Genomic DNA, 115,343 nt, shown 5'->3' on the forward strand with positions numbered 1-115,343 from the left:
TGATGCTGACCGCGAGCTTCACCCGAAGATCATGACCTGGGCAGCCGTGTTCGCCATCGCCCTGGCCTTCATCGGCAAGTTCGGCGCGGCGCTGCAGAACGCATTCCGGTACCGGTGATGGGCGGATTCTCGCCTGCTGTTCGGCTCGATCGCCGTGGTCGGCCTGAACACCCTGATCCGTCACCAGGTCGACCTGTCCGAGGCGCGCAACCTGATCATCGTCTCGGTGACCCTGGTGTTCGGCATCGGCGGCATGGTCATCGGCAACGGCGACTTCGCCCTGTCCGGCATTTCCCTGTGCGCCATCAGCGCCTTGCTGCTGAACCTGGTACTGCCGGGCGGCAGCGCCTGGCACAAGCACCCGCCGCTGGACCCGGAAATCTGAGCCGCCCGCTGAAACAATCAGCCCCGCATCTGCGGGGCTTTTTTCATGCGGTTCGCCGAAGGCGGACAACGTGCAAAGCCGGCAACGCGGGTTGCACGCGCCCTACGTTTCACTGCGGCAACCGGGCCCTGTCTCAGAACGGCTCGGCGATGTACTTGAAGGGGTAATTGGCCGCCTTGTAAGAGCCGATCTTGCGCTTGGGCAGCTTGACCTTGGGCTGCGGGATTTCCTCGTAGGGAATCTGCTGCAGCAGGTGGCTGATCAGGTTCAGGCGCACGCGCTTCTTGTCCTCGGAACGGGCGACGAACCAGGGTGCCCAAGGCGTATCGGTGGTCTCGAACATCTTGTCGCGGGCCTCGGTATAGGCGTCCCAGCGATTGTAGGACTTGATGTCCATCGCGGTCAGCTTCCAGGTCTTGCGCCCGTCCTCGATGCGCGCGCGCAAGCGCCGTTCCTGCTCCTCGGGGCTGACCTCCAGCCAGTACTTGAGCAGGATGATCCCCGAGTCGACCATGTTGCGTTCGAACATCGGTGCACCTTCGAGAAACTTTTCCTAGCTGCACCTCGGTGCGAAGCCCATCACCCGCTCGACGCCGGCGCGGTTGTACCAGCTGCGGTCGAAGATCACCACTTCACCGGCCGCCGGCATGTGCTGGACGTAACGCTGCGCATACATCTGGCTCTTTTCCCGCTCGGTCGGCGCCGGCAGTGCCACCACGCGGAAGATGCGCGGACTGACCCGCTCGGTCAGCGCCTTGATGGTGCCGCCCTTGCCCGCGCCATCGCGGCCCTCGAACACCACCGCGACCTTGGCGCCGGTGGCCACCACCCATTGCTGCAACTTCACCAGTTCGACATGCAAGTCATGCAACTGCTGCTCGTACTCCTTGCGCGACAGCTTTGCGCCTGCAGTATCGGCAGCGGCTTCGGCTTTTCCTTGCTTGCTCTTGTGCTTGCTCATGTCTGATTCCGTCATTATTGATAACCCAGCACCAGCCTAGATCGTCTGGCACCAGCCTTCCATGTGCTGGATCAATAACATAGCAGTGTGCCCCCGCGCTGCTGGCGCCACATGGCAGCGCGCGCTATGGTCAGCCCCACTGCTGCCAGCGGACGACAGCCCATGCTCGACACCCTTTCCCGCGTCTTCGGTTTTTCCCAGCTGCGCCCTGGCCAGGATCGCGTGGTCAACGCCGTGCTGGCCGGTCGCTCGGCGGCGGCGATCTTCCCCACCGGCTCGGGCAAGTCGCTGTGCTACCAGTTGCCGGCCCTGCACCTGCCGCACCTGACCCTGGTGGTGTCGCCGCTGCTGGCACTGATGCAGGACCAGTTGGCCTTCCTGCATGCCCGCGGCATCAGCGCCGCCAGCATCGATTCGGCGCAAAGCCGCGAGCAGACGGCCGCGACCATGGCTCGCGCCAAATCCGGCGAGCTGAAGATCCTGATGATCTCGGTCGAGCGCCTGAAGAACGAGCGCTTTCGCCACTTCATCGGCCAGGTGCCGATCTCCCTGCTGGTGGTCGACGAGGCGCACTGCATCTCCGAGTGGGGACACAACTTCCGCCCCGACTACCTCAAACTGCCCGACTACCAGCGCCAGTTCGGCATTCCCCAGGTACTACTGCTCACCGCCACGGCCACACCGCCGGTGATCGCCGACATGCAGAAGAAGTTTGCGATTGCCGCAGACGATGTGGTCACCACCGGATTCTACCGGGCCAACCTCAACCTGCTGGTGGAGCCGGTGGCCGGGCGCGACAAGCCGCTTCGCCTGGTCGAATGGCTGGGCGCCAAGGCCGGCCAGCCGAGTATCGTCTACGTCACCCAGCAGAAGACCGCCGAACAGGTGGCCGAGCAACTCAGCCAGCGCGGCTTTCCCGCCAGCGCCTACCACGCCGGCATGCCGCACGAGACCCGCGAAGCGATCCAGCGGCAGTTCATGGATGGGCGGATCAACTGCATCGTCGCCACCATCGCCTTCGGCATGGGCATCGACAAGGCCGACATCCGCAACGTGGTGCATTTCGACCTGCCGAAATCCACCGAGAACTACAGCCAGGAGATCGGCCGCGCCGGGCGCGACGGCCAGCCGTCCGACTGCCTGGTACTGGCCAACCGCGACAGCCTCAACGTGCTGGAGAACTTCGTCTACGGCGACACGCCAGAGCTGGCCGGCATCCGCTGCGTGCTCGACGAACTGCTCGGCAGCAGCCAGAACGGCGAATGGGAGCTGATGCTCAACCAGCTCTCCGAGCAGAGCAATATCCGCCAGCTGCCGCTGAAGACCCTGCTGGTGCAGCTGGAGCTGCGCGGCATCATCGCCCCGCGTTATGCCTATTTTGCCGAGTACCGCTTCAAGTACCTGGTCGAACCAGAGGCACTGCTGGGCAAGTTCGAAGGCGAGCGGCGGCAGTTCGTCGAGGCGATCATCGCCACGTCCAGCCGCGCACGCACCTGGTGCACGGTGGACTTCGACACCCTGTACAACCAGCACCAGGCCGAGCGCGGGCGGGTGGTCAAGGCCCTGGACTTCTTCCAGGAAAAAGGCTGGATCGAGCTGGAAAGCAAGCAGATGACCGAGGTCTACGCTCTGCTCGATTCGCGCTTCGACCCGCAACAGCTGAGTGAGGAGCTGCACGCCTACTTCCGCCAACAGGAAGCCAGCGAGATCGCCCGTATCCAGGCCATGCTCGAGCTGTTCGCCAGCGACCAGTGCCTGAGCCAGCGCCTGGCCGCCTACTTCGGCGACGCCCAGGCGCCGCAACGCTGCGGCCACTGCTCGGTGTGCCACGGCCAGGTCGCCCAGCTGCCGCCGCCACCGGCGCTACGCCCGCTGGCCGGGCAGGACTTCCAGGCCCTGGGCGGCGCCTTCAGCCAGCGCCATCGGGAAGCCAAAGGCTGCGAGCCCAGCGCCGAATGCCTGACGCGCTTTCTCTGCGGTATCAGCGTGCCGCTCTTCACCAAGCTCAAGGCCCGGCAGATTCCCGGCTTTGCCGCGCTGGAAGACTACCCCTATGCCGAGGTGCGCAGCTGGGCCGAACAGCAGGCCTAGGCTCTGCTTTGCCCTGTAGGAGCCAGCTTGCTGGCGATCGAGTTGCCCTATTCGCGCTGATCGCCAGCAAGCTGGCTCCTACAGGAATTTCCGGTGCGGCTCTGCGCTCCCGCGCTCAGGCGTTGCGGGCCAGTCACTAGCAGCGCGGCAGCCCCAATGGGTCTGCACCAGCCACTCGGCAAAGGCCGCCGGCGCCAGCGGTTTGCTCAGCAGGTAGCCCTGGGCGATATCGCAGCCGAGCTGGTCGAGGCGCTGCAGCACGGCGTCGGTTTCCACCCCTTCGGCCACCACCTTGAGGCCCATGTTGTGGCCCAGCTCGACGGTGGAACGGACGATGATGTCGTCGTCCGGGTTGCTCAACAGGTCCTGGACGAAGGATTTGTCGATCTTCAGCTCGTGCACCGGCAGGCGCTTGAGCTGGGCCATGCTCGAGTAGCCGGTGCCGTAGTCGTCGATCGACAGGCGCACGCCCAGTTCGCACAGCTGCTGCAACTGGCCCAGCGCCTGCTCGGGGTCGGCCATCACCGCGCTTTCGGTGATTTCCACCACCAGACTGCCCGGCGGCACGCCCTGCGCAGCCAACTCGCTGGCGATAAAGCCGGCGAAACCAGGGTCGGCCAGGTCGAGGGCGGAGACGTTGACCGCGGTTTTCAGCGCCAGGCCCTGCTCCTGCCAGGCACGGCTCTGCGCCAGAGCCGTGCGCACCACCCAGCGGGTCAGCGCGCAGACGTTGCCGGTCTGCTCGGCCAGGGGAATGAACTCGTCCGGCGGAACAAAGCCATGCACCGGATGAATCCAGCGCACCAGGCACTCCACGCCCATCAGGCAGCGCTGGCGGATATTCAGCTTGGGCTGGAAATACAGGCTCAGCTGGCCCTGCTCCACGGCGCCTTTCAGCTCGCTCATCAGAGCCAGGCGCACCAGGCTGTGGCGGTCCAGCTCCGGGCGGTAGAGGGCGTAAGGCGAGCGCTGCGCCTTGCCCAGGTACATGGCCACCTCGGCGTGCTGCAGCAGGCTGCCGGCGCTCTCGCCGTGGTCCGGGTGCAGGGCGATGCCGAGGGTGGCATTCAGGGTCATGCTGATGCCGCGCACAGCAAACGGCTGCTGCAGGGCGCTGCGGTAGTGCTCGGCGGCGGGGATCACGCTGCCGGGGTGGCAGTGCGGGATCAGCAGGGCGAATTCGTCACCGCCCAGGCGCGCCAGTTGCTCGCCAGCGCGCAGCAGCTCCTGCAGGCGCCGGGCGAGCAGGCACAGTAACTGGTCGCCGGCCTCGTGGCCGAGGGTGTCGTTGAGATCCTTGAAGTTGTCCAGGTCCATCAGCAGCACGGCCACGCCCTCGCCTGCCGGGCAGTCGGCCAGGGCCAGCTGCAGCTCGGCGACGAAACGGTTGCGGTTGGCCAGCTGGGTCAGCGGATCGCGGTAGGCGAGGAAGCTGATGGTCTGCTCGCGCTCGGCGATGCCCTGCTGCATGGCGACGAACTCACGGGCCAGCAGGCCGACCTCGCCGCTGGCACGGGTAGCCACGCTGGCCTGGTAATCGCCACCGGCGATGCGCCGCACGTTCTCCACCATCTGCGCCAGCGGCCGGCTGACGGTATTGGCGATCCACAGCGCGCCGAGGCCAGCGAACAGCAGGGCAATGGCAAAGATGGCCGCCAGTTGCCACTGCAGCGGCTGGTAGTGGGCCAGTTCGGCAGACAGCGAACGCATCAGCAGCACCTGCAACGGCCCACCGGTTTCGGTCAGGGGCGCGCGCAGAGCCACCTGTTCGCGCTGCTGCAACTGGAAGTGGAACACCCCCGCTGTATCCGGCACCTGCAGGCTCGCCAATTCGGCGCGCGACAGCCCGTCGAGGTTGCTGGCCAGCACCCGGTAGGCGCCGGGCGCGCCGTCCAGCAGGGCCACGTCGGCCCCGCTGAGTTCGGCCAGGTGCGCGGCCGCCGCGTCGTCCAGCTCGAAGGCCATCAGCAGCCAGCCCATCAAGTTGGGCCGCGGGGCGAAAATAGGTGTCAAGTTGACGTGCAGCACGCGGCCATCCAGCACCACCAGGCGCTCGGCACTGTCGGGCTCGTCCAGGGCCAGCAGGTCGTTCCAGGGCAGACGCGCACCGGGCACCAGTTCGGCGCTGGTGCCGGCCAACACCTGGCCCTCGGGTGCCAGCACCAGGGCGAAGCTGGCCTGGCTGCGCGAGGCGAATGATTCCAGCGCGGCGGACAGCGACTGCGCCTCCTGCTGCGGGCTGGCGACCAGATCGGCGATCTCGCCGAGCAAGGTGAAGTCCTTGGCAATCAGCTCGGCCAGCGCGCTCTGCGCCTGGCGCCGGCTCTGCAGTTCATTGGCCAGCACGCCATGCGCCGAGCCCAGCTGCGCCTGCACCTGCTGCAGGCTGTGGCTGTAGGTGGAGCGATAGACCAGCGCCAGCAGTAGCACCATCACCGCCAGCAGCAGGAGCAGGAAGAAGCCGAGGATCTTGCCGCGCAGGCTCATGGCGCGTAACCACCCTTGCCCTGCGGTCGCTTGCTCGGTTCCTTGGGCCGTGGGTCCGGTTTGAGTTCACCGCTCAGGCGCCAGAGCAACGGGCCGTCAGCCGCCAGTGTGCGCACCTGCTGCTCGGCCGGGTCGGCGATGCGCGGATGCCAGACATGCACGCGCTGCCCGGCGGCCGGCTGGTAATCGATGCGCGCCTGGCCCTGGGCATCGGTCTGGGCGAACCAGGGCTGTCCAGCACCAGGATGAAACCGAGCATCCAGTCGTGGATATTGCAACCGAGGGTGACCAGGCCGGGCTTGTCGAATAGCACGTCCTGGGGCAGGTCCTGCTGCTTCTGCAGGCGCAACTCGAAGCGCTTGGCCGGGGAGAAGGAATAGACGTGGTGGTTGATCGGGTCGGCGTTGGGGAAGCTCACCGTGGTGCCCGCCTGCACGGCCAGGATATAGGGCACGAACTGGCGTTTTTCCTGGTTGACCTTGAGGCCGGCTGCCGGCGCCTGCCCCGCCCCCGGCTCGATCCACAACACGGCGTCGGCCAGCGGCCCGCCGTGCTTGTCCGTCACCTGGATATCGAGGCTCGCCGCCGCCAGCCAGCCACTCCACAACAGTCCAGCCAGCAGCCCAACACCCAGCTTGCCCATGCCCACCTCCAACGGTCGATGGGCTGAGTATAGGAAGGCAGCGCCAGGCTGTAGCCATTCGCCAGCAACGGGCGATGCTGTTTAACGCCGGCGGGCCGAGCGGTAGTCCAGCGCCGGTAGGTTGTGCCTACTCGCTGACACTGAACTGCAGCTGGGCGGTCTGCCCGCCCTGGTCCAGCACGCTCAGCTGATACTGCCCCGTCTCGCGCAGCACCTGGGCGAATGCCTCGCCTGGCTGGCTTTCGGCCAGCGGCGCGCCATTGAGGAACCACCAGCGCGTGCCACTGCCGCCCAGGGCCGATAGCTGCAGGCGCAGTGGGTCGGCACTGCTGGCCGGGCGACGCAGGCGGTCGTGGTCGCGAATGCCGACGATCGACAGCGGCGCCGCCGGCGGTGCCATGGCCGGCGGACAGCTGGTGTCAGCCGCCGGCAAACGTGCCGCGCGGCGTTCACGACGCGGCAACCAGGGCTCCAGTGGTGCCGGCCAGAGCGCCACCTGACGCGCCTCGCCAGCTGTACAGGTGGCGGCCACCTGGCGCCCCTGCGGATTGACCCAGATGTTCTGCAACAGCCCCAGGCCCAGCGGCTGATCGGCCGCCTGCAGGGTCGGCGGCGTAGTGCCGTCGAGGGTCCAGGCAAAGCGCTGGCGCCGGCAATTGTCATCCTCACGGGCCAGCGGTTGCCCCAGCGGCCAACAAATCGCGGCCACGCCGATACTCTCCGGCACTTCTTGCACAGGAGGCGCCAGGCCACGCTGGCTGTCGCGGTTGACCAGCAGATCATGCACCTGCAGCAACAGCGGCGCGGCCGAGGCCAGGCCGAACTGACCGGGCACCGGGGTGCCGTCCGGACGGCCAATCCAGATACCGATCAGGTGCCGTGGACCGACGCCCACCGCCCAGGCATCGCGAAAGCCGTAGCTGGTGCCGGTCTTCCAGGCCAGCACGGGGCGCTGCAGCAACTCGGCACGCGGGTCGCGATCGGGTCGTGCCTGGCCGGCCAGAATACGCCGGATGATCCACGCCGCGCCGGGCGAGAGCAGGCGGCGCTCGTGCAGGGCGTCCTGCGGCTGCAGGCGCGGGCGCGCGGCGAGGCCGTCGCGGGCAAAAGCGCTGTAGCCGCCGACCAACTCCTCCAGACGGCTGCCGGCGCCACCGAGAATCAGCGCCAGGTTGGGCTCGGCAGCGGCCGGCAAGGTCAGCGGCACCCCGGCATTGCGCAGCTCACCGGCAAAGCGCTTCGGCCCGTAGGCCTCCAGCAGTTGCACCGCGGGCAGGTTGAGCGAGGTGGCCAGGGCCTCGCTGGCCGACACCGGGCCGATAAACCCGGCCGCGAAGTTACCGGGGCGATAGTCGCCATAGCGCCGCGGCACATCCTGCAGCAGCGACTCGGAATGGATCAGCCCGGCGTCGAGGGCCAGGCCATAGAGAAAGGGTTTCAGCGTGGAACCCGGCGAGCGCAGGGCGCGCACCATGTCGACATGGCCGAAGCGGCGCTTGTCGGCGATATCCACCGAACCGAGGTAGGCGCGCACCGCCATGCTCTCGTGCTCGACCACCAGGATCGCCGCCGAGGTGTGCTCCGGCAGGCGCGCGCGCCAACCCAGCAGCAAGTCCTCCAGGCGCCGCTGCAGGCTGGCATCGAGGGTGGTGCGGATCAGCGGCGGGCTGCCCGGCACATTCAGCCGCCGCGCCAGCAGCGGCGCCAGGTTGGGCTCTTGGCGCGGCGCCAGCAGCACCGGCTCCTGCAACGCTTCGTCGACCAGGCCCTGCGGCCACACCTGGAACTGCGCCAGGCGCCGCAGCACCTTGTCTCGCCGCCTGGGCGCGCTCGGGGTGACGATCCGGACGCAGCCGGCTGGGCGCCTGCGGCAACACCGCGAGCAACGCCGCCTCGGCGCGGGTCAGCTGTGCCGGTGACTTGCCCAGGTAGGCCCAGCTGGCCGCCGCCACGCCCTGCAAGGTGCCGCCGAAGGGTGCGCGGTTAAGGTAGAGGGCGAGGATCTCGTCCTTGGACAGGTGCCACTCCAGTTGCAGGGTGCGCCCGAGCTGACGCAACTTGCCGGCAAAGGTGCGCGAATGCGGATCGAGCAGGCGCGCCACCTGCATCGACAGGGTGCTGCCACCGGACAGCACGCGCCCCCCCGTGAGGTTCTGCCAGGCCGCACGACCGAGAGCCAGCGGGTTGACCCCGGGATGCCGGTAGAACCAGCGATCCTCGTAGGTCAGCAGCGCCTGCAGGTAATAGGGCGAGACCTGCTCCGGCGTCACCGGGTAACGCCACACCCCCTCGGCATCGGCGAAGCGCCACAGTGGCGTGCCGTCCTCGGCCAGCACCACACGGGCCAGGTCGTCCTGCGGCAAGGGTAGCGGGAACAGCCGATCGACCACCAGCAGCAGCAGCGCCACCAGCAGCACGGGCAGCGCCAACCAGGGGCGACGCAAGCGAATGAGTAAGCGGCTCAGCTCCATGGGCCTGCTACCCTTCGCCACAGCAGGTGCCTGTGGCATGCTGCCTCGCATTGCGCGCAACAGCCGAGGAGCGGCCCCGAGCGGCCGGACATATTTTCGTGAGTGATTTCTTTCAATGGCTGGGTCACGCACTCGGCACTCTGATCCGTTTCATCGTCGAAGCCCTCAGCGGCTTCTTCGGCCTGTTCGCCGACGCCGGCCGCAGCTTCCTGCAGGGCCTGGCCAACGCCCTGGGCACCGACATCGGCCTGCTCAGCCTGGTGGCCATGGTCTGCGGCCTGTTGCTGCTCTACGCCGCGGTCCGTGCCGGCATGCGCAAGGCTTTCGTGCGCATGGTGATCTATGGGTTGCTGGGGTTGTGGTTGTTGAGTTTGATTGTGAGTTGAGACAACTGCCCTCTCCCCCCGGCCCCTCGGCTTTGGCTTCCTGCGTCGCTCTAACTCCTGCATCCCTGCAGTCGTCTCCCATAAATGGGCGAGGGGTGACTAACGCCAGACGCCGTAGTTTATCCCGATGCCTGCTCTTCACCTGCAAAGCCTTCGGCAGCACCTATCAGTCACCCTGGGCACGGCCTACCCCCCTCTCCCGCTCTTTGTTTATCAAGAGGGGGAGAGGGAGAGAGGGTCGATGGCCAGACGAATCCCCGCTCCAGCACCGCCGCCATCTCCCCCAGCACCTGATGACTCCAGAAGCGCAGCACACGATAACCACGCTCCTGTAGATAGCCATCGCGCACCTCATCCAGCTGCCGCTGCTCGACATGCTGGCCGCCATCCAGTTCGATGATCAGGAAACACTCCAGACAGACAAAGTCGACGATATAGCGGGCAATCGGTTTCTGTCGCTTGAACTTCAACCCCATGAAGCGGTGACCACGCAAGTGATACCAAAGCCGGGCTTCGGCATCCGTCATGTGGGTACGCAGGTGCTTGGCGTTTTCACGCAGTCCCATGTGAGCCTCCTTGCTCCCTTTGCCCTCTCCCCCAGCCCTCTCCCCCTCTTCATAAACAAAGAGTGGGAGAGGGGGTAGTCCGCGCATGGCCGACCTGCTGAAGTCACCCCTCGCCCACTTATGGGAGAGGGGCCGAGAGGGTTAGCGCCCCCTCACCACCAGTTTCTCCGGCGTCTCGCCCTGGGCCTTCCACGCCGGGCGGTACATCGATTCCACTTGAGGCGGCGGAACCCGGTAGGTGCCGGGCGTCACGGCTCGGGCCAGGTAGAGCAGGTGGGTGGTGTCGTAGCCATTCACATCCAGCGCCGCCACGTAGCGGTCGTCGCGGAACTCCTGGTGTTTGATCGCGGCGTTCTGCATCGATTTCTGCCAGTCCTTCACCGCGCTGCTGGCGTCGTCCAGGCTGGCGGCGCTCTGCGCCAGGTTCTGGTTTTCCAGCTCCAGGCCCGCCGGTAGCAGGTCGACCAGCAGGGCATCCGGCACCCGCTCATCGGCGCGCACCGCCAGGTGCACCAGCACCAGCTGGCCGCTTTGCAGATTGTTCAGGTCCAGCGCGTTGCCGCCCAGGTCGTAGTACTCGCGCTCGATGCTCAGGTTGTTGCCCCCCGCCTGCGGCGCCTGGGCCGGGTAACCGGACAGTGTCAGCTGCTGGTACAGGCTCTGCTCGCCCGGATTGCTCAGGCTCAGCGGCTCGCCCAGGCCAGCCCCCTGCAGCAGCACGGCCGGCTGGCTGTTGCTCAGCTCGCGCAGTTGGCCGGCGACTTCCAGCACGGCGTTCCAGTCCTGCTCCGGCTTCTTCACCAGGCTACGGCCGGCGAGGAACAGCGAATTGCGCTCCTGGGTCGACAGGTAGTCCTGCAGCGCACGCTCCTCGGCCAGTTCGAACAGCAGTTGCTCGCGCGTGCCGGCGGCCAGGTCGTTCTCCTCCAGCAGGGCGTAGATCAGCGCCTGGTCGCGCAGCGGGCTGCCGTAGTCGGCCAGCCAGTCCTCGCGGTTGCGACCCTGGGCCATACCCACGGCCAGCGCCTCGTCGGCACGCGGCTTGTCGCCCATCTTCTGCAGGGCCACGGCCAGGTGCACCAACGGCAGGCCGGACTGCGACTCGCTGCGCCGCTCGTACAGCGCGCGCAGGGCGCCCAGCGGCGCCTGCTGACTGCGCGCCAGCACGTAGCCGGCGTAGGCCTGCACGGCAAAGCGGGTGTGGTCGAGGTTTTCGCTGTAGCCGACTTCGATCAGGTTGCGTTCCTGCAGGTAGCGCAACAGGCGCTCGCTGGCCTTCTTCAGCGGCTCGGCGGGCACGGCGAAGCCCTGCTCGCGGGCGCGCAGGAGGAAGTCGGTGACATAGGCGGTCAGCCAGTATTCCTCGTCGCTGTCACTGCCCCACAGGCCGAAGCTGCCGTTGTAGCGCTGCATACCGAGCAGACGCTCGATGCCGATCTCGATGGAGCGGCGGCGCTGCTGTTCCGGTTCGCCTTCCAGGCCGAGGCGCTTGAGGGTGGCGGCATCCGCGTACAGCGAGGGGTACAGGCCGCTGGTGGTCTGCTCCAGGCAGCCGTAGGGATAGGCCTTGAGGGCACGGATCTGCTCGGCCAGATTGAGCGGCGGACGACTGGACACGCTGAGCAGCGCCTCCAGCCCGGCCGGTTCGAAGGCCGCCAGGGTGCCGGCAGGCAGGCTCCAGCGCTCGCCCTTGAGCACGCTGCGGAACATCTGCTGCTGCGCCGGCCAGGCCGGACGCACACCGATGCGCCAGGTGCGACTGAACGGCGGCAGGTTCTCGCCCGGCAAGCTCAGGCCCTGCACGCTGATGCGCAGCACGCCGGCGCCGAAGCCGCCGGCGGCGCGCACCGGGATACGCAGGGTGGTGCGCTGGCCCTGGTCGAGCTGAATCGGCGCGGTATGCCCGCCGGGGGTTTCGCTCAAGGCCAGCTGCCCCTCGGCGTTGAGCTGCACATCAAGCTTTTGCATGGCGCCGGACAGGTTGGTCAGGTCCAGGGCCACGGTGGTTTCATCGCCGCCGGCGAGGAAGCGCGGCGCCGACAATTCGGCCACCAGCGGCGCGGCCACCACCGTCTTGCCCTCGGCCATGCCGTAGCGCTCGTCGGTCCAGGCCTGGGCCATCAGGCGCAGCTCGCCATTGAAGTCGGGAATATCCAGGCTCACTTCACCCCGGCCCTGGGCATCCAGCTGCACCGGCAGGCTCTGCTGAGCGACGATAGTGATGCTGGTGTCCGGGCGTTTGCCGCCCTTGGCCAGCGCGGCGTCACCGCCGAAAGCCAGGCTGGCCAGGCGACCCTGACCGGCCTCGATCAGTTGGCCGTAGACATCCAGCTGATCGGCGCCGTAGGCCTTGCGCCCGAAGAACTGGGCGAAGGGGTCCGGCGTCGGGTATTCGGTGATATTGAGGATGCCGACATCCACCGCTGCCACCAGCACCCGCACCTCGCTCGGCACGCTGCCGTCGGCGTTCTTCGCCTGGATCTGCACCTTCAGCGGCTGCTGCGGACGCATCTTCTCCGGCGCGCTCAGGCTCAGCTGCAGCTTGCGCGAGCCGCGTTCGAACGGCAGATGCAGCAGGCCCACGGCGCGCTTGGGCGTGGCGCCCGCCTTGCGCTCGCCGGGGCGGATCACCAGCGCGCTGATGTACAGGTCATGCCGTGCCCAGTCGTCGTCCAGGGCAATCTCGAAGGCCTTGCCTTCGGCCGGCACCTCGATTTCCTGCCACCACAGCGGGCCGTCGCTGGATTCCACCAGCAGGTAGCCACTGCCGGCCACCGGCGGGGTAACGGTGACCGTGGCGGTGTCGCCGGCACTGTAGGCCGGCTTGTCGAGAGCCAGTTTGACCTGGTCCGGACGCACCGCGCCGCCGTCGGTATTGTCCTGCCAGGAGTAACCGGCCCACAGCCGCAGGCTGCTCATGATGCCGGTCTCGGCATCGGTGACTTCGATACGGTACGGGCCCCACTCCACCGGGAAACTGACCTTGGCCGTGCCGCCGGCGGCGACACTGATGTTTTCCTCGGCCAGGTTGAGGAACTTCTCGTTGTAGTGGTAATTCCAGCCCTCGCCTTCGGAGAAGCTCCAGTAGTAGTCGCGACGCTCGCGGATAAAGCGCACGTTGAGCTGTTCGGCGGCCAGCTTGTTGCCGGCCGGGTCGGCGACCAGCAGTTCGAACTCGGCCAGGCTGTCGCCATCCACCTCCTCGCCCTCGAACAGGCCGCGCACCCCGGGCAGTCGCTCGGCTGGCCACACCGGTTGCACCAGGCGCCGGGTGATCGGCCGGCCCCGGACTCCTGCAGGCTGGCCTGGACGATCAGCTGCAGCGGTGACTTGGCCTCGGCCCAGCGGTTTTCCACCTGGATAACAGTCTTGCCCTCGGCATCCAGGCTGGTTTCCTCCAGCTCGAGATCCTGGCTTAGCTCCTCCTCGGTGAGCGAGCCGAACTGGTAGCCGGGCAGCGCCTTCACGGCCTCGCGCAGCGGCCGCACGTAGACCTGGCCGGTCAGGCGGTTGCCGGACGCCGGCGCGCCGTACAGGTAACGGCCCTCGACCTGGAATTGCGCCTCGTCGCTCGGGGCGATCGGCGTCTCGCTGCCCTTGAGTTCCAGGGCCAGGCGTTCGGGCAGGAAGTCCTCGACGAGGAATTCGTAGATCTGGCTGTGGCCGCTGCCGACATCCAGCAGCAGTTGCCAGCGCCCGGTCGGTGCCTCGCCGGCCAGCTGCAGCTGGTACTGGTAGAGGCCATCCTCGCCCGGCTGCCAGACGAACTTGCGGCTGACCTGCTCATCCGGCCGGCGCACTTCCACATTCACCGGCTGCGGCTTGACCGCGCGGCCATCGGCATCGCGCAGCAGGGCATTGAGCAGCACGGTCTCGCCCGGGCGATACAGATCACGCGGACCGAACACGAACAGCTGCAGCGGGTTGGGCATCTCGCCGCCGATATCGAACTCGGCCAGGTCGAGGGCCGGGCCGCTGAGGTTGAGCAGGCTGGTCTGCTCGCCCTGGCGGGCAAGCAGCAGGGCGGCATTGTCGGGCAGGCTCAGCTCGGCATGGCCACTGCTGTCGGTGCTGCCTTCGCCGATCACCTGGCCCTTGTCGCTGAGCAGTTCCAGGGTCACATCGGCCTGCGCCGCGCCGCCTTCCAGGGCCTGGGTGAAGACATCCAGACGGCCACGGTAACGGTGTACCGACAGGCCGATATCACTGAGGGTGAACAGGGTCGCCGGCTGCGTGTAGTTGTAGGTGCCGGCCTCGCGCATCACCGCCAGGTACACGCCCGGCTGCTTGAACGGCTCCAGGCCGGCAATCGGCAGCAGCAGGGTTTCGCGGGTATTGCGCGCCGGGTTGAGGTCGAAGCGCCCGCCATACACCAGCTCGGCCATCGGCAGCAGCTCGCGGGCTTCCCAGGTGCTGATATTCGAGCTGCGCCCCCACTGGGCGAGAAAACTCGGCAGCGCTTCCTGGCGGATGCGGAAGAATTCGACGTTGACCTTGTCGACGTTCAGCGCGATCACCGGCAGGCCTTCGGCCAGGCGGGTCGGCAGCAACGAGCCACGGCTGGCGAAGCCAACCGTGGGCTGCATGTCGCGGGTATCGATCTGGCTGCTGTATTCCGCGCCCAGTTCGCTGGCATTCACTCGGCGCAGGCCGGCATCGATGGTCAGCAGCAGGCTGCGTTGCGGTTCGAGATGGCGCAGGCGCAGTTCCATCAGGTTGTCGGACAGTTCTCCAGGCGCCGTCGACCTTGCCGCTTTTCTTGTCGACCAGATGCAGCTTGGCGGCGAAGTCCTGTTCGGGATCGAGCGGCACGCTGAAGGTCACCGACAGCGCACTGGCGCCCTCGAGCTGCAGCTTCGGCAGGCATCGGCCACGCCAGCTGGCGCCCGGCGCAGCCGCGTCGCCCGCCCCCCAACCCCCCCCGGCCCCGGGCGCCCGTGACGCGGGCGCGGTCGGGCTGGGCGCTCGGGATGGAAGCGCATGGCAAGCTGAGCAGCGTCAGTGCGAGGGCCAGAAGCAGTCCTTTGTTCGGCATAGCAGGCTCCCAGAGCGGGCAAGGCAGAGGAGCGCAACTATAGCCGAAGCCTGCTCACTCAGAGGGGTTGTAGGGGGGGGGGGGGGGGGGAAAAACCCGTTTTGTAGAGGACCGCGCGAACCACCGGCAATTTGCGGGTTACCGATATCCAGCACCCGTCGCGCCCGCTCAGGCACTCAACTCGCACAGCTGGGCATTGGGCGCCAGCTTGAAGAACTCGTCGATGGACAGATGCACCAGGCTTTCGTGGTCGCCGGCCTCCAGGTAGATATCGGCCTGCCGCGCCAGCGCCGGGTCGATCAGCATGCCCATGCCATAGGCCTCGCCAAGTGCCGGCACGGCGCCACGCTCGCAGTCACGGAACAGGCCGCCGAGGCTCTGTTCGCTGGTCAGCTGCCAGCGCCAGGGGCCCTTGTGCACCTTGCCCAGGTCCAGCTGCCGGTTGGCCGGCACCACGGCCATCAGGTAGTGCCCACGGCGGTCGTCGAGGATGATCGGCTTGGCCATGCGCGAGGCGGGAACGCCGGCCTTGCGCGCCGACTCCAGGCTGGTCGCCGAATGATCATGCTCGACCAGATCGTACTGACATTCGGCCCGTTGCAGACTACGGGCCAGGGTTTCGGCCACATGCATGTTGCACCTCCTCGGCCGCCACGGCTGCGCGGCACTCGCCAACTGCTGATACAGACAAGTCTAGCCAGCCGCCCGCATGGCCGACCGGGCCTGGCTACAACACTTGCTGCTATCGGCTGGCGGCGCTAGTCGCAAATGCGCTATGACCGACCGGCCCTGCCTATAATCGGCCTTTTGCCGGTACTGCCCATGTCCGCCCTGCTCGATGCCTGGCGCCACGCCCCGACCCATCGGCGGGTCTGGGCGCTGGCCCTGCCGATGATCCTGTCCAACCTCTCGGTACCGCTGGTGGCGCTGGTCGACACCGCCGTGATCGGCCACCTGCCGCATGCCCATCAGCTTGGCGCGGTGGTGGTCGGCGCCAGCCTGTACGCCATGCTAGTCGGCGTGTTCGGCATCCTGCGCATGAGCGCCACCGGCTTCGCCGCCCAGGCCTGTGGCCGTGGCGATGGTACGGCGCTGCGCCAGGTGCTGCTGCAGAGCCTGCTGCTGGTGGGAGGCCTATCGCTGCTGCTGGCGCTGTTGGCCGTGCCGCTGAGCGGCCTGGCCCTGAACCTGATGCAGCCCTCGGTGGAGTTGGCCAGCCTGGCCCGCGAGTTCTTCCACGCGCGCCTGTTCGGCTTGCCGGCCACCCTGGCCAGTTCCGCCCTGATCGGCTGGCTGCTGGGCACGCAGCGTGCGCGTGGCGCGCTGGCCATCATGCTCAGCACCAACCTGCTGAACATCGTGCTCAACCTGTGGTTCGTCCTCGGCCTGGAGTGGGGCGTGGTCGGTTCCGCGCGCGCCTCGGTGCTGGCCGAATGGAGCGGCGCCCTGCTCGGTCTGTTGCTGGCCGCTCGCGCCCTGCGCCATCACCCCGGACGGCTCGACGGGTCGGCCCTCAAACAGTGGCGCAGCTGGCACGCGTTGCTGGCGGTCAACCGCGACATCCTGATCCGCACCCTGGCCCTGCATCTGGTGTTCTTCCTGGTCACCGTGCAGGGCACCCGCCTCGGTGACGCCACGGTGGCGGCCAATGCCCTGCTGCTCAACGGCCTGCTGCTCGCCGCCTTTGCCCTGGACGGCCTGGCCCATGCGGTGGAGGCGCTGTGCGGGCACGCCATCGGTGCCGCTGACCGCCTGGCCCTGCGCCGCTCGCTGGTGGTCGCCAGCGGTTGGGCGCTGCTGGCCAGCCTGGGCTTCGCGTTGCTGTTTCTCGCTGGCGGTGAACTGTTCGTCAACCTGCAGAGCGACATTCCCGCGGTACGCGCGGTGGCCTACCTGTACCTACCCTACCTGGCCGTGCTGCCGCTGCTGGGAGTGTGGAGCTACCTGCTCGACGGCCTGTTCATCGGCGCCACCCGCGCCCGCGAAATGCGCAATGCGATGCTCGCCAGCGTAGCCCTGGCCCTGCCGCTGGGCTGGCTGCTGCAAGGGCTGGGCAATCACGGCCTGTGGCTGGCTTTGCTATGTTTTATGCTGATGCGCGGCCTGAGCCTGGCCATCCTCGCGTGGCGCCTGCAGCGCCAGGATGCCTGGCTGGCTCCCCAGCACTGATCGGAGACAAGCATGCTGCCCGCCCCCTGCCCACCCGATGAAGCCCTTCGCCAACAGGCGCTGGATGACCTCGATCTGCTCGACACCCCCGCCGAGCTGTATCTCGACACCCTGGTACGCCTGACCCGCGAGCTGTTCGGTGTCGATACCGTGCTGATCAGCCTGATCGACCGCGACCGCCAGTGGTTCAAGGCACGCGTGGGCTTTGACACCGCCGAAACCCCGCGCGACATTTCCTTCTGTGGCCATGCGGTGGCGGCGCGCAACCCGCTGGTCGTCGAGGATGCCCACCAGGACCCGCGTTTCAGCGACAACCCGGTGGTGGTCGGCGCGCCCTTTATCCGTTTCTACGCCGGCCATCCGCTCTACAGCCGCGACAACCAACCGATCGGTACCCTCTGCCTGCTGCATCCGCAGCCACGCGGCCTCGACCCGACGGAGCGGCTGCGCCTGCGTGACCTGGCCACGCTGGTCGAGGGTTACCTGCATCTACGCAATGTCAGCCAGCATGCTCACAAGTTGCGCCAGGCGGTCAGCCGCGAACAACGCAAGGCGCTGATCGACCCGCTGACCCAGCTGTGGAACCGCGCCGGCTTCAATGAGTTCTACCCGCGCGAGCTGGCCAGCGCGACGGGCCTGGGCTTGCAACTCGCCGCGATCTATTGCGACCTCGACCACTTCAAGCAGGTCAACGACCAGTTCGGCCATGGCGGTGGCGACCAGGTGCTGTGGGAAAGCGCGCGGCGTATGAGCGCCGCCCTGCGCCCGGATGATCTGCTGGTGCGCCTGGGTGGCGAGGAGTTCGTCGCCCTGGTCAGCGTGCACGACGCCAGCGAGCTGCAGCACATCGCCGAGCGCGTACGCCAGGCCATTGCCGCCACGCCAATCAGCATCGGCACGCTCAACCATACGGTGACCAGCAGCATCGGTACCGCCATTGCGGCGCCCGGAGAGAACCCGGCTTCGCTACTGGAACGCGCCGACAGCGCGCTGTACCTTGCCAAGCACCAGGGCCGTAACCGAACGGTCCACGCTACCTGACCCTGCACGAGGAATAGCCATGGCCGACGCGATTGCCGCCAGCCTGCACTACCTGTCGATCTTCGTCCTGTTCGCCCTGCTGACCGCCGAGCACCTGCTGTTCAAGCCGCAGATGGACGTCGCCAGCGCTCAGCGCCTGCTGCGCATCGACATCGCCTACGGCGTCAGCGCCGGCCTGGTACTGGTCACCGGCGTTGCGCGTGTGCTGTGGTTCGGCAAGGGCCTGGACTACTACCTGCACAACGGTCTGTTCCACGCCAAGGTCGGCCTGTTCCTGCTGATCGGCCTGCTCTCGGCGCTGCCGACCCTGACCTTCTTCAACTGGCGCAACGACCTGCTGGCCGGCAAGGCGCCGCAGATCAGCCCGGCAGTGGCCAAACGCACGATCTGGGTGATCCGCCTGGAGCTGCTGTTGCTGGTCTGTCTGCCCTTCCTCGCCAGCCTGATGGCGCGGGGCTTCGGCTAGCCAGGTAGCCCGGATGCAATCCGGGGAACCCCCGTCCCGGATTGCATCCGGGCTACGCAGACAAAAAAGCCCGGCATGCGCCGGGCTTTTTCATCTCAAGAGCCTTCGGCTCAAGTCGCCAGATAAGACGAACGAGTCAGTCCCAGACGCAGGGCATCGAGGAACTGGGTGCGTTCACGCGGGCTGAGCTTGGCGCTGGCCACCTTGTCGCGGTAGTGGCTCATCAGTTCCTCGGGCGACAGGTGCACGTAGCGCAGCATGTCCTCGATGGTGTCGTGGGTCTCGATCCCGGCGTGGTAGGACGTGCCGTCGGCGTTCTGGTAGATGTTCACCGAGTCGGTGTCACCGAACAGGTTGTGCATGTCGCCGAGAATTTCCTGGTAGGCGCCGACCAGGAAGATCCCCAACACATAGTCCTCGCCATCGCGCAGTTCGTGCACCGGCAGGCTGGTCTCGATGCTCTGCTCGTCGACGTACTGGTTGATCTTGCCGTCGGAGTCGCAGGTCAGATCCTGCAGCACGGCACGGCGCAGCGGCTCTTCGTCCAGGCGGTGCAGCGGCAGGATCGGCAGGATCTGGCCGATGGCCCAGGTGTCCGGCAGGCTCTGGAACACCGAGAAGTTGCAGATGTACTTGTCCGCCAGCTTGTCGTTGAGCTCGTCGAGCACCTGGCGGTGCGAGCGCTGGCGGGCCTTGAGCTGGTTGTACAGGCGCCGGCAGATGGCGAAGTAGCACTGTTCGGCCAGGGCCTTCTGCGGCAGGTCGAGCTTGCCGGCGGAGTACTGCGCCGCCACCTCGCTGACGTAGTGGGTGGCACGCCAGTAGGTCTCGGCGACCATTTCCGGATCGCTGTCGCCGAGCAGGTCGATCAGCACCTGCAGCACTTCCGGCTGCTCGATGCTGCTGTCGATGCGCGGCACTTCGTCGTGGTGTTTTTCCACGTCGGTCACCTGCACCAGCAGTACCGCGTGGTGCGCGGTCATCGCCCGGCCGCTCTCGGAGAAGATGTGCGGATGGGGGATGTCCTGGCGGTCGCAGAACTCCTTGAGCATGTCGACCACGGCATCGGCGTAGTCTTCCATGTCGTAGTTGATCGAGCTGGCGTTGCGCGAATGGGTGCCGTCGTAGTCGACGCCCAGGCCGCCGCCGACGTCGATATGATCGACCGGCAGGCCGAGGGCGCGCAGCTCACCGTAGTAGCGGATGGCCTCGCGGAAACCCTTGCGGTAGTCGGCGATGTTGGCGATCTGCGAGCCCATGTGGAAGTGCAGCAGGCGGACGCCCTGGTCCAGGCCAGCTTGCTTGAAGCGCTCGACCACCGATAGCAGCTGCGCGGCGGACAGACCGAACTTGGACTTCTCGCCGCCGGTATCGGCCCACTTGCTCGACGCCAGGGACGACAGGCGCACGCGCAGGCCGATCTGCGGGGCGACCTTGAGTTCGGCCGCCTCGTCGATGACGAACTGCACCTCGGACTCTTTCTCGATGACGATGAACACGTTGTGGCCGAGCTTCTGCCCCATCAGGGCCAGGCGGATGAACTCGCGGTCCTTGTAGCCGTTGCAGACGATGGTGCCGCCCTTGGGAGCCAGGGCCAGTACGGCCATCAGCTCGGGCTTGGAACCGGCTTCCAGGCCGATGGACACGTCCTGGGTGGCGATGATGTTCTCCACCACCGCTTCCTGCTGGTTGACCTTGATCGGGTACAGCGCGGTGTAGCGGTTCTGGTATTCCAGGCGCGCGATGCTGGCGTCGAAGGCGCCGGTCAGCTGGCGCACGCGGTACTGCAGGATGTCCGGGAAGCGCACCAGCAACGGCAGCGACAGGCCGCTTTCGCGCAGGCCATCGAGCTGGGCATAGAGGTCGATCGGCGCGCTCTGCGGGCCATTCGGGCGAACTTCCACGCGGCCTTCGTCATTGATCGCGAAGAAGCCGGCGCCCCAATGGCGGATGCCATATACGCTGCGGCTGTCCGCGACTGTCCATTGGCTACCGTCATCTTTGCGTGTGCGTCTTGCGGCCATCGGGGTCTCCTGCAATAGAAAGGAACAGCTGCCTGATCAAGCAACAGGTTAGAAGCGAATCATGACGAATGACGGAGAGTGGACCCACTGCCCCATCGAGAAGTTTAGGAGGCGCCGGCTCAGCCGCCGGATTTCTTGGCCTTGAAGCCACGCTTGGTGAGCTCTTCGAGGAGCAGGTCGACCATGTCGCCCTGGATCTCGATGACCCCATCCTTGAGTCCGCCGCCGCAGCCGCAGCGTTTCTTCAGCGCGCTGGCCAGTTCTTTCAGCGGCTCTTCGGCTAGCGGCACACCGCTGATGGTGGTGACCGTCTTGCCACCCCGGCCCTTGGTTTCCCGGCGCACACGGGCGATACCATCCCCTTCGGGAATCCGGCTCTGCTTGCAGATACAGGCATCCACCGGCTGGCTGCAGTCGGGGCAGTGCCGACCGCTGTCGGTGGAATAGACGAGACCGCTCAAGGCGGAGAATGACGAAGCTTTCTTGACCACCGGCTTTTCCTCTTGGGTTGGTCAGGATAGCGACTGGTCGACAAGTGCCTGAGGCATCGACCGCGAAGCCCCACTCTGGCAGGGGCAGCGCAACCGGGCTGGGAACCCGGCTTCAAAGGTCGCGCAGTGTAACGGCAAAGATTGGCCTTGCTAAGTATGTAATTGCGCCAATGATCGATGGATTGGCGACCTTTGCCCGCCCTCGTTCGGCATCTCGCACAAGCACGCCCAGAAAACTGCACAAAGCCAGGCAAGACTAGGCCTGCATGCTTTATGTAGGAGCGAGCTCTGCTCGCGAAGCTCTGCGCCCAGCCATTTCGCGAGCAGAGCTCGCTCCTACCATCAGGTATTGGCCAGGTAACTGCGCAGCGCCTGCAGCGAGTCGGGGCAGAAGGGCTTGCTCTCGGCCTCACGCAGCACCTCCGGCAGCGGCAGGAAAACCGCCTCCAGCACTTCCTCCGGCTGCAGCACCAGCGGTGCATCGGAGACCGCCGAGAACACCGCACACCACAGTCGATTGTCCGGCTGATCGAAGAAGAAGCGCCCATGCTCGCGCAGTTCGACACCGGCAATGCCCAGCTCCTCCTGCAGCTCGCGCGCGGCCGATTCGGCATAGCTCTCGCCCTCGCCCACCATGCCGCCGGCCGCCACATCCCAGTAGCCGGGATAGATGGCCTTGCTCAGGGTGCGCCGGTGCACGCACAGCTCGCCGGCAGCATTGAACAGCAGGATGAAGGTGCCGCGACCGATCAGCCCGCGCTCACGCAGCTCGGCGCGCGGCAGGCTGCCGAGCAGGCAATCCTGCGCGTCGACCCAGGCAATGCGTTCAGCATCGGAAGCGGCACGGTGCGCCGCTTCCTCGGCGGAGATCGGCATGCCTCAGCCCTCGGTCAGGCTGCAGGATGGACTGCGCACGACACGATCCGACAGCGCGTAGGCAAACATGCCTTAGCCTTGGGTCAGCAGGGTGCGCAAGTCGATGATCGCCGCATTGGCGCGCGAGATGTAGTTGGCCATCACCAGCGAGTGGTTGGCCAGCACGCCGTAGCCGCTGCCATTGAGCACCATCGGGCTCCACAGCGGCTCCTGTGCCGCCTCCAGCTCGCGGATGATCTGCCGCACGCTGACGGTGGCATTCTTCTTCGCCAGCACGTCGGCGAAGTCCACCTCGATGGCGCGCAGGATGTGCGACAGCGCCCAGGCCTGGCCACGGGCTTCGTAGAACACGTTGTCGATCTGCAGCCAGGGGGTCTTCACCTCCTCCTCGCTGAGCGGCACGGCCTCACCGTCGACCGGCGCCTTGTCCGACAGATCGGTGTTCAGGCGCACTCGACCGACACTGGCGGACAGGCGCTGGGACAGCGAACCGAGGCGGGTAGCGACATCGCCCAGCCAGCTGTTGAGGTTGTCGGCGCGAGCGTAGAACTGTGCGTTCTGCTGGCTCGGGTCGGCCAAGGCCGCCAGGTAGCGATCCAGCGATTTGAGGCCCTCGGCGTATTCAGCTTCCGAGGCCGGCAGGGCCCAGCTCTTGTTGTCGAAGTTAAAACGCTGCTCGGCCCTGACCAGAAGCGTGCTCTCGGTGGATTGCGACTGCGAGCGGGCAAAATCCTTGCGCAGCGCGCGGGACAGGTCACGCACCTGGACCAGCACGCCGTACTCCCAGGCTGGCATGTTGTCCAGCCACAGGCCGGGCGGCGCGATGTCGTTGGACAGGTAGCCACCCGGCTTGTTGAGCAGCGTGCTGGATACCTGCTTGAGGGTTTCCACCGTGGTGTAGCCCGCCACCAGCTTGCGCTGCGCCTTCTCGGCCGCCGTCTGGGCATGTTGCTGCACCGGGAACAGCGCGGGCTCCTGGCTCCAGTACCAGCCGACGCCCAGCGCCGCCAGCAGATAAATAGCCAGCAGGCTGCCCAGGGTGCGGCTCAGCCACAGGCCACCGAAATAGCTGCGAACATCATCCACCGAGTCGTCGACGCTGCCGCGCAGGTCTTCTGTGCGTTTCTTCCAATCCAGCATGGCCATATCCTTAAATCGTCTTTCTCGAATTACCAACCACACCCCAGACATGGAGCTGGCGGCCCTGCACTATAAGTGAAGCCTAGGCGCAAACGCAGCGCTGCGGAGCGCTACCGTACCCGCAAAGCGGGCAAAAGCGCCAAAAGATGGAAGGTTGACGCCAAATGATCGGCGGTTGTAGCACCACAGTTCCCCAGTGGTAGCATGGGGCCATCATCCCGCCCTACCAGGGCACGAGAAGACTGCAGGCCATGATCGAGCAAGAAGACCCAAGCCGCGACCGTCTCAAGCAGCACTTTGCCAAACGCGTCATCCACCAGGCCCGTCAGGTTCTGGAAGTCTGGCAACGCCTGCAACAGGCCGAGTGGAATGCCGTCGACATGGCCGAACTGGTCGAGGCCAACCTGGGCCTGCTGCGCTACGCCGAACGTTTCGAGCAGGCCGTGCATGTGCAACTGGCGGCCAGCATCGGCAACTGCCTGAGCGCCGTGGAGGCCAATCGCGGGCGCCTCAACAGCCAACTGATCACCGAGCTCAACCAACTGATGCAGCGCCTGTCACGCACCGGCCTGCGCCATGGCGACCAGTTCGAGCAGACGTTCCTGCCGCCGCTGCGCAAACCGGTGTACCTGGCCCTGCAGGATCACGAGCGTGCCGAGCGCCTGGCCCAGCAACTGGAGTTCTTCGGCCTCACCGCCCAGGCCCTGGACAGCGCCAATGCGTTTCGTGCCGCCATGACCGAGCGCCATCCGGCGGCCATCCTCATGGAAGTCGACTTCGCTGGCCCCGGCCTCGGCCTGCAACTGGCCAGCGAAGCCCAGCAGGGCCTGGAACAGAAGCTGCCGCTGCTGTTCTTCAGCCACGCCGATACCGACACGCCGACGCGCCTGGCCGCCGTACGCGCCGGCGGCCAGGAATTCTTCACTGGCAGCCTCGATGCCTCCAGCCTGATCGAGCGCATCGAGGTGCTCACCCACGTTTCCCAGTACGACCCGTACAAGGTGCTGATCATCGATGACTCACGGGCCCAGGCGACCCACACCGAGCGCGTGCTGAACAGCGCCGGGATCGTCACCCGCACCCTCACCGAGCCGATCCAGGCGATGGCCGAGCTGGCCGACTTCCAGCCGGACCTGATCATCCTCGACATGTACATGCCTGACTGCAACGGCCCGGAACTGGCCAAGGTGATCCGCCACAATGACCGCTATGTCAGCGTGCCGATCATCTACCTGTCCGCCGAGGACGACCTGGACAAGCAGCTCGACGCCATGAGCGAGGGCGGCGACGATTTCCTCACCAAGCCGATCAAGCCGCGTCACCTGATCGCCACCGTGCGCAACCGCGCCAGCCGCGCGCGCAATCTCAGGTCGCGCATGGTGCGTGACAGCCTCACCGGGCTGTACAACCACACCCACACCCTGCAGCTGCTGGAGGATGCGCGTTTCCGCGCCCGTCGCGACGGCCAGCCGCTGAGCTTCGCCATGCTCGACATCGACCACTTCAAACGGGTCAACGACACCTACGGCCACCCCATGGGCGACCGGGTGATCAAGAGCCTGGCGTTGTTCCTCAAGCAGCGCCTGCGCAAGACCGACCATATCGGTCGCTACGGCGGCGAGGAATTCGCCGTGGTCCTGCCGGACACCGACGCGGTCACCGCCGCCAAGGTGCTCGACGAGATCCGCAAGCGCTTCGCCGAGATCGTCTACCCGGCGCAACCCCAGGACCTGTCCTGCACCTTCAGCTGCGGCATCGCCGAACTGCGCGGCGAACTGGACAGCAACCTGCTGTCCAAACAGGCCGACGAAGCCCTGTACGTGGCCAAGCATGGCGGGCGCAACCGGGTGGAAATCCATCTCGCCTAAGCGGCACGGAGCGTGACGAACGTCACGCTGTCACAAAGTCGCAATCAAACCGCAATAACCTCGACGGCACCGTTTCAGACTTCCGGTTGCCGCCACCATGCGCCTCAAGCTGCTCACCAATCTGTCCACCGCCCTGCTGGTTACCGCCTGCCTGGCTCTTGCCGCCACGCTCTGGTGGTCGGAGCGGGCGCTGGAGCGCCCTTACCTGCTAATGCAGCGCTACCTCAACCTGTCGCAGCAGTTCCAGCACCAGGTCGCCGACAACATCCAGCGTTACCTGGGCAGCGGTGATGCCCTGCGCCACAGCGCCGCCAGCCTGGCCATCAGCGAGCTGGAACAGAACCTCGACGCCCTGCCCACGCAACTGGCCGATGAACTGCGCCCGAGCCTGGCCGAACTCAGCCAGTTCACCGCCAACGACCTGCTCGCCGCCGGCAAGCTCGCTGGCGACCCGCAAGGCCTGCTGCTGCAGGCCGAGCGCGAAATCAGCGGCGCCCTCGAGCAGCTCGAAAAGTATTCCCGCGAGAGCACCAGCAGCACTGCCGCCAGTTATCAGGCGCCGTTGTTCAAGGCCGCCCAGCACCTCAGCCGTCTGAGCCACGCCCGTGGCAAGCTGGTCAGCAGCGGGCGCAGCGAGCTGATCGCCGATGTCGAGCGCGAACTGGCCGTCCTCAGCCAGCAGGCCAGCACCCTCGACAGCCTGCCGCTGCTGGGTGTGACGGACAGCAGTGAAGCCAGCGGCAACAGTTTTGGCGCCCTGCTCGGCCTGGCCGACAGTGACGAGCAGGAGCAGGCCGAAGACCGCGGCATCGCCCTCAAACGCGACTTTGCCAGCCTGCTCAAGCGCTACCCGGCCGAACTGGGCCGCACCCGCGAGTTGATAGAGAAGCGCAACCAGCTGGCACTCGACAGCACGGCCAAGATCGAAGGCCTGCAGCAGGCATTGGCCGCCCTGGAGCCGGCGGTGCGCGCCGAGCACGGGCGCATCCAGGGCGAAGTACGCCTGATCCAGGGCCTGATGATCGGCCTGATCCTGCTGATTGCCCTGACCATCGACCGCATCCAGCGCCGCCTGAGCAATGTTCTCGGACGCCTGGCCCCGGCTCTGGGCACCTGGGCCGCCGGCGACTTCGCCAGCGACATCGCGCTCAACTCACAGACCCGCGAAATGCGCGATATCGAGGACTCGCTGAACCGCCTGCGCCGCTATCTGGTCGAGCTGGTCGGCACCATCCACCACAACGCCGCCCAAGTCGCCGGCAGCAGCCGCACCCTGGCCGACATCAGCCAGGGCCTGCACGGTGGCGCCGAACGCCAGTTGGCCGATACCGCACAAATCCGCGATGCCCTCGGCGAGTTGGAAGGCACTATCGCCCAGGTCGCCGACGATGCCAGCCAGGCCGCCGATGCCAGCCGCGCCGCCAGCCGCGCGGCAGAACAGGGCCAGCGGGTGATCGAGCAGAGCCTCACCGGCCTGCATGCCTTGGTCGGCAAGGTGCAGGGCAATGCCCAGTCCATCGAACAGCTAGCCAGCGAGACCGCCACCATCGGCCAGGTGCTCACGGTGATCCGCGGCGTGGCCGAGCAGACCAACCTGCTGGCGCTGAACGCCGCCATCGAAGCCGCCCGTGCCGGCGAGATGGGCCGCGGCTTCGCCGTGGTTGCCGACGAGGTACGCTCGCTGGCCCAGCGCACCAGTGGCGCCACCGACGAGATCCAGCAACTGATCGCGCGCCTGCAGCAGGCGGCGCAACAGTCGGTAGCGGCCATGCGCGCCCAGGTCGAGCATGCCGAGGCCACCGCGGGCCAGGCGGCCCAGGCCGATGGCGCGCTGGACGAAGTGGTCGGGGCGATCCGCACTATCGCCAGCATGGCCGAGCGCATCGCCGAGGCCACGGCCCAGCAAGGCGGCGCCGCCAGCGAAATCCGCGGCCACAGTGAACGCATCCACCGCCTCGGCGGCGACAACCTGGCGCGCATCGGCGAAGGCCGCCAGCAGGGTGAACAGCTGTTGCAACTAGGCGGACAATTGAACACCGCGGTGCAGGCCTTTCGCGTCTGAGCGGCGAGACGTAGGGCGGGTGCAACCCGCGGTGAGCCCAGCGCGGGTTGCACCCGCCCTACCAATAGACCTGCCCGCACGAAGCCGCCGTCCATCAGCCGGCAACATCCACTAGCAGGCTGTTGAAAAACGTTGGCGAGGCAGCCAGCGCAAGGCAAAAAAGGCGAAAAAGCGCAGTTTACGAGCTGTAAATGAGCATTTTGAGCCTGTTTTTAACGCCGTGATGGCAACGCAGGTAGTTTTTCAACAGCCTGCTAACCCTATGCGCCAACCAGCCGCCTGGGGTCGGCTCGCCGACTTGGGTATGATGCCCGCCAAGTCCGTCGTGCGAGCCCGCCATGCGCCGTTTGTTGCCTCTCGTTCTGTTCCTGCTGTTCAGCCTGCCGGCCAGCGCCGGCCTGTTCGACAAGCTGCCCGACGCGCCCCTGGGTGCGCCGCTGAACAACAGCGCCGACTTCCTGCCGGTAGGCGAAGCCTTCCGCCTGAGCTTGGTAGAGAACTCGCCGACGGCGCTGAAACTGCGCTTCGTGGGCGCCGAGGGTTACTACCTCTATCGGCACGCCTTCAAGTTCCGCATCGAGCCGAGCGACCTGGCCAAGGGCGAGGCCGTGATCCCGGGCGGTCAGCCCAAGCACGACGAATACTTCGGCGATGTCGAGGTGTACTACGGCATCACCGATATCGAGCTGCCGCTGGACAACCCCATCGACCTGCCCTTCAGCGTCCACGTTACCTACCAGGGCTGCGCCGACAAGGGCCTGTGCTATCCGCCGGAGACCGCGCGCCTGGAAGTCGGCGCAGCCGCCAGCCCAGCACCGACCAGCGCTACCAGCGAAGCCTCCAGCACCGCCACCGCAGCCCCGGCCAGCGCGACCGGCTGGAGCTGGAAGGAGCTGGCGCTGTTCTTCCTTGGTGGCCTGGGCCTGGCATTCACCCCCTGCGTACTGCCGATGCTGCCGATCCTCACCGGCGTGGTCCTGCGCGGCCAGCCAGGCGGCATGCGTGGCCTGGTGCTGTCGCTGGCCTACGTGCTGCCGATGGCGCTCAGCTTCGCCATTCTCGGCGCGCTGATGGGCCTGTTCGGTGCCGAGCTCAACCTGCAGGCGCGCCTGCAGTCGCCCTGGGTGCTGGTGCCATTCGCGATCTTCTTCGCCCTGTTCGCCGCCGCCAGCCTGGGTTTCCTCGAATTGCGCCTGCCGCAGGCGGTCGACGGCCCGCTGCAGCGCCTGAGCCAGCGCCTGCATGGCGGCACCCTGCTCAGCGCCGCCGCGCTCGGCGTGCTCTCCAGCCTGCTGGTCTCACCCTGCGTATCCGCGCCGCTGGCCGGTGCCCTGCTGTATATCAGCGCCAGCGGCGACGCCCTCGGTGGTGGCCTCAAGTTGCTGGCCCTGGGCCTGGGCATGGGCACCCCGCTGGTGCTGTTCGCTGTCGGCGGTGGCGCCCTGCTGCCGAAATCCGGCGCCTGGATGCTCGGCGTGCGCAACCTGTTCGGCGCCCTGTTGCTGGCGGTATCGATATGGCTGCTGGAGCGTGTCGTGCCCGGCCCGGTCAGCCTGGCCCTGTGGGGCCTGCTGGCAGCCGGCGTGGCCCTGTGGCTCGGCGCACTGGAGCTGACGCCGAAAACCCACCACCAGAAAGTCGCACAAGTGCTCGGCCTGCCCCTGCTGGTGTATGCCATCGTCGCCTGGGTTGGCGCCCTGCAGGGCCACAGCGACCCGCTGCGCCCGCTCGGCAGCGCCGGCGTCGTGGCTGCCGAAACACAAGCTCCGGCCAGCAGCAGCTGGCAGACCATCAGCAGCCCGGCCGAACTAGATGCCGCCCTGGCCGCAGCGAAAAGTGCCGGCCAGCCGCTGCTGCTGGACTGGTACGCGGACTGGTGCATCAGCTGCAAGGTGATCGAGCGCGAAGTACTGACCGCCCCCGAGGTGACCCGTCAACTCGGCGCCTATCGGCTGATCCGCTTCGATATCACGGAAAGTCGCGCCGATCAGCGCGCCCTGCTCGATCGCTACCAGCTGTTCGGCCCGCCGGCGATCCTGTTCTTTGCCGGCAACGGTGACGAATGGGCCGATCTGCGTGTCGTAGGAGAGATCAGCGCCGCCGACTTCGCCGAACGCCTAAACCGCGCAGGCAGCCGCCAACAGTAAGTACGTCATTTATCTGCCGCAAAAATCGGCCATCGTGATGGCTACTGCAGGCAACTGGACAGCCTGCAGCGCTTTCGGCATAGTCCCGGCCATTGGACAGAATAAGGACGCATTCATGGCCACCCTTCTGGTGCTGCACGGCCCCAATCTCAATCTGCTGGGCACTCGCGAGCCCGGCGTCTACGGCGCCACCACCCTGGCCCAGATCAATCAGGATCTCGAGCAGCGCGCCCGCGCCGCCGGCCACCACCTGCTGTACCTGCAGAGCAACGCCGAATACGAGCTGATCGAGCGCATTCACGCCGCAAAAGGCGAAGGTGTCGACTTTATTCTGATAAATCCGGCGGCTTTCACCCATACCAGTGTCGCATTACGTGACGCGCTGCTGGCGGTAAGCATCCCATTCATCGAAGTGCACCTGTCCAACGTGCACAAACGTGAAGCCTTCCGCCATCACTCCTACTTTTCTGACGTAGCCGTTGGAGTGATCTGCGGCCTTGGCGCCAGCGGTTATCGGCTGGCCCTGGAGGCTGCCCTGGAACAATTAGAACGCCCCTGAAGACCTGACCTTGGGAGTTGCAAAGCTATGGATATCCGTAAAGTCAAAAAACTGATCGAGCTGCTGGAAGAGTCCGGTATCGACGAGCTGGAAATCCGCGAGGGCGAAGAGTCCGTGCGCATCAGCCGTCACAGCAAGCAGCCGGCCTATGCCCAGCCGATGTACGCCCCGGCTCCTGCGCCGGTTGCCGCTCCGGTTGCCGCCGCTGCTCCGGTCGCCGCCGAAGCCGCTCCGGTGGCCGCCAAGCTGAATGGCACCGTGGCCCGCTCGCCGATGGTCGGCACCTTCTACCGCGCCGCCTCGCCGACCTCCGGCAACTTCGTTGAAGTCGGCCAGAGCGTGAAGAAAGGCGACATCCTGTGCATCGTCGAAGCGATGAAGATGATGAACCACATCGAGGCCGAAGCCAGCGGCGTGATCGAATCCATCCTGGTCGATAACAACCAGCCGGTGGAATACGACCAACCCCTGTTCACCATCGTTTGATGCGCGGGGAGCCTGTGATGCAGAAGCTGGAAAAAGTCCTGATCGCCAACCGTGGCGAAATTGCCCTGCGCATCCTGCGCGCCTGCAAGGAGCTGGGCATCAAGACGGTGGCCGTGCACTCCACCGCCGACCGTGAGCTGATGCACCTGGGCCTGGCCGACGAGTCCGTCTGCATTGGCCCGGCATCGGGCGCACTGTCCTACCTGAACATTCCGGCGATCATCAGCGCCGCCGAAGTCACCGGCGCCACGGCGATTCACCCGGGCTACGGCTTCCTCGCGGAAAACGCCGACTTCGCCGAACAGGTGGAGAACTCCGGCTTCGCCTTTATCGGCCCGAAAGCCGACACCATTCGCCTGATGGGCGACAAGGTGTGCGCCAAGGCCGCCATGATCAAATCCGGCGTCCCCGTGGTCCCCGGTTCCGACGGCCCGCTGCCGGAGGACGAGGAAACCGCCCTGCGCATTGCCCGCGAAGTCGGCTACCCGGTGATCATCAAGGCCGCTGGCGGCGGCGGTGGTCGCGGCATGCGCGTGGTGCACAAGGAAGAAGACCTGATCAAATCGGCCAAGCTGACCCGCACCGAAGCCGGTGCCGCGTTCGGCAACCCGATGGTCTATCTGGAGAAGTTCCTCGGCAACCCGCGTCATGTGGAAGTCCAGGTGCTCTCCGACGGCCAGGGCAACGCCGTGCATCTGGGCGACCGCGACTGCTCGCTGCAGCGCCGTCACCAGAAGGTGCTGGAAGAAGCGCCAGCCCCGGGCATCGACGAGAAGGCTCGTACCGAAGTGCTGAAACGCTGCGTCGATGCCTGCATCGAGATCGGCTACCGCGGTGCCGGCACCTTCGAGTTCCTCTATGAAGACGGCCGTTTCTACTTCATCGAGATGAACACCCGCGTGCAGGTCGAACATCCGGTCACCGAGATGGTCACAGGCATCGACATCGTCAAGGAGATGCTCAGCATCGCCGCCGGCAACAAGCTGTCGATCAAGCAGAGCGACGTGGTTATCCGCGGTCACGCCCTGGAGTGCCGGATCAACGCCGAAGACCCGGACAACTTCATGCCCTGCCCGGGCAAGGTCAAGCACTACCACGCCCCGGGTGGCAACGGTGTACGCGTCGATTCGCACCTGTACAGCGGCTACGCGGTACCGCCGAACTACGACTCGCTGATCGGCAAGCTGATCACCTACGGCAAGGATCGCGCCGAGGCCATGGCGCGCATGCGCAATGCCCTGGACGAGATTGTGGTCGACGGGATCAAGACCAATATCCCGCTGCACCGTGACCTGGTGGTCGACAAGGGCTTCAATAAAGGCTGCGTGAATATCCACTACCTGGAAAAGAAACTGGGTATGGATAAGCACTAAGCCCACGACCTGCTGCGCGTCGGCGATACGGCGTTAAAAACAGCCTCGGCAAGCCGCTTGCGGCTAACGCGCTTCAGCGCGACCCGAAGGGCGAGTGCAACGAGTCATGCTCATTTACAGCAGTAAACTGCGCTTCCTCGGTTGTTTTTGCCTAGTCTCGCTCTAGCTCGCAAGGTCGTGACTAAATGCAACGACAAGGGCTGCCCACGGGCGGCCCTTGTCGTTTCCGCCCGGCACCTGCGCTGGCCGCATGCCCATGCGTTCAAGTAAGCTGCGCGCCCTATTGCACCTAGCGCCCCACGTTCACGAGGTTTCCCATGCCCTGGTTACAAGTCCGTCTCGCCATCACCCCGGATCAGGCGGAAACCTACGAAGACGCCCTGCTCGGTGTCGGTGCCGTCTCGGTGACCTTCATGGATGCCGAAGACCAGCCGATCTTCGAGCCAGACCTGGGCACCACCCCACTGTGGTCGCACACCCACCTGCTGGCGCTGTTCGAAGCCGATACCGACCCGGTCAACCTGATCGCCCACCTGGAGCTGCTGACTGGCGCCGCATTGCCCGAGCACCAGATCGAGCACATTGCCGACCAGGACTGGGAGCGCAGCTGGATGGACAACTTCCAGCCGATGCGCTTCGGCCAGCGCCTGTGGATCGTGCCGAGCTGGCACGCCGCACCGGAGCCGGAGGCAGTCAACCTGCTGCTCGACCCCGGCCTGGCCTTCGGTACCGGCACCCACCCGACCACCGCCCTGTGCCTGGAATGGCTGGACGGCCAGGATCTCAGCGGCTGCGACGTACTGGATTTCGGTTGCGGCTCCGGCATCCTCGCCATCGCCGCCCTGCTGCTCGGCGCGCCCCAGGCGGTCGGCACCGATATCGACATCCAGGCCCTGGAAGCCTCGCGCGACAACGCCTCGCGCAATGGCATCGACCCGGCCCGTTTCCCGGTCTACCTGCCCGCCGACCTGCCGCAGCAACCGGCCGATGTGGTGGTGGCCAATATTCTCGCCGGCCCGCTGGTGTCGCTGGCGCCGCAGATCAGCAGCCTGGTCAAGGCAGGCGGGCGCCTGGCGCTGTCCGGCATTCTTGCCGAGCAGGCCGACGAAGTGCGCGCCGCCTATCAGGACGCCTTCATCCTCGATCCAACCGCGATCAAGGATGGCTGGGTACGGATTAGCGGGGTCAAGCGCTAGTAGCGCCTGTACGAGCTTGAGTAAACTAGCGCCTCGCTTTGCACGGATCGCCGCATGACCGACAGTTTTGTCACTCAGTGCCCCCATTGCCGCACCAGTTTCCGCATCAACCGCGCCCAGTTGGGTGCGGCACATGGTGCGGTGCGGTGTGGCGCCTGCATGCACGTGTTCAATGCGGCCCAGCAACTGCTGGTCGACCAGACGCGCGCCAGCAAGCCCGTAGCACCGCAACCCAGTGCACCGGCACGCCCGCAAGCCGCAGCCCCGAGCCCAGCCGCTGCACCCAGCATGCCACCAGCGAGCAAGCCCGTTCCCGAGCGCGCTCCAGCGCCAGCGCCGACGGCCAGCCTGAATAAGCCGGCCACAGCGGACAAGCAGCCGGTCGACACCCTGTGGATCCACGACGACCTCGATCTCGACAGCCTCGACCTCGACGAGGAGCTGGCCAAGCTCGAAGAGCAGGAAATGCAGCTGTCCCAGGCCTTCGTCGCCCTCAAGCCGGCCGCTGGTAACAGCGCCGAGCTGCTCAAGGCGCCGAGCGAGACCCGCGACCCGCATGACGAAGACTGGGCCGAGTCCCTGCTGCGCGAGGACAAGCCCGCCAAGCCGCAGCCGGTATTTCGCCCGCCAGCCGCCGCCGAGCCACAGCCGTCAGTCGAGCCGACACCAGCGCCGGCCGTTCCAGAAGAGCGCCAGGAGCCCAGCCTGCATGCCCTGCGCGACGAACCAGACGACAGCGTTGATGCCGACGAAGAGCGCATCGAAGAAGTCGCCGACGCCGACTACGCTCCGCCCGCCAACCTGCCCGGCAAACCCGAGCGCAGTGAGCCGGCCCTGCGCGATGACAGCCTGCTGAGCCTGGAAGACGAACCCCTGCAACTCGACTGGCAGCAGGCCAGGAAGCCCTGGGGCCGCTGGATCGCCTGGGGCCTGCTGAACCTGCTGGCCGCCGGCGCCCTGACGACCCAGTACGTGACCTATCACTTCGAGGAACTGGCGCGCCAGGACCAGTACCGTCCCTGGTTCGAGCAGCTGTGCCCGGAACTCGGCTGCGTGCTGCCATCCAAGGTCGATATCGAGCAGATCAAGAGCAGCAACCTGGTGGTGCGCAGCCATCCGGAATTCCGCGATTCGCTGGTGGTCGACGCGATCATCTACAACCGCGCACCCTTCGCCCAGCCCTTCCCGCTGCTGGAACTGCGCTTCGCCGACCTCAACGGTCAGCTGCTGGCCAGTCGTCGCTTCAAGCCGGGTGAATACCTCGGCGGCGAGCTCGCCGGCCAGGCGGAAATGCCGCCGCAGACGCCGATCCACGTGTCCCTGGAAATCCTCGACCCAGGTGCCAAGGCGGTCAACTACAGCCTCAGCTTCCACTCCCCGGAATAAGCCTGCAGGCGCCGGATTTCCGGCACTTGCAGGGTGTCCAAGACCCAGCGGCGATAACCCGACAGCTGCTCATAATTTGTTCAAAACAGCCTTTATCCGGTCACCGAGAGCGGGTATCATGCCCTCCCTTTTTCGCACTCCCATGAAGCCGTTTTCCAGTTCAGGCGGGCCTAGCCATTGCCTGAACGGCTTCAAAAACAACAGGGATGACCTCCATGTCGGTGGTACGCATCGGCCCTTACACACTGCCCAATCAGCTGATCCTCGCCCCCATGGCGGGCGTCACCGATCAGCCGTTCCGGCAGCTGTGCCGGCGCCTGGGCGCCGGGCTGGTGGTATCGGAAATGGTCAGCAGCGACGTGCGCCTGTGGAACACCCGCAAATCGAGCCTACGCATGATCCACAGCGGCGATCCCGAGCCACGCTCGGTACAGATCGCCGGTGGTGATCCCGAGATGCTCGCCGAGGCGGCCCGGCGCAACGTGAAAATGGGCGCGCAGATCATCGACATCAACATGGGCTGCCCGGCCAAGAAGGTCTGCAACAAGGCCGCCGGCTCGGCGCTGATGAAGGATGAAGAGCTGGTCAGCGCGATCCTCGACGCGGTGGTCAAGGCGGTCGACGTACCGGTGACCCTGAAGATCCGCACCGGCTGGGATCGCTCGAACAAGAACGGCTTGAACGTGGCGAAAATCGCCGAACAGGCCGGCATCAGCGCCCTGGCCGTGCATGGCCGAACCCGCGCCGACCTGTACACCGGCGAGGCCGAGTACGACACCATCGCCGCGATCAAGCAGGCGGTCACGATTCCGGTGTTCGCCAATGGCGACATCGATTCGCCGCACAAGGCCAAGGCCGTGCTCGCCGCCACTGGCGCCGACGCCCTGCTGATCGGTCGTGCGGCGCAGGGGCGGCCGTGGATCTTCCGCGAGATCGCCCATTACCTGGCGACCGGCAAGGAACTGGCGGCGCCAACGCTGTACGAAATAGAACGGATTCTGTTGGAACACCTGAGCGCCCTGCACGCCTTCTACGGCGATGTGATGGGCGTGCGCATCGCCCGCAAGCATGTCGGCTGGTACCTGGCCACCCTGCCCGGCGCCAGGGAGTTCCGCACCGACTTCAATCGTCTGGACAGTACGGACGCGCAGTACACCCACGTTCGGCAGTTTTTTGCCGAACGCCATAACAAGGACAACGAGGTGGCCGCATGACGAGGATGACCGAGCCTTTTTTTGATCAATCAGTTTTTGATGGGGCAGTACCCGTGAGCGACAACACCAACCTGAAGCAGCACCTGACCACGCCGAGCGAAGAGGGCCAGACCCTGCGCGGCAGTGTCGAAAAGGCGCTGCACAACTACTTTGCTCACCTGGAAGGCGCTGACGTTACCGACGTCTACAACCTGGTTCTCAACGAGGTCGAGGCGCCGCTGCTGGAAACCGTGATGAACTACGTCAAAGGCAACCAGACCAAGGCCTCCGAGCTGCTCGGCCTGAATCGCGGCACCCTGCGCAAGAAGCTCAAGCAGTACGACCTGCTGTAAACACCCGAATACATGGAAAAGGGCGGCCCGCAACATTAAACAGAGGGCCGCCCTTTTTTACTGATTTCCCAAGCTCTGATGGACTCTGCAATGACCGACCAGACCACCCGCCTCCCCGTTCGCCGCGCCCTGATCAGTGTTTCCGACAAGACCGGCATCCTCGAGTTCGCCCGCGAACTGGTTGCCCTGGGCGTGGAAATCCTCTCCACCGGCGGCACCTACAAGCTGCTCAAGGACAACGGTGTGGCTGCCGTGGAAGTCGCCGACTACACCGGCTTCCCGGAAATGATGGACGGTCGCGTGAAGACCCTGCACCCGAAAATCCACGGCGGCATCCTCGGCCGTCGCGCCCTCGACGGCGCGGTGATGGAGCAGCACGGCATCAAGCCGATCGACCTGGTCGCGGTCAACCTCTACCCCTTCGCCGCCACCGTAGCCAAGCCTGGCTGTGACCTGGCCGACGCCATCGAGAACATCGACATCGGCGGCCCGACCATGGTCCGCAGCGCGGCGAAGAACCACAAAGACGTGGCCATCGTGGTCAACGCCGGCGACTACGCCGGCATCGTCGAGTCGCTGAAAGCCGGTGGCCTGAGCTACGCCCAGCGCTTCGACCTGGCGCTGAAAGCCTTCGAGCACACTGCCGCCTACGACGGCATGATCGCCAACTACCTGGGCACCATCGAGCAGAGCCGCGACACCCTGAGCACTGAAAATCGCGGCGCCTTCCCGCGCACCTTCAACAGCCAGTTCATCAAGGCCCAGGAAATGCGCTACGGCGAGAACCCGCACCAGAGCGCGGCGTTCTATGTGGAAGCGCAGAAGGGCGAGGCCAGCGTGGCCACCGCCGTGCAACTGCAGGGCAAGGAACTGTCGTTCAACAACGTGGCCGACACCGACGCCGCGCTGGAATGCGTGAAGAGCTTCGTCAAGCCGGCCTGCGTCATCGTCAAACATGCCAACCCGTGCGGCGTGGCCGTGGCCCTGGACAGCGAAGGCGGCATCCGCCAGGCCTATGAGCTGGCCTATGCCACCGACACCGAGTCGGCCTTCGGCGGCATCATTGCCTTCAACCGCGAGCTGGACGGTGCCACCGCCCAGGCCATCGTCGAGCGTCAGTTCGTCGAAGTGATCATCGCCCCGAAAATCAGCGCCGAGGCCCGCGCCGTAGTCGCCGCCAAAGCCAACGTACGCCTGCTCGAATGCGGCGAGTGGCCGGCCGAGCGCAGCGCCGACTGGGACTTCAAACGCGTCAACGGTGGCCTGCTGGTACAGAGCCGCGACATCGGCATGATCAAGGCCGAAGACCTGAAGATCGTCACCCAGCGCGCGCCGAGCGAGCAGGAAATCCATGACCTGATCTTCGCCTGGAAAGTGGCCAAGTTCGTCAAATCCAACGCCATCGTCTACGCCAAGGGCCGCCAGACCATCGGCGTCGGCGCCGGCCAGATGAGCCGCGTCAACTCCGCGCGTATCGCCGCGATCAAGGCCGAACACGCCGGCCTGCAGGTCGCCGGTTCGGTGATGGCCTCCGACGCCTTCTTCCCGTTCCGCGACGGCCTGGACAACGCCGCCGCCAACGGCATCACCGCGGTGATCCAGCCGGGTGGTTCGATGCGCGATGCGGAAGTCATCGCCGCCGCCGACGAAGCCAATATCGCCATGGTATTCACCGGCATGCGTCACTTCCGCCATTGATTGGCGTGGCCGCGCTGTAGCAGGCGTCTGCGTTGTTGCGGACGACTTCGCTAATGCTCATTGCCAGTCGGCAACTGCGCTTATCGAAGCCATCCGCGCCTAGCATCCACCCGCTCCATCGCGACCCGAAAGATTTGCGTCGTAGCCCGGATGAAATCCGGGAACACCCCACTCAAAAGCCCCGGATTGCATCCGGGCTACGGTCAGGAGATACCCCATGAACGTATTGATCATCGGCAGCGGCGGTCGTGAACACGCCCTGGCCTGGAAAGTGGCGCAGGACAAGCGCGTCGAGAAAGTCTTCGTCGCCCCGGGCAACGCCGGCACCGCCACCGAAGCCAAGTGCGAGAACGTCGCCATCGACGTGCTGGCCATCGAGCAGCTGGCCGACTTCGCCGAGAAGAACGTGCAGCTGACCATCGTCGGCCCGGAAGCGCCGCTGGTTAAAGGCGTGGTCGACCTGTTCCGCACCCGCAAGCTGGACATCTTCGGCCCCACCGCCGCCGCCGCCCAGCTGGAAGGCTCCAAGGCCTTCACCAAGGACTTCCTCGCCCGCCACGCGATCCCCACCGCCGACTACCAGAACTTCACCGAAGTCGAGCCGGCCCTGGCCTACCTGCGCGAGAAAGGCGCACCGATCGTGATCAAAGCCGACGGCCTGGCCGCCGGCAAAGGCGTGATCGTCGCCATGACCCTGCAGGAAGCCGAAGACGCTGTGCGCGACATGCTCGCCGGCAATGCCTTCGGCGAAGCGGGCTCGCGCGTAGTGATCGAGGAATTCCTCGACGGCGAAGAAGCCTCCTTCATCGTTATGGTCGACGGCGAGAACGTGCTGCCGATGGCCACCAGCCAGGACCACAAGCGCGTCGGCGATGCCGATACCGGGCCGAACACCGGCGGCATGGGTGCCTACTCCCCCGCTCCGGTGGTCACCGCCGAGGTGCACCAGCGCGTAATGGACGAAGTGATCTACCCGACCGTGCGTGGCATGGCGAGTGAGGGCAACGTCTACACCGGCTTCCTCTACGCCGGGCTGATGATCGACAAGGCCGGCAAGCCGAAAGTCATCGAGTTCAACTGCCGCTTCGGCGACCCGGAAACCCAGCCGATCATGGTGCGCCTGGAGTCGAGTCTGGTGCTGCTGGTCGAGGCCGCGCTGGCCAAGGCGCTGGACAAGGTCGAAGCGACCTGGGATCCGCGTCCGACCGTGGGTGTGGTCATCGCCGCCGGCGGCTACCCGGCCGACTACGCCAAGGGTGACGTGATCGAAGGCCTGGACGCCGCCGCCAAGATCGACGGCAAGGTGTTCCACGCCGGTACCGCACTGAATGCCGCAGGCCAGGTGGTTACCGCCGGCGGTCGCGTACTCTGCGCCACCGCCATCGGCCGCACGGTTTCCGAAGCCCAGCAGCAGGCCTACCGCCTGGCCGAGCAGATCCGCTGGAACGGCAGCTTCTACCGCAAGGACATCGGTTACCGGGCCATTGCCCGCGAGCGCGGCGAAAGCTAAGAAAACCGGGTAAATATCCGGTAAAGCCCGCACAAAAGGCAGCCTCCTGGCTGCCTTTTGTGCATTAGCCATGGCTATAATCCGGGGATTCACCATCGAAGGGACTTCGCCCGTGCGACGGCTCAGGATCGCCACCGGACTCATCGTCAGCCTGCTGCTGACCCTGCTCTGCCTGCCCATGGCACAGGCGGAAGGCGAAGCTACCGCCCGACCCGCTACGGCGGAGCACTGGTCCATCCTGCTCGACAAGAGCGCCACGCTCAGTTTCGACGACATCCGCACCCAGTCCGCCCGCTTCCAGCCTCTCGATAAACGCGCCATTACCTTCCCGGCCTCTCGCCACGCCATCTGGCTGCACATCAAGACTCCGGCCTATCAGGCGCCACACTGGCTCTGGCTGTTCGCCCCGCGCGTGCAGCACCTGGACTACTACCGGCTGAATAACGGCCAGCTGGAAGAACACCTGCAAACCGGCGAAGCCTTGTCGCAGAACAGCCGTCCGCTGCCATCGCGCGCCTACCTGTTCAGCCAGCCCAACGATGGCCAGGCCCGCGAAATCTATATCCGCATGACCTCCAACCACGCCCTGATGATGTGGTTCAAGGTGATCAACGAGGCCGAACTGGTCACCCAGGAAAAGCCCGCCTACCTGTTCGGCGCCCTGCTCGGCGGCCTGCTCCTGCTGGCCCTGTTCAACCTGCTGCGCATGGCCTATTCGCCCACCGCCAGCAACCTGTGGCTGGCCGGCATGCATATCGCCCTGGCCCTGTGCGCCACCTGCAACATCGGCCTGCTGGCGGTGTGGCTGCCCGAACAGAGCTACAACCAGTCGCTGATCGCCGACCTCTCGGCGCTAGCCGCCGGCCTGTGCGTCCTGGGTTTCACCCTGCGCTTCTTCCACGGCACCCTGGCCGAACACAGTGCCTTGCGCCATGTGCTACGGGCCGAGTTCCTGCTCATCACCCTGGCGGCGGCCATGATCGCCTTCACCGGGCTGTTCTGGCACAGCTGGCTGGTCTATGGCCTGGTCATCATGACGGCGCTGACCATCCCGCTGATCGCCTTCATGCATTGGCGCGCTGGTTACCAGCCGGCGCGATTGATCGTGGCCGGGCTGCTGATCTTCAACCTGGGCTTCGCCGTGCTGATCCCGGTGCTGTTCGGCTTCGACCAGCTCAACCCGGGCTGGCTGGTGCTCAGCGTGTTCAGCGTCGCCATGCTCTGCGGCCTGATCCTCAGCATCGCCCTGTCCGAGCGCCAGCGGCAGATCCAGAGCGACACCCTGACCCAGCGCACCAGCGAGGCGGCGATCAGCGCCGAGCTGAAAGCCAAGGCCGAATTCCTGGCCAAGATCAGCCACGAAATCCGTACGCCGATGAATGGCGTGTTGGGCATGACCGAGCTGCTGCTCGGCACCCCGCTGTCGGCCAAGCAACGCGACTACGTACAGACCATCCACAGCGCCGGCAATGAACTGCTGACGCTGATCAACGAGATCCTCGACATCTCCAAGCTGGAGTCCGGGCAGATCGAACTGGACGACGTGCAGTTCGACCTCAATGCGCTGATCGACGACTGCCTGGACATCTTCCGCGCCAAGGCCGAGCAGCAGAAGGTCGAGCTGATCAGTTTTATGCAGCCCCAGGTTCCACGAGTGATCAGCGGCGACCCCACGCGCCTGCGCCAGACCCTGCTGAGCCTGCTGGACAACGCCTTCCGCCAGACCGACGAAGGCGAAATCCTCCTGGTGGTGGCCCTCGACAACGAAGGCAAGGCCCCGCGCCTGCGCATCGCCGTACAGGACAGCGGGCGCCCGCTGGAAGCCAGCGAGCGCGACGCCCTGCTCAATACCCAGCTGCACAGCACCGACTTCCTTAGCGCCAGCAAGCTCGGCGGCCGCCTGGGGCTGATCATCGCGCGTCAGCTGGTACGCCTGATGGACGGCGAGTTCGGCATCCAGAGCGGCGATAACCAGGGCAGCACCCTGTGGCTGACCCTGCCGCTGGACGCCGAGCGCCTGGAACACCCCACCGCCGACCTCGACGGCACACTGCAGGGTGCCCGCCTGCTGGTGGTCGACGACAACGAGACCTGCCGCAAGGTGATCCAGCAGCAATGTACGGCCTGGGGCCTGCAGGTCAGCACCGTGGCCTCCGGCAAGGAAGCCCTGGCCCTGCTGCGGACCAAGGCGCATCTGCACGAATACTTCGACGTGGTCCTGCTCGACCAGGAAATGCCCGGCATGAGCGGCATGCAGCTGGCAGCCAAGATCAAGGAAGACCCCAACCTCAACCACGACATTCTGCTGATCATGCTCACCGGGATCAGCAACGCGCCGAGCAAGATCATCGCGCGCAACGCCGGAATCAAGCGCATCCTGGCCAAGCCGGTGGCTGGCTACACGCTGAAGACCACCCTCGCCGACGAGCTGGCCCAGCGCAGCAACAACAGCCCAGCGCTGCCTCCCCTGCACAGCAGCGAAGCCAGCACCCTGCTCGCACCCAGCGACTTCCGCATCCTGGTGGCCGAGGACAACAGCATCTCGACCAAGGTCATCCGCGGCATGCTGAGCAAGCTCAACCTGCAACCGGATACCGCCAGCAACGGCGAGGAAGCCCTGCGCGCCATGCAGGCGCAGCAGTACGACCTGGTGCTGATGGATTGCGAAATGCCGGTGCTCGACGGCTTCTCCGCCACCGAGCAACTGCGCGCCTGGGAAGCCCGCGAACAGCGCGAACACACCCCAGTGGTGGCCCTGACCGCGCACATCCTCGCCGAGCACAAGGAACGCGCGCGCCAGGTCGGCATGGACGGCCACATGGCCAAGCCGGTGGAAATGTCCCAGCTGCGCGAACTGGTCGCCCACTGGGTGCAGGAAAAGCAGCGCCGGCTGCAGGCCGACGCCCTGCCCTCCTGATTGCCGGCTGACGCCGCCCGACCCGGCCCGCTATGCTTGCGCCACTTATGTCCTGACGAGCCTTGCCCATGCTCTCCCTGCTGTTCACCGTCTACCTGAAGATGCTGGTGCTCTATAGCCCGTTCTTCGTGCTCTCCTGTTTTATCGGCCTGACCCCCGGCTACAGCGTCAAGGAACGCAAGAAACTGGCCTGGAAAGTGGCGCTGGGCAGCCTGATCGCCAGCGTGCTGCTGTACCTGTTCGGCCAGACCATCTTCGAGATCTTCGGCATCACGCCCGATGCCTTCCGCATCGGCGCCGGCTCCGTGCTGTTCATCTCTGCGCTGGGCATGGCCCAGGGCAAGTCGGCGGTGCAGGCCGACAACGTGCAGCAGGACGTCACCATCGTGCCGCTGACCATCCCGCTCACCGTCGGCCCCGGCACCATCGGTGCGCTGCTGGTGATGGGCATCAGCCAGCCGGAGTGGGACGACAAGCTCCTCGCCATCCTCGGTATCGCCATCGCCAGCGCCACGGTCGGCGTCGTGCTCTACCTGTCCAACCAGGTCGAGCGCCTGCTCGGCCAGCAGGGCCTGCAGATCCTCAGCCGCCTGATGGGCCTGTTCGTCTGCGCCCTGGCCGCGCAGATCATCTTCACCGGCGTGCGTGGCTACCTGCTGCCCTGAGCCACACCTCCGCTCGCCTCTGGCTCTCCATCCGCTGGGTATACCGCCCTGCCCGAACGACCATGGACGAGCCACATGGCAACGCCTCAGAAACAGGCACGCGCAGCACTGAAAACCACCCCGCACAGCATCCCCGGAGGAAATGCAGCCTCCCTGACAGGACTTCGCCTCAAAGCGGTGCGCGCCATGAAAAACATGACTGAACGCACAGATTAGCGCACCAACTTCGCGCAACAGGCGCTCATGCGAATCTTCCTGGAATCTGCAAAAACCTTGCAGGACAAGGCTTTGCGCGGCTTGGCACGGATGCTGCCAAAGGACTGACGACCCCTTCGGTCCCCACAGTTGCGCATGGAGCCCTAACAAGATGAAACGCCGTCCTCTGTTGAAATCCACCCTCGCCGCCAGTGCCCTGCTGCTCAGCGGCCTGTTCCCCTACAGCCTGCAGGCTGCCGAGACCATCAAGGTCGGCATCCTCCACTCGCTGTCCGGCACCATGGCCATTTCCGAAACCTCGCTGAAAGACATGGCGCTGATGACCATTGACGAAATCAACGCCAAGGGCGGCGTCAATGGCAAGCAACTGGAAGCCGTGGTGGTCGACCCGGCCTCCAACTGGCCGCTGTTCGCCGAAAAAGGCCGCCAGTTGCTGACCCAGGACAAAGTCGACGTGGTCTTCGGCTGCTGGACCTCGGTCTCGCGCAAATCCGTGCTGCCGGTGTTCGAGGAACTCAACGGCCTGCTGTTCTACCCCGTGCAGTACGAAGGCGAAGAGATGTCGCCGAACGTGTTCTACACCGGCGCAGCGCCAAACCAGCAGGCCATTCCGGCCGTGGAATACCTGATGAGCGAAGACGGCGGTGCCGCCAAGCGCTACTTCCTGCTCGGCACCGACTACGTCTACCCGCGCACCACCAACAAGATCCTGCGCAGCTTCCTGCACAGCAAAGGCGTGGCCGACAAGGACATCGAAGAGGTCTACACCCCCTTCGGTCATAGCGACTATCAAACCATCGTCGCCAACATCAAGAAGTTTTCCGCTGGCGGCAAGACTGCGGTGATCTCCACCGTCAACGGCGACTCCAACGTGCCGTTCTACAAGGAACTGGCCAACCAGGGCATCGAAGCCACCGATATCCCGGTGGTGGCTTTCTCGGTCGGCGAGGAAGAACTGCGCGGCATCGACACCAAGCCGCTGGTCGGCCAGCTGGCCGCCTGGAACTACTTCCAGTCCGTGGAAAACCCGGTCAACACCGAGTTCGTCAACAAGTGGAAGGCCTACGCCAAGGCCAAGAACCTGCCGGGCGCCGACAAGGCCGTGACCAACGACCCGATGGAAGCCACCTACGTCGGCATCAACATGTGGGCCCAGGCCGTCGAGAAAGCCGGTACCACCGACGTAGACAAGGTACGTGAAGCCCTGGCCGGGCAGACCTTCGCCGCGCCGAGCGGCTACACCCTGACCATGGACAAGACCAACCACCACTTGCACAAGCCGGTGATGATCGGTGAAGTCCAGGAAGACGGGCAGTTCTCCATCGTCTGGCAAACCGAAGGCCCGCTGCGCGCCCAGCCGTGGAGCCCGTACATCCCCGGAAACGACAAGAAGCCGGACTATGCGGTGAAGTCGAATTGATCGGACGGGCCTAGCCCGACTTACTCTGTAGGAGCCAGCTTGCTGGCGATCGAAGCGACGCGGTTTGTCCTGGTAAACCGCGATCGCGAGCAAGCTCGTTCCTACGGAGTTTCCCTTCCAGGACATCTTTATGCCCACTGCCCTGTACCGAATGCTCCTGTCACTGGCGCTTCTGCTGCCATTGACTGCTCATGCCGGCGATGCCGCCGACTTCGTCGCGGCCAATCCCTCCCAGCAGGCCAAGCTGCTGGAAAGCTGGTCCGCCCAGCCCGATCCCGCCCGCCTGCCGCTGCTCGATGCCCTGCAGAACGGCCGCCTGGCCAGCGACAGCGGAAAAGTGCCCTTCATCGAAGACGCCGGCAGCTTCATCGCCGCCGAAGGCCAGGCCGAACCGGCCAGCCCGCCGAAGAAACTGCGCCTGAACAACCGCCTGCGCGGCCTGCTGGCTACCGCCCAGGCCAGCCACCAGTTGCTCGCCAGCGAGCCGAGCGTGCGCCTGGCCGCCGCCCAGCAACTGCAGAAGAGCGCCAAGCCGGCGCAGCTGGAACTGCTCAATGCCCGCGTCGCCAGCGAGGAAGACGCCACCGTGCGCGCCGCCCTGGCCCTGGCGCTGGCCAACCTGCAACTGGTCGACCCGGATCCGGCGATCCGCCTGAGCGCCGTACGCCTGCTCGGCGAGACCGGCGAACCGCTGGCCCGCACCCGCCTGGAAGCGCTGCTCGTCGCAGGCGTGGAAAGCGATGCCGAGGTGCGTACCGCAGCGGAAACCAGCCTGGCCCAGGTCAAGCGCCGTCTGCTCGGCGGCGAGCTGCTCGGCCAGGCGTTCAGCGGCCTGAGCCTGGGTAGCATCCTGCTGCTGGCGGCGCTCGGCCTGGCCATCACCTTCGGCCTGCTCGGGGTGATCAACATGGCCCACGGCGAGATGCTGATGCTCGGTGCCTACACCACCTACATGGTGCAGATCGCCTTCCAGAAACTCGCCCCCGACTACCTGGCCATCTACCCGCTGGCCGCCCTGCCGATCGCCTTCTTCGTCACCGCCGCCATCGGCATGGCCCTGGAACGCACGGTGATCCGCCACCTCTACGGCCGCCCGCTGGAAACCCTGCTGGCCACCTGGGGCATCAGCCTGATCCTGATCCAGCTGGTGCGGGTGATCTTCGGCGCGCAGAACGTCGAGGTGGCCAACCCCGAGTGGCTGTCCGGCGGCATCCAGGTGCTGCCCAACCTGGTGCTGCCCTACAGCCGCATCGTCATCATCGGCTTCGCCCTGTTCGTCGTGCTGCTCACCTGGCTGCTGCTGAACAAGACCCGCCTGGGCCTCAACGTGCGCGCCGTCACCCAGAACCGCAACATGGCTGCCTGCTGTGGCGTGCCCACAGGGCGGGTGGACATGCTCGCCTTCGGCCTCGGTTCGGGCATCGCCGGCCTCGGCGGCGTGGCCCTCAGCCAGATCGGCAACGTCGGTCCGGATCTGGGCCAGAGCTACATCATCGACTCGTTCCTGGTGGTGGTGCTCGGCGGCGTCGGCCAACTGGCCGGAAGCGTGCTGGCGGCCTTCGGCCTGGGCGTGGCGAACAAGATCCTCGAACCGCAGATCGGCGCCGTGCTGGGCAAAATCCTCATCCTCGCGCTGATCATTCTGTTTATCCAGAAACGACCCCAAGGTCTTTTTGCACTGAAAGGACGGGTGATCGACTAATGACTCAAGCACTCAATCAAACGTTGCTGGCACGCGCCACGGCGAAACTCGGACCGCAGGCCACGCTGGCCCTCGGCGGCCTGATCCTGCTCCTGCTGCTGGCCATGCCGCTGCTGCACCTGCTGCCAGCCGACCATGCCCTGCATGTCTCGGCCTACAGCCTGACCCTGGTCGGCAAGATCCTCTGCTACTGCGTGGTCGCCCTGGCCCTGGACCTGGTCTGGGGCTATGCCGGCCTGCTCTCACTCGGCCACGGCCTGTTCTTTGCCCTCGGCGGCTACGCCATGGGCATGTACCTGATGCGCGAAAGCGCCGGTGATGGCCTGCCCGCGTTCATGGTGTTCCTCTCCTGGACCGAGCTGCCGTGGTACTGGTACGGCACCTCCAGCTTCCTCTGGGCGCTGTGCCTGGTGGTGCTGGCGCCGGGTCTGCTGGCCCTGGTGTTCGGCTTCTTCGCCTTCCGCTCGCGGATCAAGGGCGTGTATTTCTCGATCATGACCCAGGCCCTGACCTTCGCCGGCATGCTGCTGTTCTTCCGCAACGAGACCGGTTTCGGCGGCAACAACGGCTTCACCAACTTCCGCAGCATGCTCGGCTTCGACATCACCGCACCGAGCACCCGCGCCGTGCTGTTCCTGTGCACCGTGGCGCTGCTGGTCGGCAGCCTGCTGCTGGGCTTCAAGCTGGCGCGCAGCAAATTCGGCCGGGTCCTCACCGCCCTGCGTGATGCGGAGAACCGCCTGATGTTCTGCGGCTACGACCCGCGCGGCTACAAGCTGTTTATCTGGGTGCTGTCCGCCGTGCTGTGCGGCCTGGCCGGTGCGCTGTACGTGCCGCAGGTGGGCATCATCAACCCCAGCGAGATGTCGCCGACCAACTCCATCGAGGCCGCCGTATGGGTGGCCCTCGGCGGTCGCGGCACGCTGATCGGCCCGCTGCTCGGCGCCGGTCTGGTCAACGGCATGAAGAGCTGGTTCACCGTGGCCTTCCCCGAATACTGGCTGTTCGCCCTGGGCTTCCTGTTCATTATCGTCACGCTGTTCCTGCCGAAAGGCGTGATCGGCCTGCTCCGCAGGAAATCATCATGAACGCTACTGCGCATTCCATCTGCGGCGTTGCGCGGTGCTCACTCCTCGCCGTACACACTCGTACTGTCTCGTCGCTGCGCTCCGTGCGCCTTGCAGCTGAAATTGCTCGCGACGCGTTCCTGACGATTTCCACAGGAGAGCAATGATGCGCGCCACTCCGGTACCCGAATTCATGCTCGAACCCGCGTTCGACCCGGCCGGCACCGGCCGTGATGCCGTCGGCCTCGGCAGTGCCGCCGGCAAAGGCCTGGATGTGCGCCACGGCACCATCCTCACCCTGGAAGGCATCAACGTCAGCTTCGACGGTTTCAAGGCGCTGACCGACCTCAACCTGTACATCGGCGTCGGCGAACTGCGCTGCATCATCGGCCCCAACGGCGCCGGCAAGACCACCATGATGGACGTGATCACCGGCAAGACCCGCCCCGACAACGGCCACGCCTACTTCGGCGAAACCCTCGACCTGAGGCAGATGAGCGAAGTCGAGATCGCCCAGTCCGGCATCGGTCGCAAGTTCCAGAAACCCACGGTGTTCGAAGCCCTCAGCGTGTTCGAGAACCTCGAACTGGCGCTGAAGACCAACAAGTCGGTGTGGTCCAGCCTGCGCGCCAAACTCTCTGGCGCACAGAAAGAGCGGATCGACGAAGTGCTCGCCACCATCAAACTGGAAAGCGCGCGCCAGCGCCCGGCCGGGCTGCTGTCGCACGGCCAGAAGCAGTTCCTCGAGATCGGCATGCTGCTGGTGCAGGACCCGCAACTGCTGCTGCTCGACGAGCCGGTGGCGGGCATGACCGACGCCGAGACCGAATTCACCGCCGAACTGTTCAAGTCCCTGGCACGCAAGCACTCGCTGATGGTGGTCGAGCACGACATGGGCTTTGTCGGCTCCATCGCCGACCACGTCACCGTGCTGCACCAGGGCAGCGTGCTGGCCGAGGGCTCGCTGGAGCAGGTGCAGAACGATGAACGGGTGATCGAGGTTTATCTCGGCCGGTAAATACCGAGGATCGCGAGCCAGCTCGCTCCTACATGGGCAGCGCTGATCCTGTAGGAGCGAGCTTGCTCACGATGACGGCCTGCCAGACTCCACAGAATTGAGAGGCGGAACATGCTGCAAGTCCAACAACTGCACCAGTACTACGGCGGCAGCCACATCCTCCGTGGCCTGAGCTTCGAGGCCAAGGTCGGCGAAGTCACCTGCCTGCTTGGCCGCAACGGCGTGGGCAAGACCACCCTGCTGAAATGCCTGATGGGCCTGATCCCATCCAAGGAAGGCGCCGTGCAATGGGAAGGCAAGCCGATCACCGCGTTCAAACCGCACCAGCGCGTGCACGCCGGTATCGCCTATGTGCCGCAGGGGCGAGAAATTTTCCCTCGACTGACAGTCGAAGAGAATCTGCTGATGGGCCTGTCACGTTTCCCCGGCAGCCAGGCCAAGGAAGTCCCGGCCTTCATCTACGAGCTGTTCCCGGTGCTGCTGCAGATGAAGCAACGCCGCGGCGGCGACCTCTCCGGCGGCCAGCAGCAACAGCTGGCCATCGGCCGCGCGCTGGCCAGTAAGCCGCGTCTGCTGATCCTCGACGAGCCCACAGAAGGCATCCAGCCCTCGGTGATCAAGGAGATCGGTGCGGTGATCAAGAAGCTCGCCGAGCGTGGCGACATGGCCATCCTGCTGGTCGAGCAGTTCTATGATTTCGCCGCCGAGCTGGCCGACCAGTATCTGGTGATGAGCCGCGGCGAGATCGTCCAGCAGGGCCGCGGCGAGACCATGGAAGCCGATGGCGTGCGTGGACTGGTGGCAATCTGATAAAACAGCGGCCATGAACGCAGCCCTCCCCCCGCCCTGTTTACTCCCAGCTGGCATGCCGAGCTGGAGCTCGGCTATGCGCGCCAGGGTGACGCCACGCGGCCCGTGCAGCGCCGCCACCTCGGCCCGCTGCGGGTGCAGAAGCACCTGTACGCCGAAGGCCCCGAGGTGTGCCAGCACATCATCGTCCACCCGCCGGGCGGGATTGCCGGTGGCGATCGCCTGCACATCAGCGCCAGCCTCGGCGAGCACGCCTGGGCCCAGCTGACCAGCCCCGGCGCCGCCAAGTGGTACCGCGCCAGCGGGCCGGCCTATCAGCAGCTGGAACTGCAGGTAGCCGCCGGCGCCACCCTGGAATGGCTACCGCAGGAAACCATCGTCTACGCCGGCGCCCAGGCCGAACTGAGCACCCGCATCGACCTCGAGGGCGACGCCCGTTTGTGCTACTGGGATATGGTCGCCCTCGGCCGCCCGGCGGCCGGCGAACGCTTCGACGCCGGTCATTTCCAGGCCCAGCTGGATATCCGTCGCGACGGCCAGCTGCTCTGGCACGAACGCCAGCGCATCAGCGGCAACGACGGCCTGCTCGACTCACCGATCGGTCTGGCCGGCCAACCGGTATTCGCCACCCTGCTGATCAGCGGCGAACTCTCCGCCGAACTGCTGGAACGCTGCCGCACCCTCCCCAGCCCGGTGCGCGGCGACCTCAGCCAGCTGCCGGGCCTGCTGGTCGCCCGCTGCCTGGCCGGCGAGGCGCTGCATGCGCGCGCCTGGCTGATCGAACTCTGGCGCCTGCTGCGCCCTGAACTACTGGGGCGCGCCGCCGTGCCCCCACGAATCTGGAGTACCTGATGGACCTTTCGCCCCGCGAGAAAGACAAGCTGCTGATCTTCACCGCCGGCCTGGTCGCCGAGCGGCGCCTGGCCCGCGGCGTGAAACTCAACTACCCGGAAGCCATGGCCTACATCAGCGCCGCCCTGCTCGAAGGCGCCCGCGACGGCCAGACCGTGGCCGAGCTGATGCACTTCGGTACCACCCTGCTGACTCGTGAGCAGGTGATGGAAGGCATCCCGGAAATGATCCCGGAAATCCAGGTCGAGGCCACCTTTCCGGATGGCACCAAGCTAGTCACCGTCCACCAGCCGATCCCATGAGCATCTCGATTCGCGACGCCCGCGACAGCGACCTGGAAGCCATCCGCGACATCTTCAACGATGCGGTGCTCAACACCACGGCAATCTGGATGGATGCCACCGTCGACCTGGCCAACCGCCAAGCCTGGCTCGCCGCGCGCCGCCAGCAGGGTTACCCGGTGCTGGTGGCGGTGGATGCCGAGGACCACGTGCTCGGCTATGCCGTCTATGGCGACTGGCGGCCCTTCGATGGCTTCTGCAACACCGTGGAGAACTCGCTGTACGTGCAGGCCGAGCAGCGTGGCCGCGGCCTCGGCGTGCTGCTGCTCGGCGCCCTGATCGAACGCTCCAAAGAAGGCGGCAAGCATGTGATGGTCGCCGCCATCGAGAGCGGCAACAGCGCCTCCATCGGCCTGCACCAGCGCTTTGGTTTCACCATCACCGGGCAGATGCCCCAGGTCGGCCGCAAGTTCGGCCGCTGGCTGGATCTGACCTTCATGCAACTGATTCTGACCCCGGAGCGGAGCGCGCCATGATGCCCATAATCCAGCGCCTCGGCGCCCACGACTTTGCGTCCCATCGCGCCGGCCTGATCGAGCTGCTGCTGGATGCCGTCACCCATGGCGCCTCGGTGGGCTTTCTCGCCGACCTCGACCAGGCCGAGGCCAGCGCCTACTTCGACCAGGTACTGGCCGGTCTGGGCGATGGCTCGCTGCTGCTCTGGGTCGCCGTGGAAGACGGCCGCGTGCTGGGCAGCGTGCAGCTGGGCCTGTGCCAGAAGCGCAACGGACTCAACCGCGCCGAAGTGCAGAAGTTACTGGTACACAGCGGTGCCCGCCGTCGCGGCATCGCCCGCCAACTGATGCAGCGCCTGCAAGGCGAAGCCGTCGAACTCAAGCGCGGCCTGCTCTATTTGGATACCGAGGCCGGCAGCGACGCCGAACCCTTCTACCAGGCCCTGGGCTACACCAGCATCGGCGGCCTGCCCGACTACGCCTGCGGCCCGGACGGCACCTACCGGACCAACGCCATCTACTACAAGACCCTGTCGAGGCCCCAGCCATGATTCCCGGCGAATACCAGATCCAGGACGGCGAGATCGAACTCAACGCCGGCCGCCGCACCCTGCGCGTGACTGTGGCCAATAGCGGCGACCGGCCAATCCAGGTCGGCTCGCACTTCCACTTCTTCGAAACCAACGACGCGCTGACGTTTGACCGTGCGCCGACCCGAGGCATGCGCCTGAATATCGCCGCCGGCACTGCGGTGCGCTTCGAGCCGGGCCAGTCGCGTGAAGTCGAGCTGGTCGAGCTGGCGGGTGACCGTCGCGTCTACGGTTTTGCCGGTCGCATCATGGGAGCGTTGTAATGAAGATTTCCCGCCAAGCCTACGCCGACATGTTCGGCCCCACCGTCGGCGACAAGGTGCGCCTGGCCGACACCAACCTGTGGATCGAGGTCGAAAAGGACTTCACCACCTACGGCGATGAAGTGAAGTTCGGCGGCGGCAAGGTGATCCGCGACGGCATGGGCCAGAGCCAGCTGTGCGCGGCGGACGTGGTCGACACGGTGATCACCAACGCGCTGATCATCGACCACTGGGGCATCGTCAAGGCCGACGTCGGCCTCAAGAACGGACGCATCGCCGCGATCGGCAAGGCTGGGAATCCGGACATCCAGCCGAACGTGACCATCGCCATCGGCGGCGCCAGCGAAGTGATCGCCGGCGAAGGCATGATCCTCACCGCTGGCGGCGTCGACACCCATATCCACTTCATCTGCCCGCAGCAGATCGAAGAAGCCTTGATGAGCGGCACCACCACCATGATCGGCGGCGGCACCGGGCCGGCCACCGGCACCTACGCCACCACCGTGACGCCGGGGCCGTGGCACATGGCGATGATGCTCAAGGCCGCCGACGCCTTCCCGATGAACATCGGCTTTACCGGCAAGGGCAACGTCTCGCTGCCCGAGCCGTTGATCGAACAGGTCAAGGCCGGCGCCATTGGTCTGAAGCTGCACGAAGACTGGGGCACCACGCCGGCGGCCATCGACAACTGCCTGAGCGTGGCCGATGAGTACGATGTGCAGGTGGCGATTCACACCGACACCCTGAATGAATCCGGCTTCGTCGAAACCACCCTGGGCGCCTTCAAGGGCCGCACCATCCACACCTACCACACCGAAGGTGCCGGCGGCGGCCATGCGCCGGATATCATCAAGGCCTGTGGCTTCCCTAACGTGCTGCCCAGCTCGACCAACCCGACCCGGCCGTTCACCAAGAACACCATCGACGAACACCTGGACATGCTGATGGTCTGCCACCACCTCGACCCAAGCATCGCCGAGGACGTCGCCTTTGCCGAAAGCCGCATCCGCCGCGAGACCATTGCTGCCGAAGACATCCTGCATGACCTCGGTGCGTTCAGCATGATCAGCTCCGACAGCCAGGCCATGGGCCGCGTCGGCGAAGTGATTACCCGCACCTGGCAGACCGCCGACAAGATGAAGCAGCAGCGCGGCCCGCTGCCTGAAGATCAGCCCGGTAACGACAATTTCCGCGTCAAGCGCTACATCGCCAAGTACACCATCAACCCGGCGATCACCCACGGCATCAGCCACGAAGTGGGCTCCATCGAAGTGGGCAAGTTCGCCGACCTGGTGCTCTGGCGTCCGGCGTTCTTCGGCGTGAAACCGACACTGATCCTCAAGGGTGGCGCCATCGCCGCCAGCCTGATGGGCGACGCCAATGCCTCGATCCCGACCCCGCAACCGGTGCACTACCGGCCGATGTTCGGCAGCTACGCCGGCATGCTGCATGCCACCAGCCTGACCTTTATCAGCCAGGCCGCCTTCGACGCCGGGGTGCCAGAACAGCTGGGGTTGCAGAAGCAGATCGGCGTGGTCAAAGGCTGCCGCACGGTGACCAAGGCCGATCTGATCCACAACGACTACCTGCCCGATATCGAGGTCGATCCGCAGAACTACCAGGTCAAGGCCGACGGCCAACTGCTCTGGTGCGAACCGTCCGAAGTGCTGCCGCTGGCGCAGCGTTACTTCCTGTTCTAAGAGTCTGTTTACGACTTTTTGTGCAGCGCCATAGCGGTGTGTAGAGACAAGTGCGGAGCGCTTTTGCCCCCCTCTCCCGTTTACGGGAGAGGGCTGGGGAGAGGGATACACCTAAAGACTTACTCGGAGATCGCGGTACCCGCGGCGCAGCCGAGTAATAACCTCGCCCAGGCTGCGGATCTTGGGCATCCCCCATGCCCGGCGCTATGCTGACGGCACTGTCCACGGCGACGTCCCATGCACCTGATCGACACCCACACCCACCTCGACTTCCCCGACTTCGCGGCCGACCGCAGCGAGCTGCTGGCGCGCAGCCGCAGCCGGGGCGTGGAGAAACTGGTGGTGCTCGGCGTGTACCAGGCCAACTGGCAGCGCCTGTGGCAGCTGGTGCAAAGTGACAGCGGCCTGTACGCCGCCTTCGGCCTGCACCCGCTCTACCTGGATCAGCACCGGCCCGAACACCTGAGCGAGCTGCGCGACTGGCTCGACCGCCTGGCCGCTCATCCGCAGCTGTGCGCAGTCGGCGAGTTCGGCCTGGACTACTTTCTCGAACAGCTCGACCGCTCGCGCCAGCAAACCCTGTTCGAGGCCCAACTGGCCCTGGCCGCCGAATACGAGCTACCGGCCCTGCTGCATGTGCGCCGCGCCCACGCACAGACCATCGCCACCCTCAAACGCTATCGACTCACACGGGGCGGCATCATCCATGCGTTCGCCGGCAGCTACGAGGAGGCCCGCGAATACCTCAAGCTGGGCTTCAGGCTCGGCCTCGGCGGTGCGCCGACCTGGCCACAGGCATTGCGCCTGCGCCAGGTAGTAGCCCGCCTGCCGCTGGATGCCATAGTGCTGGAGACCGACTCACCTGACATGGCGCCCGCCATGCACCCCAACCAACGCAACAGCCCGGAGTTCCTCCCCGATATCTGCAGCGCCCTGGCCGAGCTGCGCGGCATCAGTGCGCAGGAGCTGGCCAGCGCCAGCAGCCGCAACGCCGCCGAGCTATTCGGCTGGACACCAGCTTCGTAGCCCGGATGCAATCCGGGAGGGTGACTCACGCCGAGCCGCCGTCCCGGATTGCATCCGGGCTACAACACCCAACGACACGCTCCGAACACCCGCCTCCAGAAACAACAAGGCCCGCCAATGGGCGGGCCTTGTCGATTAGCACAGGTGATCAGACACGGAAGGCGCTGATCAGCTCCTTCAGCCGGCTGACCTGATCGGACAGCTGACGGCTGGCCTGCTCGGTCTGCACCGCGCCTTCGGCCGTGCGCTCGCCGGCCTGGTTGATCTCGACGATGTTCATGTCGATATCGTGGGCCACGGCGGTCTGCTGTTCGGCAGCGGCAGCAATTTGCTGGTTCTGATCGACGATCATGCCCACCGCGCCGAGGATATTCTCCAGCGCCTGCTGCACGTTGGCCGACTGGCTGACGGTGCTTTCCACCATCTGGTGGCTGCCGTTCATGGCCGTCACCGTGGCGCCAACACCATTTTGCAGGCGGCCAATCATCTGTTCGATCTCTTCGGTGGACTGGTGCGTACGTTTGGCCAGGTTGCGCACCTCGTCGGCGACCACGGCAAAGCCGCGACCCTGCTCACCGGCACGCGCCGCCTCGATGGCGGCGTTGAGCGCCAGCAGGTTGGTCTGTCCGGCGATGCCCTTGATCACTTCCAGCACCTGGCTGATCGACGCACTGTCGGCTGCCAGCTGGTTGATCACGCTGACCGACTGATCGATCTCGTTGGCCAGACGCTGGATGCTGCCAACCTGCGACTCGACCATAGCGCGGCCGTTGACCGTTTCGTTGTTGACGCTCTGCGCGCTTTCGACTGCGGCGGCGGCGCTGCGTGCCACTTCCTGAGCGGTGGCGGACATCTGGTTCATCGCCGTGGCAACCTGCTCGATCTGTCCGCGCTGGGCACTGACCGCCTGGCTACTTTCACCAGAAACCAGCTCGACGCGATCGGCCTGACGCTCGACTTCGGTGACGGTCTGGCCGACCAGTTCGATCAGGTCACGGATCTTCGCCACGGTGCCGTTGAACACCTGGCCCAGTTCGCCCAGCTCGTCCTGGCTCTTGACGTTGACCTTGACCGTCATGTCGCCAGCAGCGACCTGGCCCAGGGTATGACCAAAGCCTTTGAGGGTGGTGCGGGTGGAGACGTAGAAACCGCCATACAGGTAGCCGATCAGCAGGAACACCAGCACCAGCGCCACCACCAGCAGCACCATCTGCACGCGCTTGGCCTCCAAGCGCTGACTCAGCTCCTGGTCGAGGAAGCCCAGAACCGCATCGTTGAGCACATAGGTCTTGTCGATGCCCGCGGTCATCTGGTCAAAGAAGTCCTGCCAGGGCGCATCCAGGGTATCCGCCATGAGGATGCTGTCTTCCAGCTGAGTGCCGCCTTCGGTCAAGGCGTTGCGACTGGCTTCCGCCAGGCTGCTCAGGCTTTTCTGCGCCAGAGCATTGCCCTGGAAAGCGTTCTGGATCTTGAAACCGTATTCGGCATGCAGCTTTTCCAGCTCCAGCAACAGCTCGTCGAGTTTGGTGCTGTCGGAAGAGCCGAGGATGCCCTGGCCGAGTGAGTAGGAACCCAGCGCGCGTCCCTTGCTCAGGGCCTTGGTCACCGGTGGCGAGACACTGGTCATCAGTTCGACCATCTGCCTGACGCTCAGCTCGCTGTCCTGGCTGAGCCCGGACTGGCTGGCGACGAACTTGATGAACACTTCGGCATTATCCAGCGCCTTGACCACCAGACCGGCCTTGCTGCGCTGCGAAGACTCCTTGTCCACAGCCTCCAGGACCGCCTTGATGGCATCACGCTGGGCATTGAACTCCTCGACCTCTTTCGCCTTGCTGCTGCTCGGCTGCATGGCCTCCAGCGTGGCTTTGACACTCGACTCCAGGCCGTTGATCTGCGCCACCAGCTTTTCCGATTCACCGGACTGGCCGAGTACGGCATTGATCTCCATCAGGTCGTTGAGACGCTCCAGTTCCTGGCGCATCTTCAGGCTCTGCTTGAGCAGTTCGAGGCTCTGCAGTTCCGTACGGGTATCGACGAACTCGTTATAGGAATCGCGCACCAGATAAAAATTGGTGATCGACATGGGCAGGAAGAAAAGCACACTGATCAGGCTGAACTTCATGCCGAAGCTCATGCGGTTCATCAGCGCGATGGCGGGATACAACACGCTATTCACTAAACGTCTCCTGTTGCCATTATTGTTGTATGCCGATGGGGAGCAGACCGGCAAATGGAACGGCAAGGTACTGGTACAACTGAATCGTAGAAGCTGTTCATGACTTGAGGGGAACAATCGCTTGCATGCGCGGAAGTCAGCACACAACGGAGCAAGAACAGTTCCGGCCTGGGGCGACACTCAGGCAAGCGCACTCCCCTAGGCATGCTGTATACCGGATATCGACCTCAACCTCTGTAACTTAAGGTTAAGAATGCGCGCACAGTTTCGCTTCGGTATTGATTTGGGTGGCACCAAGACTGAAATCATCGCCCTGGAAGGCTCCGACGAACGGTTACGGCGCCGCCTGCCAACCCCGCAGGGCGATTACGCCGCCTGCCTGCAGACCATCGCGCAACTGGTCCGCCAAGCCGAGCATGACCTGGGCGGCAGCGGCACCGTCGGCATTGGCATCCCCGGTACGCGCTCGCCGGATCATGGGCGGATCAAGAACGCCAACTCGGTGTGCCTGATTGGCCAGGACCTGCAGGGCGACCTGGAGCAGCTGCTGCAACGCCCGATACGCCTGGCCAACGATGCCGACTGTTTTGCCCTGTCGGAAGCCAGCGATGGCGCGGGAGCCGGGGCCGACTGCGTATTCGGGGTGATCCTTGGCACAGGGGTGGGTGGCGGCATTGTGATCCATGGCCGCCTGCTCGGCGGACCGAACGCCATTGCCGGCGAATGGGGGCATAACACACTGCCCTGGCGCGCCCCGGCCGATGGCCCGTCCAGGCGCTGCTACTGCGGCCTGGATGACTGTATCGAAACCTTTCTCAGCGGTCCGGGCTGGGCCACTCGCAGCAACCTGGACCTGACAGCCGAGCAACTGGCCAGGGCCGCACAGGCTGGCGAACCTGCCGCACAACAAGCGCTACAGCGCTATTGCGAGCAACTGGCGCGCAGCCTGGCCTCGGTGATCAACATTCTCGACCCGCAGGTGATCGTGCTCGGCGGTGGCCTGTCGAACATTCAGGCACTGTATGAACAGGTGCCACCACTGCTGGTGCGCCATGTGTTCTCCGACCAGGTCAACACCCGCCTGCTGCCCGCCCGCCATGGCGACTCCAGCGGAGTGCGCGGCGCCGCCTGGCTATGGCCGTAAGAACCTGTTTACGATCTCCCGGCCGTCGGCCATACGGCGTTAAAAACAGCCTCGGAATGCTCATTTACAGCTCGTAAACTCCGCTTCCTCGGCTGTTTTTGCCTTGTCTGACTCTAGTCCAAAAGATCGTAAACAGGTTCGAAGGCTTTACAGCAACAGAATCCACACGGCAAACGCGGCGTACCAGAGCATCGCCGACCGCACCAGCAGCTGCCACAGCTCATCCAGGCTGTTGACGCCCGGCTCGCCAGCCTGCGGCTCAGGCAACTCGCTGGCGGCACGTCCGGCATTGACCAGCAACTGCTGCGCCGCCAGCTCCCAGCTCAGCAGATCATGCAACACGGCGCGGCTGACCGCGGCAAAGTTGCCGACCAGGGCAAAACTGGCGGCCAGCACCCGCACGGGCAGCCAGTCCAGGGCATGCCGCAACTGCCCGGCACGTTCGGCCAGATCAGCCTGGGTCGCGTGTTCGGCCGTCAGCGCCAGCAGCCGGTAAGCCAGCGGCACCAGCGGACCGAGCAGCGCGTACCAGAAGATCACCGCAAAGAAGCCCTGGTAGGCCTGCCACAACTCATAGCCCTGTACCCGCAGCAGCAATTCGGCCTCGCTATCGGCCGCAACGCCGAGATCACGCTCGGCCACATGCAGCGCGGCCTGGTCATCGCCCCGCCGCCAGGCATCGCGGAACGGCCCCAGCGCGGCCAGCACATCGCCACGCCCCAGGCTGTACACCAGCACCAGCAGATGCACCGGTAGCGCCAGCCAGCCATAGGCCACCGGCTGAAGGATCAGCAGCAAGCCGCCGAGCACCAGCAGCGGCAACGCCACCAGCACAGCCAGGGCAATCCAGGGCGCGCCCTGCTGGCTGATCTCGACTTTGGCCAACTGCTGCAGCCACAGACCATCCTGCTGAATACGCCGACGTCCGGCAGAGAACTTCTCAACCCAGAGCACCAGCAGCAGCACCAGAAAGTTCATCTACCGCTCTCCTTGGTCCAGCAGGGCCGCGCGCAGACGCGGCCAATCAAAATAGGGGCCCGGGTCGGTCTTGCGCCCCGGGGCGACATCGCTATGCCCGCAGATGCGCTCGATACCGAGCGCCGGGTAAGCCTGCAGTAGCTGGCGCGCCAGTATGGCCAGCGCCGCGTACTGGGCATCACTGAATGGCTGGTCGTCGGTACCTTCCAGCTCGATACCGAGGGAGAAATCATTGCAGTTCTCACGCCCTTCGAAGCTGGAAACGCCGGCATGCCAAGCCCGCTCATTACAGGAGACAAACTGGGTAACCGCCCCGTCACGCTCGATGAGGAAATGCGCCGAGACCTGCAGATGAGCTATGCCGGCGAAGTAGGGATGCTCATCGACCGGCAGCTGATTCTGAAAGAACTGCTGCACCTTGCCGGTGCCGAACTGGCCGGGCGGCAGACTGATGTTATGGATCACCAGCAGAGAAATCTCACCCTGCGGGCGCGCATTGCAATTCGTTGATGGGCAGTGCTGCGCATCGGCATACCAACCGCTGACGGGGTCCAGCTGCATAGGGGCTCCTTGACCAGTTTCGCCACTGTAGCAGATAGCACCGCGCGCCCCGAAAACGACAACGCCCGGCACAGGCCGGGCGTTACGGGCGCAGCACAGAACTCAGGCGTTCTTCAGTTTGCGCAGATTGCCAATCACCGACTCCAGGGCGCGATCGAACAACAGCGCATCATCGAGCATGCGAATCGCCGCACGCCGGAACTCCACGGCCAGGCCCATGCGGGTTTTCTCCAGCACCTTCATGCCGGTACGATTGACGAAGATGTACTTGCCAGTCGGCTTGATGATCGCCGCCAGCTTGCAGCGCAGTTTGTGCTCCTCGTCTTCCTGGATTTCCACCCAGCTGCCAACGCGCAGACTGTCGACCTGCAGCAGGGCCTGATCATCATCCGGCAAACTGGCCTCGGGCTCGCGCTCACGCACTTCACCCGGCGCCAGCAGCACGATTTCCTCGACCACCTCGACCATCGCCGGCGCTTCAACAACAGGCTCAGCAGCCGGCAGCTCAAGGAGAGGCGCCACCTCAACTGCGGACTCGGCCGACGCATCATCCGTCGGCAGAAATTGTTCGACTTCTACATCGGGCTCAGGCACGACGCGCTTGAAGCGCTGGAAAGCCTGCACATGCACGGACTCCAGCTGACTGAAGAACTCGCTGGTGACAAACGGATCGATGGCCGCACCGGCCAGCCCCTCGCGCAGGGCTTTCAGCAGATTCGGCACCAACTCCAGCAGGCGCACGCGATCTTCCGGCTCCTCATGCAGCTCAACGCTCCACACCAGATCATCCATCACCACTAGCGCCGCCTGCCACTCGGCAGACTCGCTGCCGTGCTTCAGACAGGTCAGCTGCAGAACCTTACTCCAGCCCTCTTGCAGCAAACGCACCACGACTTCCGGCAAGGTCTTGCCAAGCAGCCGGGCATTCAGCGCCTGCTCGACCTGCTGGCGCGCCAGCTCGGCCTTGGCACGACCCTCTTCGGCATCCCGCGTGCGCTGCTCCAACAGGTCACTGCGCCGGCGCTCATCGCCGGTAAAGGCCAAAAACTCGGCGAGCAGATCGGAAAAGATGGTCGGGTCATCGGTGAAGTCATTCAGCAGGCGCTGTACCACCTGGTCGATACGCTGATACAGGCTATCGCGCTGCGCATCATCCTGAGCACTCCAGCCGAGGGCGGCCGAGGCAATCTCGTTGAGCAGACGACGGGCCGGGTGACTGCCACGACTGAAGAAGGTCTTGTCCAGCACGGCGACCTTGAGCATGGGAATCTGCAGGCGCCCGATCAGCGCCTTCAGCGAGTCGGGCAAGGTGCGGTCGTCGAGGATGAACTCGAACAGCATCGACACCAGGTTGATCACATCCTCATCAATCTCGCCCACCACGCGCGCCTTGCCACTTTTGGCACTGGCACGGGTCAGCAACTGTTCGAGCTGGTTGCGCAGATCGAAGTCATCCGTACTTTGCCCGCTACCTGCCGGCAAGCGCTGCTGCATGTGCGACAGCAGGCGCATCAGATCATTACTGGAGATCGGCACGGCATCAGCAGGGGCCGCACGCCGCGGCATGGCAGCGCTGCCACGCACCTCGGCAAGCAACTCTTGCAGAACACCGAATACTTCCTGCACGCCTTCATCCGCATAGGCAGCGGCACTCGCCTCGCCCGCAGAGGCTTCACGCGCTGCGCGATTGCCGGGGGCCGTGCGCCCAGCTGTATTGCGTCGAGCCGGCGGCGCCGATTTGAGCTCCGGCAGCACACCCAACTCGACCAACTGCTGGTTGGCCGCGGCATACAGCTGATCGAGATCGGCCAGTACATATTTTTCGAAGAGCTTGAGCACGATCAGCTTGACGCGAATCTCCACGCCCAGGCCGGCACAAAGCGCCATGAACTGTTCGCAGAGTGCACGCGGCCCGAGAGGATTGCTCTTGTCCTCCAGCTTCTGGCTGATCAGCGTATTCAAGCGCGTGGTCAGATGAGTCAGGGCCACGCCATCGCGGCTGATCACGCGCGCGACCATGGCATCCAGCGCCACGGATTCCTCCAGCACATCATCCTGAACCAGAGAGAGACTCTCGAAGGATACCGTGCCCAACTGTGGCGCCGCCTTGCCGAGCTCATACTGATTGAGGGTGGCAAAGCTTTCAAAGATCTTCTGCAGGAAGCCACGCTCGATGGATTTGCGCTTCAGGCGTAAATCGCGCATGGCCTCGAAGAAGCCATTCTGTTCGGCGTTGCTGGCAGCACGGTCAGCCATCTCGAAGAGCGTGTCATCGGCATTATCGAACAGTGCCTGCAGCGCGAGCTTGAGCTGTTGCGCTGCCTTGTCGCGTACCTGAATTAGGGCCACGGGAAGCCTTCCTGCCTGCGAAGTTGGCGAGTGCTCAGGGGCAGCCTTGTTCAGGTGCACCACTTTCGCGTCGGTCTGCATTGCATGTCTCCCGCAGGTTGCCGATTCAGAGCAATCTGCCAACGATCAACTGGGCGCCATCCATGACGTCAAAGGCTTGGCGCCAAAGTTTATGGCCAACCTTATTATAGGGAGACATACAGGATGACCAAATACCCATTACTGCAGACATGACCTGCATCACAGCACAGGCAAGATGAACCCCCGGACGGTCATCCACTGCCGACCAGCGCACCTTATCTGTCTAGCAGATAGCCCGGAATTCTCCTGCATCCCACCTGCACCAGCCGTCGGCTATCCCTATAATCGCGCCACCAGACTCCGGAGGCTGCCATGCCCAACCTCACCCTCGCCGACCTCGGCGCCGAAATCCAGGCCAATGTCCGCTGCGCGCTGCGCGAAGACATTGGCAGCGGCGACATCACCGCCCAGCTGATTCCCGCCGAGCGCCTGGCCCATGCGACCATCATCACCCGTGAGAGCGCAGTGATTGCCGGAACCGCCTGGGTCGATGAAGTATTCCGCCAGCTCGACCCACGCGTCGCCGTACATTGGCAAGTGGTAGACGGCCAACACGCCAGCGCCAACCAGCCACTTTTCCATCTGGAAGGCCCGGCCCGCGCCCTGCTCAGCGGCGAACGCAGTGCGCTGAATTTCCTCCAGAGCCTGTCTGCGGTCGCCACCCGCTGCCAGCACTTCGCCGACCTGGTCAAAGACACCCCGGTCAAACTGCTCGACACCCGCAAGACCCTTCCCGGTCTGCGCCTGGCACAGAAGTATGCGGTCACCTGCGGCGGCTGCCACAACCACCGCATCGGCCTGTATGACGCCTTCCTGATCAAGGAAAACCATATCGCCGCCTGCGGCGGCATCGCCCAGGCCATTGCCGCAGCCCACCAGATTGCTCCCGGCAAACCGGTGGAAGTCGAAGTGGAAAGCCTGACCGAACTGCAGCAAGCCCTGGATGCAGGCGCCGACATCATCATGCTCGACGAACTCAGCCTCGACGACATGCGCACTGCCGTGAACATCACCGCAGGCTGCGCCAAGCTGGAAGCCTCCGGCGGCATCAACGAAAGCACCCTGCGCACCATCGCCGAAACCGGCGTGGACTACATCTCCATCGGCAGCCTGACCAAGGACATCAAGGCCATCGACCTGTCGATGCGCCTGAGCCTGTAACAATCTCAGCCATGAAAAAGCCCGCCGGTTCAGACTGTGTGAAAACCTAGCCGCCTGAGGCCGAGCTGGAGACAATGCCCGTATCGATTGATATGGGCATTGTCGTTTATGGGTTACATCCAGGGAGAGGCGCGGGGTCAGGACAGTCTGTTTCCGCCATCGGTGGAAGAACTGGTTCCCGAGGATCACCTAGTACAAGTGATTGAAGCCTATGTGGTGCGGCTGAATCTGCAGGTTTTGGGCTTCAGCAAGGCACAGCCGCAGAAGACGGACCGTCCGCCCTACGACCCGACGGACCTGTTCAAGCTCTATCTGTACGGCTACTTTCAGCGCATCCGCTCCTCGCGGTGCCTGGAGGCCGAGTGCCAGCGCAATGTTGAGGTGATTTGGCTGTTGGGGCGATTGACCCCGGACTTCAAGACGATTGCTGATTTTCGCAAGGACAACGGCCCAGCTTCCAGGCAACCTGCCAGGCCTTCGTGCAGCTCTGCCGCCAGGTGGACTGATCAGCGGCCAATCGGTGGCCATCAACGGCAGCAAGCTCCAGGCAGTAGCGTCACAACGCAAGCACCTGAGTCTGGCGAAACTTAAACACCAACAAACCAAACTGGAGGCGCAGATTGCCCGCTATCTGGCGGAGCTGGACGCGACTGATCGCAGCGAAGCGACTGAAGGAGTTGATCGCAGCGCAGTCAAGGCCGCACGGCCCAGGTGCTGATGAAGACGAGGCTCGTCTGATGCGCACCCATCAAGGGGCCAGGGTGGCCTACAACGTACAGACCGCAGTGAATGGTGAGCACTGCCTGATCCTGCACAATGTGATCACACAGGAGGGTGGCGACAACCAGCAACTGGAGCCCATGGCCAAGGCCTCCCAGGTGGTGCTAGAGCAGGCGCAATTGACGGTTACGGCTGATGCCGGCTACTCCAATGGCGAGCAGCTCCAGGCCTGTGACGATGCCGGGATCGCCGCCTATGTACCGGCGAATCGGGGGATCAACAACTAGCCGCTGTTCGACCGCAGCGCCTTTACCTACGACGCGGCACAGGATCAATACCAGTGTCCGGCGGGTCAGTGGTTATCACTCAAACAGGTGAAGGGCACGCAACGCATCTATGCCGTGCGCCGCGACTGCTGCAACTGCCCGTTGCAGCTGCAATGCACCAACGCCCGACGGCGACACATTACTCGGCATGTTCATGAAGCGGCCTTTGCGCGCATGCGGCAGCGGATGCAGGCGCATCCGGAGATGGCGATCAGGCACCGATCCATCGTCGAACACCCCTTCGGCAACCTGAAGCAGTGGCTATTTGACAATGGCCGCTTCCTGTTGCGCCAGTTGCACGGCGCACGCACGGAAATGGCTTTGGCGGTGCAAGCCTATAACCTGAAACGGGCCATTCAGGCGCTCGGAGCCGGTCGGTTGATTGAGTTGATGAGCCGAGGAGACATCAGTTCACTTTTCTTCGCCCTGAAATGCCAACGCCCCGAACCAGTCGGGGCGTTGGTTTGGCCTGCAGTCAGCGCGTTTTCACACAGTCTGAATGGGCGGGCTTCTTTGCATCTGGTGCCGGAGACAGGAATCGAACCTGCGACCTTCGCGTTACGAGTGCGCTGCTCTACCGACTGAGCTACACCGGCGTAGGCTACATTCTGCCGGAGCAGGTAGCACAAATCGACACGATTAAACCGCCACCTGCATCTTCTGCCGCTCGGCATCTTCAAGAATCTTGAAAAACACGGTTTCCAGAGAAACCGCAGGCTTGACCGTCAGTACATGCCCACCCGCCATGTTCAGGCGGGCGATAAATGCCGGCAAATCAGCCTGCATCACCTCAAACTCGAACTCGCCTTCACGCAGACACTTGGCTGCGAGCTCGAAACCGGCCTGAGCATTGAAACGCACCAGCAGACAGTCCGCCCGCTCTGCGGCCAGTTCACGCGGTGAGCGCACGGTCAGCAACTCGCCCTTGTTGATAAAACCAAAACGATCGGCAATACGCTCCACATCGTGCAATACATGGGAGGTAAAGAAGATTGCGCCACCTTCCTTCTTGTACTCATTGAGAATATCCACCACATCCTTGCGCCCGACCGGATCGAGACCAGAAAGCGGCTCATCCAGCACCAGCAACTTAGGCTGAACGACCATGGCATGCGCCAGGGCTACTCGCTGCACATTGCCTTTGGAAAGTTCACGGATACGCCTGTTGGCATTCTCAGCTACGGAAAAACGCTCCAGCACAGACATGCACCAAGCTTTGGCATCCTTGCGCTTGATGCCATACATGGACAGCGCCATACGCAGGATTTCCAGCGGGGTGAACTGCTCGTAGAGTGCAGGGGACTCAGGCACAAACGCCAGCGGCTGACGCGCCTCAGCACGCCGCGCATCCACCCCGTAGATGCTGACCTGCCCCTGGTAATCATTGATGATGTCGAGCATCACCTTGATGGTGGTGGACTTACCAGCACCATTGGGGCCGACAAAGCCAAAGACCTCGCCTTCCGTAACATTTAAGTTGATATCACTCAGAGCGCGAAGCTGGTTACCCTTGCCGAGAAAGGTGTAGCTGACGCCATGAAACTCAAGAGCAATCGACACTAACGCTCCTCCACACCGGCGACCTTGAGCTTTTTAAGCATAAAGCGCCCATCAATAAATTCGTATCCCAGCTTAAGCGGGTCCTCTGGAAACACCTTCAACAACCCAGCCTGCAATAGTTGCAGAGGCTCTTCCAAGGCTTGCCCCATAAGTTTCTCATACTGGCGCTGAGCCTCGCGCAAGACCACCAACCCCTCCAGTCGGACTGCTCGCTTGGCGAGCATAGCTTTCAGCTTAGGGTCTCTCGTTTGATCACGCTCATTTTGCAGAAACTCAAGCGCTACGCGCTCATCCTTAATGCCTTCAACCTTAAGCATAATGGCAAATTTTCGAAAGCCAGCGGCGTTGTTGGTCGAGCGCCGCGCTGCAAGCTCTAAATACTGAACAGCAGTTTGCTTGTCTCGTTCAAAAAAATACTTATTAAAACCATAGAAAAAAGGAGGAAACTCATCCCAGAAACGACAGTCACTGGCACGCATTAGCACCAAACCACTCTCACTTTCCGCTCCCCCCCAGGCCAGCAAGCCATTCGCCAGATAAAAGTTATCTTCGTGACAGGGATTTAGTCTAGCCACCTCATGCTGGGCCCTCGTTAAGTAGCCATTATCCACCCGCCCCCAATCAACCCCTGTAGCCGCCAGCCGCATAGTTTCCAGATTGGCCGCAAGAAAACGATCTCCACCAAATAGAAGCAACAGCACAGGAGCAGCAATAACCACGCGCCCCTCAACAGGCGGTTCAACCAAGCGCCCGAAGGCACGCCACTGAGACACAGAAGAGAAGAGAGCGAAACCCGCAAAAGCGAGAAGTAATGGAATATATCGATGGTTACGCATAATTAGGAAAAACGCTTACGTTCAAACACCCAAATAGCCAAGCCCAGTAGAGCCAAGGCATAGCCAAAGTTACTCAGAATTAACCACGGCCAATCCAATGGGAGAAATTCTGATTTGCCATAAAGCGCCAGCATACGAATGTCCAAAGCACCAAGGTCTGGCAATAGATAACCCAAAACGCCCAAACCTGCTCGATAGCCCTCGGCATTGACAACCAAACCAGCATCACGCGTGAGCAAGTCAATAATCGAAGCATAGGATCGAGCCACAAGCATGAACCCAAAGGTACCAATCATTACAAAACTGGGTGTAGACGCCACCATCGCAACAAGGACCGCCACCGCAGTTAATACAAAAAAATCAAGAGCCATAAAAATAAAAACCGCAACATATCCCCCCCCCAACACCACAGGGGTGGCCTGAGGGTAAAAATTCCCGGCCAGCTCCACCAATACAGCCAGCACCACGGCAAGCACTAGAAGTAAAAGCAGTAAGCCCACTAGAATTGCGGCAACCCGCCCAACCAAGAAAACCCATCTTAAATGCGGATAGGAAAGCGCCCCCAGGTAAAAGCGCTTATCAAATTCACGGGAAAATAGATCCTGAACAAGGAAAACCAACAAAAGAGGCAACAAAATACGGATCGTCGAAAAGCCTACATCCAAGGCGACTGTTGCGGGTTGACGCCCTCCAAAATACGCAGACAAAGTTGAACTCAAGGCAACAGCCAGAATTACCCCGACGGATATCCCAATATAGTTTGCCTTAAGCATTAAGCGCATTGCGCTCAGGAAAACACTTAAAACTGGCATTTAGTCAACCACTACTAGAGCAACCTAAAAACGAGCACGCCAGAACTCGCCTGCAAGAAGCGCTCACTCCAAAAAACGAAAAAAGGGAGAAATCTCCCTTTTTTCTAACCAAAAACCAATTACTGCAAGCGACTTGCAGCAGCTGCTTCAGCATTGCTCGCACTGCAAGCCGTACCTTCGTACTGAGGAACAATTGTACCTTGGCCGCTAGAGCCGGTATAAATCACCGCACCAGTGGTTTCCGTGTACTGAGCCGGAACAAAAGGCACACAAGTCTCAACAGTCGTTGGGTTACCAAACCGGTCATCAGGACCCGCAGCAGAAGTGCAATTCAAATCTTCAACAGTGCGCGAGGTCGTGCGACCGGAAACACTGCAGGTACCAATTGAGACCTGCGAAGCATTGCACTCAACGCCAGCCATCACATTCGAAGAAAGGTTGATACTAACGTCCTCACTCAGCAAACCGTCCGGGCAATCCGAAACAGCCAACTTTCCAGAAACGTCGTACGTCACTGTAGCCTGCGCGGCGCCTGCAAGCAGCATGCAAGCAGCAAAAATAGAGAGCTTTTTCATATAATTTTCTCCAACCTTACTGAAGCGAGGATACGACGGCCGTAGTATTGTTCTTGGCATCAGCCAAGGCAGTTGAATCATTCGCCTTGGCGCGATATTCATTAAACTGCGGAATAGCAATTGCGGCGAGAATACCGATGATCGCGATGACGATCATCAGCTCGATCAGGGTAAAGCCTTTTTGTTGCTTGAGAGACTTCATGGAGGAACTCCTGTGTGATTGAGGTCAACGACCTGCGTAGTACAAAGCAGATGCCGTGCCAACTTGCAAAACCTCTCACACAGCGCAATCCCCAGCCATCGACTCACCGCCACATCACCACGCCGAGTCAACAACTGACGTTTTTTGTCATCCAACAATGCCACTCTTGGGCTTGGCGCCTCAACTGCGCTATAAGTTCAGCACTCCATTCTCTTTTTATCTCATTAGCGAAGCGCGATGAACGATATCCCCGCCCTGACGGGCCTGGCTCGCCAACTGGTAACCGCCGAACTGCTGGACGAGCGCACTGCTGCCCAGGCCCACGCCCAGGCCTTGCGCAACAAGATCCCCCTAGTTTCTTATCTGGTGCAGAACAAACTCGCTACCAGCAGGGCCGTGGCAGAGATAGCAGCAGAACAATTCGGCGTTCCTTTCTGCGACCTCAGCGCCATCGACAAGGAAAGCCAGCCACGCGACCTGGTCAGCGAGAAACTGTGCCGCCAACACCGAGTGCTACCGCTTTATCGCCGCGGCAACAAACTGTTTGTCGCGATGTCGGACCCGACCAACCATCAGGCGGTCACCGATATACAGTTCAGCACCGGCATCAGCACCGAGGCCCTGCTGGTTGAAGACGACAAGCTGGGCGATGCGCTGGAAAAGTTCTTCGATGCCGGCAGTAGCGGCATGGAAGATCTGGCAGATGTCGATCTCGACGGCCTGGATGTTGAAGCTGTCAATGACGACAAGGACGACGCTGGCGGCGGCGAGGCCTCCGACGATGCGCCGGTGGTTCGCTTTATCAACAAGATGCTACTGGACGCAATTAAGGGCGGCTCTTCGGATTTGCATTTCGAACCTTATGAAAAAGCCTATCGGGTGCGCTTTCGCACGGACGGTATCCTCCATGAAGTAGCCAGACCGCCGATTCAACTGGCTAGCCGCATCTCCGCTCGTCTCAAGGTCATGGCCTCCCTCGATATCTCCGAACGGCGCAAGCCGCAGGATGGCCGAATCAAGATGAAAATTTCCAAGACAAAAGCCATCGACTTTCGAGTCAACACCCTCCCTACGCTCTGGGGAGAGAAGATTGTCATGCGGATTCTCGACCCCTCCAGCGCGCAGATGGGTATTGACGCCCTAGGCTATGAAGAAGAACAGAAGCAACTGTATCTCAATGCCCTGAAGCAGCCGCAAGGCATGATTCTGGTGACCGGGCCGACAGGTTCAGGCAAGACGGTATCGCTGTACACTGGGATCAACATCCTCAACACAGTCGACATCAATATCTCCACCGCCGAAGACCCAGTGGAAATCAACCTGGAAGGCATCAACCAAGTCAACGTCAACCCCAAGCACGGCATGGACTTCTCCCAGGCCCTTCGCGCCTTCCTGCGCCAGGATCCCGATGTGATCATGGTCGGCGAGGTGCGCGACTTGGAAACTGCAGAAATTGCAATCAAGGCCGCACAAACCGGGCACATGGTGATGTCAACCCTGCACACCAACAGCGCCGCAGAAACCCTGACCCGCCTGCGCAACATGGGCGTACCTGCTTTCAACATTGCCACCTCGGTCAACCTGATCATCGCCCAGCGCCTGGCGCGCAAGCTATGCAGCAGCTGCAAGAAGGAAGTTGATATCCCAAGGGAGACCCTAGTCAAGGAAGGTTTCCCCGAAGACAAGATCGGAAGCTTCAAGATTTACGCACCCGTCGGTTGCGAAAACTGCAAGCATGGCTACAAAGGCCGTGTGGGTATTTATGAAGTAGTTAAAATCACACCTGCCCTGCAACGGCTTATCATGGAGGAAGGCAACTCCATTGAAATCGCCAAGCAAGCGAAAAATGATGGCTTCAATGACCTGCGCACATCCGGGCTGTTCAAGGCGATGCAAGGCATCACCAGCCTGGAAGAAGTCAACCGCGTGACCAAGGACTAACCCATGGCGGCCAAAACTCTAAAAACCAGTGCCTTTATCTGGGAAGGTACCGATAAGAAAGGCGCCAAGATCAAGGGCGAGCTAACCGGTGAATCGCCAGCCCTGATCAAGGCTCAATTGCGCAAACAAGGCATCAACCCGCTGAAAGTCCGCAAAAAACCGGCCGCCCTATTCAGCGCAGGCAAGAAGATCAAACCGCTGGATATCGCCCTGTTTACTCGGCAAATGGCGACCATGATGAAAGCCGGCGTGCCACTGCTGCAGTCCTTCGACATCATCGGCGAGGGCTTTGAAAACCCCAACATGCGCAAGCTGGTCGACGAAGTGAAGCAGGAAGTAGCAGCCGGCAACAGTTTCGCCGCCTCGCTGCGCAAGAAGCCGCTGTTCTTCGATGACCTGTATTGCAACCTGGTGGACTCGGGCGAACAGTCTGGCGCCCTGGAAACACTACTGGATCGGATTGCGACCTATAAAGAGAAGACCGAGGCACTCAAGGCCAAGATCAAGAAGGCCATGACCTACCCTATTGCGGTAATCGTTGTCGCAATTATCGTAACGGCTGTTCTCTTGATCAAGGTGGTTCCACAATTTGAAGCCGTTTTCCAAGGTTTTGGCGCCGAACTACCTGCATTCACCCAGGTGGTCGTTGATATGTCACGGGGCCTACAGGAATGGTGGTTTGTCTTCCTGTTTGCCATTTTCGGCGCCATCTTCGCCTTCAAAACGACCCACCAGCGCTCCGAGAAATTTCGCGACTTCCTCGACCGCACCCTACTCAAGGCACCGATCGTCGGCGATATCCTCTATAAGGCCGTAGTGGCTCGCTACGCTCGCACGCTGGCAACAACCTTTGCTGCAGGCGTGCCGTTGGTGGACGCACTCGACTCCGTCGCCGGCGCCACGGGCAACGTGGTATTCCGCAATGCCGTACATAAAATTCGCACCGATGTTTCCTCGGGCACCCAGTTGAATTTCTCCATGCGCACCACCGGCATCTTCCCGAGCATGGCCATCCAGATGACCGCCATTGGCGAGGAGTCCGGCTCGCTGGACGAAATGTTGGACAAGGTTGCCGGCTTCTACGAGGCAGAAGTGGACAACGCAGTCGACAACCTGACAACGCTGATGGAGCCTATGATCATGGCCGTTCTGGGCGTATTGGTCGGCGGTCTGATCGTCGCCATGTACCTGCCAATCTTCCAGTTGGGCGCAGTGGTCGGATAACTTATGGCTTTAAACCTTCTGGCCGGCAATTTGCCGGCCTTTGTTTTATCCGCCCTGCTGCTCGGCCTTTTGATCGGCAGCTTCCTCAATGTAGTGGTCTATCGCCTGCCGAAAATGATGCAGCGCGAGTGGCGCATGCAGGCCCGGGAAATCCTCGAACTACCCGAAGAACCTGCGGGCGAGACCTTCAATCTGGTCCTCCCCCACTCCAGCTGCCCGCATTGCGCACACCAGATCAAACCCTGGGAAAATATTCCGGTCCTGAGCTGGCTGGCGCTACGCGGCAAATGCTCCAGCTGCAAGGCGCCGATCAGCAAGCGCTACCCGCTGGTGGAACTCGCCTGCGGTCTGCTCTCTGCCTATGTCGCTTGGCACTTCGGTTTTGGCTGGCAGGCCGGCGCCATGCTGGTATTGAGCTGGGGCCTGTTGGCCATGAGCCTGATCGATACGGATCACCAACTGCTGCCTGACACGCTGGTGCTGCCGCTGCTCTGGCTGGGCTTGATCCTCAACTATCACGGCCTGTTCGCCAGCCTTGGCGATGCCTTGTGGGGTGCGATCGCCGGCTACCTGAGCCTGTGGTCGGTGTACTGGCTGTTCAAGCTGGTGACAGGCAAGGAAGGCATGGGTTATGGCGACTTCAAGCTACTGGCCATGCTCGGTGCCTGGGGCGGCTGGCAAATTCTGCCGCTGACCATTCTGCTGTCATCACTGGTCGGCGCCGTACTCGGCGTAATCATGCTGCGCCTGCGCAATCAGGAAACCAGCACACCCATCCCCTTTGGTCCCTATCTGGCGATTGCCGGCTGGATTGCGCTGCTCTGGGGTGATCAAATAACCGGAGCCTATTTGCAATTCGCCCGGTTTTAAATGAGCACACCCTGGATACTCGGCCTTACAGGCGGTATCGGTAGCGGCAAGAGCGCCGCCGCCGAGCATTTCATCCGACTCGGCGTGCACCTGGTTGATGCGGATCATGCCGCACGCTGGGTGGTCGAGCCCGGCCGCCCAGCCCTGGCTCGCATAGCCGAGCACTTTGGCCCGCAGGTCCTGCAGGCCGACGGCCAGCTGGATCGCGGCGCACTGCGCCAGCTGATCTTCCAGGACGAGCAACAGCGGCGCTGGCTGGAAAGCCTGCTGCATCCGCTGATCGGCGAAGAGATTCGCAGCTACCTGGCGCGCGCAGAATCACCCTATGCCATTCTGGTTTCACCACTGCTGATCGAGTCTGGCCAGCACCACATGACCCAGCGCGTACTGGTCGTGGATGTGCCCGAACACCTGCAACTGCAGCGCACCATGGCCCGTGATCAGGCCTCCGAGGAACAGATCAAGGCCATTCTCAGCGCCCAGGCCAAGCGTGATGAGCGCCTGCGCCATGCCCATGATGTGCTGCACAACGATCGCGATCCAGCCTGGCTACGTAGCGAGGTTGAACGCCTGCACCACTTTTACCTGACCCTGCGTGGAGGACAACCTTGAGCAGTACCGTTGAATGCCCAACCTGTGGCGCACCCGTCGAGTGGGGCCCGCAAAGCCCGAATCGGCCCTTCTGCAGCGAACGTTGCAAGTTGATTGATCTAGGCGCCTGGGCCTCGGAAAGCCATGTGATTCCTGGCGACCCAGTCGAAGACGAACTGTTCTCCGGCGAGCTGCCGCCGCGCGAGCACTAAAGCCTGACTGGGACTGACTTCCGCAGAAGCAGCTTCAGCGCGATTAGAGCCCTATTGCATCCATCCCTCAGGGCCGCATAAAGGCATAGTCGCGCTGATCGTCGAGGTTGTCGGCCAGGAACAGCAGCTCTTCGGCCAGATCCTTCGGCGAACGAACCTGCTGACTGCTCTGCACCACCGCACTCAACAAAGCCCGCAACGCCATTACAGGCTCGATACCCAACTCACGCGCCTGCTGCAAACTGCGCTCGACTTCGCCTCGCGCCCACTCATGCGCGCCCATATGCACTCCTCCTGTGGTTTCGTGCAGTGTGCGGCCATGGCCTGCAATCGGGTTGATCTGGATCAACCACCCGAGGCCCATCAACCGGCTGAACACTGTGGTATCAGGATGGCGGCGGGTCATCCTTCCACGGCGCCGACAGATAGCGCGTGCGGTTGAAGGTTTCCAGCCAGTCCGGGTAGAAAACCACCAGCCCGGTGACCAGCATGCCGTTGATAAAGGCCTCGGGAAACATGATCAGCCACAGGTAACCGACAAAGTCTTCCAGCCAGGGTGGCATCACGTACAGGCCATCGAGCCACAACACGCCAAGACCGGCCAGCAGCGCCAGCAAAACCGCCAGCGCCGCCGGAAAGAAACCGCAGAAGAAGATGTAAACGAACAGGTTGCGCGGCTGGCGGCGCTCGACCAGTTGGGCGCACTGCTCGCTCACCAGCACCGGGATCAGCACCAGCAAGACGGCATTCAACCCCAGCGCCTGCAGATCCTGGCGCCCTACCGCCAGCAACCCCAGCTGCGCCACCAACCCGCCCAGCACGGCGAGAGGCCACCCCAGCAACAGGGTCACCACGGTCATACCGATAAAGTGGTAGGACAGTCCGGATGCAAAATCCCGCCGCACCAACCAGAGCAGAAACAGCGCCAGCACGGTGCCATACAACAGATGCTGACGGCGCTGATCGCTGCACAGCTCAACCCAGGGCGTACGCCAGATCGCCCAGAGCAGGGCTGGCAGATAACACAACCACCCCAGCCACAGGCTAGTCGCAGACAGCAGCTCGGCGCCGATCACGGCCCGGCCTGCTCCAGCGCCGCAGCCAGAGCCGATGCATCGGTGAAGCTGCGTTGTGCCAGTAAACGTCCTTCGCGCAGGTCAAGCCAGAGTACCGTCGCCGCTGCCGCCGGGTAGCGGGGCACTACCCGCGCCTGGCGGTCGAGCAACACGCGATAGCTGTAATCGCGCATCGCCGGCACGGCAAACAGACTGGCGATCGGTCCGGGCATACGGCTGATATCCGCCAGAAACAGCGCATGCCGCTGCTCCAGATAACCCTTGGGTTTTCCCTGCAACGCAGCCTCCAGCAGCTTGGCACCCTCCATATCGCGTGCCACCAGCAACACTTGTAACTGCTCATCCAGGCTATAGGGTTGCTCGAACTGATCGAGCAACGTCCAGGGCGCCAGACGCTCGCCAGGCTCGACAGCCATAACCACAGTGGAGAACAGGCCGAGCAGCAGTAGCCAAGTCTTTTTCATGGCGCCGTACCTATTTGACGTTGATGCAGGCAATCTCAAATGCCTACGGCTTTCGCGACTTCAGCTGCTAACCCTGCAGTGCGCAGGGCTGATGCGCAACCTTTACCCGAGAGTCTCGGCACCGGTCATGGACATGACAAAGTGCCAGCAGGCTGAACAGGAGCGACTAGACTCCTACCTGACTCCGCGACTCAGGAAGTGACGCGAAGGGTTCATTAATCGCCACTCGGGGGTTCAGGATGCAACCCACGGTTTCCCGGCCGCTGCGCTTGGCCGGTATTTATATCCTGTTCAGCGCCGCCTGGATTCTGCTCAGCGACCAACTGCTGCTGGCCCTGAATCTCGAACCGGATACCCTCAGCAGCGTGCAGACTTACAAGGGCCTGGCCTTTGTCGTGGCCAGCAGTCTGCTGATCCTGTTCATCGCCCGGCACGACCAGCGTACCCAGCAGGCCCTGGAAATCAGCCTGCGGCGCAACGCCGAGCAACTGCAGCAGACCCAGCGCGATGCCGGACTCGGCAACTGGACCTTCGATGGCAACTTCCGCTGGTCTGCCGAGGCCCTGCGCCTGCTGGAGCGCGCCCCCGAGCACGACAGCAGCAGCCTGGAGGAGTTTCTCGGCTGGCTCCACCCGGCCGACCGCAATGCCGTGCAGCGCGCCCTGCTCAGCCTGTTCGACGGCTCCTCGCCACTGCTGGTGAACGCCCGCCTCAATCGCCCGAGCAACGAAGCGCCAGTCTGGCTGATGCTGCGCGGCGTACGTGATGCCAGAGGCAACAGCCAGGGCACCCTGCAGAACATCAGCACACAGAAGCGCGACGAGCAGGCCCTGCGCGAAAGCGAGCAGCGTTTCCGCCAGCTGTTCGAGCAGACCCCGCGCATCGCCGTACAGGGCTACGACCGCGAACGCCGGGTGATCTTCTGGAACCAGGCGAGCACCCAGCTCTACGGCTACGAGGTGACCGACGCCATGGGCCGGCGCCTGGAAGAGCTGATCATCCCGACGGCCATGCATGCCCAGGTGGTCAGCGATATCAACATGTGGATGATCGGCGGCCCGGCTATCCCGGCCTGCGAACTGACCCTGCAACACCGCGATGGCAGCCCGGTGCACGTGTATTCCAGCCACCTGCTGCTACGCAATGCACGCAACCAGCTGGAGCTGTACTGCGTCGACATCGACCTCGGCCAGCAGAAGCAGGTGCACGACGAACTGGAAGCCAGCGAGGCGCGTTACCGCGAACTGGTCGAGCAGCTGCACGAGGCGATCTTCCTCACCGACAGCCGCGGACGCCTGAGTTTTCTCAACCCGTCCTGGCAGACCATCACCGGCTACAGCATCAACGAAAGCCTGGGCCGGCCCCTGCTGGACTTCATTGCCGGCGATCACCGCGAAGCGCTCGGCCAGCATATTTCCACCATTCTCGGACGCCAGAACAGCAGCTGGCTGGGTGAGGTACGTCTGCTCGAAAGCGATGGCCACACACGCTGGATTTCCCTGCGCCTAGCCGCTGGCGAGCAGCATGGCCTGGGCCTGCACGGCAGCCTCAGTGACATTCACCAGCAGCGCCAGACCCAGGCCCTGCAGGAAGCGCGCAATGCCGTGCTGGATCGCATGCTCGCTCAGCGCCCACTGCAGGACACCCTCAACGACATGGTGCGCCGCCTGGAGCACATCAACCCGGAAATGCTGGTGTCAGTGCTGCTGGTCGACAAGGAGCAGCTACAGGTCGTGGCCGCGCCCAGCCTGCCTGCCAGCTATTCGACAGAAGTAAACGGCATGCCGGTGCAGCTCGGCCTCGGCAGTTGCAGCCATGCCGCTGCCAGCGGCGAACTGACCATAGTCGATGACCTCAGCCAGCATACGAACTGGGTGACCCTGCGCGAACAGGCCGCCCAGGCCGGCCTACGCGCCTGCTGGTCGCTGCCGTTCAAGAACGACCAGGGCGAGGTACTCGGTGTATTCGGCATCTACTACCGGCGCGTGACTCGCCCGGCCGCCGACGACATAGCCCTGGTCACCGAGTTCACCCGCCTGGCCGGCCTCGCCGTGCGCCAGCACCAGCGCGATGCCGAACGCCTGCAGAGCGAACTGCGTTTCCGCGCCACCTTCGAGCAGGCGGCCGTCGGCATCGCCCATCTGGCACCGGACGGACACTGGCTCCGGGTCAACCAACGCCTGTGCCAGATGCTCGGCTACAGCCGCGAGGACCTAGTACAGCTGACTTTCCAGGACATCACCTACCCGGACGACCTGGCAGCGGATCTGGAGCTGACCAACAAACTGCTCAACGGCGAGATATCGCGCCTGAACATGGAGAAGCGCTACCTGCGCCGCGACGGCAGCCTGCTGTGGGCCAACCTCAGTGCCACCCTGGTGCGCCATACCAATGGTATGCCGCACTACTTTATCTCGGTGGTCGAGGACATCGGCCTGCGCAAGCAGCAGGAGCTGGCCCTGCAGCAGGCCGCCACGGTATTCGAAAGCACCCAGGAAGGCGTGGTCATCGTCGACTCGCGGCGGCGCATCCTCACCAGCAACCCGGCCTTCACCGCCATCACCGGGCTCAACCCGCAGCAGGCCATCGGCCGCCGCCTGCCGCTTATGCCGGGCAGCAGCGTCGAACGCACGCGTTACCGCACCCTGTGGCGCAAGGTCGAGGAAAGTGGTCATTGGCAGGGTGAACTGAACAGCCGCCGGCAGGACGGCTCGCGCTTCCCCTTCTGGCTCACGGTCAGCCGGGTACGCGGTTGCGATCCACTGCAGCCGCAGTACGTACTGACCTTCACCGATCTCAGCCAGTACCGCGACAGTCAAGAGCGCCTGGCTCATCTGGTGCACTTCGACACCCTCACCGACCTGCCCAACCGCCTGTTCGCCAACGAACGCCTCAACCATGCCCTCGAACACGCGCATCGGCATCACGAACGGGTGGCGGTGCTGTTCTTCGATCTCGACCACTTCAAGACCATCAACGAAGGCCTCGGCCACAAGGTCGGTGACGAACTGCTGATCGCCGTGGCGCGGCGCCTGCAGCAGCGCCTGCGCAACGAAGACACCCTGGCGCGGCTGAGCAGCGACGAGTTCCTCATCGTCCTGGAAAACCTGCAACGCCCCGATGAGGCGGCCAGCATCGCCCGCACCCTGCTCGAACTGCTGGAGCGCCCGCTGCAACTGAGCAATGGCCGCGAAGCCTACCTAGGCGCCAGCATCGGCATCAGCCTGTACCCGGACGACGGCCTGTCCAGCGACGAGCTGCTGCGCAACGCCGAGGCCGCCCTGCACCAGGCCAAGCAGGAAGGCCGCAACACCTACCGCTTCTACACCGAGGGTCTGACTCACCAGGCGCACAGTCGCCTGGCCCTGGAAGCACAGCTGCGCCAGGCGCTGAAACGCAACGAGTTCTCCCTGCACTACCAACCGCTGCTGGACAGCGACAGCGGCCGGCCGATCGGCGTGGAAGCCCTGCTGCGCTGGAACAGCGAGCAGGGCATGATCTCGCCGGCGCGCTTCATCCCGTTGGCCGAGGACACCGGACTGATCGTGCCGATCGGCAACTGGGTGCTGCGCGAAGCCTGCCGGCAGATGCAGTTCTGGCGCCAGCAAGGGCTTGATCTGAAGACCCTGGCGGTCAACTTGTCACCCCGCCAGTTCCGCCAGGCCGACCTGCTGCAGCAGGTGCGCGATGCCCTGCACGACAGCGGCCTGCCCGCCGAATGCCTGGAACTGGAGATTACCGAAGGCGCGCTGATGGACAACGTCGAGCAGGCGCGCGCCACCCTGATGTCCCTCAAGGGACTCGGCCTGAAGCTGGCGGTCGACGACTTCGGCACCGGCTATTCGTCGCTGGCCTACCTGCGGCGCTTCCCGCTGGACAAGCTGAAGATCGACCAGAGCTTCATGCAGGGCGTCCCCGAAGACCAGGCCAACCTGGAAATAGTCGCCACCATCATCGGCCTGGCGCGCAACCTCAAACTGCGCGTGTTGGCCGAAGGCGTGGAAACCCCGGCCCAGCTGCAGGCCTTGCGCCAGCTAGGTTGCGAGCAGTGCCAGGGTTATCTGTTCAGTCGCCCGCTGAGTGCCATTCAGCTGGTCAACTGGCTACGCGGCGACCATCAGTCGGTCGGTTGATCCAGGTCATAGAAGAACGCCGGCGGAAGACTAGACTGCAGCTTCCAACCCCCTGTGGAGGCATGCGATGAACGTTCTTATCCGCCAGGTCTCGACCCCGCAAGGCAACCGCTGGCAAGTGTGCATGGACCAGCACGGCGTCAGCTTTCGCAGCGAAGCCGAAGCCCGCGAGTTCGTTGCCACCCTGCAAGCGCGACTGCAGGCACCGCACCCGTTGCCCTGGCGAACGGCAGCCCAGCAGATGCAAACCGCCAGTTGAGGGCGCCGCGCCCGGGAACCTGTCTCGGCTCCTGAAAACGCCCCTCTCCCCAACCCTCGGCTTTGGCTTCCTGCGTCGCTCTACCTCCTGCATCCATGCAGTCGTCTCCCGTGAACGGGAGAGGGGGCAGAAGCACAGCGCACCCACCCTAATGCCGTCATGACGATTTAGAACAGATCGCAAACAGACTATTAACGCCGGCTCCGGTCTTGGTCTTGCCCTGGCGTCTAGAACTCCAGTGACTGGCGCCGCGCATGGCGTGCCGTGGCGATTGCCAGCACGACCGTCAGCACACCGCACACGCAGATGATCAATGCCATGGGCCGCGCCGTACCGTCGTGCAACACACCGACCATGCCCGCCGCTGCCGCCGCGACGATGAACTGCAACGAGCCCATCAGCGCCGAAGCACTGCCCGCCTGATTCCCCTGCCCGGCCATGGCGCAGGCCGATGCATTGGGCAGGATGCACGACAAGCTAGCGAGGCAGATAAACAGCGGAATCATCAGTGGCCACAGCGCCTGGGGTTGGGCCAACGCCACGGCGAGCATCGCCAGCCCCGCCAGCAGGTAGACCCACACCGTACGCTGCAGCCAGTGCCGCGGACCATGGTGGCGCAGCAGCCAGCCGTTGAACTGGGCGGTGAGGATGAAGCCAGCCGCATTCAAGCCGAACAGCCAGCCATAGTTCTGCGCCGAAACCCCGTACAGGTCGATGAACACGAACGGCGAGCCGGCGATATAGGCAAACATCCCGGCCATGGCCACCCCCCCGGTCAGGCCGTTGCCGATCAGTTGGCGGTCGCCGAGCAATTGCCCGTAGCGCCGCAGCGCACCCGACAACGCCGGGCGCGGACCATCGGCGGGCAGGGTCTCCGGCAGCCACAGCAGAATACCGACCAGGCTCAGCGCGCCGAACAGCATCAGCCCATGGAAAATCGACTGCCAGCCAAACAGCTCCAGCAGTACGCCGCCGCCCATGGGCGCGAGGATCGGTGCCACGCCCATGACCAGCATCAGCTTGGAAAAGGTCTTGGCCGACTCCAGCGGATCGCACAGATCACGCACCACCGCGCGGGAAATCGCCATGCCGGCGCAACCGCCGAGGGCCTGGACGAAACGCGCGGCGATCAGCCAATCAAGGCTAGGCGCCAGGGCGCAGCCGAGCGAAGCCAGGGTGAACAACAAGACCCCGACCAGCAGGGGCCGGCGCCGACCATAGCGATCGGCCAGCGGCCCATAGAGCAGTTGGCCAAAGGCGATACCGACGAAGTAGGACGCCAGCGACAGCTGCACATGCTCGACATCGGTGGCGAACTCCCTGGCCAACGTCGGAAAGCTCGGCAGGTAGAAGTCGATGGCCATCGGCCCGAAGGCACTCAGGGCACCGAGGATCAGCAGGATGCGTAAATTCATGGCTTATCCACTGCGGGGCGTGCCCCGGAAAAACGTCGGGCGCCAGCACGGCGCCCGCTATTCGAAACTGCAGCGGTTGAGCAGGTCATACGCCCTGCCCGACAGGTAGCCGGATGTAATCCGGGGGAAATAGGTGCATACCCGGCTCCCGGATTGCATCCGGGCTACGGCCGCTGGTCTCCCCTCTCCCACTTGTGGGAGAGGGGCCGGGGGAGAGGGAGGGAGCGCAGATTGCACCGCACCCGCCCTACACACCGCTCAAAGATCGTAAAGAACCTGTTCAAACAGGTTGTTAGTGCTGCTCCGCCACCTTGGTCTTCTTCTTGCCCAGTTTCTCTGCCAACGACTCCACCAGCAGGTAGAACATCGGGATGACGAAAGTCGCCAGCAGCGTTGCCGCCAGCATGCCGCCGATCACCCCGGTGCCGATCGAGTGGCGGCTGGCCGAGCCGGCGCCGGTGCTGATGGCTAACGGCACGCAACCGAGGATGAAGGCCAGCGAGGTCATCACGATCGGGCGGAAGCGCAACCGCGCCGCCTCATAGGCCGACTCGAAGATGCCCTTGCCCTCGGCGCGCAGCATCACCGCAAACTCGACGATGAGAATGGCGTTCTTCGCCGCCAGGCCGATCAGGGTGATCAGGCCGACCTGGAAGTACACGTCGTTCTGGATGCCGCGCAGCCACACCGCGAGGATCGCGCCGAACACCGCGAACGGCACCGCGGTGACCACCGCCAGTGGCAGGGTCCAGCGTTCGTACTGGGCGGCCAGGATCAGGAACACCATGATCAGGCCGAAGACGAAGGCGATGCTGCCCGAGCCCTGGGTCGCCAGTTCCTGGTAGGCCGAGCCGATCCAGCTGAGACTGTAGTCGGCGCCGAGCACTTCGTCGGCCACCTCCTGCATGGCCGTCAGCGCCTGCCCGGAGCTGTAGCCTGGCGCCGGCCCGCCGAGCACCTTGGCCGAGGGGTAGACGTTGAAGCGCGCGTAGGTATCGGGGCCGAGGATGCGGCGCACCTTGATCAGGCTGGTCAGCGGTACCAGGTCGCTGGTGGTGCTGGAGCGCACATAGACCTGCGACAGGTCCTCCGGCTTGCGGCGGAACTCCGACTCCGACTGCAGGCTGACCTGCCAGGTACGGCCATAGAGGGTGAAGTCGTTGACGTAGTAGCTGCCGAAGGTCGACTGCATGGCGGTGAACACATCGCTGATACTCACCCCCAAGGCGCGCGCCTTGGTGCGGTCGAGGTCGATGTAGTACTGCGGCACGCTGGCGTTGAAGGTGCTTTGCACCCCGCCCAGTTCGGGACGCTTGGCCGCCGCGGCGAGAAAGGCCTGGACCTTGCCCGCCAGGGCTTCGACGCTGCCACCGGAACGGTCCTGGATATAACCCTCGAAGCCGCCGGTGGTGCTCATGCCGGTGATCGGTGGCGGGTTGAAGGACATCACCACGCCATCCTTCTCGGTCATGCCCATGCCCATGAACTCGCGGGTCAGGTTGCGTGCATCCAGTTCCGGGGTGGTGCGCTCGGACCAGTCCTTGAGCGGCACGAAGGACACCCCGGCGTTGGTACGGTTACCGGTGGTCAGCACATCAAAACCGGCGAAGGTCACCACGTCCTGCACCGCCGGGTGCTTCATCATCTGCTGAGTGAAGTCAGCAGTCAGCGCATCGGTACGGTTGACCGAAGCCGCCGGCGGCAGGAAGTAGGCGTTGATCACATAGCCCTGGTCTTCGTCCGGCACCAGCGAACCCGGCACGCGACTGAACAGGCCGATGGTCAGCGCGATCATCCCGCCGAACAGCAGCAGGCCCACCAGCGAACGTTTGAGGAAGAACGCCACGCCGGCGCTGTAGCCGTCGGTCATCTTGTCGAAGAAACGGTTGAACAGGCGGAACGGCGCCGCCGGTTCACTGTGCCCCGGTTTGAGCAGCAGGGCGCAGAGGGCTGGCGACAGGGTCAGGGCGACGATGCCGGAAATCACCACCGATACGGCAATGGTGATCGCAAACTGTTTATACATCTCTCCCGCCAGGCCGCCGAGGAAGCCCACCGGCACGAACACCGCGCAGAGCACCAGGACGATCGCGATGATCGGCCCGGTGACCTCTTCCATGGCCTTGATCGCCGCTTCGCGCGGGCCGAGTTTCTCGCTCTTCATCACCCGCTCGACGTTCTCGATCACCACGATGGCGTCGTCCACCACGATGCCGATGGCCAGTACCAGGCCGAACAGGGTCAGCAGGTTGATCGAGAAGCCCAGCGCGTACATGCCGGCGAAGGTGCCGATCAACGACACCGGGATGGCCAGCACCGGAATCAGCGTGGCGCGCCAGTTCTGCAGGAAGATGAACACCACCAGCACCACCAGCAACAGCGCCTCGAAGAAGGTGTGGATCACCTCCTCGATGGACACTTCGACGAACTTGGTGGTGTCGTAGGGGATCTTGTAGGTGATGCCTTCCGGGAAGCGTGCGGACAGGCGCTTCATCGTGGCCTGCACCGCCTCGGCGGTATCCAGGGCATTGGCGCCCGGCTGCAGGTAGACACCGAAGGCGGCGTTCTGCTGGCCGTTGAGTGAGGTGATCAGCGAGTAGTCCTGGGCCCCCAGTTCGATCCGCGCGACATCACCGAGCAGCAGGCTGGCACCGGTTTCATCGGAGCGCAGGATCACGCTCTCGAACTCTTTCGGGTCCTTGAAGCGGCCCTGGGTGGTCACCGTGTAGGTGAAGTCCTGGGCGGTCTGCAGCGGCTGCTGGCCAAAGCTGCCAGCGGCGAACTGCGAGTTCTGCTCGCGGATGGCGTTGACCACGTCGGTCGGCGTCAGGTTGTACTGCGCCAGCTTGTCCGGGCGCAGCCAGATGCGCATGGAGTAGTCCTTGGAACCGAACTGGCTGACGGCGCCGACGCCGGGCAGGCGCTTGAGCTCGTCGATCACGTTGATCAGCGCGTAGTTGGAGATCATCACCGGATCGCGGGAGTTGTCCGGCGAATACAGGGTGATCACCTGGAGAATGTCGGACGACTTCTTCTCCACCTTGACGCCCTGGCGGCGCACTTCTTCCGGCAACTTGGCCAGCGCGGCCTGCACCCGGTTGTTGACGTCGATGGTCGCCTGGTCCGGATCGCGGCCCACCTGAAAGTACACCGACAGGCTCATGCTGCCGCTGCTGGCCGAGTTGGACAGCTGGTAGATCATGCCCTCGACGCCGTTGATCTGCTGCTCCAGCGGCGCGGCCACGGTTTCGGCGATGACCTGGGCGCTGGCGCCCGGGTAGCTGGCAGTCACCGAAACCTGCGGCGGCAGAATCTGCGGGTACTGGGCAATCGGCAGCGAGCGCATGGCGGCTAAACCGCCAAGCAGGATGACGATGGAGATGACCGCGGCGAACACCGGGCGGTCGATGAAGAATTTCGAGATCACAGGCCGGACTCCTTACTGCTGGGCATTGGCGGCAGCGGCGGCGACCACCTTCACCGGCTCGTTGGGTCTGACCTTGGGCAGCCCCTCGACAATCACCTGGTCACCGGCGGCGATACCACTTTCCACCACCCAGCGTCCGGCGGCGGTGTGCGCGGTGGTCACCGTCCGCACCCGCGCCAGGCCCTGCGCGTCCACCACATAGACGAAAGTGCCGTTCGGTCCCTGGGCAATGGCGCGCTCCGGCACGGTCACCGCGTTCGGCTTGCTGATGCCCTTGACCACCACCCGCACGAACTGACCCGGCAGCAAGGCCTGGTCCGGGTTGGGCACCACGGCGCGGGCACTGACGGTGCCAGTGGCGCGGTCGATCAGGCTGTCGGTGAAGTCCACCTGGCCCTGCACCGGGTAGAGGGTGCCGTCGCCGAAGATGATCTGCACGCTCATCTTCTCGCCACCCTCACGCACCAGGCTGCCGTCCTGCAGGCCGCTGCGCACAGTGGAGACTTCGCGGTCGGGCGCGGCGAAGTTGACGTACATGGGATCGAGCTGAGTGATCTGGGTCAGCAGGCTGGCATTCGGGTCGCCGGCGACCATCAGACTGCCTTCGGACACCGTTTCCTTGCTGGTGATACCGGAGATCGGCGCCTCCACCGTGGTGTAGTCGAGATCGATCTGCTTGGCCTGTACCTCGGCCTTGGCCGCTTCGATATTGGCCTTGCTCTGTTCGAAGTTGGAGATGGCGTTGTCCAGCTCGCTCTCACTGGCGAAGCCTTTTTTCTGCAGCTCGCGGATGCGCTTGAGGTCACGCTCGGTCTGCCGGTAGCGCGCCTGTTCCTGGGCCAGTGCGCCCTTGGCACGGGCCAGCGCTGCCTGGTAGGAACGCGCATCAATGCGGAACAGTACCTGGCCCTGCTTCACCGCACTGCCTTCCGTGTACAGCCGCTCCTGGAGGATGCCGCTAACCTGGGCGCGCACCTGCACCTCGCGGAAACCGGCGGTACGCGCCGGGTACTCGAACTGCAGCGGCAGCGACTCGACCTTGGCTTCTTCCACCACCACATCCGGCGGCGGCAGCGTGCCGGCGGCTTGCTCCGCATGGGCCGTGGAATGGATCAGCAAGCCCAGGGCCGTTGCCTTGAGCGCGAATGGAAGGTGGCGAAAAAGCATGAAGTCATCTCCGTGACGGCGCGATCACAGGCAAAGCCTGGAAAAGCTGCCATGCTAGTTACATACATTCACGTTTGTAAACACAACATAGACAGCAAAATCATTACACTCTGTTCCCCAGACAAGAGCCTAGACGCATTCATCCCTCACGCCATGCGCAGAACCAAAGAACAAGCCGAGCAGACCCGTGTCGCCATCCTGGCGGCCGCCGAACAGCTGTTTCTGGAAAAAGGCGTGGCCCACAGCACCCTGGAACAGATCGCCAAGGCGGCGGGCGTGACCCGCGGTGCGGTGTACTGGCACTTCGAGAACAAGGCCCATTTGTTCCACGAGATGCTCAGCCAGGTGCGCCTGCCCCCCGAGCAACTGACGGAACGCCTGTCCGGCTGCGAGGGTGTCGACCCGCTGCTGTTGCTGCGCGACCTGTGCATCGGTGCCATCGAGAACCTGGCCCGCGACGAGCAGAAGCGGCGCATCTTCACCATCCTCCTGCATCGCTGCGAATTCACGGCCGAACTGCGCGAAGCGGAGGAGCGTCACAACGCCTTCATCAACCAGTTCATCCGCCTAGTCGAAGAGCTGCTGGCGCGCCCTGAGTGCAAACCGCGCCTGCAACCGGGGGTGAGCCCAGGACTGGCAGCACGGGCGCTGCACGCCCTGATCATCGGCCTGTTTACCGACTGGACGCGGGACCAGAGCCTGTTCGACCCGCTGCAGGACACCGCCGGTCTGATCGACGCCCTGCTGCGTGGGCTGGTGCGCGACTGGAACCCGCCAGCGTCAGCCAATGTGGCGAGTACCCTTCCGTAACAGCAGCCCAGCGTCGATCAGGCCAATTCGGCGCCATAGCCTTCGTCGCGCACCGCCTGCAGCAGTTGCTCCTGACTCAGCCGACTGGCCACCCGGACTTCACCGACCGCCAGGTCGATCTGCACCTCGGCGGCATCATCCAGGGCGTGGACAGCCTGGGTGATAGCGCGCACGCAGTGGCCACAGGACATGCCAGAAACTTTCAGGATTTGCATGGAATTACCCTCTTCGGTTGACTGTGCAATTAGCATCCAGCTTGCCACCGTGGCAAGGTCAAGCCTGGCGGCAGCGCGCCGATACAGAACAGGCAACGAGGAGAAACCGATGCGCCCACTATTCGTCCTGTTTGCCGCCCTGCTCTGCAGCGCCCCACTGAATGCCGCGGAGCTGTCGCCGCCGCCCGCCTACTACGGCGTGCTGATCGTGGCGCGCGATCGCCTGGAAGTGGCCACCACCTGCGATATCGGCATCTACCTGCAGGACCGCCTGGCCGCGCGCATCTATCAGGGTCAGTCGGCCTCGTTCAACCTGCCCCCGGGCGAAATCGCCATCCGCCTGGGCTACATGGGCGGCCTGGGCTGCGAGCCGAGCTTCGAGCAAGTGCGCAGCACCCGCGCGCAGATCCAGGCCGGCGTCGTGCAGCAATACCGCATCGCCCTGGATGTCGGCGGCCTGACGCTGCTCCAGGTGCAGCCCTAGAACCATACCCGCAGCGGCCTTCACTCGTTGGCGATTCGGGCACTTGACCTTGCCATTAGGTTAAGGTTGATCTTTGGGGCACTCGCCTCAAGGAGACGCCCATGAACAGTACCGCCCCCCTCACCCGTTTCGACCTGCCCCTGAGCGGCATGACCTGCGCCAGCTGTGCCGGACGCATCGAGCGCGCGCTGGGCAAGGTGGCTGGCGCACAGACCATCAGCGTCAACCTGGCCAGCGAACGCGCCCAGCTCGACGCGCCGGCCGGCAGCCTGCCGAGCCTGATCGCCTCCGTGCACCAGGCCGGCTATGGCGTGCCCCTGCAATCCATAGAGCTGCAGCTTGGCGGCATGACCTGCGCCAGCTGTGCCGGGCGCATCGAGCGCGCGCTGGGCAAAGTGCCCGGGGTCCAATCCGTCAGCGTCAACCTGGCCAGCGAGCGCGCCCGCGTCGAGTGGCTGGCGGGTTCGTCCAGCAGCGCGCTGATCGCCGCCGTCGAGGCCGCCGGTTATTCGGCATGCCTGCTCGACAGTACGCCGCCGCGCGACCCGCAGATCGCCCTGCGCCGCGAACGCCTGGCCGTGCTGCTGGCACTCGCCCTGGCCGCGCCGCTGGTGGTGCCGATGCTGGCCGAGTGGTTCGGCCTGCACTGGATGCTGCCGGCCTGGGTGCAGTTCGCCCTGGCCACCCCGGTGCAGTTCATCCTCGGCGCGCGCTTCTATGTCGCCGCCTGGAAGGCCGTACGTGCCGGCAGCGGCAATATGGACCTGCTGGTCGCCCTCGGCACCAGCGCCGGCTACGGCCTGAGCCTGTACCTGTGGGCCACGGCCGGGCCCCAGGCGATGCCGCATCTGTATTTCGAAGCCTCGGCAGTGGTCATCGCCCTGGTGCTGCTCGGCAAGTACCTGGAAAGCCGCGCCAAACGCCAGACCAGTGCGGCCATTCGCGCGCTCGAAGCCCTGCGCCCGGAACGCGCCACCCGCCTACGCGACGGTATCGAAGAAGACGTCGCGCTGAACGCATTGCGCCTGGATGACCTGGTGGTGGTGCGCCCCGGCGAACGCTTCCCGGTGGACGGCCTCGTCAGCGACGGCCAGAGCCAGGCCGACGAGGCGCTGATCAGCGGGGAAAGCCTGCCGGTCGCCAAGCAGGTGGGCGACCGCATTACCGGTGGCGCGATCAATGGCGACGGCCGGCTGATCGTGCGCACCACTGCGCTCGGCAGCGAAACCGTGCTGGCGCAGATCATCCGCCTAGTGGAGGACGCCCAGGCCGGCAAGGCGCCGATCCAGAAACTGGTGGACCGGGTCAGCGCGGTGTTCGTGCCGGCCGTGCTGCTGATTGCCGCGCTGACCCTGGCCGGCTGGCTGCTGGCCGGCGCCGGGGTGGAACAGGCGCTGATCAATGCCGTGGCGGTGCTGGTGATCGCCTGCCCCTGCGCCCTCGGCCTGGCCACACCGGCGGCGATCATGGCCGGCACCGGCGTGGCGGCACGCCACGGCATCCTGATCAAGGACGCCGAAGCCCTGGAGCTGGCGCACAAGGTCAGCGTGGTGGCCTTCGACAAGACCGGCACCCTCACCTCGGGCCAGCCGAGCATCGTCCACCTGGCCGCCAACGGCATCGATGAGGCCGAACTGCTGCGCCTGGCCGGCGGCCTGCAGCAAGGCAGCGAGCATCCACTGGCGCACGCCGTGCTGCAAGCCGCGCGGGAACGCCAGCTTGCCCTGCCCGCAGTAACCGATAGCCAGGCCCTCAGCGGGCGCGGCATCCAGGGCCAGATCGAAGGCCGCCAGTTGCTGCTCGGCAACCAGCGCCTGCTCGACGAACTGGGCCTGCACAGCCCGCTGCAGGCCACTGCCGCCGAGTGGGAAGCCGAAGGCCGCACCCTGTCCTGGCTGCTGGAGCGCGCACCGCAACCGCGCGTGCTGGGCCTGTTGGCTTTTGGCGACAGTCTCAAGCCGGGCGCTGCCGAGGCTATCGCCGCCCTGCGCGAGCGCGGCATCCACAGCCACCTGATCAGCGGCGACAACGCCGGCAGCGCCAATGCCGTGGGCCGCGCCCTGGGCATCGAACAGGTGCATGCCCAGGTGCTGCCGGCGGACAAGGCCGCACATATCACCGCTCTGAAACGCGAGGGTGCGGTGGTGGCCATGGTCGGCGACGGTATCAACGATGCTCCGGCCCTGGCCGCCGCCGATGTCGGCATCGCCATGGGCGGCGGCACCGACGTGGCCATGCACGCGGCCGGCATCACCCTGATGCGCGGCGACCCGCGCCTGGTGGCGGCGGCGCTGGAGATCAGCCGGCGCACCTGGCGCAAGATCCAGCAGAACCTGTTCTGGGCCTTCATCTACAACCTGGTGGGCATTCCGCTGGCAGCCGCGGGCCTGCTCAACCCGATGGTCGCCGGCGCGGCCATGGCCCTGTCCAGCGTCAGCGTAGTGAGCAACGCCCTGCTGCTGAATACCTGGAAACCGTAGCCCGGATGCAATCCGGGAATGGCCAACCCCGGATTGCATCCGGGCTACAAACTCGATGAGGCATGCGTGATGAATATCGGCCAAGCAGCCAAACACAGCGGTCTTAGCGCCAAGATGATCCGCTACTACGAGTCCATCGGCCTGCTGCGCCCGGCCGGGCGCAGTGACAGCGGCTACCGCCTGTACGGCGCCCAGGACCTGCATGTACTGGCCTTTATCAAGCGCTCGCGCGACCTGGGTTTCTCCCTGGAGGAAGTCGGCAAGCTGCTGACCCTGTGGCAGGACCGCCAGCGCGCCAGCGCCGACGTGAAGGCCCTGGCGCTGCGCCATATCGATGAGCTGAACCGCAAGATCACGGAACTGAGCGCCCTGCGCGACACCCTCGGCGAACTGGCCGAGCATTGCCAGGGCGACCACCGACCGGACTGCCCGATCCTGCGGGATCTGGAGTCGAGCTGCTGCAGTGGGCACAACGGCTAAACGCCAATGATCATCCAAAGCATATGCAAATATATCTCTAGCGATATAAATTCTTATTTACGATAAGTTTACATCCCCTTACACTCGCGCCGCCGCATCCGCACCCCAATCAACCGATTGCCCTCATGGACGAGCAAGAGGAGCGGCGCACCCGCGCATACAGCGGGGCAGAACAAACATCTGCCAGAACTCGTCTAGGGGACACTCCACATGCATCGCCATCATCTGTCGCCGCTGGCCGCCGCCATCGCGGTCGGCCTGTGCTTCGCCCACACCGCCTACGCCGACGACACCCAGACCGCCGCGGAGCCGACTGATGGCACCGTGCAGCTGCAGGCCACTCAGGTCGACGCGCAAGGCCTCAAGGGCCAGGCCACCACCGAAGGCACCCAGTCCTACACCACCGGCGCAATGACCACCGGCACCAAGCTGCCGTTGTCGATCCGCGAGACCCCGCAGTCGGTCAGCGTGATCACCCGTCAGCGCATCGAAGACCAGGGCATGGAAGACCTCAATGATGTGGTCAAGTACACCCCCGGCCTGACCGTCAACCAGTACGGCCCGGCCCGCCAGAGCTACAAGGCGCGCGGCTTCGAAGTCGACAACATCATGTACGACGGCCTGCCAACCAGCATCTCCACCTACACTCAGGACGTCATCTCCGCTGCCGACCTGGCCATGTACGACCGCGTCGAGATCGTCCGCGGCGCCACCGGCCTGATGCAGGGTGCCGGCAACCCGGCCGCCGCCATCAACCTGGTGCGCAAGCGTCCGACCGCCACCCCGCAAGCCAGCATCAGCGGCAGCGCCGGTTCCTGGGACACCTACCGCACCGAAGTCGACGTTTCCGGCCCGCTGAACAGCGAAGGCACCATTCGCGGTCGCGCCGTAACCGCCTACCAAACCAACGGTAGCTTCCAGGACTACGTCAGCGGCGAGCGCGGCCTGCTCTATGCCATCACCGAGATGGACGTGACCGACGCCACCACCCTGACGGTCGGTGCCTCGTACCAGAACGACAACAAGAACGACAACTGGGTCGGCCTGCCGAGCAAGCCGGGCGGCGAAGATCTCGGCTTCGACCGCGACACCTATTACGGTGCGGACTGGTCCTACTGGGATACCAAGACCACCCAGCTGTTCAGCGACATCGAGCACCGCTTCGACAACGACTGGAAGCTGAAGCTGGCGATGAACAAGATGTGGGGGCGCATCCACATGCTGGGCATGTACAACAGCTGCTACTACACCGCCTGCGACACCATCGACCAGGGTGGCGGCCAGTACGTCTACACCGACGACCACAGCAGCTACGACGCCGTCGCCTCCGGCCCGTTCCAGTTGCTCGGTCGCGAGCATGAGCTGGTCGTCGGCACCAGCTACCGCGAAGAAGCCTTCGACGGCCACGGTGGCTGGGGCGATGTTCTGTACTCAGACGGCAGCGGCGCGGCCGTTGGCTTCGACCCAGATGACTGGGACCCAAGCAACACCGACAAGCCGAGCTACAACATGCGCCTGTGGGGTCTGAAGACCGACGAAACCCAGACCGGCACTTACGTCACCAGCCGCTTCAACGTCGCCGATCCGCTGAAGGTAATCGTCGGTGCCCGTCTCGATTGGCACGAGTTCGCCACCGAGACCTCCAGCTACAAGGTCACCCGCAACCTGACCCGCTACGCCGGGGTGATCTACGACCTGAACGAGACCTACTCGGTCTACACCAGCTACACCGACATCTTCAAACCGCAGCAGGCCCTCGACGCCAGCGGCAGCGTACTCAAGCCCATCGAAGGCGAAAACTACGAGATCGGCCTGAAGGGCGAGTATCTGGACGGCGCGGTGAATGCCAGCGTAGCGCTGTTCCAGGTCGACCAGCTGAACCGCGCCGTCGACGACACCAGCGGCCCGACCCCGTGCCCGAGCAACCCGACTTCGCCTTACTGCCAGCGTGCATCAGGCAAGGTGCGCAGCCAGGGTCTCGACTTCGAAGTCAGTGGTGCGCTGACCGAGAACTGGAACGCCAGCGCGTCGTACACCTACGTCGAAGCCAAGTACCAGCAGGATGCCAACGAGGCCAACGAAGGCGAGTACTTCGACCCGACCATCCCGCGTCATCTGTACAAGCTGGCCACTGTCTACAACCTGCCGGGCGAGCTGCACCAGTGGCGCGTCGGTGGCGACGTGCTCAGCCAGAGCTCGACCGAGAGCCCGCAAGGCTACGAGCAGGAGGACTACTCCCTGGTCGGCCTGATGGTGGGCTACAAGGTCAATGAGCACATCGACACCCGCGTCAACATCAACAACCTGTTCGACAAGCACTATTACAGTGGCATCGACTTCGGCAACCTGAACTACGGCGCGCCACGCAACGCCATGTTCAGCGTGAAGTGGACGCTGTAAGCGCCTAGCCGCCTCCCGGCCGGGCAACCGGTCCGGGACACGTCCATGAAAAAGGGAGCCTCGGCTCCCTTTTTCATGGCTGCAGCAACTCAGGCCTGCGATTGCAGGTAGTTCTGCAAGCCGACGCGGTCGATCAGGCCGAGCTGCTGTTCAAGCCAGTAGGCGTGGTCTTCCTCGGTGTCTTTCAGCTGCAGGCCGAGCATGTCGCGGCTGATGTAGTCCTTGTGCTTCTCGCACAGGGTCATGCCCTTGCTCAGGGCTTCGCGCACCTCGTATTCCAGCTTGAGGTCGGCACGCAGCATGTCCGGCACGGTGGCGCCCGGCTGGATCGCCTTGGGTGTCATGTCCGGGGTGGCTTCGAGAAACAGGATGCGCTGCAGCAGGGCATCGGCGTGCTCGGTCTCCTCCTCCATCTCGTGGTTGAGGCGTTCATAGAGCTTGGTGAAGCCCCAGTCCTGATACATGCGCGAATGCAGGAAATACTGGTCGCGGGCGGCAAGCTCGCCACGCAGCAGATCCTTGAGATATTCGACGACTTCAGCCTGGCCTTGCATGGGAATGTCCTTCATGAAACAGCGGATCAGAAACGAAGCTTCGACCCTCGAAGGGCATTGGTCAAGCAGCAAAATGGCGCCCCCAACGAAACCATCAGCATGAGCGCAAAGCCACGTGGTTAAAGGCCCGCAAGCGATTTCATATAAATGCTAACGGCACTGATAACGACCCTCACCCGCGTCCTCCGCAAACAGCACCAATCGGTACCGACCGAGCCTGCCGAAGAACCAACGCAAGCGCTCCTCGGCAGGCTCGGCACGGGCTCAGATAAACATGCCGCCGGACACCTCGACCCGCTGCGCATTGATCCAACCAGCCTCCTCCGAGAGCAGCATGACGATGGCCTTGCCGATATCGTCCGGTAGGCCGACCCGGCCCAGGGCCGTCTGGCTGGCGAGGAAATCGTTGAGCTGCTGGTTGTCGCGCACCGCGCCGCCACCGAAGTCGGTCTCGATAGCCCCCGGTGCGATCACGTTGACGCGGATGCCGCGTCCGCCCAGCTCCTTGGCCAGGTAGCGGGTGAGCACCTCGATACCACCCTTCATCGCCGCGTAGGCAGCGAAGCCCGGCAGGGCGAAGCGCGCCAGGCCAGTAGAGACGTTGAGGATGCGCCCGTTGTCGGCCAGCAACGGCAACAGTTTCTGAGTTAGGAAGAAGGTGCCCTTGAGCTGGATATTCATCAGTTGGTCGAACTGCTCTTCGCTGGTTTCGGCGAACGACGCGTGAATGCCGATACCGGCGTTGTTGAGCAGCGCATCGAAACTGTCGCGCTGCCAGGTGGTGGCCAGCGCCGCGCGCACCTGCTCGGCGAAGGCGCTGAAGCTGGCACTGTTGCTCACATCCAGCGGCAGCGCGACAGCCTGGCGGCCGAGGGCGTGGACTTCGGCAACCACCGCGGCGGCCTCGGCCTTGCCGCTGTTGTAGGTGATGATCAGGTCATGGCCATGACGGGCCAGGTGCAGGGCAGCGTTCCGGCCCAGGCCACGGCTGGCGCCGGTAATCAGCGTGATGGAGTTGCGCATCGAAAAACCCTCGTCGAGGTGGGATGAAGTTGACGAGGATTAGACTATTGATCGCCAAAACAGAGATAAATAAGGAAATCCTGTTTAGACTATCCATAAATCAATAACAGTTGACACGCCATGGATCGCCTGCAAGCCATGCTCGTTTTTGTCCGCGTCGCCGAGCTGGCCAGTTTCACCCGCGCCGCCGAAAGCCTGGGGCAGCCCAAGGCCAGCGTGTCGAACCTGGTGCAGTACCTGGAAAACCACCTCGGCACCCGCCTGCTGCAGCGCACCACCCGGCGCGTGCAACTGACCCAGGACGGCCAGGCCTGCTACGAGCGCTGCAAGGATCTGCTGGCCGACGCCGACGAACTGGCCACCCTGTTCCAGCTCGACGCCGGCCAGCTGCGTGGGCGTCTGCGGGTGGACATGGGCCAGGCCCTGGCCCGCGACCTGGTGTTGCCGCATTTGCCGGCCTTCCTCGCCGAACACCCACAGCTGGAGCTGGAGCTGAGCTGCACCGATCGACGCGTCGACCTGATTCGCGAGGGCTTCGATTGCGTGGTGCGCGTCGGCAGCCTGGTGGATGCCGGGCTGATCGCCAGGCCACTGGGGCAGATGGTGCAGGTCAACTGTGCCAGTCCGGCCTACCTGGCGCGCCACGGTACACCGCAGAGCCTGGCCGACCTGGCCGAGCACCGCCTGGTGCACTACGTACCGACCCTGGGCAGCAAGCCCTCCGGCTGGGAAGTCTGGGAAAACGCCACGACTCGCTTCATCGAGATGCCGGGCAGCCTCACGGTCAGCAGCACCGATGCCTACACCCAGGCCTGCCTGGCCGGTCTCGGCATCATCCAGGTACCGCTGGTCGGCGTGCGCCCCTATCTGGCCAGCGGCCAACTGGTGGAGATACTGCCGGCCCAGCGTGCCGCCCCCATGCCGGTATCACTGCTCTACCCGCATCGGCGCAACCTGTCGAAGCGCGTCCAGGTGTTCATGGACTGGCTCAGCCAACTGGTACGCGCGCACCTCGTCTGAACAGCCCGGCCGGTAGCACGGTGACCGCAAGGCCGCCAAACACCAGCACACACGCCAACCAACCCTGCGCGGTCAGCGACTCGCCGAGCAGCAACCAGCCGGCCAGCAGCCCCGATACCGGCACCGCCAGGGCAAAGGGTGCAACCAGGCTGGCCGGGTAACGGCGCAGCAGGAAACTCCAGATGGCGAAGCCGATGGTGGTAGCGAGAAAGGCGATATACAGCAACGCGCCGACACCGCTCCAGCTGGCCTGGGTCAACGCCGTGGTGATCGCCTGCTGCCCCTCGAACAGGTAGGACAGGCCCAACAGCGGCAGTACCGGTACCAGGCTGACCCAACAGATCAGGCGCAGCATGTCGCTGGCACCGGAGCGCTTGGTGGCGATATTGGCGCAGGCCCAGGCCAGTGCGGCGGCGACCACCAGGGCGAAAGCCAGCAGGCTGTTACCCAGCGGCCGCTGCCAGCCGATCAACAGCAGGCCAGCTGCCGCCAGCAGCAAACCGCACAGCGCCCGTGCAGTGGGCCGTTCACCCAGCAGCACGGCGGCTATCAGCACGGTGAAGAACACCTGGCTCTGCAGCACCAGCGACGACAGCCCGGCCGGCATGCCCAGGTGCATGCCGACGAACAGCAGGCCGAACTTGAGCACCCCAAGCAACAGGCCGATCTGCACGATGCGCCAGCCGGGCGCCGGCAGCGGCCCACGCAGGAACAACAGCGGAAACGCCGCCAGGGCGAAACGCAGGGCGCAGAACAGCAGCGGCGGAAAGTCCTGCAGGCCGACCTTGATCACCACGAAGTTGACGCCCCAGATCAGGGTAACCAGCAGGGCCAGGAGGATATGCGGCACAGACATGACGAAGCTCCGGACGAACTTCCCGCACACTAGCAGTTGCCGTAAGCCGTGCAGCGATACAGTTGCCGAGTAACAGCACGCGGGCGATCACGCAAAGCGCGGGGCAATTCATATTTCCCTCTCCCACATGTGGGAGAGGGGGCCGGGGGAGAGGGCGTTGGCCGACGAACCCTCTCCTCAGCCCTCGGCTTTGGCTTCCTGCGTCGCTCTACCTCCTACATCCATGCAGTCGTCTCCCGTAAACGGGAGAGGGAGCAAAGCAACCTGCACGGCTGCACACCTGTGAAGTTGCTGCCAAAAGCGTTGTAGCCCGGATGCAATCCGGGAACGGAGCTGCCTGTTTCCCGGATTGCATCCGGGCTACGTCTGATTCTTGCTCTGCGTGGGAGCGAATTTATTTGCGATCAGGGCCTACACAGAGCTGCCGGTTGATCGCGGCTGAAGCCGCTCCTACAAGAGCCCACACCGCCGTGCATGGGCGCCCGGTCGCCACCGACCGCAACAAAAACGCCCGCTATTCGGCGGGCGTTTCAGGTGCAGCAATCAGCTGGCCCAGGGCGGCGGCGGGGGCTCGTCACGCGGGGCGTCTTCGGCATTGCGCAGGGCTTCCAGGCGCGCCTGTTCGGCCAGGGCAGCCTTGATCTCGCGCATCACCGCCTCGACGTCGGCCTCTTCTTCCGGCTCGTCGAACTCGCCGGTCAGCGGGCTTTCCGGGGTCAGCTTGCCGGCCTCGAACAGCGCCCACATCTCCTTGGCGTACTTGGTGTAGAGCAACTCGGGGGCGAACTGGCCGAAATATTCGGCCATGTTGCGCACATCGCGCTCGAGCATGCTGAAGGCATGGTTGTTCGCCGCCGCGTCCACCGCCTGCGGCAAGTCGATGATCACCGGGCCTTCCGGGCCGAGGAGCACGTTGAATTCGGAGAGGTCGCCATGCACCAGGCCGGCGCACAGCATCTTGACGATCTCGCCGATCATAAAGGCATGAAACTCGCGGGCATCGTCGGGCAACAGGTCGACATCGTTCAGGCGCGGGGCGACATCGCCGCTACCGTCGCCGACCAGTTCCATAAGTAGCACGCCGTCCATGTAATCGTAGGGCGTAGGTACCCGCACACCGGCGGCGGCCAGGCGGAACAGGGCGGCCACTTCGGCGTTCTGCCAGGCCTCTTCCTGTTCCTTGCGGCCGTGCTTGCTGCCCTTGGCCATGGCCCGGGCGTCGCGGGTGTTGCGGGTCTTGCGGCCTTCCTGGTACTCGGCGGCCTGGCGGAAGCCGCGCTTGTTGGCTTCCTTGTAGACCTTGGCGCAGCGCAACTCGGTGCCGCAGCGCACGACATACACGGCGGCCTCCTTGCCGCTCATCAGCGGACGGATCACCTCGTCGATCAAACCATCTTCAAGCACGGGTTCCAGGCGTTTCGGGGTCTTCATTGCGCGGGCTTAGGGTCCTGTCGAAAAAGGCTGGAGGAAATGCTGCCGTTATACGGCAATCCGGCGGTCTCGCCCAGATTAGGGTCGGTTGCCGTTTCGACCAAGGCCACGATTAGCGAGCCAGCAGGCTACGGCGCAGGGCCTCGATGGCATAGCGTACCTTGGCCGGCTGGGCATCGCGGCGCGGGGTAACCAGGTGGATACCGAGCGGCGCCGGCTGCCAGTCAGGCAGCAGCACCAGCAATTGACCACTGGCCAGTTGCTCGCGCACTTCCGGCTCCGGCTGGGCGGAAACGCCCATGCCGGCCAGGGTGAACTGGCGTACCGCCAGAATGTTATTACAGGCCACCCGGCTCTCCAGACGCAGATGCTGCTGGGCGCCGCCCGGCCCGTGCAGGTTGAGCTGCTGGGCACGGTCGTGGGTCAGGCTCAGCCAGTCCAGACCACTGAGCTGCTCGGGGCCGTGGATCGTGCCACAGCGCGCCAGATAGGCCGGGGCCACGCACAGCAGCATGCGCCAGTCACCCAGATGGCGAGCGACCAGGCTGGAATCCTCCTGACTGCCAACGCGGATGGCCAGGTCGATGCGCTGCTCGATCAGGTCGATCTGCTCATCGTGGAAGAACAGCCGCAGGCTCAACCCCGGATGGGCGCGCAGCAGCGGCGCCAGGGCTTCGGTAATCAGAGGACCGGAAAAACCTACCGGCGCGGCGATGCGCAATTCACCTACCGGCGCATCACGCAGCTCGGCCAGACGCTGCTCGGCCTGTTCGGCCAGGGCCAGCACCTGGGCGCAACTTTCATAGAAGCTGGCACCGGCCTCGGTCAGGGTCAGCTTGCGCGTGGTGCGGTGCAGCAGGCTGACCTGCGTGCTCTCTTCCAGCTTGCGGATCTGCTGGCTGACCGCCGAAGCCGTCATGCCCAGCACCTCGGCGGCGCCGACCATCGAGCCCCGATCGACCACCGTGGCGAACAGCGCCATGCGCTTGAGCTGCTCCATTATTAAGCCCTGCTTAATTGTTCAAGCAGATTAAGGCGCTTTTTCCCGACTTTATCCAGCTGCGATTATTCATCCATCGCAACCCACCGAGGACAACCCCATGAAAATCGCCCTGATCGGCGCCACCGGTTATGTCGGCGCCGCCCTGCTCGAAGAAGCCCTCAACCGCGGCCACCAGGTCACCGCCCTGGTGCGCCATCCGGAGAAGCTGCCGCAACATGCCAGCCTCACCGCCGTGCAGGCCGACGTGCATGACGTCGACGCGCTGAGTGCGCAACTGCGTGGCCACGATGCCGTGCTCAGCGCCTTCAACCCCGGCTGGGGCAACGCCGAGATCCGCCAGCAGTTCATCGCCGGCAGCCAGGCCATCGTCGCCGCTACCAAGGCCGCTGGCGTTACCCGCCTGCTGGTGGTCGGCGGTGCCGGCAGCCTGTTCGTTGCCCCCGGCCTGCAGCTGATCGACACGCCGGACTTCCCCGCCGAGTACAAGGAAGGTGCCGAAGGCGCACGCCAGGTGCTCAACCAGCTGCGCGAGGAGCATGAGCTGCAGTGGACCTTCCTTTCCCCCGCCGCCCTGCTGCAACCGGGCCCGCGTACCGGCAAGTTCCGCCTCGGCAGCGAACAGCTGCTGATGAACGGCGACGCCCCCGGGCACATCTCGGTAGCTGACCTGGCCGTGGCCCTGCTCGATGAAACCGAGCAGCCGCAGCACATCCGCCAGCGTTTCACCCTGGCCTATTGAAGTCCGGGGCACACAAATTCGCGGCTGAAGCCGCTTGTACGAGAGGTAGCGGCCGAGCTGCTGTCTCGCCAACAACGCCGATTGCCCCAGGGTGCGCCGCGCACACCGGCCAGGCCGCACCCGTGAATCCAGGAAAGCCCATGAGCACCTTCAACCGCTGCGCCTTTGTCGCCACCGCCACCCCGGCGCGCTACATCAGCCGCCTGTGCAAGCACTTCGCCCACAAGCTCCCGGTCAGCTTCGACGAGCAGCAGGGCCGCATCGAATTCTCCAGCGGCATCAGCCTGCTGCAGGCCGATACCCAGGGCCTGACCCTGCGCGTGCAGAGCAGCAGCCAGGAAGACCTGCAGAAGTTGCAGAGCGTGGTGGCCAGCCACTTCGAGCGCTTCGCCTGGCAGGAGGCACTGACCTTGGACTGGCGCTGAGCCGCACGCGAGACAGGTGGCGGCCAGACGAGGCCGCCGCCCTCAGCCGCCTGGCCTGCGACATTGCCCAGGGCTACCACTTCGGCCGCCCCATGCCGGCGGCCCAGGTCGAGCGCTGGCGAGCGGCGCGGGCCTGAGAGTCTGTCGACGAGGTTTTTTGAGGCTTTGCGCAGACGGCGCACGACACCGCCGAATGGCCGGTAGCCGGACTTCAGTCCGGGACGCACGCGCCAGATCCCGGACTGAAGTCCGGGCTACCGCTTGAGTGCCAGGCGCCTTCCCTCAACTTGCCGGCAGGGTCAGCTCGATGGTCTCGCCCAGCGACTCGTCCAGGCGCTGCAACTCGCAGTGGATGGAGGCCTCGTCGTCGGCCAGGCGCAAGGCAATGTCGGCGAAGGCATCGGCGGCCTCGATGAAGGCCAGCACCACCGATGGATCGAAGCGCGTGCCGCTGGCCGCGCTGATCTGCTGCAGTGCCTCGGCATGACTCACCGAGCGCCGGTAGAGATGGTGGCTGGTCAATTCCTCGTAGCCGCCGATCAGCGCCATCAAGCGCGCCGCCAGGGGGATCTGCTCGCCACGCAGGCCCTGCGGATAACCGCTGCCATCCCAGTGTTCGTGCTGGCTGTAGACGATATCGCGGGCATCGCGGAGGAAGTCGGTGACGCTGCCGAGCTTGGACTCGGCGGCCAGCAAGGCATCGCGTCCGGCTTCGGCATGCCGGTGCAGCAGTTGCAGATCGGCGCCCTGCAACGGCACCGGGCTGAGCAGGATGCGGTCCGGCAGCACCAGCTTGCCGATGCCGTGCAGCAACGCCGCCTTGCCCAGCTGGGCAATCCGCTCGGCACTCAGCTCGCCCGCCAGCAAGGGTTGCTGATGGGCCAGGGCCGTGGCCAGGGCGGCCATGTACGGCTCGACCCGCGCCAGGTGCTTGCCACAAGGGTTATCGCGCATCGCCGCCAGGTTGGCCATGGCCTCGATGGTCACTTCCTGCAGGCGCTGCATGTCGCGGGTACGCCGGCGCACTTCCAGCTCCAGGTATTCGCTCTTGTCACGCAGGAAGTCCGCGCTGGCCTTGAGCTGCAGTTGCGCATGCACGCGGGCGAGCACGATCGGCGGACTGATCGGCTTGGTGATGTAATCCACCGCGCCCAGATCGAAGCCGTGCTGCTCGTCGGCCTGCTCGGTCTTGGCGGTGAGGAACACCACCGGGATCTGCGCCGTGACCGGATCGGCCTTGAGCCGCTGGCACACTTCGTAGCCGTCCATCTCCGGCATCATGATGTCGAGCAGGATCAGGTCCGGCTGGGGATCACCGGCGGCAATGCGCAGGGCCTTGGCGCCATTGCTGGCGACCTTGACCCGGTAGCTGCCGAGCAGCAGCTCGCTCATCAGTTCAAGGTTCTCCGGGGTATCGTCCACCACCAGCACCAGCGGCTGATCGGGCCGATCGAGCATGTCGTCCATTCACTTCTCCCAGTCAAAGCATCAGTTGCCGCCGTCCAGCCGCCTGCCGCAGCAAGCTCAGCGCCTGTTCGAAGTCATAACCACGCACCGCAGCAGCCAGGGCCACATAGTCACTATTAAAGGCGCTGCGCAGCAGTTCGGCCTGCTCATCGAAGATTTTTCCCGCACGCGGGTCATCCTCGGCGAACAGCCGCTGCAATTGTCGGCAGAGCGGCAGCAGCTGCGCCTCGTCGAGTGGCTCGGCGGCCTGCGTGGCGGCAGGCGGACACAAGGCTTCGATGGCTGCCACCAGGGCCTGCAGGCTCTGCTCCAGTTCGCCCAGCAGGGCTTCCAGCTCGGCATGCCGGGCGTCCTTGAGCGCGCTTTCCAGAGTGGCCGCCTGGGCCGCCAGGTCGGTGGCACCGAGGTTGCCGGCCAGACCCTTGAGGCTATGCGCCAGGCGCTCGGCCGCCTCGCCCTCGCCCTCGCCTGCGGCCAACGCGGCCCGCAGCTGGGCGGGAAAGTCCTGCTGGCTGGCGGCGAACTTGCCGAGCAGGCGCTGGTACAGCTCTGGTTTGCCCAACACCCGGCGCAGGCCGCTGGCCACATCCACGCCCGGCAAGTCCCAGGCTGGCAGCGGCTCGTCCGGCGGCCCACCGGCAAGCGCCGCTGCAGGTTGCACCTCGTTCACCGGCAGCCAACGGGCGATGGTATGCCACAGCTCGCCAGGGTCGATGGGCTTGCCCAGGTGATCATTCATCCCGGCGGCCAGGCAGCGCTCGCGGTCGGCGGGCATCGCGTTGGCGGTCATGGCCACGATCGGCAGCGCGGCGAAGCGCGGCTCGCGACGGATCGCCTCAGTGCAGGCGATGCCGTCCAGCACCGGCATCTGCATGTCCATCAGCACCAGGGCGTAGTGCCCGTCGGCGCTGGCACGCAGCAAGTCGAGGGCGATGCCACCATGTTCGGCCTGGTCGATCTGCAGGCCGCTTTCCTGCAGCAGGCCGCAGGCCACTTCACGGTTCAGCTCGTTGTCTTCCACCAGCAGCACGCGCAGGCCGGCAAAGTTGGGTATCTGCTCGCCCACCAGCAGGCGGCCGTAGCCTTCGCTGGCGCCTTCACCACCCAGGCTGCGGATTACCGCATCGAACAGCAGGGACGGATTCAGCGGTTTCAGCAGCACGTCCTCGACCCCGACCTTGTACGCGCCCTGCAGCACTTCCTCGCGGCCGTGGGCGGTGACCATCAGCAGGTGCGGCGCCGGTTGCAGGCCCAGTTCTAGCACCCGTCGAGCGGTCTCGATACCGTCCATGCCGGGCATCTGCCAGTCCAGCAGGAGCAATTCGAAGGGCTGTCCCTGCTGCGCCGCCAACTGCACGCGCTGCAGCGCCGCCTTGCCGGAACCGACCGCCTCGACACGAAAACTCATGCCTTCCAGCATGTCGTGCAACACCTGGCGGGCGCTGTCGTTATCGTCCACTACCAGCACTCGGCGCCCGCGCAGGTCGGCCTGGGGCAGCAGGCGCTGGCCCTGCTCGCTGGCGATACCCAGCGGCACCCGGCACCAGAACAGGCTGCCGCGGCCGACCTCGCTGTCCACCCCGACGCTGCCACCCATGGCCTCGGCCAGGCTCTTGCAGATGGCCAGGCCGAGCCCGGTGCCGCCGTACTTGCGGGTGGTCGAGCTATCCGCCTGCTGGAACGACTCGAACAACCGGCCCATCTGTTCCGCCGTCAGGCCGATACCGGTGTCGCGCACACCGAGGTACAGCTGCACGCCCCCGGCGCCATGCGGCTCGGCCTGCAGGATCACCTCCACCTCGCCCTGCTCGGTGAACTTCACTGCGTTGTTGGCGAAGTTGATCAGGATCTGTCCCAGGCGCAGCGGGTCGCCGACCAGGTGCTGGGGCAGCGCGGGATCGAGGTTGAACACCAGCTCCAGGCCCTTGCTCGCCACCTTGTCGCCGATCAGGTTGGCGAGGTTCTCCAGCACCTGCTGCAGGTCGAAATCGATGTGCTCGATGCTCAGCTTGCCGGCCTCGATCTTGGAGAAATCGAGGATGTCGTTGATGATCCCCAGCAGGTGCTGGCCGGCCTGCTGGATCTTGCCCAGGTAATCGCGCTGGCGCGGGTTGAGGTCGGTCTTCAGGGCCAGGTGCGACATGCCGATGATGGCGTTCATCGGTGTGCGAATCTCGTGGCTCATGTTGGCCAGGAAATCCGACTTCAAGCGCGCGGCCTCCTCGGCCAGCTCCTTGGCCTTGGCCAGTTCGGCCTCGGTCTGCTTGCGCACGGTGATGTCGCGACTGACGCCGACCAGCCCCAGCAGCAGCCCGCGCTCGTCGCTAAAGGGCGTGCGCAGGGTATCGAACACCGCACGCCGGCCATCCGGGTACAGTGCCCAGCCCTCGCTCTCATAGGGGCCGGTCCAGTTCAGCGCGGTGAGGTCATGCTCGGTGCGGCTCGCCGCCCAGTCGGGGTGCAGCAGTTCTTCGTCACGCTTGCCCTGCACCTCCTCACGCGTGCGGCCGAACAGCTCGGCGCAGGCCTGGTTGATGCCCAGATAACGGCCCTCGGCATCCTTGAACCAGATCGGATCGGGAATCGCATTGATCAGCGCCACCAGGGTGCTGCGCTGGCGCTGCGCCTCGGCCTCGGCACGCTGGCGCTCGATGATCTGCACCGCCAGGCGGCGGTTCCACACCAGCACGAAGATGATCAACCCCAGCAGGCCGAGCAGGTAGGGCCAGCCAACCTGCAGCAAGCGCCGCCAGTTGAACACGGTGAGTGGCGGCAACCAGCGTTCCTTGATCGCCTCGCGCTCCTCGTGGCTGACCTGCTCCAGCGCCTGATCGAGCAGGCCGACCAGTTGCGGCCAGTCCTGGCGCACGGCGAAGCGGAATTCGCTGGTGGACAGCCCAGTCTCGCCGCGCAGCTCCAGGTTGGTCAGGTTGAGTTCGCGGATCAGGTAGCTGGCGACGATCATGTCACCGACATAGGCATCGGCGCTGCCGGACGACACCGCGCGCAGGGCCGCCGCGCTGTCCTTCACTTCGAGCAGGCGCACATCCGCCACCCGTTCGCGCAGCGCCTGCTGCAGGGCATAGCCACGCTCGATGGCGACCAGCCGACCGGCCAGGTCGCCAATGCGCTGCACCTTCACCTCGCTGCGGGTGAAAATCAGGCTGCTGCTGGTCAGGTAGGGTTCGCTGAAGGCCATGAAGGCCGCGCGTTCTGGAGTCTTGGCCACCGACGGCAGGACATCGACCTGGCCGCTACGCAATGCCCTGAGCGCCGCCTCCCAGTCATCCAGCAGCACCGGCTCGAAGCGCACGCCCAGGCGCTGGCCGAGCAGTTGCAAATAATCGCCACTCAGACCGGTATGCCGGCCCTGTTTATCCAGCACATCGAAGGGCGCCCAACCCGCCCGCTCGATACCGACGCGGATGCTCGGGTGTTCGCGCAGCCAGGCCTGCTGCTCTTCGTTCAACGACAGCGCCGCCGGGGCGGCCAAGGGCAACAGGCACAACCACAGCAGGCAACACAAACGCAGCATGACGACATCCTTGCGGGCAACAGATCCGCCTTCAGCTTAGAACCTGCGCGGGATCTCGCGAGCACTCAATGCATCAGGGCAGGTTGTCACCGAACGCCGTTTCGATATTGATCCCCAGGCTGATCACCCCGAGCAGCGTGCCGCTTTTGGCGTCGTGAATCGGCGCCGAGACCTTGCTCTGGAAGCTCTGCGTCGAACCGTCATATTCGATGGCACCGATATGCACTTCGCCAGCGGGTAGAACAACCGCGCGCTGGAAGTCCACCTCATCGGCCTGCCAGTAATCGCTGGTGATCTCGCTCAAGGCCACCAATTGGCCGCTGCCATCACTGACGAACAGCTCATTGAACAGCGGCGCGTATTGCCGGGCGACCCCGACCAGCAGCTGCGACCCAGGCAGGTTGAGCGTGTGCCGGATCAGTGGTTTTTCCTCAAGCGTGCGCTCCTGGCGCCATTGTCGATCCAGTTCCTGAATCCGCTCGGCACTGTTGCCCGCCTGTCTGGCCTTGCGCAGGGCCTCGAGCAGATCGGCATGCTGCCCCCAGCGGCGCAGATGCTGGCTGACCAATTGCCGCAGGTAATCCTGCTCGGCCTGGCTGAGTGCAGTGCTGGGCGGCGCGCAACTCTCCACCTGGCGATTGAACGCCTCGAGGAAGTCCGGATGCTTCTGCAGAAAAGGCCGCGAAAAATACACACCGAGCGGCGAGTAGCGCACGAAACGCTGGTGCAGCACGGGTTTGTTGCGTACCAGCTCAAGCGCACTGCCCATGGCGTTGGCGTCTGCCAGGAGCATGTTGATGCGCCCACGCTGGAGCAACTCCACCAACTGTTCGAGTCGCGGCACCTTCTGTTCGACTGCGATGCCCCTGGACTCGATCCAGCTCATGCTGTTGCTGCCCAGCACACTGCCGATGCGCAGCTGTTTGTCCCAGATCGGCCGATTGAGCAGGCTCGGGTCCAGCGCATACCAGTACCATTTCTCGATCAGCAACGGCGCCGACAGCACGGCGTAGCCATCCACCTGGCGGTTCGGTGCGGAGCTGAAGAAGCCATCGGCGATCTCTCGACTGACATTGAGCCGGGCCCGTTGCAGCGAGGTCAGTTGAATCTGATAGGGGCGCTGCAGGTGGCCGAAAATACACTCGAGCACCTTGACCGAAAGCCCGCCCAGCTCGCCGTCCACCACCAGTTGGTAGGGCTCCTCGAAACTGGTATCGAGGCGCACCGGTTCCGGCAGTTGGGCGCCGGCCTTCGACGCAACGCCCAGAAGCAGCAGAACCAGCAATCGCAACCTGGGCATTAGCGTCTCCTTGCCCGCGCACCATTGCGCCAGGGAAAGTCTAGACGAGGCGCCCGCTGGCAAACGCCACCACCCTGCGTGCAGTTCTAGCTCTGCCGCAAGCGCTGGCCCGTTTGGCACTTTGAAAGTCAGATGCGCATTGGCAGCCAGCATCGACAGGCTGACAATCAGCCCATGCTTATTGAGGAGCGCGCCATGCTCGATCTCGACCTTTGCTGGCAAGCCGTCTGCGCCCGGGATGCCGGGCACGATGGCCAGTTCGTCTTCGCCGTACGCAGCACCGGCATCTACTGCCGGCCCAGCTGCCCGGCGCGCCGGCCGAAGCGCGACAATGTCAGCTTCCATGCCGCAGCCGAGGCTGCCGAGGCTGCCGGTTTCCGCCCCTGCAAGCGCTGTTCGCCGCAGGGGCAAAGCCCGGCCGAGCAACTCGACGCCCTGGTAATCGCCGCCTGCCAATTGCTGCAGCACAGCGAGTCGGCACCGACCCTCGAACAGCTGGCTGCACGCATCGGCCTCTCAGCCTCGCACCTGAGCCGCGCGTTCAAGGCCCGCACCGGCCTCACGCCCAGGGCCTGGCTTGGCGCCTACCGGCGCCAGCGCCTGGACGCCAACCTGGCCCAGGCCGACACAGTGCTGCAGGCCGCGCTGGACGCCGGCTATCCCGGCACCCGCGCCCTCTACGCCCAGGCCGGCGCCCTCAGCCCGGCGCAGCGCCGGCACAAGGGCGCCGGGGAAACCCTGCGCTACGCCATTGCCGCCTGTCCGCTCGGCCTGCTGCTGCTTGCCGCCAGTGCCAAAGGCGCCTGCGCCCTGCTGTTCGGCGACGACGAAGCCAGCCTGTGCGGCGAGCTGGGCGAGCGCTTCGCCGCCGCCGAACTGCAGCGCGACCAGCAGGGCCTGCAAGGCTGGCTGCAACAGGTGATCGGCCAGATCATCGAACCGAAGCACGCCGCCCGGCTGCCGCTGGACCTGCGTGGCACCGCCTTCCAGCAGCAGGTATGGCAAGCCCTGTGCGACATTCCAGTAGGGCAGACGCGGCGCTACGGCGAACTGGCCGCCCAGCTCGGCAGCCACGCCCGCGCCGTGGCGCGCGCCTGCGCCAGCAATCCGCTGGGCCTGCTGGTGCCCTGCCACCGGGTCATCGGTGCCAGTGGCAGCCTTACCGGTTATCGCTGGGGCGTGCCACGCAAGGCGGCGCTGTTGCAGAAGGAAGGCATCAGCCCGGCCGAATAGCCCCCCATTCCCGTAGGAGCGAGCTCTGCTCGCGAAGCTTTTTACCTCGCCAGGTTCGCGAGCAGAGCTCGCTCCTACGCTGTTCTGCGCTTGCGGTATACGCGCGTCAGGCCGAAGCTATGCGGCCTGAACGGAGCCGCCCCATGAACCTCGCCGAACTCACCCAATGCCTGCATGCGATCCGCGATCGCAATGCCTGGCGCCCCTTCCACAGCCCGAAGAACCTGGCCATGGCCGCCAGCGTGGAAATGGCAGAGCTGGTGGAAATCTTCCAGTGGCTCAGCGAAGAGCAGTCGCGCCAATTGCCGGCCGAACAGCTGGCGCATGCCGGCCAGGAAGTCGGCGATATCGTTCTCTACCTGTTGCTGCTGTGCAGCGAGCTGGGCATCGACATGGAACAGGTGGTGCGGGCCAAACTGGCCGACAACGAAAGGCGTTTCCAGCCATGACTGATCGTCACTTCGATGAACTGGCCACCCGTTTCGCCGAGAAAATCTACGGTGGTGCCAAGGGCGCGATCCGCCTGGCCGTGCTCCAGGCCGACCTCAAGGAAGCCCTGCCGGAACGCCCGCTGCGCGTGCTGGATATCGGCGCCGGGCTCGGTCATATGTCGCTGTGGCTGGCCCAGCGCGGGCATGCGGTGACCCTCGCCGAACCGGCCGCGCCGATGCTCGACGGCGCCCGCCAGCGCTTTGCCGAAGCCGGAGTAAATGCAACTTTTATCCAGGCGCCCTGGCAGGAGCTGCTCGGCCAGTTCAACCAGCCCTTTGATCTGGTGCTCTGCCATGCCGTGCTGGAATGGCTGGCCGAACCACACGCCATCCTGCCGGTGTTGCACCAGCTCACCGCGCCCGGCGGCTGGCTGTCGCTGGCGTTCTACAACAAGGACGCGCTGATCTACCGCAACCTGCTCAAGGGGCATTTTCGCAAGCTGCGCAAGGCGCACTTCGCCGGCGAGAAGCAGAGCCTGACGCCGCAGCGTCCGCTCGACCCACGCGAGCTGGCGGCGCAACTCGCCGAGCACTGGACGGTCGAAAGCCAGAGCGGTGTGCGGGTGTTCCACGACTACATGCCCAGCGCCTTCCAGGCCAAGGCGGAACTGGCCGACCTGCTGGCCATGGAACTGGAACATCGCCGTCACCCGGCCTTTGCCGGCCTGGGGCGCTACCTGCACTGGATCTGCCGGCCGCTGTAGCCGGATGCAATCCGGGATGCGGGCACAGAGCCCCGGATTGCATCCGGGCTACGCTGAAACGGGCTCCAGGAGACAAGCATGAAAGCCCTCATCTATTTCATTCCACTAGCCCTGCTGGCGGCCTGCCAGAGCCCCAACCCCTATGTGGCCGACTCGCGCCCGCTGCCGCCGGCACCTGCAGAAGCGGCCAGCCATTTCGACCGCAGCGCTTACCCGGCCGCCCCGCGTGACTACGGTCGCTACCGCAACTGGAGCTGGCTCGATGGCCAGTTGCCGAGCGGCAGTGCCTGGGCCGACAGTGCGCTGATCGCCGAGGCGCTGAGCAGCGGCCTCGACCAGCGCGGCCTGCGTCCGAGCAGTGGTGCTGGCGATCTACTGGTCAGCGCGTCCTTGCAGCTGGAACGCCGCCAATACCAGGTGCGCGAAGACTACGGCAGCTATTACGGCCACAGCCCCTATGGCGACCGCTACGGCATGTACGGCAGCGTGCCCATGGTGCGCAACTACGAGGTAGAAGTGGCGGTGGTGCGCATCGAACTGTTCGACGGCCAGAGCGGCCAGGCGGTCTGGAGCGCTAATGCCGAGGCGCCCAGCCAGGGCAGCCAGAGCGAGCGCGCCGATGCCCTGCGCCGGGCCATCGCCGACGCTCTGGGCAGCTATCCACCGAACTGAAACAGGACTTGCCGAAGCGCTCGGCGTGCGCTTCGATAGAGGCTCTACCCCGGAGGTTTGCCCATGCTGTCGCGCCTGTTGCTGATACCCATCCTGCTGTTGCTGGCGGCCTGCCAGACCGTGCAGGTGGAGCGTGATTACGATGCCAGCCGCGATTTCGCCGGCTACCGCAGCTGGAGCTGGCAAGAGCCGGCGCTGCAGTACCGTCCGGACGATCCACGGGTCAAGAGCGACCTCACCGAGCAGCGCATCCGCGAGGCCGTCAGCCAGCAGCTCGACCAGCGCGGCCTGCGTCCGGCGCCAGCGGGCAGCGTGGCCGATCTCAAGGTGCAGGTCTGGCTGATCGTCGAACCGCGCCAGGATCAGGTCAGCACCCACTACTCCACCGGCTACTGGGGTGGCGCTTGGGGCGGTTACTGGGGCGGACCGATCCAGACCGAAACCCGCACGGTCGACTACAAGGTGGCGACCCTGCAGGTCGACCTGCTCGACGGCAAGGACGGCAAGCTGGTCTGGCGCGGCAGCGCCGAGCAGGTCATGCGCCGCTCGCCGCCGACCCCGACAGAGCGCGAGGCGGCCATCCGCGAAACCGTCGGCCAGGTCCTCAGCCAGTACCCGCCGCAATGAATGACCGTCTGCTCAGCCATCGCCCGGCCCACGACGATGACCTCGCCGCGGTGCTCGGCTTCGTGCACAACGCCGAGGAACTGTTCTTCGCCTTCCCCCGCGCCAGCTGGCCGCTGACCCGCGCCCAGCTGAGCGAAGCCTGCGCCACGCGCCAGGGCAGCACCCTGGCCCTGCTCGACGGCCGCCCGGCCGGCTTCGCCAACTTCTATCAAAGCCAGCGTGGTGAGTTCTGCGCCCTCGGCAACCTGATGATCGCCCCCTGGGCCCGCGGCCAGGGCGTGGCGCAATACCTTATCGGCGTGATGGAGCGCCTCGCCGCCCGCGACTTCCAGGCTCGCGAGCTGCATGCATCATGTTTCAACCAGAACGCCGCCGGGCTGCTGCTGTATGCGCGCCTGGGCTATGCCCTCAGTGGCCTGGTCGAGCGGCAGAACAAACAGGGCGAGCGGGTAGCGCTGGTGCAGTTCTGCAAAACCCTGGTGACCTGAACTGTGGCTATGCGTAGATACTGTTATTCAGCACCACCTTTTGTAGGAGCCAGCTTGCTGGCGATCAGCGGGACGCAGCCTGCCTATCGCCAGCAAGCTGGCTCCCACTGGATCAGGCCAAGGGTGGATCGCGCTCCATCTATCCACCAAGCGGCGCCCGGGTGGATGCAAATAGCGTCATCCACCCGACGGGTTACGGCCCGGATGCCAGCGGACTGCCCCGCGTAGGTGGCAAACCCTGGCCCCCACTGGCCAACCGACCACACAAGCTGACCAACACGACAGCAAAGCGCATAATGCGCCGCCCTGTACTGCCCGGAAATCGCCATGCCCAACTGGTGGCTACTCGCCCTGCCCCTTATCGCCGGCGCCTGCCTGCCACTGCAGGCCGGTATCAATGGCCAGCTGGCCAAACACCTGTCCAGCTTCATGGCCGCCGCCCTGCTGTCGTTCCTGGTCGGTAGCCTGGCCCTGCTGATCATCGTCCTGGCTCAGCGCGACCTCGCCGGCATCGGCGCCTTCAAAGGGCTCAGCTGGTGGCACTGGAGCGGCGGCCTGCTCGGCGCCTTTTTCATCGCCACCGCCGCCTTTGCCGGGCCGCGCATCGGTGCCCTGTTGTTCATGGTGCTGGTCCTCGCCGGGCAACTGGGCATGGCCCTGCTGCTCGATCACAACGGCTGGGCCGGTTTTCGCGAAGCGCCGATCACTCTGGGCAAGGCCGCCGGCCTGGCGCTGATCGTCGCGGGTGTCTGGCTGATCCGCCGCGGCTGAGCGCTGGTTGGCAGCCACGCCCCTCGGTAAAACCACTGAGCGGGCGAGGCCGGCTCGTACTGGCATTTTGGTAGCAATCCCGAGCGACCTGTGGCTATGCTTGCAGAGGCCGTATTTGTGATCACAACACATGACCGATTCTGAACTGCCCAGCCAGCCGCAAACCTTCGCCCTCTGGCGTGAAGTGCAGGATACCCGCGTACGCACACGCCTCGGCGGCATCTATTACCTGCTGGCCTGGCTGCTGACCTGGCTGTTCAGCAGCGCGCCACTGGAGATGCTCGGCAGCGGCCTGCTCGCCTCGGCCTTCTTCGCCCTGATGCTGGCCCTGCGCCTGGTGCATCAACCGCCGGCGCAAAACAGCAGTGCCTGCCTGCAACTGTGGATCGATCGCCACTGGCACCTGATCCACGTTACCTCGCTGGCCTGGGGCACGGCCCATGCCTGGGCCCTGCAGGATGCCCAGTTCGAGCCTTCACGGCTGATCGCCACGCTCAGCACCATCGCCTTCAGCACCGCCATGGCCTTCAACTTCTCCATGCGCAAGAAACGCTGCGTGGCGGCCATTCTCCTGCTCTACCTGCCGGGGCTGGCCGTATTGCTGACCCAACGGGAAGAACAGCAAGCGCTGCTGGTCACCCTGGCGTTCTACCTCAGCTACCTGCTGCTGGCCCTCAACCGCAGCCACCGCGAATACCGCAATACCCTGACCATGGAACAGCAGCTGATCGACCAGCGCGAGCGCTACGACAAGCTCAGCCGTACCGACAGCCTGACCCAGCTGGGCAATCGCCTGCAGTTCAACAGCCTGTTCCCGGCCCTGGTGGCCAACGTGCAGCGCCAGGGCGGGCAACTGTCACTGGTGTTGCTGGACATCGACTTCTTCAAGCGCGTCAACGATGAACATGGCCACAGCACCGGTGACCAGTGCCTGCACGCCTTCGCCGAACGCATGCGCGTGGTGTTCCGCCGCGACAGCGATGCCCTGCTGCGCCTGGGCGGCGAAGAGTTCGGCGTGCTGATGATGGACACCCCGCTGGAGCAGGCCCGCGAGCTGGCAGAAGAGTTTCGCCACAACCTGGCCAGCCAGGGCCTGGAGATCCAGGGGCAAGTCCTGCCGATGACCGCCAGTATCGGCGTCGGCAGCTATGAGCCACGCCGCGATGGCAGTGCCGAAATTTTCTTCAAACGCGTCGACGATGCGCTGTACCTGGCCAAGGCCGAAGGCCGCGATCGCCTGGTACTGGCCAGCCTGGACTGAGGCTCACGCCAACGCCACTCTGCCGCGGCTGGGCGACGGTTGCAGGCAGGAGCCCCTAGCAGGCTGTTGCAAAACGTTGGCGAGGCAGCCAGCGCAAGGCGCTACGTTAGTAACAGCCTGCGGCTGGTCAAAACGGCGAAAAAGCGCAGTTTACGAGCTGTAAATGAGCATTTGATTCGCTGCGCTCACCCCTTCGGGGCCGTGCTAAAGCACGTTCAGCCTTAGACTGTGAGCCTGTTTTTAACGCCGCGATGGCAACGCAGGTAGTTTTTCAACAGCCTGCTAGTCCCGCCCCAGCTCCAGGATGCGTTCGATCAGCCACTGCAACGCCGCATCGCGCTGGCGCAGGCCGAGGCTGACGATATCCAGGTGGAAGGGCCCGAGGTCGAAGGGTAACTCGTGCAACTGCAGCGGCAGCAACTGGGCGAAATAGCGCGCCAGGCGCACCGGCAGCACGGCGACCAGCTCGCTGCTGGCGACGATGTGCGCAGCCTGCAGGTAGTTGGGCGTGGTGTAGACGATCTCGCGGCTCAGCCCGCGCTCGCCCAGCCACTGCTCGACCATGCCGCGGGTCTGCCCGCCATGCACCCACAGATGACGCAAGCCGAGGAAGCCGTCCAGATCGAGGCCATCCGCCAACTGCGCATGCTCGCGATGAGCCACCAGTTGCAGGGTTTCACTGACCCACTGCTGGCGCTGAAAACGCACCGGCACCTGCTCGAAGCGGCCCAGCACCAGATCCAGCTCGCCCTTCTCCAGCGCCTCGCCCGGCAAGCTGGGAGATAGGTGCTGGATATCGATGCGCAGCCCCGGCGCGCGCTCGGCCAGCAGCTTGAGCAGGCGCGGCATCAGGATCAGTTCGACATAGTCGGTCACCGCGATGCGAAAGCGCTGGCGGCTGCTGGCCGGGTCGAAGGGCGCGCCCTCGCCGAGGCTCTGTTCGATGCGCTGCAGGGCATCGCGAATCGGCGCTTCCAGGGCCAGGGCCCGCGGCGTCGGCTGCATGGCCCGGCCAACGCGCACCAGCAGTGGATCATCGAGCAGGTCGCGCAGACGATTGAGCGCATTGCTCACCGCCGGCTGACTGAGCGACAGGCGCTCGGCGGCGCGCGACACGCTGCGCTCGCGCAGCAGGGCATCGAGTACGCGCAGCAGGTTGAGGTCGAAGGTCAATATATTCACTTACTGAATTCAACTTATCACAAGACAAAATTTCCCAAATAGTAGCCCGGTACTTAAGGTGCGTCAGTTCCGTTTTGTGTGACTGACTTCTTCTGTGGGGGCGTTCGATGAGCAACAACTACACCATCCAGCAGGCTGCCGTGATCGGCGCCGGCACCATGGGCCGCGGCATCGTCATCAGCCTGGCCAATGCCGGCATCCCGGTGCTGTGGCTGGACAACAACCCGCAGATGGTCGAAGCCGGCCTGCAAATGGCCGAAGACACCTGGGCCCAGCACGTCGCCAAGGGCCGCATCAGCACCGGCGAGGCCAGCCTGCGCCGCGCGCGCATCCAGCAGATCGGCGACTACTCGGACCTGGCCGAGGTCGACCTGGTGATCGAGGCGGTGTACGAGAACCTCGAACTCAAGCAGAAAATCTTCCGCACCCTCGACAAGACCGTGAAACAGGGCGCGATCCTCGCCAGCAACACCTCGGCGCTGGATATCGACGCCATCGCCGCCGTCACCGCCCGCCCGCAGGACGTGCTCGGCCTGCACTTCTTCAGCCCGGCGCACATCATGAAGCTGCTGGAGATCGTCCGCGGCGCCAACACCGCGCCGGCCGTGCTGGACGCCGCCGTGGCCCTGGGCCAGCGCATCGGCAAGATCAGCGTGGTGGCCGGCAACTGCGACGGCTTCATCGGCAACCGCATGCTGCATACCTACGTCTTCGAGGCGCGCAGCCTGCTGCTCGAAGGCGCCTACCCGCATCAGGTGGACAGCGCCCTGCAGGCCTTCGGCTTTGCCATGGGCCCGTTCCGCATGTACGACGTGGTCGGCATCGACCTGGAATGGCGCGCCCGCGAACTGGCCGGCAAGGGGCAGGACGTCGCCCAGGTGCAGGTCGACAACCGCCTGTGCGAACTTAGCCGCTTCGGCCAGAAAGCCGGCAAGGGCTACTACGTCTATGCGCCGGGCAGCCGCCAGGCCGAGCACGACCCCGAGGTCGACGCCCTGGTGCAGCGCGAGGCCGAACGCCTCGGCTACCAGCGCCGCAGCGTCGGCCAGGAGGAAATCCTCGTGCGCTGCCTGCTGGCCCTGGTCAACGAAGGCGCGAAGATCCTCGAGGAGAACATCGCCGCCAACAGCCACGATATCGACCTGGTCTACCTCAACGGCTACGGCTTCCCGGCCGACAAGCAGGGCCCGATGGCCTGGGCCGATGCCCAGGGCGTGGCCGTCATCCGCGAGCGCCTGCTGCACCTGGCCGAGCGCTTCGGCAGCCACTGGCAACCGGCCAAACTGATCGAAAAACTGGCCGCCAGCGGCAAGCGCTTCGCCGACGTACAGGAGGGCCAGGCATGAACTACCAGGCGCCCCTGCGCGACATGCGCTTCGTCCTCCATGAACTGTTCGATGTCGCCGGCCACTGCGCGCGCCTGAGCAACGGTCTGGATCGCGAGCTGATTGACGGCGTGCTGGAAGAAGCCGCTGCCTTCACCGGCAACGAGATTGCCCCGCTCAACCGCAACAGCGACGAGGAAGGCTGCCAGCTGGTCGACGGTAACGTCACCACGCCCAAGGGCTTCCGCGCCGCCTACCAGCAATTCGTCGACAACGGCTGGGCGAGCATGACCGGGCCGACCGAGTTCGGCGGCCAGGGTTTCCCGCAGCTGGTGGCCTTCGCCTTCCATGAAATGCTGATGGCCTCGTCGCTGTCGTTCCGCGTCTATTCCGGCCTCACCGAAGGCGCGGTGCTGGCCCTGCACAAGCACGGCAGCGACGACCTCAAACGCGACTATCTGGGCAAAATGGTCAGCGGCCAGTGGACCGGCACCATGTGCCTGACCGAACCCCAGGCCGGCACCGACCTCGCCCTGCTGCGCACCAAGGCCGAACCGCAAGCCGATGGCAGCTACAAGGTCAGCGGCAGCAAGATCTTTATCAGCGGCGGCGAGCAGGACTTCTCCGAGAACATCGTGCATCTGGTGCTGGCGCGCCTGCCGGATGCCCCTGCCGGGGTGAAGGGCATCAGCCTGCTGCTAGTCCCCAAGTTCGCCGTCAACGCCGATGACTCGCTGGCGGCGAAGAACGCCCTGAGCTGCGGCGCCATCGAGCACAAGATGGGCATCAAGGGCGCCTCCACCTGTGTGATGAACTTCGACGGCGCCACCGGCTGGCTGATCGGCGAAGCCAACCAGGGCCTGGCCTGCATGTTCACCATGATGAACGACGCACGCTTCCAGGTCGGCCTGCAGGGCTTAGGGATAGGCGAGGCGGCTTTCCAGGGCGCCCTGCGCTATGCCCGCGAGCGTCTGCAGTCGCGTGGCCTGAGCGGCGCCGTGGCACCAGAGAAAGCCGCCGACCCGATCATCGTCCATCCGGATGTGCGGCGCATGCTGCTGACCCAGAAGAGCCTGGTCGAAGGCTGCCGCATGCTCGCCGCCTACACCGCGCGCCAGCTCGATCTGGAGCACGGCGCCGAAGATGCCGCCGCGCGCAAGGCCGCCGGCAAGCGCGCGGCACTGCTGATCCCGATCGTCAAAGCCTTCTTCACCGACATGGGCCAGGAAGTCGCCAGCCATGCGGTGCAGGTGTATGGCGGCCACGGTTTCATCCGCGAATGGGGCATGGAACAGCTGATGCGCGACAGCCGCATCACCCAGCTGTACGAAGGCACCAATGGCATCCAGGCGCTCGACTACATCCGCCGCAAGCTGCTCGGCGATGGCGGTGCCGAACTCAGCGCGCTGATCGGCGAACTCAGCGCCCTGTGCGACGCCCAGGCCCAGCGCCCGGCGCTGAGCGCGATGGCCCGCACGGTGCAGGCTCGCCTGGGTGAATGTCGCGAGTTGACTGCTGAGGTGATCGCCCTCAGCCAGCGCGACGCTCAGGAAATCGGCGCGGTCTCGGTGGACTTCCTGCAGTACTCGGCCTATGTGTTGCTGGCCGGTTTCTGGCTGCAGGCCGCCGCCGCCGCGCAGGATGCCCTGGACGCCGGTACCAGCGAGGCCGCGTTCTACCAGGCCAAGCTGCAGACCGCCGACTTTTACCTGCGCCGCGTGCTGCCACGCGCCAGCAGCCACCGCGAAGCCCTGCTGGGCGGCGCCGAGTGCCTGATGGCGATGCCGGAGGCGAGTTTCGCGTTCTGAGTACGTAGGGTGGATCACGCTTCACCGATCCACCGAGCGGAGTCATTGGTGGATGAGCAGAGCGTCATCCACCCTACTTCACTACCGAGCCGACTGAGAGCATCAGGTGAAAAAAATAAAAATAGCCCTCTATGTACTCCTGCTGATCGCCGCCACCCTCGGCGGTCTGTACGGCTACTTTCTATATGCGC

Annotated in this window: 92 protein-coding genes, 1 tRNA gene and 6 pseudogenes (1 of these 99 running past the window's edge); 61 read left to right on the forward strand and 38 right to left on the reverse strand. The window is 64.5% G+C overall.

Annotation, left to right across the window (positions count from 1 at the left end; genetic code table 11):
• Positions 1 to 10: 10 nt before the first annotated feature.
• A pseudogene (locus LRS11_RS00005) lies at positions 11 to 385 on the forward strand (solute carrier family 23 protein); the annotation flags it as partial.
• 133 nt (positions 386 to 518) lie between these two features.
• Here the strand turns inward: LRS11_RS00005 and ppk2 are convergent.
• A pseudogene (gene ppk2 / locus LRS11_RS00010) lies at positions 519 to 1,346 on the reverse strand (polyphosphate kinase 2).
• 162 nt (positions 1,347 to 1,508) lie between these two features.
• Here ppk2 and LRS11_RS00015 point away from each other — a divergent pair.
• Positions 1,509 to 3,437 (forward strand): ATP-dependent DNA helicase RecQ, encoded by a 1,929-nt coding sequence (locus tag LRS11_RS00015; protein ID WP_260494974.1) that lies wholly within the window; start codon positions 1,509 to 1,511, stop codon positions 3,435 to 3,437.
• Between the two features lie 78 nt (positions 3,438 to 3,515).
• Here the strand turns inward: LRS11_RS00015 and LRS11_RS00020 are convergent, their stop codons facing one another.
• The 3 genes and pseudogenes from LRS11_RS00020 to pbpC form a co-directional block, all read right to left on the reverse strand.
• Complete coding sequence (locus tag LRS11_RS00020; RefSeq protein ID WP_260494995.1) at positions 3,516 to 5,924, reverse strand: bifunctional diguanylate cyclase/phosphodiesterase; 2,409 nt, start codon at positions 5,922 to 5,924, stop codon at positions 3,516 to 3,518.
• 73 nt (positions 5,925 to 5,997) lie between these two features.
• Entirely contained in the window at positions 5,998 to 6,567 is a 570-nt protein-coding gene (locus tag LRS11_RS00025; protein WP_260494996.1) for a methylamine utilization protein, read from the reverse strand.
• A 127-nt stretch (positions 6,568 to 6,694) separates the two neighbouring features.
• Positions 6,695 to 9,038, reverse strand: a pseudogene (gene pbpC / locus LRS11_RS00030) (peptidoglycan glycosyltransferase PbpC).
• Between the two features lie 92 nt (positions 9,039 to 9,130).
• On the opposite strand from pbpC, the gene LRS11_RS00035 reads away from it, so the two are divergent.
• A complete protein-coding gene (locus tag LRS11_RS00035; RefSeq protein ID WP_173211600.1) occupies positions 9,131 to 9,424 on the forward strand; it encodes a hypothetical protein in 294 nt (97 codons plus the stop codon).
• A 170-nt stretch (positions 9,425 to 9,594) separates the two neighbouring features.
• Here the strand turns inward: LRS11_RS00035 and LRS11_RS00040 are convergent, their stop codons facing one another.
• The 3 genes and pseudogenes from LRS11_RS00040 to LRS11_RS00050 all read right to left on the reverse strand — a co-directional run bounded on the left by LRS11_RS00040 (position 9,595) and on the right by LRS11_RS00050 (position 15,658).
• Complete coding sequence (locus LRS11_RS00040) at positions 9,595 to 9,990, reverse strand: endonuclease domain-containing protein (protein WP_260494997.1); 396 nt, start codon at positions 9,988 to 9,990, stop codon at positions 9,595 to 9,597.
• 141 nt (positions 9,991 to 10,131) lie between these two features.
• Positions 10,132 to 15,025 (reverse strand): annotated as a pseudogene (locus tag LRS11_RS00045) (alpha-2-macroglobulin family protein).
• Between the two features lie 168 nt (positions 15,026 to 15,193).
• Entirely contained in the window at positions 15,194 to 15,658 is a 465-nt protein-coding gene (locus tag LRS11_RS00050; protein ID WP_260494979.1) for an aminoacyl-tRNA deacylase, read from the reverse strand.
• A gap of 189 nt (positions 15,659 to 15,847) precedes the next feature.
• Here LRS11_RS00050 and LRS11_RS00055 point away from each other — a divergent pair, with 189 nt between their 5' ends.
• Genes LRS11_RS00055 through LRS11_RS00065 form a run of 3 tightly spaced genes read left to right on the forward strand, consistent with a single transcriptional unit; the run spans position 15,848 to position 18,701 of the window.
• Positions 15,848 to 17,194, forward strand: coding sequence for an MATE family efflux transporter (locus tag LRS11_RS00055; protein ID WP_260494980.1), 1,347 nt, complete (start codon positions 15,848 to 15,850; stop codon positions 17,192 to 17,194).
• A 12-nt stretch (positions 17,195 to 17,206) separates the two neighbouring features.
• A complete protein-coding gene (locus tag LRS11_RS00060; protein WP_260494981.1) occupies positions 17,207 to 18,235 on the forward strand; it encodes a sensor domain-containing diguanylate cyclase in 1,029 nt (342 codons plus the stop codon).
• Between the two features lie 19 nt (positions 18,236 to 18,254).
• Entirely contained in the window at positions 18,255 to 18,701 is a 447-nt protein-coding gene (locus tag LRS11_RS00065; protein WP_260494982.1) for a DUF2214 family protein, read from the forward strand.
• A gap of 110 nt (positions 18,702 to 18,811) precedes the next feature.
• On the opposite strand, the gene speA is transcribed toward LRS11_RS00065, so the two are convergent.
• The 4 genes from speA to LRS11_RS00085 all read right to left on the reverse strand — a co-directional run bounded on the left by speA (position 18,812) and on the right by LRS11_RS00085 (position 23,232).
• Complete coding sequence (gene speA / locus LRS11_RS00070) at positions 18,812 to 20,725, reverse strand: arginine decarboxylase (protein WP_260494983.1); 1,914 nt, start codon at positions 20,723 to 20,725, stop codon at positions 18,812 to 18,814.
• A 119-nt stretch (positions 20,726 to 20,844) separates the two neighbouring features.
• The gene (locus tag LRS11_RS00075; protein ID WP_260494984.1) at positions 20,845 to 21,216 is read right to left on the reverse strand and encodes a translation initiation factor Sui1; all 372 of its coding nucleotides are present in this window, start codon (positions 21,214 to 21,216) and stop codon (positions 20,845 to 20,847) included.
• Between the two features lie 342 nt (positions 21,217 to 21,558).
• Entirely contained in the window at positions 21,559 to 22,092 is a 534-nt protein-coding gene (locus LRS11_RS00080) for an NUDIX hydrolase (RefSeq protein ID WP_260494985.1), read from the reverse strand.
• Positions 22,093 to 22,164: 72 nt separating this feature from the next.
• Complete coding sequence (locus LRS11_RS00085; protein ID WP_260494986.1) at positions 22,165 to 23,232, reverse strand: DUF2333 family protein; 1,068 nt, start codon at positions 23,230 to 23,232, stop codon at positions 22,165 to 22,167.
• Between the two features lie 251 nt (positions 23,233 to 23,483).
• Between LRS11_RS00085 and LRS11_RS00090 the strand changes: the two genes are divergently transcribed.
• From LRS11_RS00090 to LRS11_RS00215, 26 genes are all read left to right on the forward strand, one after another.
• Positions 23,484 to 25,100 (forward strand): PleD family two-component system response regulator, encoded by a 1,617-nt coding sequence (locus tag LRS11_RS00090; protein ID WP_260494987.1) that lies wholly within the window; start codon positions 23,484 to 23,486, stop codon positions 25,098 to 25,100.
• Positions 25,101 to 26,268: 1,168 nt separating this feature from the next.
• Positions 26,269 to 27,162 carry a methyl-accepting chemotaxis protein gene (locus LRS11_RS22375; RefSeq protein ID WP_409519830.1) on the forward strand — a complete coding sequence of 298 codons (894 nt, stop codon included), beginning with the start codon at positions 26,269 to 26,271 and terminating at the stop codon, positions 27,160 to 27,162.
• Between the two features lie 338 nt (positions 27,163 to 27,500).
• Positions 27,501 to 29,309, forward strand: a complete 1,809-nt coding sequence (gene dsbD, locus LRS11_RS00100) for a protein-disulfide reductase DsbD (RefSeq protein ID WP_260494989.1) — start codon at positions 27,501 to 27,503, stop codon at positions 29,307 to 29,309.
• A 115-nt stretch (positions 29,310 to 29,424) separates the two neighbouring features.
• Positions 29,425 to 29,868: a type II 3-dehydroquinate dehydratase gene (gene aroQ / locus LRS11_RS00105; RefSeq protein ID WP_173203788.1), complete on the forward strand. Its 444-nt coding sequence runs from the start codon at positions 29,425 to 29,427 to the stop codon at positions 29,866 to 29,868.
• Between the two features lie 27 nt (positions 29,869 to 29,895).
• Positions 29,896 to 30,354 carry an acetyl-CoA carboxylase biotin carboxyl carrier protein gene (gene accB / locus LRS11_RS00110; RefSeq protein WP_260494990.1) on the forward strand — a complete coding sequence of 153 codons (459 nt, stop codon included), beginning with the start codon at positions 29,896 to 29,898 and terminating at the stop codon, positions 30,352 to 30,354.
• 17 nt (positions 30,355 to 30,371) lie between these two features.
• Positions 30,372 to 31,727, forward strand: coding sequence for an acetyl-CoA carboxylase biotin carboxylase subunit (gene accC, locus LRS11_RS00115; RefSeq protein WP_260494991.1), 1,356 nt, complete (start codon positions 30,372 to 30,374; stop codon positions 31,725 to 31,727).
• A 317-nt stretch (positions 31,728 to 32,044) separates the two neighbouring features.
• Entirely contained in the window at positions 32,045 to 32,923 is an 879-nt protein-coding gene (gene prmA, locus LRS11_RS00120) for a 50S ribosomal protein L11 methyltransferase (protein ID WP_260494992.1), read from the forward strand.
• Between the two features lie 54 nt (positions 32,924 to 32,977).
• Positions 32,978 to 34,309: a DUF3426 domain-containing protein gene (locus LRS11_RS00125; RefSeq protein ID WP_260494993.1), complete on the forward strand. Its 1,332-nt coding sequence runs from the start codon at positions 32,978 to 32,980 to the stop codon at positions 34,307 to 34,309.
• Positions 34,310 to 34,524: 215 nt separating this feature from the next.
• Complete coding sequence (gene dusB, locus LRS11_RS00130; RefSeq protein ID WP_260494994.1) at positions 34,525 to 35,523, forward strand: tRNA dihydrouridine synthase DusB; 999 nt, start codon at positions 34,525 to 34,527, stop codon at positions 35,521 to 35,523.
• On the forward strand, positions 35,520 to 35,855 hold the full coding sequence (fis, locus tag LRS11_RS00135; protein WP_173203763.1) for a DNA-binding transcriptional regulator Fis: 336 nt from the start codon (positions 35,520 to 35,522) through the stop codon (positions 35,853 to 35,855). Before dusB ends, fis begins: the two co-directional genes overlap by 4 nt.
• A 90-nt stretch (positions 35,856 to 35,945) precedes the next feature.
• A complete protein-coding gene (purH, locus tag LRS11_RS00140) occupies positions 35,946 to 37,553 on the forward strand; it encodes a bifunctional phosphoribosylaminoimidazolecarboxamide formyltransferase/IMP cyclohydrolase (protein WP_260494998.1) in 1,608 nt (535 codons plus the stop codon).
• Between the two features lie 217 nt (positions 37,554 to 37,770).
• Positions 37,771 to 39,063 carry a phosphoribosylamine--glycine ligase gene (purD, locus tag LRS11_RS00145; protein ID WP_260494999.1) on the forward strand — a complete coding sequence of 431 codons (1,293 nt, stop codon included), beginning with the start codon at positions 37,771 to 37,773 and terminating at the stop codon, positions 39,061 to 39,063.
• Between the two features lie 112 nt (positions 39,064 to 39,175).
• On the forward strand, positions 39,176 to 41,980 hold the full coding sequence (locus LRS11_RS00150; protein WP_260495000.1) for a hybrid sensor histidine kinase/response regulator: 2,805 nt from the start codon (positions 39,176 to 39,178) through the stop codon (positions 41,978 to 41,980).
• Between the two features lie 68 nt (positions 41,981 to 42,048).
• Positions 42,049 to 42,645: a MarC family protein gene (locus LRS11_RS00155; RefSeq protein ID WP_260495001.1), complete on the forward strand. Its 597-nt coding sequence runs from the start codon at positions 42,049 to 42,051 to the stop codon at positions 42,643 to 42,645.
• A gap of 367 nt (positions 42,646 to 43,012) precedes the next feature.
• A complete protein-coding gene (gene urtA / locus LRS11_RS00160; protein WP_160081984.1) occupies positions 43,013 to 44,281 on the forward strand; it encodes an urea ABC transporter substrate-binding protein in 1,269 nt (422 codons plus the stop codon).
• Between the two features lie 130 nt (positions 44,282 to 44,411).
• Positions 44,412 to 45,983, forward strand: coding sequence for an urea ABC transporter permease subunit UrtB (gene urtB, locus LRS11_RS00165; RefSeq protein ID WP_260495002.1), 1,572 nt, complete (start codon positions 44,412 to 44,414; stop codon positions 45,981 to 45,983).
• Positions 45,983 to 47,071 (forward strand): urea ABC transporter permease subunit UrtC, encoded by a 1,089-nt coding sequence (gene urtC, locus LRS11_RS00170; RefSeq protein WP_260495003.1) that lies wholly within the window; start codon positions 45,983 to 45,985, stop codon positions 47,069 to 47,071. Before urtB ends, urtC begins: the two co-directional genes overlap by 1 nt.
• Before the next feature lie 145 nt (positions 47,072 to 47,216).
• Positions 47,217 to 48,068, forward strand: a complete 852-nt coding sequence (gene urtD / locus LRS11_RS00175; protein WP_260496979.1) for an urea ABC transporter ATP-binding protein UrtD — start codon at positions 47,217 to 47,219, stop codon at positions 48,066 to 48,068.
• Positions 48,069 to 48,179: 111 nt separating this feature from the next.
• Positions 48,180 to 48,878, forward strand: coding sequence for an urea ABC transporter ATP-binding subunit UrtE (urtE, locus tag LRS11_RS00180; protein WP_260495004.1), 699 nt, complete (start codon positions 48,180 to 48,182; stop codon positions 48,876 to 48,878).
• Between the two features lie 36 nt (positions 48,879 to 48,914).
• Positions 48,915 to 49,730 (forward strand): urease accessory protein UreD, encoded by an 816-nt coding sequence (locus tag LRS11_RS00185; protein ID WP_260496980.1) that lies wholly within the window; start codon positions 48,915 to 48,917, stop codon positions 49,728 to 49,730.
• Entirely contained in the window at positions 49,730 to 50,032 is a 303-nt protein-coding gene (gene ureA / locus LRS11_RS00190; RefSeq protein WP_260495005.1) for an urease subunit gamma, read from the forward strand. The genes LRS11_RS00185 and ureA overlap by 1 nt, the downstream gene beginning before the upstream one ends.
• A complete protein-coding gene (locus LRS11_RS00195) occupies positions 50,029 to 50,547 on the forward strand; it encodes a GNAT family N-acetyltransferase (protein ID WP_260495006.1) in 519 nt (172 codons plus the stop codon). The genes ureA and LRS11_RS00195 overlap by 4 nt, the downstream gene beginning before the upstream one ends.
• The gene (locus LRS11_RS00200; RefSeq protein WP_260495007.1) at positions 50,544 to 51,077 is read left to right on the forward strand and encodes a GNAT family N-acetyltransferase; all 534 of its coding nucleotides are present in this window, start codon (positions 50,544 to 50,546) and stop codon (positions 51,075 to 51,077) included. The genes LRS11_RS00195 and LRS11_RS00200 overlap by 4 nt, the downstream gene beginning before the upstream one ends.
• Positions 51,074 to 51,379, forward strand: coding sequence for an urease subunit beta (locus tag LRS11_RS00205; protein ID WP_260495008.1), 306 nt, complete (start codon positions 51,074 to 51,076; stop codon positions 51,377 to 51,379). Before LRS11_RS00200 ends, LRS11_RS00205 begins: the two co-directional genes overlap by 4 nt.
• On the forward strand, positions 51,379 to 53,079 hold the full coding sequence (ureC, locus tag LRS11_RS00210; RefSeq protein ID WP_260495009.1) for an urease subunit alpha: 1,701 nt from the start codon (positions 51,379 to 51,381) through the stop codon (positions 53,077 to 53,079). Before LRS11_RS00205 ends, ureC begins: the two co-directional genes overlap by 1 nt.
• A gap of 237 nt (positions 53,080 to 53,316) precedes the next feature.
• The gene (locus LRS11_RS00215) at positions 53,317 to 54,105 is read left to right on the forward strand and encodes a TatD family hydrolase (RefSeq protein ID WP_260495010.1); all 789 of its coding nucleotides are present in this window, start codon (positions 53,317 to 53,319) and stop codon (positions 54,103 to 54,105) included.
• Positions 54,106 to 54,253: 148 nt separating this feature from the next.
• Here the strand turns inward: LRS11_RS00215 and LRS11_RS22380 are convergent, their stop codons facing one another.
• Together LRS11_RS22380 and LRS11_RS22385 are read right to left on the reverse strand one after the other, a co-directional pair.
• Positions 54,254 to 54,967 carry a methyl-accepting chemotaxis protein gene (locus tag LRS11_RS22380; protein WP_409519831.1) on the reverse strand — a complete coding sequence of 238 codons (714 nt, stop codon included), beginning with the start codon at positions 54,965 to 54,967 and terminating at the stop codon, positions 54,254 to 54,256.
• 141 nt (positions 54,968 to 55,108) lie between these two features.
• Positions 55,109 to 56,251 (reverse strand): annotated as a pseudogene (locus tag LRS11_RS22385) (HAMP domain-containing protein); the annotation flags it as partial.
• Between the two features lie 286 nt (positions 56,252 to 56,537).
• Between LRS11_RS22385 and LRS11_RS00225 the strand changes: the two are divergent.
• Complete coding sequence (locus LRS11_RS00225) at positions 56,538 to 57,428, forward strand: ROK family protein (RefSeq protein ID WP_260495012.1); 891 nt, start codon at positions 56,538 to 56,540, stop codon at positions 57,426 to 57,428.
• Positions 57,429 to 57,575: 147 nt separating this feature from the next.
• Here LRS11_RS00225 and ampE read toward each other — a convergent pair whose 3' ends face one another.
• From ampE to LRS11_RS00240, 3 genes are all read right to left on the reverse strand, one after another.
• Positions 57,576 to 58,406, reverse strand: coding sequence for a regulatory signaling modulator protein AmpE (gene ampE, locus LRS11_RS00230; RefSeq protein WP_260495013.1), 831 nt, complete (start codon positions 58,404 to 58,406; stop codon positions 57,576 to 57,578).
• Entirely contained in the window at positions 58,407 to 58,967 is a 561-nt protein-coding gene (gene ampD / locus LRS11_RS00235) for a 1,6-anhydro-N-acetylmuramyl-L-alanine amidase AmpD (protein ID WP_260495014.1), read from the reverse strand.
• Positions 58,968 to 59,069: 102 nt separating this feature from the next.
• Complete coding sequence (locus LRS11_RS00240; protein ID WP_260495015.1) at positions 59,070 to 61,397, reverse strand: DUF1631 domain-containing protein; 2,328 nt, start codon at positions 61,395 to 61,397, stop codon at positions 59,070 to 59,072.
• 312 nt (positions 61,398 to 61,709) lie between these two features.
• On the opposite strand from LRS11_RS00240, the gene nadC reads away from it, so the two are divergent.
• Both nadC and LRS11_RS00250 read left to right on the forward strand, forming a co-directional pair.
• Complete coding sequence (gene nadC / locus LRS11_RS00245; RefSeq protein WP_260495016.1) at positions 61,710 to 62,558, forward strand: carboxylating nicotinate-nucleotide diphosphorylase; 849 nt, start codon at positions 61,710 to 61,712, stop codon at positions 62,556 to 62,558.
• A 108-nt stretch (positions 62,559 to 62,666) separates the two neighbouring features.
• Positions 62,667 to 63,997: pseudogene (locus LRS11_RS00250) on the forward strand (transposase); the annotation flags it as partial.
• 127 nt (positions 63,998 to 64,124) lie between these two features.
• On the opposite strand, the gene LRS11_RS00255 reads toward LRS11_RS00250, so the two are convergent.
• The 6 genes from LRS11_RS00255 to LRS11_RS22320 form a co-directional block, all read right to left on the reverse strand.
• Positions 64,125 to 64,200, reverse strand: a tRNA-Thr gene (locus LRS11_RS00255).
• Positions 64,201 to 64,243: 43 nt separating this feature from the next.
• A complete protein-coding gene (locus LRS11_RS00260; protein WP_260495017.1) occupies positions 64,244 to 65,164 on the reverse strand; it encodes an ABC transporter ATP-binding protein in 921 nt (306 codons plus the stop codon).
• Positions 65,164 to 66,000 carry a hypothetical protein gene (locus LRS11_RS00265; protein ID WP_260495018.1) on the reverse strand — a complete coding sequence of 279 codons (837 nt, stop codon included), beginning with the start codon at positions 65,998 to 66,000 and terminating at the stop codon, positions 65,164 to 65,166. The genes LRS11_RS00260 and LRS11_RS00265 overlap by 1 nt, the downstream gene beginning before the upstream one ends.
• A gap of 2 nt (positions 66,001 to 66,002) precedes the next feature.
• Positions 66,003 to 66,812, reverse strand: coding sequence for a hypothetical protein (locus LRS11_RS00270; RefSeq protein ID WP_260495019.1), 810 nt, complete (start codon positions 66,810 to 66,812; stop codon positions 66,003 to 66,005).
• Positions 66,813 to 66,931: 119 nt separating this feature from the next.
• A complete protein-coding gene (locus LRS11_RS00275; RefSeq protein ID WP_260495020.1) occupies positions 66,932 to 67,387 on the reverse strand; it encodes a hypothetical protein in 456 nt (151 codons plus the stop codon).
• Positions 67,388 to 67,403: 16 nt separating this feature from the next.
• Entirely contained in the window at positions 67,404 to 67,589 is a 186-nt protein-coding gene (locus LRS11_RS22320; protein WP_312026989.1) for a prepilin-type N-terminal cleavage/methylation domain-containing protein, read from the reverse strand.
• Positions 67,590 to 67,826: 237 nt separating this feature from the next.
• Here LRS11_RS22320 and pilB point away from each other — a divergent pair, with 237 nt between their 5' ends.
• The 5 genes from pilB to yacG are packed head-to-tail and all read left to right on the forward strand — an operon-like array spanning position 67,827 to position 72,427.
• Entirely contained in the window at positions 67,827 to 69,530 is a 1,704-nt protein-coding gene (gene pilB, locus LRS11_RS00285) for a type IV-A pilus assembly ATPase PilB (protein ID WP_260495021.1), read from the forward strand.
• Between the two features lie 3 nt (positions 69,531 to 69,533).
• Positions 69,534 to 70,754 (forward strand): type II secretion system F family protein, encoded by a 1,221-nt coding sequence (locus LRS11_RS00290; protein ID WP_260495022.1) that lies wholly within the window; start codon positions 69,534 to 69,536, stop codon positions 70,752 to 70,754.
• 3 nt (positions 70,755 to 70,757) lie between these two features.
• A complete protein-coding gene (locus LRS11_RS00295) occupies positions 70,758 to 71,624 on the forward strand; it encodes a prepilin peptidase (protein WP_260495023.1) in 867 nt (288 codons plus the stop codon).
• Positions 71,625 to 72,236, forward strand: coding sequence for a dephospho-CoA kinase (gene coaE, locus LRS11_RS00300; protein WP_260495024.1), 612 nt, complete (start codon positions 71,625 to 71,627; stop codon positions 72,234 to 72,236).
• Entirely contained in the window at positions 72,233 to 72,427 is a 195-nt protein-coding gene (yacG, locus tag LRS11_RS00305) for a DNA gyrase inhibitor YacG (protein WP_173203703.1), read from the forward strand. Before coaE ends, yacG begins: the two co-directional genes overlap by 4 nt.
• A 67-nt stretch (positions 72,428 to 72,494) precedes the next feature.
• On the opposite strand, the gene LRS11_RS00310 is transcribed toward yacG, so the two are convergent.
• The 3 genes from LRS11_RS00310 to LRS11_RS00320 all read right to left on the reverse strand — a co-directional run bounded on the left by LRS11_RS00310 (position 72,495) and on the right by LRS11_RS00320 (position 73,967).
• Entirely contained in the window at positions 72,495 to 72,710 is a 216-nt protein-coding gene (locus LRS11_RS00310) for a hypothetical protein (RefSeq protein ID WP_260496981.1), read from the reverse strand.
• A 103-nt stretch (positions 72,711 to 72,813) separates the two neighbouring features.
• On the reverse strand, positions 72,814 to 73,503 hold the full coding sequence (locus tag LRS11_RS00315; RefSeq protein WP_260495025.1) for an energy-coupling factor ABC transporter permease: 690 nt from the start codon (positions 73,501 to 73,503) through the stop codon (positions 72,814 to 72,816).
• Positions 73,500 to 73,967, reverse strand: a complete 468-nt coding sequence (locus LRS11_RS00320; protein ID WP_260495026.1) for an FAD/FMN-containing dehydrogenase — start codon at positions 73,965 to 73,967, stop codon at positions 73,500 to 73,502. The genes LRS11_RS00315 and LRS11_RS00320 overlap by 4 nt, the downstream gene beginning before the upstream one ends.
• Before the next feature lie 239 nt (positions 73,968 to 74,206).
• Here LRS11_RS00320 and LRS11_RS00325 point away from each other — a divergent pair, with 239 nt between their 5' ends.
• Together LRS11_RS00325 and LRS11_RS00330 are read left to right on the forward strand one after the other, a co-directional pair.
• Positions 74,207 to 78,100 (forward strand): EAL domain-containing protein, encoded by a 3,894-nt coding sequence (locus LRS11_RS00325; RefSeq protein ID WP_260495027.1) that lies wholly within the window; start codon positions 74,207 to 74,209, stop codon positions 78,098 to 78,100.
• 67 nt (positions 78,101 to 78,167) lie between these two features.
• The gene (locus LRS11_RS00330; RefSeq protein WP_260495028.1) at positions 78,168 to 78,359 is read left to right on the forward strand and encodes a hypothetical protein; all 192 of its coding nucleotides are present in this window, start codon (positions 78,168 to 78,170) and stop codon (positions 78,357 to 78,359) included.
• Positions 78,360 to 78,586: 227 nt separating this feature from the next.
• Here LRS11_RS00330 and LRS11_RS00335 read toward each other — a convergent pair whose 3' ends face one another.
• The 3 genes from LRS11_RS00335 to LRS11_RS00345 form a co-directional block, all read right to left on the reverse strand.
• Entirely contained in the window at positions 78,587 to 79,774 is a 1,188-nt protein-coding gene (locus LRS11_RS00335) for a Bcr/CflA family multidrug efflux MFS transporter (protein ID WP_260495029.1), read from the reverse strand.
• A 292-nt stretch (positions 79,775 to 80,066) separates the two neighbouring features.
• Entirely contained in the window at positions 80,067 to 83,201 is a 3,135-nt protein-coding gene (locus LRS11_RS00340; RefSeq protein ID WP_312026990.1) for an efflux RND transporter permease subunit, read from the reverse strand.
• A 12-nt stretch (positions 83,202 to 83,213) separates the two neighbouring features.
• Entirely contained in the window at positions 83,214 to 84,368 is a 1,155-nt protein-coding gene (locus LRS11_RS00345; protein WP_260495030.1) for an efflux RND transporter periplasmic adaptor subunit, read from the reverse strand.
• Between the two features lie 153 nt (positions 84,369 to 84,521).
• Between LRS11_RS00345 and LRS11_RS00350 the strand changes: the two genes are divergently transcribed.
• On the forward strand, positions 84,522 to 85,178 hold the full coding sequence (locus LRS11_RS00350) for a TetR family transcriptional regulator (RefSeq protein WP_260495031.1): 657 nt from the start codon (positions 84,522 to 84,524) through the stop codon (positions 85,176 to 85,178).
• A 17-nt stretch (positions 85,179 to 85,195) separates the two neighbouring features.
• Here LRS11_RS00350 and LRS11_RS00355 read toward each other — a convergent pair whose 3' ends face one another.
• Positions 85,196 to 85,393, reverse strand: a complete 198-nt coding sequence (locus LRS11_RS00355; RefSeq protein ID WP_260495032.1) for a heavy-metal-associated domain-containing protein — start codon at positions 85,391 to 85,393, stop codon at positions 85,196 to 85,198.
• Between the two features lie 127 nt (positions 85,394 to 85,520).
• On the opposite strand from LRS11_RS00355, the gene LRS11_RS00360 reads away from it, so the two are divergent.
• The 4 genes from LRS11_RS00360 to LRS11_RS00375 all read left to right on the forward strand — a co-directional run bounded on the left by LRS11_RS00360 (position 85,521) and on the right by LRS11_RS00375 (position 91,237).
• A complete protein-coding gene (locus tag LRS11_RS00360) occupies positions 85,521 to 85,877 on the forward strand; it encodes a hypothetical protein (protein ID WP_409519832.1) in 357 nt (118 codons plus the stop codon).
• 101 nt (positions 85,878 to 85,978) lie between these two features.
• The gene (locus LRS11_RS00365) at positions 85,979 to 88,357 is read left to right on the forward strand and encodes a heavy metal translocating P-type ATPase (RefSeq protein ID WP_260495034.1); all 2,379 of its coding nucleotides are present in this window, start codon (positions 85,979 to 85,981) and stop codon (positions 88,355 to 88,357) included.
• Positions 88,358 to 88,426: 69 nt separating this feature from the next.
• The gene (cueR, locus tag LRS11_RS00370; protein ID WP_260496983.1) at positions 88,427 to 88,837 is read left to right on the forward strand and encodes a Cu(I)-responsive transcriptional regulator; all 411 of its coding nucleotides are present in this window, start codon (positions 88,427 to 88,429) and stop codon (positions 88,835 to 88,837) included.
• A gap of 210 nt (positions 88,838 to 89,047) precedes the next feature.
• Positions 89,048 to 91,237, forward strand: coding sequence for a TonB-dependent siderophore receptor (locus tag LRS11_RS00375; RefSeq protein WP_260495035.1), 2,190 nt, complete (start codon positions 89,048 to 89,050; stop codon positions 91,235 to 91,237).
• An 89-nt stretch (positions 91,238 to 91,326) separates the two neighbouring features.
• Here the strand turns inward: LRS11_RS00375 and bfr are convergent, their stop codons facing one another.
• Both bfr and LRS11_RS00385 read right to left on the reverse strand, forming a co-directional pair.
• Positions 91,327 to 91,791, reverse strand: a complete 465-nt coding sequence (gene bfr / locus LRS11_RS00380; protein WP_260496984.1) for a bacterioferritin — start codon at positions 91,789 to 91,791, stop codon at positions 91,327 to 91,329.
• 264 nt (positions 91,792 to 92,055) lie between these two features.
• The gene (locus LRS11_RS00385; RefSeq protein ID WP_260495036.1) at positions 92,056 to 92,814 is read right to left on the reverse strand and encodes an SDR family NAD(P)-dependent oxidoreductase; all 759 of its coding nucleotides are present in this window, start codon (positions 92,812 to 92,814) and stop codon (positions 92,056 to 92,058) included.
• 120 nt (positions 92,815 to 92,934) lie between these two features.
• Here LRS11_RS00385 and LRS11_RS00390 point away from each other — a divergent pair, with 120 nt between their 5' ends.
• The gene (locus LRS11_RS00390; RefSeq protein ID WP_260495037.1) at positions 92,935 to 93,834 is read left to right on the forward strand and encodes a LysR family transcriptional regulator; all 900 of its coding nucleotides are present in this window, start codon (positions 92,935 to 92,937) and stop codon (positions 93,832 to 93,834) included.
• Here LRS11_RS00390 and LRS11_RS00395 read toward each other — a convergent pair.
• From LRS11_RS00395 to LRS11_RS00405, 3 genes are all read right to left on the reverse strand, one after another.
• On the reverse strand, positions 93,803 to 94,690 hold the full coding sequence (locus LRS11_RS00395) for an EamA family transporter (RefSeq protein ID WP_260495038.1): 888 nt from the start codon (positions 94,688 to 94,690) through the stop codon (positions 93,803 to 93,805). The genes LRS11_RS00390 and LRS11_RS00395 overlap by 32 nt on opposite strands.
• Positions 94,691 to 95,233: 543 nt before the next feature.
• Positions 95,234 to 96,121 (reverse strand): PA4780 family RIO1-like protein kinase, encoded by an 888-nt coding sequence (locus tag LRS11_RS00400; protein ID WP_260495039.1) that lies wholly within the window; start codon positions 96,119 to 96,121, stop codon positions 95,234 to 95,236.
• A gap of 112 nt (positions 96,122 to 96,233) precedes the next feature.
• Positions 96,234 to 97,121, reverse strand: a complete 888-nt coding sequence (locus LRS11_RS00405; protein WP_260495040.1) for a LysR family transcriptional regulator — start codon at positions 97,119 to 97,121, stop codon at positions 96,234 to 96,236.
• A 100-nt stretch (positions 97,122 to 97,221) separates the two neighbouring features.
• Between LRS11_RS00405 and LRS11_RS00410 the strand changes: the two genes are divergently transcribed.
• Both LRS11_RS00410 and LRS11_RS00415 read left to right on the forward strand, forming a co-directional pair.
• A complete protein-coding gene (locus LRS11_RS00410) occupies positions 97,222 to 97,863 on the forward strand; it encodes an NAD(P)-dependent oxidoreductase (protein WP_260495041.1) in 642 nt (213 codons plus the stop codon).
• 140 nt (positions 97,864 to 98,003) lie between these two features.
• On the forward strand, positions 98,004 to 98,288 hold the full coding sequence (locus LRS11_RS00415) for a DUF2218 domain-containing protein (RefSeq protein ID WP_260495042.1): 285 nt from the start codon (positions 98,004 to 98,006) through the stop codon (positions 98,286 to 98,288).
• A 282-nt stretch (positions 98,289 to 98,570) separates the two neighbouring features.
• Here LRS11_RS00415 and LRS11_RS00420 read toward each other — a convergent pair whose 3' ends face one another.
• From LRS11_RS00420 to LRS11_RS00430, 3 genes are all read right to left on the reverse strand, one after another.
• The gene (locus LRS11_RS00420; protein ID WP_260495043.1) at positions 98,571 to 99,755 is read right to left on the reverse strand and encodes an HD domain-containing phosphohydrolase; all 1,185 of its coding nucleotides are present in this window, start codon (positions 99,753 to 99,755) and stop codon (positions 98,571 to 98,573) included.
• A gap of 13 nt (positions 99,756 to 99,768) precedes the next feature.
• Entirely contained in the window at positions 99,769 to 103,290 is a 3,522-nt protein-coding gene (locus LRS11_RS00425; RefSeq protein ID WP_260495044.1) for a response regulator, read from the reverse strand.
• A gap of 73 nt (positions 103,291 to 103,363) precedes the next feature.
• Positions 103,364 to 104,590 carry a hypothetical protein gene (locus tag LRS11_RS00430; RefSeq protein ID WP_260495045.1) on the reverse strand — a complete coding sequence of 409 codons (1,227 nt, stop codon included), beginning with the start codon at positions 104,588 to 104,590 and terminating at the stop codon, positions 103,364 to 103,366.
• Positions 104,591 to 104,785: 195 nt separating this feature from the next.
• Here LRS11_RS00430 and ada point away from each other — a divergent pair, with 195 nt between their 5' ends.
• The 8 genes from ada to LRS11_RS00470 all read left to right on the forward strand — a co-directional run bounded on the left by ada (position 104,786) and on the right by LRS11_RS00470 (position 110,837).
• Positions 104,786 to 105,823 (forward strand): bifunctional DNA-binding transcriptional regulator/O6-methylguanine-DNA methyltransferase Ada, encoded by a 1,038-nt coding sequence (gene ada, locus LRS11_RS00435; protein ID WP_260495046.1) that lies wholly within the window; start codon positions 104,786 to 104,788, stop codon positions 105,821 to 105,823.
• Positions 105,824 to 105,966: 143 nt separating this feature from the next.
• Positions 105,967 to 106,272: a nucleotide pyrophosphohydrolase gene (locus tag LRS11_RS00440; RefSeq protein ID WP_260495047.1), complete on the forward strand. Its 306-nt coding sequence runs from the start codon at positions 105,967 to 105,969 to the stop codon at positions 106,270 to 106,272.
• The gene (locus tag LRS11_RS00445) at positions 106,269 to 107,018 is read left to right on the forward strand and encodes a methyltransferase domain-containing protein (RefSeq protein ID WP_260495048.1); all 750 of its coding nucleotides are present in this window, start codon (positions 106,269 to 106,271) and stop codon (positions 107,016 to 107,018) included. Before LRS11_RS00440 ends, LRS11_RS00445 begins: the two co-directional genes overlap by 4 nt.
• Positions 107,019 to 107,096: 78 nt before the next feature.
• On the forward strand, positions 107,097 to 107,690 hold the full coding sequence (locus LRS11_RS00450) for a DUF4136 domain-containing protein (RefSeq protein ID WP_260495049.1): 594 nt from the start codon (positions 107,097 to 107,099) through the stop codon (positions 107,688 to 107,690).
• Positions 107,691 to 107,753: 63 nt separating this feature from the next.
• On the forward strand, positions 107,754 to 108,317 hold the full coding sequence (locus LRS11_RS00455) for a DUF4136 domain-containing protein (RefSeq protein ID WP_260495050.1): 564 nt from the start codon (positions 107,754 to 107,756) through the stop codon (positions 108,315 to 108,317).
• Entirely contained in the window at positions 108,314 to 108,805 is a 492-nt protein-coding gene (locus LRS11_RS00460; RefSeq protein WP_260495051.1) for a GNAT family N-acetyltransferase, read from the forward strand. The genes LRS11_RS00455 and LRS11_RS00460 overlap by 4 nt, the downstream gene beginning before the upstream one ends.
• A gap of 321 nt (positions 108,806 to 109,126) precedes the next feature.
• Positions 109,127 to 109,576: a DMT family transporter gene (locus tag LRS11_RS00465; protein WP_260496985.1), complete on the forward strand. Its 450-nt coding sequence runs from the start codon at positions 109,127 to 109,129 to the stop codon at positions 109,574 to 109,576.
• Between the two features lie 130 nt (positions 109,577 to 109,706).
• The gene (locus LRS11_RS00470; RefSeq protein ID WP_260495052.1) at positions 109,707 to 110,837 is read left to right on the forward strand and encodes a GGDEF domain-containing protein; all 1,131 of its coding nucleotides are present in this window, start codon (positions 109,707 to 109,709) and stop codon (positions 110,835 to 110,837) included.
• Positions 110,838 to 111,119: 282 nt separating this feature from the next.
• On the opposite strand, the gene LRS11_RS00475 is transcribed toward LRS11_RS00470, so the two are convergent.
• On the reverse strand, positions 111,120 to 112,019 hold the full coding sequence (locus tag LRS11_RS00475) for a LysR family transcriptional regulator (RefSeq protein WP_260495053.1): 900 nt from the start codon (positions 112,017 to 112,019) through the stop codon (positions 111,120 to 111,122).
• A gap of 107 nt (positions 112,020 to 112,126) precedes the next feature.
• Between LRS11_RS00475 and LRS11_RS00480 the strand changes: the two genes are divergently transcribed.
• From LRS11_RS00480 to LRS11_RS00490, 3 genes are all read left to right on the forward strand, one after another.
• Positions 112,127 to 113,365, forward strand: coding sequence for a 3-hydroxyacyl-CoA dehydrogenase (locus tag LRS11_RS00480; protein WP_260495054.1), 1,239 nt, complete (start codon positions 112,127 to 112,129; stop codon positions 113,363 to 113,365).
• Entirely contained in the window at positions 113,362 to 115,152 is a 1,791-nt protein-coding gene (locus LRS11_RS00485) for an acyl-CoA dehydrogenase C-terminal domain-containing protein (protein ID WP_260495055.1), read from the forward strand. Before LRS11_RS00480 ends, LRS11_RS00485 begins: the two co-directional genes overlap by 4 nt.
• A 106-nt stretch (positions 115,153 to 115,258) precedes the next feature.
• A protein-coding gene (locus LRS11_RS00490; protein ID WP_260495056.1) for an alpha/beta hydrolase family esterase crosses the window boundary here: on the forward strand, positions 115,259 to 115,343 show its 5' portion. The gene runs 908 nt beyond the window's last position; the window shows 85 of its 993 coding nt (coding positions 1-85); the start codon lies at positions 115,259 to 115,261; its stop codon lies beyond the right edge, outside the window.

Source organism: Pseudomonas sp. J452 (genome assembly GCF_024666525.1).
In the GTDB taxonomy this organism is placed as follows: domain Bacteria; phylum Pseudomonadota; class Gammaproteobacteria; order Pseudomonadales; family Pseudomonadaceae; genus Aquipseudomonas.

Coding starts and splice junctions, on each gene's coding strand:
- LRS11_RS00015 (WP_260494974.1), top strand. CDS start 1,509: ATGCTCGACACCCTTTCCCGCGTCTTCGGTTTTTCCCAGCTGCGCCCT.
- LRS11_RS00020 (WP_260494995.1), bottom strand. CDS start 5,924: ATGAGCCTGCGCGGCAAGATCCTCGGCTTCTTCCTGCTCCTGCTGCTG.
- LRS11_RS00025 (WP_260494996.1), bottom strand. CDS start 6,567: ATGGGCAAGCTGGGTGTTGGGCTGCTGGCTGGACTGTTGTGGAGTGGC.
- LRS11_RS00040 (WP_260494997.1), bottom strand. CDS start 9,990: ATGGGACTGCGTGAAAACGCCAAGCACCTGCGTACCCACATGACGGAT.
- LRS11_RS00050 (WP_260494979.1), bottom strand. CDS start 15,658: ATGCATGTGGCCGAAACCCTGGCCCGTAGTCTGCAACGGGCCGAATGT.
- LRS11_RS00055 (WP_260494980.1), top strand. CDS start 15,848: ATGTCCGCCCTGCTCGATGCCTGGCGCCACGCCCCGACCCATCGGCGG.
- LRS11_RS00060 (WP_260494981.1), top strand. CDS start 17,207: ATGCTGCCCGCCCCCTGCCCACCCGATGAAGCCCTTCGCCAACAGGCG.
- LRS11_RS00065 (WP_260494982.1), top strand. CDS start 18,255: ATGGCCGACGCGATTGCCGCCAGCCTGCACTACCTGTCGATCTTCGTC.
- speA (WP_260494983.1), bottom strand. CDS start 20,725: ATGGCCGCAAGACGCACACGCAAAGATGACGGTAGCCAATGGACAGTC.
- LRS11_RS00080 (WP_260494985.1), bottom strand. CDS start 22,092: ATGCCGATCTCCGCCGAGGAAGCGGCGCACCGTGCCGCTTCCGATGCT.
- LRS11_RS00085 (WP_260494986.1), bottom strand. CDS start 23,232: ATGCTGGATTGGAAGAAACGCACAGAAGACCTGCGCGGCAGCGTCGAC.
- LRS11_RS00090 (WP_260494987.1), top strand. CDS start 23,484: ATGATCGAGCAAGAAGACCCAAGCCGCGACCGTCTCAAGCAGCACTTT.
- LRS11_RS22375 (WP_409519830.1), top strand. CDS start 26,269: ATGCGCGATATCGAGGACTCGCTGAACCGCCTGCGCCGCTATCTGGTC.
- dsbD (WP_260494989.1), top strand. CDS start 27,501: ATGCGCCGTTTGTTGCCTCTCGTTCTGTTCCTGCTGTTCAGCCTGCCG.
- aroQ (WP_173203788.1), top strand. CDS start 29,425: ATGGCCACCCTTCTGGTGCTGCACGGCCCCAATCTCAATCTGCTGGGC.
- accB (WP_260494990.1), top strand. CDS start 29,896: ATGGATATCCGTAAAGTCAAAAAACTGATCGAGCTGCTGGAAGAGTCC.
- accC (WP_260494991.1), top strand. CDS start 30,372: ATGCAGAAGCTGGAAAAAGTCCTGATCGCCAACCGTGGCGAAATTGCC.
- prmA (WP_260494992.1), top strand. CDS start 32,045: ATGCCCTGGTTACAAGTCCGTCTCGCCATCACCCCGGATCAGGCGGAA.
- LRS11_RS00125 (WP_260494993.1), top strand. CDS start 32,978: ATGACCGACAGTTTTGTCACTCAGTGCCCCCATTGCCGCACCAGTTTC.
- dusB (WP_260494994.1), top strand. CDS start 34,525: ATGTCGGTGGTACGCATCGGCCCTTACACACTGCCCAATCAGCTGATC.
- fis (WP_173203763.1), top strand. CDS start 35,520: ATGACGAGGATGACCGAGCCTTTTTTTGATCAATCAGTTTTTGATGGG.
- purH (WP_260494998.1), top strand. CDS start 35,946: ATGACCGACCAGACCACCCGCCTCCCCGTTCGCCGCGCCCTGATCAGT.
- purD (WP_260494999.1), top strand. CDS start 37,771: ATGAACGTATTGATCATCGGCAGCGGCGGTCGTGAACACGCCCTGGCC.
- LRS11_RS00155 (WP_260495001.1), top strand. CDS start 42,049: ATGCTCTCCCTGCTGTTCACCGTCTACCTGAAGATGCTGGTGCTCTAT.
- urtA (WP_160081984.1), top strand. CDS start 43,013: ATGAAACGCCGTCCTCTGTTGAAATCCACCCTCGCCGCCAGTGCCCTG.
- urtB (WP_260495002.1), top strand. CDS start 44,412: ATGCCCACTGCCCTGTACCGAATGCTCCTGTCACTGGCGCTTCTGCTG.
- urtC (WP_260495003.1), top strand. CDS start 45,983: ATGACTCAAGCACTCAATCAAACGTTGCTGGCACGCGCCACGGCGAAA.
- urtD (WP_260496979.1), top strand. CDS start 47,217: ATGCGCGCCACTCCGGTACCCGAATTCATGCTCGAACCCGCGTTCGAC.
- urtE (WP_260495004.1), top strand. CDS start 48,180: ATGCTGCAAGTCCAACAACTGCACCAGTACTACGGCGGCAGCCACATC.
- ureA (WP_260495005.1), top strand. CDS start 49,730: ATGGACCTTTCGCCCCGCGAGAAAGACAAGCTGCTGATCTTCACCGCC.
- LRS11_RS00195 (WP_260495006.1), top strand. CDS start 50,029: ATGAGCATCTCGATTCGCGACGCCCGCGACAGCGACCTGGAAGCCATC.
- LRS11_RS00200 (WP_260495007.1), top strand. CDS start 50,544: ATGATGCCCATAATCCAGCGCCTCGGCGCCCACGACTTTGCGTCCCAT.
- LRS11_RS00205 (WP_260495008.1), top strand. CDS start 51,074: ATGATTCCCGGCGAATACCAGATCCAGGACGGCGAGATCGAACTCAAC.
- ureC (WP_260495009.1), top strand. CDS start 51,379: ATGAAGATTTCCCGCCAAGCCTACGCCGACATGTTCGGCCCCACCGTC.
- LRS11_RS00215 (WP_260495010.1), top strand. CDS start 53,317: ATGCACCTGATCGACACCCACACCCACCTCGACTTCCCCGACTTCGCG.
- LRS11_RS22380 (WP_409519831.1), bottom strand. CDS start 54,967: ATGAACCAGATGTCCGCCACCGCTCAGGAAGTGGCACGCAGCGCCGCC.
- LRS11_RS00225 (WP_260495012.1), top strand. CDS start 56,538: ATGCGCGCACAGTTTCGCTTCGGTATTGATTTGGGTGGCACCAAGACT.
- ampE (WP_260495013.1), bottom strand. CDS start 58,406: ATGAACTTTCTGGTGCTGCTGCTGGTGCTCTGGGTTGAGAAGTTCTCT.
- ampD (WP_260495014.1), bottom strand. CDS start 58,967: ATGCAGCTGGACCCCGTCAGCGGTTGGTATGCCGATGCGCAGCACTGC.
- LRS11_RS00240 (WP_260495015.1), bottom strand. CDS start 61,397: ATGCAGACCGACGCGAAAGTGGTGCACCTGAACAAGGCTGCCCCTGAG.
- nadC (WP_260495016.1), top strand. CDS start 61,710: ATGCCCAACCTCACCCTCGCCGACCTCGGCGCCGAAATCCAGGCCAAT.
- LRS11_RS00265 (WP_260495018.1), bottom strand. CDS start 66,000: ATGCGTAACCATCGATATATTCCATTACTTCTCGCTTTTGCGGGTTTC.
- LRS11_RS00270 (WP_260495019.1), bottom strand. CDS start 66,812: ATGCCAGTTTTAAGTGTTTTCCTGAGCGCAATGCGCTTAATGCTTAAG.
- LRS11_RS00275 (WP_260495020.1), bottom strand. CDS start 67,387: ATGAAAAAGCTCTCTATTTTTGCTGCTTGCATGCTGCTTGCAGGCGCC.
- LRS11_RS22320 (WP_312026989.1), bottom strand. CDS start 67,589: ATGAAGTCTCTCAAGCAACAAAAAGGCTTTACCCTGATCGAGCTGATG.
- pilB (WP_260495021.1), top strand. CDS start 67,827: ATGAACGATATCCCCGCCCTGACGGGCCTGGCTCGCCAACTGGTAACC.
- LRS11_RS00290 (WP_260495022.1), top strand. CDS start 69,534: ATGGCGGCCAAAACTCTAAAAACCAGTGCCTTTATCTGGGAAGGTACC.
- LRS11_RS00295 (WP_260495023.1), top strand. CDS start 70,758: ATGGCTTTAAACCTTCTGGCCGGCAATTTGCCGGCCTTTGTTTTATCC.
- coaE (WP_260495024.1), top strand. CDS start 71,625: ATGAGCACACCCTGGATACTCGGCCTTACAGGCGGTATCGGTAGCGGC.
- LRS11_RS00310 (WP_260496981.1), bottom strand. CDS start 72,710: ATGGGCGCGCATGAGTGGGCGCGAGGCGAAGTCGAGCGCAGTTTGCAG.
- LRS11_RS00320 (WP_260495026.1), bottom strand. CDS start 73,967: ATGAAAAAGACTTGGCTACTGCTGCTCGGCCTGTTCTCCACTGTGGTT.
- LRS11_RS00325 (WP_260495027.1), top strand. CDS start 74,207: ATGCAACCCACGGTTTCCCGGCCGCTGCGCTTGGCCGGTATTTATATC.
- LRS11_RS00330 (WP_260495028.1), top strand. CDS start 78,168: ATGAACGTTCTTATCCGCCAGGTCTCGACCCCGCAAGGCAACCGCTGG.
- LRS11_RS00335 (WP_260495029.1), bottom strand. CDS start 79,774: ATGAATTTACGCATCCTGCTGATCCTCGGTGCCCTGAGTGCCTTCGGG.
- LRS11_RS00345 (WP_260495030.1), bottom strand. CDS start 84,368: ATGCTTTTTCGCCACCTTCCATTCGCGCTCAAGGCAACGGCCCTGGGC.
- LRS11_RS00350 (WP_260495031.1), top strand. CDS start 84,522: ATGCGCAGAACCAAAGAACAAGCCGAGCAGACCCGTGTCGCCATCCTG.
- LRS11_RS00355 (WP_260495032.1), bottom strand. CDS start 85,393: ATGCAAATCCTGAAAGTTTCTGGCATGTCCTGTGGCCACTGCGTGCGC.
- LRS11_RS00365 (WP_260495034.1), top strand. CDS start 85,979: ATGAACAGTACCGCCCCCCTCACCCGTTTCGACCTGCCCCTGAGCGGC.
- cueR (WP_260496983.1), top strand. CDS start 88,427: ATGAATATCGGCCAAGCAGCCAAACACAGCGGTCTTAGCGCCAAGATG.
- LRS11_RS00375 (WP_260495035.1), top strand. CDS start 89,048: ATGCATCGCCATCATCTGTCGCCGCTGGCCGCCGCCATCGCGGTCGGC.
- bfr (WP_260496984.1), bottom strand. CDS start 91,791: ATGCAAGGCCAGGCTGAAGTCGTCGAATATCTCAAGGATCTGCTGCGT.
- LRS11_RS00385 (WP_260495036.1), bottom strand. CDS start 92,814: ATGCGCAACTCCATCACGCTGATTACCGGCGCCAGCCGTGGCCTGGGC.
- LRS11_RS00390 (WP_260495037.1), top strand. CDS start 92,935: ATGGATCGCCTGCAAGCCATGCTCGTTTTTGTCCGCGTCGCCGAGCTG.
- LRS11_RS00395 (WP_260495038.1), bottom strand. CDS start 94,690: ATGTCTGTGCCGCATATCCTCCTGGCCCTGCTGGTTACCCTGATCTGG.
- LRS11_RS00400 (WP_260495039.1), bottom strand. CDS start 96,121: ATGAAGACCCCGAAACGCCTGGAACCCGTGCTTGAAGATGGTTTGATC.
- LRS11_RS00405 (WP_260495040.1), bottom strand. CDS start 97,121: ATGGAGCAGCTCAAGCGCATGGCGCTGTTCGCCACGGTGGTCGATCGG.
- LRS11_RS00410 (WP_260495041.1), top strand. CDS start 97,222: ATGAAAATCGCCCTGATCGGCGCCACCGGTTATGTCGGCGCCGCCCTG.
- LRS11_RS00415 (WP_260495042.1), top strand. CDS start 98,004: ATGAGCACCTTCAACCGCTGCGCCTTTGTCGCCACCGCCACCCCGGCG.
- LRS11_RS00420 (WP_260495043.1), bottom strand. CDS start 99,755: ATGGACGACATGCTCGATCGGCCCGATCAGCCGCTGGTGCTGGTGGTG.
- LRS11_RS00425 (WP_260495044.1), bottom strand. CDS start 103,290: ATGCTGCGTTTGTGTTGCCTGCTGTGGTTGTGCCTGTTGCCCTTGGCC.
- LRS11_RS00430 (WP_260495045.1), bottom strand. CDS start 104,590: ATGCCCAGGTTGCGATTGCTGGTTCTGCTGCTTCTGGGCGTTGCGTCG.
- ada (WP_260495046.1), top strand. CDS start 104,786: ATGCTCGATCTCGACCTTTGCTGGCAAGCCGTCTGCGCCCGGGATGCC.
- LRS11_RS00440 (WP_260495047.1), top strand. CDS start 105,967: ATGAACCTCGCCGAACTCACCCAATGCCTGCATGCGATCCGCGATCGC.
- LRS11_RS00445 (WP_260495048.1), top strand. CDS start 106,269: ATGACTGATCGTCACTTCGATGAACTGGCCACCCGTTTCGCCGAGAAA.
- LRS11_RS00450 (WP_260495049.1), top strand. CDS start 107,097: ATGAAAGCCCTCATCTATTTCATTCCACTAGCCCTGCTGGCGGCCTGC.
- LRS11_RS00455 (WP_260495050.1), top strand. CDS start 107,754: ATGCTGTCGCGCCTGTTGCTGATACCCATCCTGCTGTTGCTGGCGGCC.
- LRS11_RS00460 (WP_260495051.1), top strand. CDS start 108,314: ATGAATGACCGTCTGCTCAGCCATCGCCCGGCCCACGACGATGACCTC.
- LRS11_RS00470 (WP_260495052.1), top strand. CDS start 109,707: ATGACCGATTCTGAACTGCCCAGCCAGCCGCAAACCTTCGCCCTCTGG.
- LRS11_RS00480 (WP_260495054.1), top strand. CDS start 112,127: ATGAGCAACAACTACACCATCCAGCAGGCTGCCGTGATCGGCGCCGGC.
- LRS11_RS00485 (WP_260495055.1), top strand. CDS start 113,362: ATGAACTACCAGGCGCCCCTGCGCGACATGCGCTTCGTCCTCCATGAA.